89 protein-coding genes, 2 tRNA genes and 2 pseudogenes (1 of these 93 running past the window's edge) are annotated in these 115,343 nt (G+C 33.1%); 54 read left to right on the top strand and 39 right to left on the bottom strand.

Annotation, left to right across the window (positions count from 1 at the left end; translation table 11 throughout):
• Positions 1-382: 382 nt before the first annotated feature.
• Together Q4Q47_RS05860 and Q4Q47_RS05855 are read left to right on the top strand one after the other, a co-directional pair.
• Positions 383-1,519, top strand: coding sequence for an Mrp/NBP35 family ATP-binding protein (locus Q4Q47_RS05860; protein WP_303305717.1), 1,137 nt, complete (start codon positions 383-385; stop codon positions 1,517-1,519).
• Between the two features lie 3 nt (positions 1,520-1,522).
• Positions 1,523-1,765 carry a NifU family protein gene (locus Q4Q47_RS05855; protein ID WP_303305716.1) on the top strand — a complete coding sequence of 81 codons (243 nt, stop codon included), beginning with the start codon at positions 1,523-1,525 and terminating at the stop codon, positions 1,763-1,765.
• A 3-nt stretch (positions 1,766-1,768) separates the two neighbouring features.
• Here Q4Q47_RS05855 and Q4Q47_RS05850 read toward each other — a convergent pair whose 3' ends face one another.
• From Q4Q47_RS05850 to Q4Q47_RS05840, 3 genes are all read right to left on the bottom strand, one after another.
• A complete protein-coding gene (locus tag Q4Q47_RS05850) occupies positions 1,769-2,143 on the bottom strand; it encodes a HEPN domain-containing protein (protein WP_303305715.1) in 375 nt (124 codons plus the stop codon).
• Between the two features lie 103 nt (positions 2,144-2,246).
• Positions 2,247-5,777, bottom strand: coding sequence for a pyruvate:ferredoxin (flavodoxin) oxidoreductase (nifJ, locus tag Q4Q47_RS05845; protein ID WP_303305714.1), 3,531 nt, complete (start codon positions 5,775-5,777; stop codon positions 2,247-2,249).
• 218 nt (positions 5,778-5,995) lie between these two features.
• Positions 5,996-6,346 carry a 4Fe-4S dicluster domain-containing protein gene (locus tag Q4Q47_RS05840; RefSeq protein WP_303305713.1) on the bottom strand — a complete coding sequence of 117 codons (351 nt, stop codon included), beginning with the start codon at positions 6,344-6,346 and terminating at the stop codon, positions 5,996-5,998.
• Positions 6,347-6,529: 183 nt separating this feature from the next.
• Between Q4Q47_RS05840 and Q4Q47_RS05835 the strand changes: the two genes are divergently transcribed.
• The 17 genes from Q4Q47_RS05835 (at position 6,530) to Q4Q47_RS05755 (ending at position 21,591) form a co-directional block, all read left to right on the top strand.
• The gene (locus tag Q4Q47_RS05835) at positions 6,530-8,386 is read left to right on the top strand and encodes a 2-oxoacid:acceptor oxidoreductase subunit alpha (protein ID WP_303305712.1); all 1,857 of its coding nucleotides are present in this window, start codon (positions 6,530-6,532) and stop codon (positions 8,384-8,386) included.
• 2 nt (positions 8,387-8,388) lie between these two features.
• Positions 8,389-9,402 (top strand): 2-oxoacid:ferredoxin oxidoreductase subunit beta, encoded by a 1,014-nt coding sequence (locus Q4Q47_RS05830; RefSeq protein WP_303305711.1) that lies wholly within the window; start codon positions 8,389-8,391, stop codon positions 9,400-9,402.
• Positions 9,403-9,418: 16 nt separating this feature from the next.
• A complete protein-coding gene (locus Q4Q47_RS05825) occupies positions 9,419-9,769 on the top strand; it encodes an NADH-quinone oxidoreductase subunit A (RefSeq protein WP_303305710.1) in 351 nt (116 codons plus the stop codon).
• Complete coding sequence (locus Q4Q47_RS05820; RefSeq protein WP_303305709.1) at positions 9,760-10,338, top strand: NADH-quinone oxidoreductase subunit B; 579 nt, start codon at positions 9,760-9,762, stop codon at positions 10,336-10,338. The genes Q4Q47_RS05825 and Q4Q47_RS05820 overlap by 10 nt, the downstream gene beginning before the upstream one ends.
• Complete coding sequence (locus tag Q4Q47_RS05815) at positions 10,335-10,898, top strand: NADH-quinone oxidoreductase subunit C (RefSeq protein WP_303305708.1); 564 nt, start codon at positions 10,335-10,337, stop codon at positions 10,896-10,898. Before Q4Q47_RS05820 ends, Q4Q47_RS05815 begins: the two co-directional genes overlap by 4 nt.
• 6 nt (positions 10,899-10,904) lie before the next feature.
• The gene (locus Q4Q47_RS05810; RefSeq protein ID WP_303305707.1) at positions 10,905-12,026 is read left to right on the top strand and encodes an NADH-quinone oxidoreductase subunit D; all 1,122 of its coding nucleotides are present in this window, start codon (positions 10,905-10,907) and stop codon (positions 12,024-12,026) included.
• Between the two features lie 56 nt (positions 12,027-12,082).
• Positions 12,083-12,439 carry a four helix bundle protein gene (locus tag Q4Q47_RS05805; protein ID WP_303305706.1) on the top strand — a complete coding sequence of 119 codons (357 nt, stop codon included), beginning with the start codon at positions 12,083-12,085 and terminating at the stop codon, positions 12,437-12,439.
• Positions 12,440-12,510: 71 nt separating this feature from the next.
• A complete protein-coding gene (gene nuoH, locus Q4Q47_RS05800) occupies positions 12,511-13,563 on the top strand; it encodes an NADH-quinone oxidoreductase subunit NuoH (RefSeq protein ID WP_303305705.1) in 1,053 nt (350 codons plus the stop codon).
• Positions 13,564-13,568: 5 nt separating this feature from the next.
• Complete coding sequence (locus Q4Q47_RS05795) at positions 13,569-14,045, top strand: 4Fe-4S binding protein (protein WP_303305704.1); 477 nt, start codon at positions 13,569-13,571, stop codon at positions 14,043-14,045.
• Positions 14,046-14,049: 4 nt separating this feature from the next.
• Positions 14,050-14,583: an NADH-quinone oxidoreductase subunit J family protein gene (locus Q4Q47_RS05790; RefSeq protein ID WP_303305703.1), complete on the top strand. Its 534-nt coding sequence runs from the start codon at positions 14,050-14,052 to the stop codon at positions 14,581-14,583.
• A 154-nt stretch (positions 14,584-14,737) separates the two neighbouring features.
• The gene (gene nuoK / locus Q4Q47_RS05785) at positions 14,738-15,055 is read left to right on the top strand and encodes an NADH-quinone oxidoreductase subunit NuoK (protein WP_303305702.1); all 318 of its coding nucleotides are present in this window, start codon (positions 14,738-14,740) and stop codon (positions 15,053-15,055) included.
• 172 nt (positions 15,056-15,227) lie between these two features.
• Positions 15,228-17,147, top strand: coding sequence for an NADH-quinone oxidoreductase subunit L (gene nuoL, locus Q4Q47_RS05780; protein ID WP_303305701.1), 1,920 nt, complete (start codon positions 15,228-15,230; stop codon positions 17,145-17,147).
• 9 nt (positions 17,148-17,156) lie between these two features.
• Entirely contained in the window at positions 17,157-18,644 is a 1,488-nt protein-coding gene (locus Q4Q47_RS05775; RefSeq protein WP_303305700.1) for a complex I subunit 4 family protein, read from the top strand.
• A gap of 131 nt (positions 18,645-18,775) precedes the next feature.
• Positions 18,776-20,203 (top strand): NADH-quinone oxidoreductase subunit N, encoded by a 1,428-nt coding sequence (locus Q4Q47_RS05770; protein WP_303305699.1) that lies wholly within the window; start codon positions 18,776-18,778, stop codon positions 20,201-20,203.
• 6 nt (positions 20,204-20,209) lie between these two features.
• The gene (locus Q4Q47_RS05765) at positions 20,210-20,542 is read left to right on the top strand and encodes a hypothetical protein (protein ID WP_303305698.1); all 333 of its coding nucleotides are present in this window, start codon (positions 20,210-20,212) and stop codon (positions 20,540-20,542) included.
• Between the two features lie 345 nt (positions 20,543-20,887).
• Positions 20,888-21,217, top strand: coding sequence for a 2Fe-2S iron-sulfur cluster-binding family protein (locus Q4Q47_RS05760; RefSeq protein WP_303305697.1), 330 nt, complete (start codon positions 20,888-20,890; stop codon positions 21,215-21,217).
• Positions 21,154-21,591: a hypothetical protein gene (locus tag Q4Q47_RS05755; RefSeq protein ID WP_303305696.1), complete on the top strand. Its 438-nt coding sequence runs from the start codon at positions 21,154-21,156 to the stop codon at positions 21,589-21,591. Before Q4Q47_RS05760 ends, Q4Q47_RS05755 begins: the two co-directional genes overlap by 64 nt.
• Positions 21,592-21,681: 90 nt before the next feature.
• On the opposite strand, the gene Q4Q47_RS05750 is transcribed toward Q4Q47_RS05755, so the two are convergent.
• From Q4Q47_RS05750 to Q4Q47_RS05725, 6 genes are all read right to left on the bottom strand, one after another.
• A complete protein-coding gene (locus tag Q4Q47_RS05750) occupies positions 21,682-22,476 on the bottom strand; it encodes a DUF1853 family protein (RefSeq protein WP_303305695.1) in 795 nt (264 codons plus the stop codon).
• A gap of 203 nt (positions 22,477-22,679) precedes the next feature.
• A complete protein-coding gene (locus Q4Q47_RS05745; RefSeq protein ID WP_303305694.1) occupies positions 22,680-24,110 on the bottom strand; it encodes a DUF3526 domain-containing protein in 1,431 nt (476 codons plus the stop codon).
• Between the two features lies 1 nt (position 24,111).
• Positions 24,112-25,518, bottom strand: a complete 1,407-nt coding sequence (locus Q4Q47_RS05740) for an ABC transporter permease (protein ID WP_303305693.1) — start codon at positions 25,516-25,518, stop codon at positions 24,112-24,114.
• A gap of 10 nt (positions 25,519-25,528) precedes the next feature.
• Positions 25,529-26,230 (bottom strand): ABC transporter ATP-binding protein, encoded by a 702-nt coding sequence (locus tag Q4Q47_RS05735; protein ID WP_303305692.1) that lies wholly within the window; start codon positions 26,228-26,230, stop codon positions 25,529-25,531.
• A 572-nt stretch (positions 26,231-26,802) separates the two neighbouring features.
• Complete coding sequence (locus Q4Q47_RS05730; protein ID WP_303305691.1) at positions 26,803-27,699, bottom strand: metallophosphoesterase; 897 nt, start codon at positions 27,697-27,699, stop codon at positions 26,803-26,805.
• A gap of 122 nt (positions 27,700-27,821) precedes the next feature.
• A complete protein-coding gene (locus Q4Q47_RS05725) occupies positions 27,822-29,000 on the bottom strand; it encodes an acyl-CoA dehydrogenase family protein (RefSeq protein ID WP_303305690.1) in 1,179 nt (392 codons plus the stop codon).
• 639 nt (positions 29,001-29,639) lie between these two features.
• Between Q4Q47_RS05725 and Q4Q47_RS05720 the strand changes: the two genes are divergently transcribed.
• The 4 genes from Q4Q47_RS05720 to Q4Q47_RS05705 are packed head-to-tail and all read left to right on the top strand — an operon-like array spanning position 29,640 to position 36,175.
• Entirely contained in the window at positions 29,640-32,333 is a 2,694-nt protein-coding gene (locus Q4Q47_RS05720; protein ID WP_303305689.1) for a DUF1553 domain-containing protein, read from the top strand.
• A gap of 10 nt (positions 32,334-32,343) precedes the next feature.
• Positions 32,344-33,810, top strand: a complete 1,467-nt coding sequence (locus Q4Q47_RS05715) for a DUF1501 domain-containing protein (RefSeq protein ID WP_303305688.1) — start codon at positions 32,344-32,346, stop codon at positions 33,808-33,810.
• Between the two features lie 22 nt (positions 33,811-33,832).
• Positions 33,833-34,744, top strand: coding sequence for a sugar phosphate isomerase/epimerase family protein (locus Q4Q47_RS05710; protein WP_303305687.1), 912 nt, complete (start codon positions 33,833-33,835; stop codon positions 34,742-34,744).
• A 27-nt stretch (positions 34,745-34,771) separates the two neighbouring features.
• Positions 34,772-36,175, top strand: coding sequence for a c-type cytochrome domain-containing protein (locus Q4Q47_RS05705; RefSeq protein WP_303305686.1), 1,404 nt, complete (start codon positions 34,772-34,774; stop codon positions 36,173-36,175).
• Positions 36,176-36,184: 9 nt separating this feature from the next.
• Here Q4Q47_RS05705 and Q4Q47_RS05700 read toward each other — a convergent pair whose 3' ends face one another.
• Positions 36,185-36,901, bottom strand: coding sequence for a tRNA1(Val) (adenine(37)-N6)-methyltransferase (locus Q4Q47_RS05700; RefSeq protein WP_303305685.1), 717 nt, complete (start codon positions 36,899-36,901; stop codon positions 36,185-36,187).
• Positions 36,902-37,050: 149 nt separating this feature from the next.
• Here Q4Q47_RS05700 and Q4Q47_RS05695 point away from each other — a divergent pair, with 149 nt between their 5' ends.
• Positions 37,051-37,500, top strand: coding sequence for a hypothetical protein (locus tag Q4Q47_RS05695; protein WP_303305684.1), 450 nt, complete (start codon positions 37,051-37,053; stop codon positions 37,498-37,500).
• An 18-nt stretch (positions 37,501-37,518) separates the two neighbouring features.
• On the opposite strand, the gene rimM is transcribed toward Q4Q47_RS05695, so the two are convergent.
• The 3 genes from rimM to Q4Q47_RS05680 form a co-directional block, all read right to left on the bottom strand.
• Positions 37,519-38,043: a ribosome maturation factor RimM gene (gene rimM, locus Q4Q47_RS05690; protein ID WP_303305683.1), complete on the bottom strand. Its 525-nt coding sequence runs from the start codon at positions 38,041-38,043 to the stop codon at positions 37,519-37,521.
• A 171-nt stretch (positions 38,044-38,214) separates the two neighbouring features.
• Entirely contained in the window at positions 38,215-38,733 is a 519-nt protein-coding gene (locus Q4Q47_RS05685) for a 30S ribosomal protein S16 (RefSeq protein WP_303305682.1), read from the bottom strand.
• Positions 38,734-38,975: 242 nt separating this feature from the next.
• Positions 38,976-40,043: a lactonase family protein gene (locus Q4Q47_RS05680; protein WP_303305681.1), complete on the bottom strand. Its 1,068-nt coding sequence runs from the start codon at positions 40,041-40,043 to the stop codon at positions 38,976-38,978.
• Positions 40,044-40,385: 342 nt separating this feature from the next.
• Between Q4Q47_RS05680 and dnaE the strand changes: the two genes are divergently transcribed.
• The gene (gene dnaE / locus Q4Q47_RS05675; RefSeq protein ID WP_303305680.1) at positions 40,386-44,774 is read left to right on the top strand and encodes a DNA polymerase III subunit alpha; all 4,389 of its coding nucleotides are present in this window, start codon (positions 40,386-40,388) and stop codon (positions 44,772-44,774) included.
• A gap of 425 nt (positions 44,775-45,199) precedes the next feature.
• On the opposite strand, the gene Q4Q47_RS05670 is transcribed toward dnaE, so the two are convergent.
• The 4 genes from Q4Q47_RS05670 to Q4Q47_RS05655 form a co-directional block, all read right to left on the bottom strand.
• The gene (locus Q4Q47_RS05670) at positions 45,200-45,622 is read right to left on the bottom strand and encodes an SRPBCC family protein (protein WP_303305679.1); all 423 of its coding nucleotides are present in this window, start codon (positions 45,620-45,622) and stop codon (positions 45,200-45,202) included.
• A gap of 191 nt (positions 45,623-45,813) precedes the next feature.
• Positions 45,814-46,263, bottom strand: a complete 450-nt coding sequence (locus Q4Q47_RS05665) for a hypothetical protein (RefSeq protein WP_303305678.1) — start codon at positions 46,261-46,263, stop codon at positions 45,814-45,816.
• A complete protein-coding gene (locus tag Q4Q47_RS05660; protein ID WP_303305677.1) occupies positions 46,256-46,585 on the bottom strand; it encodes an ArsR/SmtB family transcription factor in 330 nt (109 codons plus the stop codon). Before Q4Q47_RS05660 ends, Q4Q47_RS05665 begins: the two co-directional genes overlap by 8 nt.
• Positions 46,575-47,006 carry an SRPBCC family protein gene (locus tag Q4Q47_RS05655; protein ID WP_303305676.1) on the bottom strand — a complete coding sequence of 144 codons (432 nt, stop codon included), beginning with the start codon at positions 47,004-47,006 and terminating at the stop codon, positions 46,575-46,577. The genes Q4Q47_RS05660 and Q4Q47_RS05655 overlap by 11 nt, the downstream gene beginning before the upstream one ends.
• Before the next feature lie 342 nt (positions 47,007-47,348).
• Here Q4Q47_RS05655 and trxA point away from each other — a divergent pair, with 342 nt between their 5' ends.
• The 4 genes from trxA (at position 47,349) to Q4Q47_RS05635 (ending at position 49,770) form a co-directional block, all read left to right on the top strand.
• Positions 47,349-47,666, top strand: a complete 318-nt coding sequence (gene trxA, locus Q4Q47_RS05650) for a thioredoxin (RefSeq protein ID WP_303305675.1) — start codon at positions 47,349-47,351, stop codon at positions 47,664-47,666.
• Between the two features lie 82 nt (positions 47,667-47,748).
• Positions 47,749-48,297, top strand: a complete 549-nt coding sequence (locus Q4Q47_RS05645) for a ClpP family protease (RefSeq protein WP_303308444.1) — start codon at positions 47,749-47,751, stop codon at positions 48,295-48,297.
• A gap of 129 nt (positions 48,298-48,426) precedes the next feature.
• Positions 48,427-49,356 (top strand): DUF58 domain-containing protein, encoded by a 930-nt coding sequence (locus Q4Q47_RS05640; protein ID WP_303305674.1) that lies wholly within the window; start codon positions 48,427-48,429, stop codon positions 49,354-49,356.
• A gap of 340 nt (positions 49,357-49,696) precedes the next feature.
• A tRNA-Asp gene (locus Q4Q47_RS05635) sits at positions 49,697-49,770 on the top strand.
• 553 nt (positions 49,771-50,323) lie between these two features.
• Here the strand turns inward: Q4Q47_RS05635 and Q4Q47_RS05630 are convergent.
• From Q4Q47_RS05630 to Q4Q47_RS05610, 5 genes are all read right to left on the bottom strand, one after another.
• Positions 50,324-51,766, bottom strand: coding sequence for a TlpA family protein disulfide reductase (locus Q4Q47_RS05630; protein WP_303305673.1), 1,443 nt, complete (start codon positions 51,764-51,766; stop codon positions 50,324-50,326).
• Between the two features lie 22 nt (positions 51,767-51,788).
• On the bottom strand, positions 51,789-53,186 hold the full coding sequence (locus tag Q4Q47_RS05625) for a TlpA family protein disulfide reductase (protein ID WP_303305672.1): 1,398 nt from the start codon (positions 53,184-53,186) through the stop codon (positions 51,789-51,791).
• Between the two features lie 125 nt (positions 53,187-53,311).
• Positions 53,312-54,793, bottom strand: a complete 1,482-nt coding sequence (locus Q4Q47_RS05620; RefSeq protein WP_303305671.1) for a RagB/SusD family nutrient uptake outer membrane protein — start codon at positions 54,791-54,793, stop codon at positions 53,312-53,314.
• A 14-nt stretch (positions 54,794-54,807) separates the two neighbouring features.
• On the bottom strand, positions 54,808-58,365 hold the full coding sequence (locus Q4Q47_RS05615) for a SusC/RagA family TonB-linked outer membrane protein (RefSeq protein ID WP_303305670.1): 3,558 nt from the start codon (positions 58,363-58,365) through the stop codon (positions 54,808-54,810).
• A gap of 193 nt (positions 58,366-58,558) precedes the next feature.
• Positions 58,559-59,707 carry a FecR family protein gene (locus tag Q4Q47_RS05610; RefSeq protein ID WP_303305669.1) on the bottom strand — a complete coding sequence of 383 codons (1,149 nt, stop codon included), beginning with the start codon at positions 59,705-59,707 and terminating at the stop codon, positions 58,559-58,561.
• Positions 59,708-59,837: 130 nt separating this feature from the next.
• On the opposite strand from Q4Q47_RS05610, the gene Q4Q47_RS05605 reads away from it, so the two are divergent.
• Positions 59,838-60,422, top strand: coding sequence for an RNA polymerase sigma factor (locus Q4Q47_RS05605; protein ID WP_303305668.1), 585 nt, complete (start codon positions 59,838-59,840; stop codon positions 60,420-60,422).
• Positions 60,423-60,977: 555 nt separating this feature from the next.
• Here the strand turns inward: Q4Q47_RS05605 and Q4Q47_RS05600 are convergent.
• The 5 genes from Q4Q47_RS05600 to Q4Q47_RS05580 form a co-directional block, all read right to left on the bottom strand.
• Positions 60,978-62,090 carry a TlpA disulfide reductase family protein gene (locus Q4Q47_RS05600; RefSeq protein WP_303305667.1) on the bottom strand — a complete coding sequence of 371 codons (1,113 nt, stop codon included), beginning with the start codon at positions 62,088-62,090 and terminating at the stop codon, positions 60,978-60,980.
• Positions 62,087-63,358, bottom strand: coding sequence for a thioredoxin family protein (locus tag Q4Q47_RS05595; protein ID WP_303305666.1), 1,272 nt, complete (start codon positions 63,356-63,358; stop codon positions 62,087-62,089). The genes Q4Q47_RS05600 and Q4Q47_RS05595 overlap by 4 nt, the downstream gene beginning before the upstream one ends.
• On the bottom strand, positions 63,345-64,727 hold the full coding sequence (locus Q4Q47_RS05590; protein ID WP_303305665.1) for a RagB/SusD family nutrient uptake outer membrane protein: 1,383 nt from the start codon (positions 64,725-64,727) through the stop codon (positions 63,345-63,347). Before Q4Q47_RS05590 ends, Q4Q47_RS05595 begins: the two co-directional genes overlap by 14 nt.
• 44 nt (positions 64,728-64,771) lie before the next feature.
• Positions 64,772-68,323 carry a SusC/RagA family TonB-linked outer membrane protein gene (locus Q4Q47_RS05585; RefSeq protein WP_303305664.1) on the bottom strand — a complete coding sequence of 1,184 codons (3,552 nt, stop codon included), beginning with the start codon at positions 68,321-68,323 and terminating at the stop codon, positions 64,772-64,774.
• Between the two features lie 91 nt (positions 68,324-68,414).
• Complete coding sequence (locus tag Q4Q47_RS05580; protein ID WP_303305663.1) at positions 68,415-69,545, bottom strand: FecR family protein; 1,131 nt, start codon at positions 69,543-69,545, stop codon at positions 68,415-68,417.
• A 106-nt stretch (positions 69,546-69,651) separates the two neighbouring features.
• Here Q4Q47_RS05580 and Q4Q47_RS05575 point away from each other — a divergent pair, with 106 nt between their 5' ends.
• Together Q4Q47_RS05575 and Q4Q47_RS05570 are read left to right on the top strand one after the other, a co-directional pair.
• Positions 69,652-70,209: an RNA polymerase sigma factor gene (locus tag Q4Q47_RS05575; protein WP_331497766.1), complete on the top strand. Its 558-nt coding sequence runs from the start codon at positions 69,652-69,654 to the stop codon at positions 70,207-70,209.
• Positions 70,210-70,306: 97 nt separating this feature from the next.
• Positions 70,307-70,651, top strand: a complete 345-nt coding sequence (locus Q4Q47_RS05570; protein WP_303305662.1) for a PLP-dependent transferase — start codon at positions 70,307-70,309, stop codon at positions 70,649-70,651.
• A gap of 319 nt (positions 70,652-70,970) precedes the next feature.
• Here the strand turns inward: Q4Q47_RS05570 and Q4Q47_RS05565 are convergent, their stop codons facing one another.
• Genes Q4Q47_RS05565 through Q4Q47_RS05555 form a run of 3 tightly spaced genes read right to left on the bottom strand, consistent with a single transcriptional unit; the run spans position 70,971 to position 74,111 of the window.
• Complete coding sequence (locus Q4Q47_RS05565) at positions 70,971-71,735, bottom strand: LytR/AlgR family response regulator transcription factor (RefSeq protein ID WP_303305661.1); 765 nt, start codon at positions 71,733-71,735, stop codon at positions 70,971-70,973.
• Between the two features lie 13 nt (positions 71,736-71,748).
• The gene (locus Q4Q47_RS05560; RefSeq protein ID WP_303305660.1) at positions 71,749-73,545 is read right to left on the bottom strand and encodes a histidine kinase dimerization/phosphoacceptor domain -containing protein; all 1,797 of its coding nucleotides are present in this window, start codon (positions 73,543-73,545) and stop codon (positions 71,749-71,751) included.
• On the bottom strand, positions 73,545-74,111 hold the full coding sequence (locus Q4Q47_RS05555) for a hypothetical protein (RefSeq protein ID WP_303305659.1): 567 nt from the start codon (positions 74,109-74,111) through the stop codon (positions 73,545-73,547). Before Q4Q47_RS05555 ends, Q4Q47_RS05560 begins: the two co-directional genes overlap by 1 nt.
• Positions 74,112-74,384: 273 nt before the next feature.
• Between Q4Q47_RS05555 and Q4Q47_RS05550 the strand changes: the two genes are divergently transcribed.
• The 6 genes from Q4Q47_RS05550 to Q4Q47_RS05525 all read left to right on the top strand — a co-directional run bounded on the left by Q4Q47_RS05550 (position 74,385) and on the right by Q4Q47_RS05525 (position 79,773).
• Positions 74,385-75,155, top strand: coding sequence for a hypothetical protein (locus Q4Q47_RS05550; protein WP_303305658.1), 771 nt, complete (start codon positions 74,385-74,387; stop codon positions 75,153-75,155).
• 37 nt (positions 75,156-75,192) lie between these two features.
• Positions 75,193-75,981, top strand: a complete 789-nt coding sequence (locus Q4Q47_RS05545; protein WP_303305657.1) for a hypothetical protein — start codon at positions 75,193-75,195, stop codon at positions 75,979-75,981.
• A gap of 59 nt (positions 75,982-76,040) precedes the next feature.
• Positions 76,041-76,826, top strand: coding sequence for a hypothetical protein (locus tag Q4Q47_RS05540; RefSeq protein ID WP_303305656.1), 786 nt, complete (start codon positions 76,041-76,043; stop codon positions 76,824-76,826).
• A gap of 129 nt (positions 76,827-76,955) precedes the next feature.
• Positions 76,956-78,335 carry a chymotrypsin family serine protease gene (locus Q4Q47_RS05535; RefSeq protein ID WP_303305655.1) on the top strand — a complete coding sequence of 460 codons (1,380 nt, stop codon included), beginning with the start codon at positions 76,956-76,958 and terminating at the stop codon, positions 78,333-78,335.
• Between the two features lie 161 nt (positions 78,336-78,496).
• Entirely contained in the window at positions 78,497-78,826 is a 330-nt protein-coding gene (locus Q4Q47_RS05530; RefSeq protein WP_303305654.1) for a YegP family protein, read from the top strand.
• A 281-nt stretch (positions 78,827-79,107) separates the two neighbouring features.
• Positions 79,108-79,773 carry a hypothetical protein gene (locus Q4Q47_RS05525; RefSeq protein ID WP_303305653.1) on the top strand — a complete coding sequence of 222 codons (666 nt, stop codon included), beginning with the start codon at positions 79,108-79,110 and terminating at the stop codon, positions 79,771-79,773.
• A gap of 154 nt (positions 79,774-79,927) precedes the next feature.
• Here the strand turns inward: Q4Q47_RS05525 and Q4Q47_RS05520 are convergent, their stop codons facing one another.
• From Q4Q47_RS05520 to Q4Q47_RS05505, 4 genes are read right to left on the bottom strand one after another with little or no spacing between them, the layout of a single operon-like run.
• Positions 79,928-80,542, bottom strand: coding sequence for a deoxynucleoside kinase (locus Q4Q47_RS05520; RefSeq protein ID WP_303305652.1), 615 nt, complete (start codon positions 80,540-80,542; stop codon positions 79,928-79,930).
• A gap of 5 nt (positions 80,543-80,547) precedes the next feature.
• Complete coding sequence (locus tag Q4Q47_RS05515; RefSeq protein WP_303305651.1) at positions 80,548-81,327, bottom strand: hypothetical protein; 780 nt, start codon at positions 81,325-81,327, stop codon at positions 80,548-80,550.
• A gap of 34 nt (positions 81,328-81,361) precedes the next feature.
• Entirely contained in the window at positions 81,362-82,045 is a 684-nt protein-coding gene (locus tag Q4Q47_RS05510; protein ID WP_303305650.1) for a response regulator transcription factor, read from the bottom strand.
• A complete protein-coding gene (locus Q4Q47_RS05505; RefSeq protein ID WP_303305649.1) occupies positions 82,038-83,552 on the bottom strand; it encodes a sensor histidine kinase in 1,515 nt (504 codons plus the stop codon). Before Q4Q47_RS05505 ends, Q4Q47_RS05510 begins: the two co-directional genes overlap by 8 nt.
• A 123-nt stretch (positions 83,553-83,675) precedes the next feature.
• Between Q4Q47_RS05505 and Q4Q47_RS05500 the strand changes: the two genes are divergently transcribed.
• The 7 genes from Q4Q47_RS05500 (at position 83,676) to Q4Q47_RS05470 (ending at position 95,390) form a co-directional block, all read left to right on the top strand.
• Positions 83,676-84,521 (top strand): GLPGLI family protein, encoded by an 846-nt coding sequence (locus Q4Q47_RS05500; protein ID WP_303305648.1) that lies wholly within the window; start codon positions 83,676-83,678, stop codon positions 84,519-84,521.
• 106 nt (positions 84,522-84,627) lie between these two features.
• A complete protein-coding gene (locus Q4Q47_RS05495; RefSeq protein WP_303305647.1) occupies positions 84,628-85,506 on the top strand; it encodes a GLPGLI family protein in 879 nt (292 codons plus the stop codon).
• A gap of 35 nt (positions 85,507-85,541) precedes the next feature.
• Positions 85,542-88,253: a TonB-dependent receptor gene (locus Q4Q47_RS05490; RefSeq protein WP_303305646.1), complete on the top strand. Its 2,712-nt coding sequence runs from the start codon at positions 85,542-85,544 to the stop codon at positions 88,251-88,253.
• A 60-nt stretch (positions 88,254-88,313) separates the two neighbouring features.
• Positions 88,314-88,395: transfer RNA gene (locus Q4Q47_RS05485), tRNA-Tyr, on the top strand.
• A 577-nt stretch (positions 88,396-88,972) separates the two neighbouring features.
• Positions 88,973-90,133 (top strand): hypothetical protein, encoded by a 1,161-nt coding sequence (locus Q4Q47_RS05480; protein WP_303305645.1) that lies wholly within the window; start codon positions 88,973-88,975, stop codon positions 90,131-90,133.
• A 156-nt stretch (positions 90,134-90,289) separates the two neighbouring features.
• A complete protein-coding gene (locus Q4Q47_RS05475; protein ID WP_303305644.1) occupies positions 90,290-91,594 on the top strand; it encodes a carboxypeptidase-like regulatory domain-containing protein in 1,305 nt (434 codons plus the stop codon).
• Positions 91,595-92,342: 748 nt separating this feature from the next.
• Entirely contained in the window at positions 92,343-95,390 is a 3,048-nt protein-coding gene (locus tag Q4Q47_RS05470) for a VPS10 domain-containing protein (protein WP_303305643.1), read from the top strand.
• Positions 95,391-95,560: 170 nt separating this feature from the next.
• On the opposite strand, the pseudogene Q4Q47_RS05465 reads toward Q4Q47_RS05470, so the two are convergent.
• Positions 95,561-95,695: pseudogene (locus tag Q4Q47_RS05465) on the bottom strand (methionine adenosyltransferase); the annotation flags it as partial.
• Between the two features lie 423 nt (positions 95,696-96,118).
• On the opposite strand from Q4Q47_RS05465, the gene Q4Q47_RS05460 reads away from it, so the two are divergent.
• Entirely contained in the window at positions 96,119-99,388 is a 3,270-nt protein-coding gene (locus Q4Q47_RS05460) for a SusC/RagA family TonB-linked outer membrane protein (protein ID WP_303305642.1), read from the top strand.
• Positions 99,389-99,412: 24 nt separating this feature from the next.
• Complete coding sequence (locus Q4Q47_RS05455; protein ID WP_303305641.1) at positions 99,413-101,113, top strand: SusD/RagB family nutrient-binding outer membrane lipoprotein; 1,701 nt, start codon at positions 99,413-99,415, stop codon at positions 101,111-101,113.
• 146 nt (positions 101,114-101,259) lie between these two features.
• On the opposite strand, the gene metK is transcribed toward Q4Q47_RS05455, so the two are convergent.
• Positions 101,260-102,513: a methionine adenosyltransferase gene (gene metK / locus Q4Q47_RS05450; protein ID WP_303305640.1), complete on the bottom strand. Its 1,254-nt coding sequence runs from the start codon at positions 102,511-102,513 to the stop codon at positions 101,260-101,262.
• A 637-nt stretch (positions 102,514-103,150) separates the two neighbouring features.
• On the opposite strand from metK, the gene ilvD reads away from it, so the two are divergent.
• The 5 genes from ilvD to ilvA all read left to right on the top strand — a co-directional run bounded on the left by ilvD (position 103,151) and on the right by ilvA (position 110,171).
• Positions 103,151-104,839 carry a dihydroxy-acid dehydratase gene (ilvD, locus tag Q4Q47_RS05445; RefSeq protein WP_303305639.1) on the top strand — a complete coding sequence of 563 codons (1,689 nt, stop codon included), beginning with the start codon at positions 103,151-103,153 and terminating at the stop codon, positions 104,837-104,839.
• Positions 104,840-104,898: 59 nt separating this feature from the next.
• Positions 104,899-106,632 carry a biosynthetic-type acetolactate synthase large subunit gene (gene ilvB / locus Q4Q47_RS05440; RefSeq protein WP_303305638.1) on the top strand — a complete coding sequence of 578 codons (1,734 nt, stop codon included), beginning with the start codon at positions 104,899-104,901 and terminating at the stop codon, positions 106,630-106,632.
• A 152-nt stretch (positions 106,633-106,784) separates the two neighbouring features.
• Positions 106,785-107,318: an acetolactate synthase small subunit gene (gene ilvN, locus Q4Q47_RS05435; RefSeq protein WP_303305637.1), complete on the top strand. Its 534-nt coding sequence runs from the start codon at positions 106,785-106,787 to the stop codon at positions 107,316-107,318.
• Between the two features lie 19 nt (positions 107,319-107,337).
• Complete coding sequence (gene ilvC, locus Q4Q47_RS05430) at positions 107,338-108,813, top strand: ketol-acid reductoisomerase (protein WP_303305636.1); 1,476 nt, start codon at positions 107,338-107,340, stop codon at positions 108,811-108,813.
• Positions 108,814-108,905: 92 nt separating this feature from the next.
• Entirely contained in the window at positions 108,906-110,171 is a 1,266-nt protein-coding gene (ilvA, locus tag Q4Q47_RS05425) for a threonine ammonia-lyase IlvA (protein ID WP_303305635.1), read from the top strand.
• Between the two features lie 18 nt (positions 110,172-110,189).
• On the opposite strand, the gene Q4Q47_RS05420 is transcribed toward ilvA, so the two are convergent.
• Positions 110,190-111,782 carry an arylsulfatase gene (locus Q4Q47_RS05420; protein WP_303305634.1) on the bottom strand — a complete coding sequence of 531 codons (1,593 nt, stop codon included), beginning with the start codon at positions 111,780-111,782 and terminating at the stop codon, positions 110,190-110,192.
• A 55-nt stretch (positions 111,783-111,837) separates the two neighbouring features.
• Here Q4Q47_RS05420 and Q4Q47_RS23790 point away from each other — a divergent pair.
• Positions 111,838-111,996 (top strand): annotated as a pseudogene (locus Q4Q47_RS23790) (threonine dehydratase); the annotation flags it as partial.
• A 48-nt stretch (positions 111,997-112,044) separates the two neighbouring features.
• Here the strand turns inward: Q4Q47_RS23790 and Q4Q47_RS05410 are convergent.
• Both Q4Q47_RS05410 and Q4Q47_RS05405 read right to left on the bottom strand, forming a co-directional pair.
• Positions 112,045-113,499, bottom strand: coding sequence for a Gfo/Idh/MocA family protein (locus Q4Q47_RS05410; RefSeq protein ID WP_303305633.1), 1,455 nt, complete (start codon positions 113,497-113,499; stop codon positions 112,045-112,047).
• Positions 113,500-113,503: 4 nt separating this feature from the next.
• Positions 113,504-114,295 (bottom strand): 3-keto-disaccharide hydrolase, encoded by a 792-nt coding sequence (locus tag Q4Q47_RS05405; protein WP_303305632.1) that lies wholly within the window; start codon positions 114,293-114,295, stop codon positions 113,504-113,506.
• A gap of 290 nt (positions 114,296-114,585) precedes the next feature.
• Here Q4Q47_RS05405 and Q4Q47_RS05400 point away from each other — a divergent pair, with 290 nt between their 5' ends.
• Positions 114,586-115,343, top strand: the start of a protein-coding gene (locus Q4Q47_RS05400; RefSeq protein WP_303305631.1) for an NADP-dependent glyceraldehyde-3-phosphate dehydrogenase. Its footprint extends 835 nt past the window's final position; only the first 758 of its 1,593 coding nucleotides appear in the window; it begins with the start codon at positions 114,586-114,588; its stop codon lies off the right edge, out of view.

Genomic DNA, 115,343 nt, shown 5'->3' with positions numbered 1-115,343 from the left:
AATCAAGAAGATTATACTCTTTAGAAACAATAGTAATGCCAAAGTTGTTTAAATGACTCACTCACAGTGTTTTATCGTTTATAAGTGTATTTCAGCCTTATAATTATTAAATTATTAGTTGAATGGATTGATTTGTAGGATAATACGTATAAAAAATGAATTATTCAAGAATTTAATAGTAAATGAATAGAAGTTTCTCCAATCATTTTGCCTTATTACTTATTGTTTTATTATTTCCTAATTCATCAATAATTTGCAAATAATTACATATTCATATTATAACCAATCCTAATATTATCATAAGCAAAACTTCTAGCTTATGCCTTCAGTCTTCCAGCTTTATTATATATCTTTGTATCTTAGAATAAATCTAAATTAAGGAATGAAGCTTAATAAACAAGATATATTAAAAGCATTAGAATCTATTACTGTACCAGGAGAAGGACAAAATATGGTTGAAAGTGGTGCTGTAACTAATGTCATTACATTTGGAGATGAGGTTATTGTAGATATTACGATTAAAAACCCTAGTTTACAAGCAAAAAAGCGTACGGAGGTAGATATTTTAAAAACGATTCATGAGCAGGTTTACGAAAAAGCTAAAATTACAGTGAATGTAAAAGTAGAAGCCCCTGAAAAACCAAAAGCAAATGTAATTAAAGGTAATCCAATACCTGGAATTAAAAATATAGTAGCCGTAGCGTCAGGTAAGGGTGGTGTTGGTAAATCTACAGTGACAGCAAATATAGCGGTGACTTTAGCTAAAATGGGCTTTAAAGTTGGTGTTTTAGATGCCGATATTTATGGACCATCTATTCCTATTATGTTTGATGTAGAGGCCGAAAGACCTTTAGCAGTAAATATTGATGGAAAATCTAAAATGAAACCTGTAGAGAATTACGGTGTTAAAGTATTGTCTATTGGGTTTTTTACGCAACCTAACCAAGCTGTCGTTTGGAGAGGACCTATGGCTGCAAAAGCATTAAATCAAATGATTTTTGATGCGCATTGGGGAGCGTTAGACTTCTTGCTTCTGGATTTACCTCCAGGAACTGGTGATATTCATCTAAGTATCATGCAATCACTTCCAATTACAGGAGCGGTTGTAGTAAGTACGCCTCAAAATGTAGCATTGGCAGATGCTAAAAAAGGGGTTGCTATGTTTCAACAAGAAAGCATTAATGTGCCTGTATTAGGAATTTTGGAAAATATGGCATATTTTACACCTGAAGAGTTACCTGATAATAAATACTTTATTTTCGGAAAAGAAGGAGCTAAAAATTTGGCAGAGGACTTAAAAGTGCGTTTTTTAGGAGAGCTACCCTTAGTACAAAGTATAAGGGAAGCAGGTGATATTGGCCGTCCAGCGGCATTGCAAACGGCAACACCTCTAGAAAAAGCATTTGAGAAGTTAACACAAAATATTGTTGAAGAAGTAGTGAGACGAAATGATGATTTGCCTCCTACGGAAGCAATAAAAATAACAACAATGGCTGGGTGTTCAGCAGTTAAAAAATAACAGATGACTTCAGAAGAACTTAAAGTAAATGTTGAGAAAGCCTTAGAGGAGATTCGTCCATTTTTACAAAGTGATGGGGGTGATATCTCTTTATTGTCTATAGAAGAAAACGATACTCTAGTTAAAGTTCAATTAATGGGGGCGTGTGTGGGCTGCAGTGTTAATCAAATGACACTAAAATCTGGTGTTGAAATGACCATAAAAAAATATGCACCACAAATAGAGCAGGTTATAAATATTGAATAAATTTTAAATAATTTTTTCTCTCTTAAGAAACGTGTCTAAGCTATCAGCTATATCGAAGCAAGCACTTACTTTTGATACTTTATTGCAATAAGCACTGTCAAGGTCATGTGATTTACATTCAAAATCTGATAAGTCAACTTTTTCAAATTTTTTATTAACTTTTACGCATTGCTCATAAAGACTATTTATTGTTTTGAAACTGCTTGTGTCAATACCGCTTTTTATAAGATAACCTTTTAAATAATTCTCAATAGCGTATTGAGAATTTTTGCAAACCAAATATGCTACAACATCTTCTTCAGGTTTGAAAAGCTCTTTATTAGCCTGATTCAATTTTTGAGCAGCATTTAAAAAATACTTGCTGGCTTCATTTTTCATAATAAATATATTTATTGTTAGTAATACCAAGTATTATGTGTTCTCTATGTGGGCATAGAGAATATTATTTATACCAATTTGGTATTAAGGCATCAGGATATATTTACATATCTCTGTACAGTTCTAATCGTTCCCATTTTGAATTAACTTCCGTTTGAGCTCGTTTCAAAAGCCTGGCTCCAAGTTCGGCATCGTCTTTAACAACTCTTGAAAAACGCGTTTCGTTATACATAAAGTCTTTAAGAGGTATTGAAGGCGCTTTAGAATCTAATTTAAACTTCTTACCTTTTGGTTTAGACGGGTCAAATCTAAATAATGGCCAATAACCACTTTTTACTGCTTTTTCTTGCTGTAAAGCTCCATCTGCAAGATCATAACCATGTTCGCCACAATGTGAATATGCAATTATAATTGATGGTCCGGGGTAAGCTTCGGCTTCTTCAATAGCTTTAAGCGTTTGAAGGTCTTTAGCTCCAATTGCAATTTGAGCAACATAAACATTTTCATAAGAAACAGCTTGAAGCGCTAAACTTTTCTTACTAGTTCGTTTACCCGATACGGAGAATTTTGCACTGGCACCTAAAGGAGTCGCTTTTGAAGTTTGACCTCCAGTATTAGAGTAAACCTCGGTGTCTAATACCATAATATTAATGTTCTCTCCTGAGGCTAAAATGTGATCTACACCTCCATAACCTATATCATAAGCCCAGCCATCGCCTCCTAAAATCCATACAGATTTTTTACGTAGATATTCAGTAAGTTGGGAAAGTTTTTTAGCATTTTTAGTATTGATATTTGCAAGTTTAATTTTTAACTTATCAAGATTTTTGAAATTTTCTGCTTTCTCAGCCTCCGTTTTTTCAGGATTATTTAAAATAGCGTCAACTAATTCTGTTCCAACTTCATTTTCAATAGACTTAAGTAAGCTTACCGCAATTTCTTGTTTCTTACTTAACGCTAATTTCATACCTAAACCAAACTCTGCGTTATCTTCAAATAGGGAGTTAGCCCAAGCAGGACCTCTGCCAAACTCATTAGTTTTATATGGTGTTGTTGGTAAGTTACCACCATAAATGGATGAGCATCCAGTTGCATTTGCTATTAAAATACTATCTCCATATAATTGAGTTAATAGCTTAATGTATGGCGTTTCACCGCAACCAGAACATGCACCAGAGAATTCAAATAATGGATCTAAGAATTGTGACCCTTTTACGTTTGTAATTTGTAATTCCGTTCTGTTGTAATCAGGTAAATGAACAAAATAATCCCAGTTCTCGTCCTCTTCTGCTTCAACTTTAAGCTTTTTATGCATATTGATAGCTTTAAAGTTCTCGTCCTCTTTACTTATTGCCGGGCAAACAGCTACACATAGATCGCAGCCTGTACAATCTTGCGGAGATACTTGAAGCACATAAGATTCTTCATTTTTGTCAAAAGGCCTGCCTTTAGCGGCTACGGATTGTAATGAAGCAGGCGCATTTAATAATGCATCATTACGTACAACTTTTGCTCTAATAGCTGCATGCGGACAAATGGCTACACATTTATTACACTGTGTACATAAGTCTACATCGTCCCAAACCGGGACATTGTCTGCAATGCCACTTTTTTCATATTGGGTTGTTCCTGTAGGGAATGTGCCATCAACCGGAAATGCACTTACAGGAAGCTCATCACCAAATCCTCCAAGAATTTTTTCTAACACCTCTTTAATAAACCCTTCGGGCGCATTGTGCATGGCAGTTTGTAAATGCTTTTCACTTGTTACTTTTTTGGGATAGTCTACTTTTTCAAGATTTGCAAGCGCATTATCGACAGCAGTAAAGTTCATTTTAACGATGCTTTCTCCTTTATGAGAGTAAGACTTTATAATGGCATCTTTAATTCGTTGAATAGCTTCTTCTTTTGGTAAAATGCCAGAAATGGCAAAGAAACATGTCTGTAATACCGTATTTGTGCGTTTACCTAGATTAGACTCTGCCGCTACTTTACTTGCATCAACGATATAGAAATTGGCTTCTTTATCAATTATTTCTTTTTGCGTTTTTTTAGGTAGATGATCCCATATGTCGTCTTTAGAATAAGGTGCGTTTAACAAGAATGTTCCTCTATGCTTTAAATCTGCCACCATATTGTATTTTTCTATAAAATTGAATTGATGACTTGCAATAAAATCTGCTTTGTTAATTAAATATGAAGAATAAATTGGTTTAGGTCCAAAGCGCAAATGGGAAATGGTTTGTGCTCCAGCTTTTTTTGAATCGTATACAAAGTATCCTTGCACAAAATTATCTGTTGTGTTTCCAATAATTTTAATGGAGTTTTTGTTAGCTCCCACTGTACCATCGGATCCTAATCCGTAGAACATACAGTTAATAGTACTACTTTCAATAGTAAAGGACTCGTCGATTGGTAAACTTGTAAATGTAATATCATCATTAATACCAACTGTAAAATGGTTTTTAGGTTTATCGTCTAATAATTCGTCATAAATACCTTTAACCATTTGAGGTGTAAACTCTTTTGAAGATAAACCGTAGCGTCCACCAACAACAATAGGCATATCTCTATCGCTTTCATTTAAAGCTGTAATGACATCTTGGTATAATGGTTCACCAACGCTTCCAGGCTCTTTGGTTCTATCAAGAACAGCTATTTTTTTAACAGCTTTGGGCAATTCATTAACAAAGTGCTTAATCGAAAAAGGTCTAAACAAGCGAACAAATAAAACACCTACCTTTTCACCATGTTGCACCATGGCTTCGACTGTTTCCCTTGCAGCTCCTTCTCCAGACCCCATGAGTATAATAACTCGTTCTGCTTCTGGGTGACCTTCATAATAAAACAAACTATATCTACGTCCGGTATGTTTGTAGAATTCATTCATAGTAGCCTCAACAATCCCAGGTACTTTTTCGTAAAATATGTTTGAAGCTTCTCTGGCCTGAAAGAATACATCTGGGTTTTGCGAGGTGCCTCTTATTACGGGATGATCTGGATCTAGTGAACGTTTTTTATGCTCTAAAATCTTATCTTCAGGCATCATCGCTGTAATAACATCATCAGTAATTGAATCGATTTTTGAAATCTCATGTGAGGTTCTAAAACCATCAAAAATATTTAGAAAGGGAACTCTGGATTTTAATGTGGCTACTTGCGATATAAGAGCAAAATCATGGGCTTCCTGAACAGAACCTCCAAATAACATAGAAAATCCCGTCTGTCTTGCAGCCATAACATCCGAATGATCACCAAAAATAGAAAGTGCATGCGTTGCAACCGTTCTTGCAGCGACATGTATAACAGAAGGTAATAATTCACCTGCCATTTTATACATATTGGGAATCATAAGAAGCAATCCTTGTGAAGCCGTAAAAGTTGTAGTTAGGGCGCCAGCTTGTAATGAACCATGAACAGCTCCTGCCGCACCACCTTCACTTTGCATTTCTACAATTCTTGGTATATTATCCCAAATGTTTTTTTCCCCTTTGGAGCTAAATACATCAACATGTTCACCCATTGGTGACGCTGGGGTTATGGGGTATATGGCGCAAACCTCATTTGTTTTGTGGGCTATTCTTGCAACAGCTTCATTTGCGTCACAAATTAATTTTGGGATATTGTTTTCCATAATACATAAATTTTTAACGAAATATTTGTGAAGTTATAAACTAACTACTTCAAATTCTATGATTTATGTCAGGAAACAAATGTTAATGGCGAGGAGTTATAATCTGGAATTTGGGTTGAAATTGATACAGTATAGACATAAAAAAATCATTCACACATCAATAGAGTATATAAATGATTTTTCAGTATAATTTTAAAACTACAGATTTTAGTAGTTCACTATTCAGCATGTAACCAAGCTTTTTTCTCAAGTAAAGTCTCTTCAGATTCAACATGGTCTTCATCAGGTACACAACAATCCACGGGACATACAGAAGCACACTGAGGTTCCTCATGAAAACCTTTGCATTCTGTACACTTCTCTGGTACAATGTAATAAAATTCATCAGATATTGGATCGTTCATTTCATCAGCATCAGCATCTTCTCCATTTAGAAGTGTTACGTTACCACTTAAAGCAGTTTCGTCTGAATATGCCCATTCTTGGTCGGGCTCATAAATCGCATTATTTGGACATTCCACAATGCAAGCATCACAATTAATACATTCATCTGTTATAATAATAGCCATAATAGAACATTTAATAAAATAAATATTTGTAAATTTAGATTAGATTTCTGATTTTAAGGATGATAAAAATCATGTTTAATTTCATAAAGTGAAATTATATTTGGAAACTATCTAAAGATACACTTTTATCTAAAGATACACTTTTTAGCTTAAATTTTGATAATTCTAAATCATTAATATAATATGGCTACAATACAATCAAACAAACAGCATGAAGTTCTTGAGGCTGTAATTATTAGATTTGTAGGAGATTCTGGAGATGGTATGCAATTAACAGGGACTCAGTTTTCTGATACTTCCGCAATGTTTGGAAATGATATTGCAACATTTCCTAATTATCCGGCAGAAATAAGAGCACCACAAGGTAGTTTGTATGGGGTTTCAGGTTTTCAAGTGCATATTGGAAGTGTTGAAATTAGTACGCCCGGTGATGAGGTAGATTTATTGGTAGCGATGAATCCTGCTGGTTTAAAAACAAACTTGCATGCTGTAAAACCTGGCCATACTATAATCGTAGATACAGATGCTTTCACAAAAAAGAATTTAGAAAAAGCACAATACGATTCTAACCCTTTAGAAGATGGAAGCCTTGAAAATTATCGAGTCATTGAAGTTACCATGACATCTTTAACCAAAGAAGCTTTAAGAGACGTAGAGGGGTTAGACAATAAAAGTATTACCCGAAGTAAGAATATGTTTGCTTTAGGTATGGTGTACTGGATGTACGATAGATCTACAGAACATACTATTGAATTCTTTAAGAAAAAGTTTAAAACGAAGCCTCCTTTAATAGAGGCCAATACAAAAGTATTAAATACAGGATATTATTTCGCTGAAACTTTGGAGTTAATCCCAAATTCGTATACAATTTCTCCAGCAAAAATGGAAGCTGGTACCTATAGAATTATTATGGGAAATACAGCTACCGCTTGGGGGTTTTTAGCCGCTGCAGAAAAATCGGGGCTCGAGTTGTTCTTAGGGTCTTACCCTATTACACCAGCTTCAGATATATTACATGAACTCGTAAAACACAAACATTTTGGAGTAAAAGCACTTCAAGCTGAAGACGAAATTGCCGGGATAACATCTGCAATAGGAGCATCATTTGCAGGAGATTTAGCAATTACTACAACTTCTGGACCTGGATTGGCATTAAAAGGAGAAGCATTAGGCTTGGCTATGATTATTGAAATGCCATTGGTGGTTGTAAATGTACAACGAGGAGGGCCTTCAACGGGATTGCCGACTAAAACAGAACAGTCAGATTTGCTTCAATCCTTATATGGAAGAAATGGTGAAAGCCCAGTCATTGTAATTGCGGCAAGCACCCCAGCCAATTGTTTCGATTTTGCTTATGAGGCGGCAAAGCTCACATTAGAACATATGACGCCTGTTATATTATTATCTGACGGCTATATCGCCAATGGCTCAGCGCCATGGAAAATAAAATCGGTTAGTGATATGCCAGACATTAAGAATAATATTATTACAGAACCCGATGAAAATTGGCACCCGTATGATAGAGATGAAAATACACTTGCGCGAAAATGGCCAATTCCCGGAACTTTAGGTTTGGAACATCGTGTTGGGGGATTAGAAAAAGATCGAGTGAGTGGTAATGTATCATATGTTGCCGAAAACCATGAGTATATGACTAAGATAAGAGCCGAAAAGATTAAACGTGTTCAGAATTATATTCCAGATATTGAAACCGAATTTTGTGATTCAGGAGATTTATTGGTTATTGGTTGGGGAGGTACTTATGGGTCTTTATATTCAGCAGTTAAACAGATTAATGAACAAGGATATACCAATACTGGGCTTGCACATTTCAATTATATAAATCCGCTACCTAAAAATACAGAAGCCGTTTTAAAACGTTTTAAAAAGATTTTGGTTTGCGAATTAAACACAGGACAGTTTGCTAAAGTGTTAAAAATGAATTTTAACGGATTTGAATTTTTACAATTCAATAAAATACAAGGGCTTCCATTTGGAAATAGTGAACTAATAGAGAAGTTTAAACAATTAGTGAAATAATTATGGAAACTACAACAGAAAAAAAATATACGTTTAAAGATTTTGCAAGTGATCAAGAGGTAAGATGGTGTCCTGGTTGCGACGATTATGTGATTTTGAGAGCCATGCAAAAAGCACTTCCAGAAATGGGCGTTAAAAAAGAAGATGTCGTTTTTATTTCTGGTATTGGGTGTTCATCACGATTCCCTTATTATATGAATACCTATGGCATGCATAGTATACATGGAAGAGCTCCAGCAATTGCAACGGGTGTTAAATTAGCAAACCCAGACTTGAGTGTATGGGTAATCACTGGTGATGGAGACTCCATGGCAATTGGTGGCAACCACTTTATTCATGTATTACGTAGAAATGTAAATTTGAATGTTATATTATTCAATAACGAAATTTATGGCTTGACTAAAGGTCAATTCTCGCCAACATCTTTGGTAGGGCAAAAAACAAAATCATCGCCTTATGGTAATACACAGCAACCGTTTTCTCCAGGTGAGTTAGCTATAGGTGCGCAAGCACGATTCTTTGCTAGAATAGGAGGAAATACCCCTAAAGAAATGACTCAAATTTTTATTGATTGTGAAAAATTTAAGGGGACGTCTTTAATAGAAGTATTGCAAAATTGTCCGATTTTTAATGATGGCTGTTTTGATGAGTTCACAGACAAGAAAGTAAGAGAGGATAAACAATTACATGTTGAGCATGGTAAACCCATGATATTTGGAAAAGAACGAGATAAAGGTTTAGTGTTAAATGGGCTAAAATTAGAGGTAGTGACCATTGGTGAAAACGGCATAGAGCAAGAAGACCTTTTAGTTCATAATGCCAAAGAAGAAGACCCAACAATGCACCAAATGTTGGTCCGATTAAGGTATCCGCTAGTTACAGGGATTATTAGAAGTTTTGATGACGTGACTTTGGAAGAACGGAAAGATGTCCAAACAAAAGAGGTTAAGGCAAATTCGAAATTTAGAAAAACAGACGATTTGTTTTTTGCTGGTGATATATATAAAGTTGATTAATCTAATAAAGTAAATAATGGGATCGGAAGCTATCATCGTATTTTTTATTGCAGGAGTAGTCATGGTTGCTGGTGCAAATTTTTTATCTAATTTAATTTCACATAAATCAGATAACCCCCAAAAGCGAGAGCCATACGAAAGCGGCATGGTAACTAAAGGATCTACTTGGGTTCAGTTTAAAGTAGGCTATTATTTATTTGCTATTTTGTTTTTAATTTTTGATGTAGAAGTGGCATTTTTAGTTCCTTGGGCGGTTGTTTTTGGAGATATAGGAGGTGTCGCTTTTTTTGAGATAATTATTTTTCTAGTTATTTTAGGATTAGGGCTATTGTACGCTTGGAAGAAAGGAGCATTAAAATGGGAGTAGACAAAACGAATCAACCAGATAGAATACCTGAAGATTTTCCAGGAAAAGTTATTCCTGCGGGAAATGGCGCTAATGTTGTTGTGACTTCACTGGACAAAATAATAAATTGGGGACGTGCAAATTCACTGTGGTCATTGTATTTTGGCACGAGTTGTTGCGCCATAGAAATGATGCAAACGGGAGCCTCGAGACATGATTATTCAAGATTTGGTTTTGAAGTCGCCAGACCTTCTCCCAGACAAGCCGATTTAATAATTATTGCCGGAACTATTGTCAATAAAATGGCACCAGTATTACGGCGTTTGTATGATCAAATGGCTGAGCCAAAATATGTAATAGCCATGGGAGCTTGTGCCATTTCTGGAGGACCGTTTTTTTATAATACCTACTCGGTAGTTAAAGGAGCAGACCACGTTATTCCTGTTGATGTTTACGTGCCAGGTTGTCCACCACGACCAGAGGCATTACTGGAAGGCATGTTGATGCTTCAGGATAAAATACGAACAGAAAACATGAAACAAAAAATCAACCCTATTGAAGGGTTTGATGAAGGTTTATATAATAAATGATGACAAACGAAGCATTACAACATTTAATTGGTGGCTGGTTTCCAAATCCGGAAGCGGATAGCGTGTCTGATGTTAAACAGCATGCCGAAACGGATGAAGTTTTAGACGAAAATAGGGAGCCGTCAAAACCAATTAATCCTAGCCTTTTGGAATTTACAGAAGAAGGCTCTCAGTTTTTAAACATTACAGTACAACCTGAACAATTTTATGCCTTAATGGCCAAGTTAAAAACGAACGAAGAAACTCATTTTGATTATTTGTTTTGTCTAAGTGGTGTTGATTGGGGGGAAGAACTAGGCGTTGTGTATCATTTAGAGTCTACAGTTCATAGGCATACAATTGTTGTAAAAGTTAAAACAGAAGATAGAGAAAATCCAAACTTCGATTCGGTTTATAATATTTGGGCAACCGCCGAATTTCATGAACGTGAAGTGTTCGATTTTTTTGGAATAAAATTTAATAATCACCCTAATTTAAAACGACTTTTTTTAACAGAAAACTGGGAGGGTTTTCCGCTAAGAAAAGATTATGTAGATGAAATTAACATGGTTATAAAATAAATAATAATGGAGTCAACGCCTATAAATAGTAGTTTTAAAACGGAACCATACCAAATTAATATGGGGCCTCAACATCCTGCAACGCATGGGGTTTTAAATCTTCTATTAACAATTGATGGTGAAATTATTAAAAAAGTGGAACCAGATTTAGGCTATATACATCGTTCTATTGAAAAAATGTGCGAACGGGATAGCTATCAGCAAATTGTTCATCTCACCGATAGAATGGATTATTTGTCATCTAATATAAATAATGAAGCCGTTTGTTTAGCCGTTGAAAACGCCTTGCAGTTAGAAATTCCAGAACGGGTAAAAGTGATTAGAACCATTATTGGAGAGCTGACCAGAATTTCATCGCACTGTTTGTGGTGGGGTGTCATGGGAATGGATGTTGGTGCGTTAACTACCTATTTTTATGGCTTTAGGGATCGTGAAATGCTTAATGATATTTTTGAAGAAACTTGTGGTGCGCGATTGACTATGAACTATAATGTTCCAGGTGGATTAATGCTTGATATTCATCCAAATTTTGTAAAACGAGTTAAAAAATTTGTAACGCATTTTAAAACAAAGATTCCTGAATATGACAGGCTATTAACTGAAAATGTCATTTTTCAAAAAAGAACAAAAGGCGTTGGAATACTATCAAAAGAAGATGCCATTTCTTTTGGAGTATCAGGCCCTGTTGCTCGTGCTTCTGGGGTTTCATGCGATGTTAGGAAATATCACCCTTATAGTGCTTTAGATAAAGTTACATTTAAAGAATGCTTAAAAACTGAAGGCGATACATTTGCACGTTACCAGGTTCGAATTATGGAATTGTGGGAATCGTTGTCAATTGTAGAACAACTTATAGATGATATTCCAGAAGGAGAGCACCGTGTGACTACAAATGCAGTCATTAAATTACCAAAAGGAGAATTTTATCAAAAAGTGGAAACAGCGAGAGGAGAACTTGGAGTTTATATAATAAGTACAGGAACTAAAAACCCGTATCGATTAAAATTCCGCTCACCAGGATTCTCAAATTTATCAGCATTAAATCATATGGCAGTAGGTGGTAAAATTGGAGATTTAGTTGCTACAATGGCGACACTGGATTTGGTGATTCCAGATATAGATAGATAAGAAGTGACAGGTGACGGATGACTGATGTTTGATGATGAAAAAAAGATATTTTTATTGTGGAGAGTAAATTTAAATTTGAGAAATTAAAAATATGGAATAAGGCTATGGATTTGAGTGATGATATAGATAGGTTAACTGAGAGTTTTCCGAAAAAAGAATTATATAACCTATCATCACAAATAAGACGTGCCTCAGATTCCATTGCATTAAATATATCCGAAGGATCTATTGGACAATCAAATCCAGAACAAAGAAAGTTTTTAGGATATGCTATTCGTTCATTAGCTGAAGTGGTAACGTGTTTACACAAAGCCAAAAGGAGGAATTATATTGTAGAAAAAGAGTTTGACAACTTTTATGAAGAATCATTTCATTTAATGAATATGATGATTTCATTTAGAAATAAATTATAATGTTTGGATTAATCATTCAATATTGGTCATTGGTTATAAACCTTCGGTCTTCGATCTTCGGTCTTCAGTCATTGAATATAATAAAAAATATTCACGACTGGCTTTTTAGCATCATGCCGGAGGGTGTTGCAAATATTGTTGAAATGGTGTTAATAGGGGTCGCATATCTTACCTTTTTTGCCATAGCTGGATTGTTTTTGGTTTTAATGGAACGTCGAGTAGCCGCTTGGTTTCAATTACGAATTGGACCTAATAGAGTTGGCTATCAAGGGCTATTACAAACAATGGCTGATGCCTTAAAACTGGTGTCTAAAGAACTAACGGGGACTGTAAAAGCCGATAAGTTCTTATATAATTTAGCACCTTACTTTGTGATTATTTCAGCATTAATGGCATTGGCAGTGATGCCATTTACTCAAGAGATACAGGCTTTTGATATTAATATTGGCATCTTTTTTTTAATTGCAATTTCTTCTATTGGAGTTATTGGGATTTTGTTAGGAGGGTGGGCAAGTAATAATAAATTTGCTTTGATTGGGGCTATGCGAAGTGGTGTTCAAACTATTAGTTATGAGCTTTCAATAGGACTGTCACTTTTAACTATGATTTTAATGACGGGGTCTTTACAGCTTTCAGAGATTGTTACTGTTCAAAAAAGCGGATGGCTTATAATACAAGGTCATATTCCAGCCGTCATTGCATTTATGATTTATATGATTGCAGGAACAGCAGAAACTAATAGAGCCCCTTTTGATATGGTTGAAGCTGAGTCGGAGCTAGGAGCAGGATTTCATACAGAATATTCCGGGATGAAGTTTGCTTATTTCTTTTTAGCTGAATTTATTAACATGTTTATAATAGCAGCTATTGCCACTACTATATTTTTTGGTGCCTGGTTATCACCATTTGGAATTACAGAATCTATACCTTGGTTAGGCGTGTTTTGGTTTATGGGAAAGACATTGATTCTTGTGTTTTTAATGATGTGGTTTAGATGGACGTTTCCACGATTAAGAGTAGATCAATTGTTAACATTAGAATGGAAATATTTACTACCAATTAATCTAGTAAATATTGTGATTATGGCACTAATTGTTTGGCTTAACTTAACCATAAAGTTTTAAAGTGTATGAGTTATTTTTCAGACATATATAAAGGAATAAAGACACTACTCACTGGTATGAGTGTTACAGGAAAGTATTTCTTGACCTCACGAAAGGGAGCTATTACACAACAGTACCCAGATAATAGAGCGACGTTGAAAATGTTTGATCGTTTTCGTGGAGAAGTCATCATGCCTCATGATGAAAATAATGAACATGCATGTACAGGCTGTCAGAAATGTGAGATAGCGTGCCCTAATGGAACGATTGAAATTATTTGGGATAGAGGTATTAATGAAGAGACTGGTAAAAAGAAAAAGAAGATAGATAAGTTTGTGTATCATTTAAGCTTGTGTACGATGTGCGGTTTATGCATTGATGTTTGCCCAACCGATGCTATAGAATGGGGGCAAAATTTCGAAAACTCGGTTTATGACAGAACAAAACTAACCCGGGTTTTAAATAAACCTGAATCTAAATTGAGACCTGGAATAGAAGATTAAGCGTATGGAAAAAATTATATTTTATAGTTTGGCATTGGTAATGATTGTTTCAGCAATTGCCTCGGTTAGTAGTCGAAAAATGCTACGGTCTGTCATCTACTTATTATTTACACTTGTTGGTGTTGCTGGAATATTCTTTTTAATTGATTATAATTTTCTTGCAGCCGTTGAACTTACTGTATATGCAGGAGGAATTATAGTGCTTATGATTTTTTCTGTACTCCTTGTGCATCACATTGAGATGAAATTAGAAGTGGCAAAACTTTCAAAACGTATACTGGTAGCTATAGTATGTGCTATTGGAGCTGGTGTATTTATTTCAACAATTTATTCATATGATTTTAAGGAGGTAAGTATTGCCACAACAACGACCACGACTCAAATAGGTACTGGCTTATTAAGCTATAAAGCAGGAGGCTTTATTTTGCCTTTTGAGGTTATTAGTGTGCTCCTATTAGCTGCTATGATTGGAGCTATTATTATAGCCAAAGGAAAGAAACTGGATGATGTAAGACGGAAGACTGAAGAGAGAGGTTAAACTAGGACGTATATGAAGTTTGAATTTGAAAAATATTATGAAGAATTATTTGCCTTAATGAATATGATGATAGTATTTAAAAATAAAATAAATTGAGTTTGAGTAAGGAGACATCGGTCTTCGGTCATCAGACTTCAGGCCTAATTAGAAAACTATGATAGAAGGCATTAGCATATACGAAATATTGACCCTAACCACGATATTATTTTTTATTGGTGTTTATGGGTTTATTACCAGAAAAAACTTGATTTCCATATTAATTTCTGTTGAATTGATTTTGAATGCATCGGTTGTAAACTTTGTTGTAATCAACAAGTATTTATATCCAGATATATTACAAGGGGTATTTGTTTCAATTTTTATTATAGCTGTTGCCGCTGCAGAAACTGCATTGGCTGTATCAATAATAATTAACCTTTACAGGCAAATAAATTCGGTAGAGGTTAAAGACACTGAAGTTATGAAGTATTGACCTTTCAAGTATTTAAAGTGTAACTAAAATGAACAAAAGTTTTTAAGTTATTTATAAATAGAAAAAATGTATTAGAAATAATAAAGAAATCAAGATTAAGAATGAAAGTAAAAACTTTAGGCACTTCAAGTACTTTTAACTTTAGACACTTAACTCTAGACACTGCTAAATTATGAACATTAGTTACATCATATTAATCCCGATGATTCCTTTAGCAGTTTTCTTGCTCCTAGGAATTTTTAATCAGAAAATTAAACCATCTATTTCTGGATACGTTGGTGTGCTTGGATTATTAGCATCGGCAATCTTGTCTTTATATGCAGCCTATCAATACTTTTTTATTGATGGTAAAGTTGATGGCGTCTATCAAACATTTGTAGATAAAACAGTGTGGATGAACTTTACTGAAACACTCCATATTGATATGGGAATTTTGATTGACCCCATTTCGGTAATGATGCTTGTGGTAGTTTCTGTAGTGTCTCTAATGGTACATGTTTATAGTAGAGGCTATATGAAAGGTGATGATGGGTATACAAAATTCTTTGCATTCTTATCGCTATTTACATTTTCAATGTATGGTTTAGTTTTAGCGACAAACCTCTTTCAAATATATATCTTCTGGGAGTTGGTTGGCGTGTCGTCCTATTTATTGATTGGATATTATTATACAAAACCATCAGCGGTAGCAGCCGCTAAAAAAGCATTTATAGTGACTCGTTTTGCCGATCTGGGATTTCTTATAGGTATTTTAATAATGGGATATTATACCGGAACTTTCGATTTCGAAACCTTAAATAACCCTGAAGGAAGTGCCATCTTAAATTGGGCATCTACATCGTTCATGGGATTATCAGTTATTACTTGGGGATTATTATTAATATTCATTGGAGGTGCAGGAAAATCTGCTATGTTACCATTTCATATTTGGTTACCTGATGCTATGGAAGGCCCAACGCCGGTGTCAGCGTTAATTCATGCAGCAACTATGGTGGTGGCAGGTATTTATTTGGTAGCGCGTTTGTTCCCTATGTTCTATTTTGTCGAGAATGGATTTGCTCTTAATATAGTCGCTTATGTTGGCGCAATTTCATCGTTGTTTGCAGCAATTATTGCCATTACACAAACCGATATTAAGCGGGTACTTGCATTTTCCACCATGTCTCAACTTGGCTATATGATGTTAGCTTTAGGTGTTTCCGGTTACGATGGACATGAAGGGATTGGCTATATGGCCTCTATGTTTCATTTGTTTACTCATGCCATGTTTAAAGCATTATTGTTTTTAGGAGCAGGATCTGTTATTCATGCGGTACATAGTAATTATTTAAAGGATATGGGAGGTTTACGAAAGTACATGCCTATAACAAATATGACATTTTTAATTGCTGCACTAGCTATTGCTGGAATGCCGCCTTTTGCAGGTTTTTGGAGTAAAGACGAAATTTTAGTAGCAGCTTTTGAGCATCATAAACTCATTTATTATATAGGTGTGTTTGTTGCTGGATTGACTGCTTTTTATATGTTTAGAATTTATTTTGGAATCTTTTGGGGAAAAGAAAAAGAATACGAACATAAACCAAAAGAATCACCATTATCAATGACGTTCCCTCTTATGGTTTTAGCGTTGTTAAGTGTTATTGGAGGGTTTATCCCTTTTAGTGAGTTTGTCACAGCAGATAAATCAGGTTTTGAAGCACACTTAAATTATCCGTTGGCAGCCATTGCTGTAAGTGTTGGTTTAGTAGGAATCATTCTTGCTTGGGTATTTTATAAAAAAGAAAATAATCTAGCCGATAAATGGGCTAAAGCATTTGGACCATTTTATAAATGGACCAGCGATAAGTTTTACTTTGATGAGATCTATTTATTTATCACAAAAAAAATACTGTTTAAAAGAGTATCTGCACCTATTGCTTGGTTCGATAAAAAAGTGGTTGATGGAACTATGGAAGTCATTGGTAACAAAACTGTTTTGACTTCTAAAAAGATAAAAGGACTCCAATCTGGGAAAGTGCAAGATTATGCATTTGCGTTTGTTGGAGGTACGGTAATTCTTGCTCTAGTGTTTATTTATTTATGGACAAACTAAAAGATTAATATGGATATTTTATCACTCTTTATAATAGTACCGATATTAACTATTCTGGCTTTAGTTATTACTAAAGGGTTGAAACAAGCAAGAGTAGTATCAATGATAGGAAGTATCGTTCAGCTTGGGATGGCTATTAATCTTGTGTTTGCTTATTTTTCAGAAAGAGCTATAAACAATGATATCATGGTTTTTACCAAAGATGTGGTTTGGTATAAACAGTTCAACATTCATTATAATATTGGGGTTGATGGTATTTCGGTGGCCTTACTGTTATTAACATCTATTGTAGTGTTAGCTGGTGTTTTCATATCATGGAAAATGAAGGATTTACCTAAAGAATTTTTTATATCTCTTATTGTACTATCCATTGGGGTTTATGGTTTCTTTATTTCTTTAGATTTATTCACCATGTTTGTCTTCTTTGAAATAGCCGTAATACCAATGTATTTACTAATTGGCATTTGGGGTTCTGGCCCAAAAGAATACTCCGCTATGAAATTAACACTCATGTTAATGGGGGCTTCTGCTATTTTATTAGTTGGGATTTTAGGAATTTATTTTAATTCCAATGCAGATGGCGGTGCACTAACATTTAATATCTTAGAAATAGCACAAGTTAATATTCCTCTTGAGGCGCAAAAATTATTTTTCCCATTAACCTTTATAGGGTTTGCAGTAATCGGAGCATTATTCCCGTTTCATACATGGTCACCCGATGGTCATGCGTCCGCACCAACTGCGGTTTCTATGCTTCATGCAGGCGTATTAATGAAATTAGGGGGTTATGGTGTATTTAGAGTTGCTATGTATTTACTGCCGCAAGGCGCTTTAGATTGGTCATGGTTCTTTATCATATTGTCTGCTGTAGGTGTGATTTATGGAGCCTTTGCAGCGATAAAACAAACGGATTTAAAATATATAAATGCTTATTCATCGGTGAGTCATTTAGGTTTGGTGTTGTTCGCGTTACTGATGTTAAATAAAACGGCTTGGAATGGCGCCATATTACAATCGTTGTCACATGGTTTTATGACAGCACTTTTCTTTGCTTTAATTGGGATGATTTACGGCAGGACACATACCAGAGATATTACAAAATTGGGAGGCCTGTTAAAAGTGATTCCGTTTATTTCGGTTATTTACGTTATAGCCGGTTTAGCATCATTAGGTTTACCAGGGTTTAGTGGTTTCGTGGCCGAGATGAATATTTTTGTAGGGGCATTTCAACATGATGATATGTTTTATCGAGTGGTGACCATCATTTCGGTATCCGCTATTGTAGTGACTGCTGTTTATATTTTAAGAGTGGTTGGCATTATGCTAATGGGGCCAGTGAAGAATGAAGCCTATTTAAAGTTAGAGCAGGTAACATGGTATGAGAAATCCGGAATACTCTTATTGCTAATTCCAATTGTGGGAATGGGCGTAGCCCCATTATGGTTAAGTGATATGATATTAGAAAGTTTACATCCTTTTATTCAAGGATTGTTATAGAGAAAGTTGAAAAAACATGAAGAAAAGATTAACCACAAAGACCAAGAAGAAGCTACAAAGGACACCAAGTTATGTCTCCGTGAACTTTGTGAAAAAATCTTTGTGCCCTTTGTGGTAAAAAAACATATAAAATGAATATTGATAGTTTCCTTTTAATGCGACACGAAATACTACTCTTAGCAGTTGTTTTATTGCTGGTTGTTGCCGAAGTCTCCATATCACAAAGTAAAAAAGATAGTATCGTGCATTTGGCTATTTTTTTGTTTGGGATTCATACTATAATTGGGTTTTTAACTATTGATTATGGGAATTTGTTTGGAGGGATGTTTCACACCAATGCTCTGATTCATTTTTTTAAAAATGTGCTAAATGTAGGTGTTCTTGTTCTGTTGTTGCAGTCAGGGGATTGGTTGCAGGAAAAAATAGTACAGCATAATAGAGGAACAGAATTTTTTATACTTCTTTTTTCATCGCTATTAGGTATGTATTTTATGATTTCGGCAGGTGATTTTTTAATGTTTTATTTGGGATTAGAACTATCTGTACTTCCTGTAGCTGCTTTAGCTGCTTATGAAACGACAAAGCGGAAATCTAGTGAAGCTGGGATTAAATTAATAGTATCATCTGCCCTAGCATCTGGAGTATCGTTATTTGGCATTTCCATGTTATATGCCACAACAGGGTCCATTTATTTTAATGATATAGCCGAAGTAATTACTACAACCAATTTATCTGTTTTGGGATTTATTTTGTTTTTTGCTGGTCTGGCATTTAAAATTTCGTTGGTACCGTTTCATTTCTGGACTGCCGATGTTTACGAAGGGGCTCCAATTAGCATTGCTTCATATCTGTCTGTGATTTCTAAAGGAGCAGCTGTATTTATTCTAATGATTTTGTCGTTTACAGTTTTGAAACCCTTGATGCATATTTGGGAAAACATGGTATATGTTATTGCTATTGCTACCATGTTTATTGGTAATTTATTTGCATTACGCCAGCAAAATATGAAACGGTTTTTAGCATTTTCATCAATAGCACAAGCCGGTTTTATTTTATTAGGATTAATTGTTGGAAATCAATTAGGAGCAGCAACGGTTGTATATTTTGTACTGGTGTATGTGTTTTCAAATTTAGCTGCTTTTGGAGTTGTTCAGGCAATTTCTAATAAAACCGGAAAAGAAAATATAACAGATTACGAAGGCTTATATAGAACAAATCCAAAATTAAGCTTAGTGATGATGTTAGGCTTGTTTTCTTTGGCCGGAATTCCACCAGTTGCTGGATTTTTTGGAAAGTTTTTCTTATTCACGGCAGCAGCAAGTGAAGGCTATTATCTGTTGGTTTTTATAGCTGTGGTTAATGTCACCATCTCATTATATTACTATTTACTAGTAGTTAGAGCAATGTTTTTGCGAAAAAACGAAAACGCGATTCCATTTTTTAAGAGTAAGATTTATATGAGGTTGGGGCTTATTATTACTGTGATTGGTATTTTAGCTCTTGGGTTATACAGTCCGTTATACAATTATATTTATGAAATGAGTAATATCTTTAATTAAGAAATTATGGCGTTAACAGGGAAACATATGTTTGGAAGTATTGAAGATACAAGAGTCACTTTTGTTGAAAAAGGAGTGAGTTCAGGTCGACGAGATTTTTTAAAGACACTTTTAGAACATAATGGTTTTGAGGTAATAATTCAAGAAGACAAAAGAAAAACAGAAGAAGATCCTCAATTATATACGGTAGCTGTTACCGATATGGTTTTCAACCCTACCATTTGGGTGTTTCAGCGTAAATTAAAGACTTTTGATGGTCATAAAGTAACTCAAGATTACTGGAATCAAAAAACCGAAGACACAAATCCTCATTATTGGAATAACGGTAAAAAGACATAAACGTTACAAAATACAAATCTTTACTTATTAGTAAATAAACAGAAATAATTTGTTTATATCAGTTATACTTTGAATTTACACAAAAAGAAAATGATGGATTTTTGTGATAGATGAGGCATAAAAATCAAGCATAGCCTTAGCTCTGTTTTATTTTTATAACGAAATGTAGTGCAAAAAGATACATTTTATTGGGTAAATTCAAGGTGTAAATGGTATTACTTCTCAATCTATCATTTTTTTCTATTAAAAATTAGTTTTCTTAAATTCCTACTAAAATAGTAGGAATTAATTTTTTTATTCTGAATTAAGTATTATTTTTGGCGAAATTTTTGCACTAAAACACTAATGGTTGATATTAATATAAAAATAAAGGATAGAGAAGGCACATTACACGATATTGTCGCCCCAACAGATATGGCAATGAATCTTATGGAAGTTGTAAGGTCTTATGAATTAGCTCCCGAAGGCACTATCGGTGTCTGTGGAGGCATGGCTATGTGCGCATCATGCCAATGCTATGTAGTAAGTGAAACAGAACTACCAGAAATTAGCGACGATGAAGAAGCTATGCTTTCTGAGGCTTTTGATGTAAAAGACAATAGTCGTCTGGGGTGCCAGATACAAATGACTCCGGATATGGAGGGACTGGAGGTAGAATTGGCTCCAGAAAGTTAATTTCTTATATTTATGCTATGAGAAAGACTGCCTTTTTAGTTTTATTATTGTTTGTATGCTTGTCTTTTACAACTCAAACAGGTAAACTTATAGGGAAATGGACTGTTGATAAGATTGTTTATGAAGACGGAAAAGAAGACAATGGATTTAAGTTTCTAGAGTTTTTAAAAGATGGAAAACTACAAGGAGGTGTTGCAGGAGAAGAAGCTTCAAAGTTTGGGAAATGGAAATATAATGGAAAGGATAATATGTTGACTATAAGCTCTGAAGTGAATAGAGGTGGTGATGGAGATTATACTGTATTAAAGTTAACAGATATTCAATTAGTTATAAAAAAGGATCAGGTAGAAATTCATCTTAAACGAGACGAATAATAATAAAAGTAAAGAAATTTCTCTAAGAATTGGGTTCAGCTTCTTGAGTGGAGTCGAAAGACTCATCCGTCACTTTGTCGAAAAGCAAAATCACCACCAAACCAAGAATACTTTTTTTAATGCACCATTTTTAAATTTCACCCAGCACAATGAAGAAAATTGCTGTTCAAAATAATCTTTAGCGATGACTTCAAATTCGTTAAAGCCCCTCCACGCTACATTTGTGTGTGGAATGACCAGCCAATCTTTCTTTTTGGGTATATAAAACTTGCAATTATTAAATTGAACGAGTTGATTTTTATTGATATAGAAACCAATAATACAATCTGTATTTAGTGTTTTAAGTTGAATGTCTTGATTTGAAAAAGGAACAAACAATTGCGCTTTGAAATAGATCTGTTGCGAAATATCTTCTGATTTTAAATGTAGAGTTTTTAAATAGTTTTTACATGCATTAGCATGTAAAAGAGGTAATTGTTTATCTTTCAGCTTAGTGATTTTTTCTTTTAAAGAATCTTTTCTGTTTGGACCAATAAAGTGTTCAATTTCGTTTGTTCCAACCGAGCTGTCATACAAATAGAATTTATAAATAATCTCCAGATGAATGGGTTTATTGTTTTTAAGTAGTAAGCAATCTAATTCTCCTAAAGTTATTTTATTTTGTTGAATTTGAATGTTTTCAGCTAAAATCGAAATGTTTTCATACTGCTCTAATTCAAAAGAAACAAATCGTTCAACATATTTACCTAAACGTAGTTTCTCATCAATACTAATATCAATTTTATCAGATTTTGAAACGATTTCAAATGGATTCAAATTAGAAACGATATCCTTTTTCCATAAAAAAGGGGTGTTTAAAAAGCCTATATATCTTTTTTGAAGCATTGTTTTTTTTGTAATTATAGACTTTTTTTATTCAATCAATTATTTCAAAAATATTAAAAAAGTTGAATTTATATTTATACAAAATCAATACATTATATTTTTAAGAGATTCTTCATAGCTTGGTTATTACCCTCGAAACATAATATATTATGTTTCGAGGGTAACACTCAGAATGACACTTTTTAGATCTTATTTTTATGAACCTAATTGTTTAAAATGGCGATTCCTTTTTGTAATCGTTTTTTAAATAAATAGATGCCTAATAAGCCAATAAAGACACAAAGTATAAACTCTATTATTATATGCTTACCGATACCATTTAACTTTAAAGGTTTATAGGTGAATTTTGGTAAGATACGATAGTCTTTTGTTGTAAAAGCTTGCTTACTATATAGCATAAAAATTAAATGGTTTCTCCAATGCTTAGAAAAAGTCAATGCTTGATTTTTGAAATTTTGATAATCAGCAGTAGAATTTCCGGAAATACGATTCATTTCTTTATTAATGACTAAAGAAGGAGATAACCATGTCCATTTTTTAACCCAAGATTGTTGCGCCTTAAGTTGTTCGTCATATAAAGAAAATAAAGGGTTTATTTCTTGAGCAACTAAATCTAAGCTTGCCATATATTTATGCCAGAAAGTATAGTTTCCTTTGTCTTCTTTTGAAGCTAATTCGGGATGATCTCTTAAATAATGGTCCAATACCTTATCTTGTTTTTTAGAAACATCTACTTTTAATGTTCGCATAGTATTTACCATTTTGCTTCTGGAAGGAATAGGGTAAATATTATTGGCTATTTGGTTTATTGTAGAAGGAATCAGTAATACTAAAAATACCCATAAGCCAATTAAAAACACTGCATTTTTAGCTGAAGAACTACCCATCAGATTAATTAAAAATGACAAGGAGAACCAAAATAGCATATACACTAATATAAGTCCTAGTAACCAGATAAATTGAATTTGAACAAGGTCAATGCTATTAATTAAAAATGAGATCACTAATGCAATAATCACAATTAGACTTAGCCAAAAAAAGCGGAGTAGCATTTTTTGAAATATCCATTTATAAATAGAAATAGGTTGTGATGCTAATAAGCGGAGTGCTCCACGCTCTTTTTCAGCCGATAAAATATTGTATGAAAAAGCAATAATGAGCAAAGGCAGCAAATAAATAATTACAAATGTAAGATCAAAACTTCCAAATAATAACTGTATAGAACTTGTCATTTCGGTAAAGTCAATACTAAAATCATCATCAACCGTTATAGGCATAATAACATCAGTAAAAATATCACTTTGACCAATTGCGATAGCACTCATGCCGTTTGGTGTCATGGTTACAGCTCTGGGGTGTTGATAACCTATGGCCATAGGTGTATTGGGAATCTGTCTAAAACTGGTTTTTACTTCTAGCCCCTTTTCTACAGAGTCTAAAAGTTTGAGCATATTAGCATCACTCAGCTCTGTTTTTGTTTCAATATTTGTTATTTCCTTTATGCGCTTTTGTGTTCTGGAATTTCCATTAAATGCCGCAAAGGCAAACGTTATAACGAGCAATAAACCAAGAATTGGCAACCACTTGTTACGAATAAGTAATTTAAGCTCGTATGTAAAATTATAAGAAAACATATTATATTTTTTTAGTTGAAGTAAATAACAATATCGCAGAAAAAATCACCCAAAAGATCAAAAGAAACGTATTCGTTTTTTGATGATTTATAACAGTACTTAATTCAGCTGGTGTATAAGTAAAGTTGGGAAGTGTTTTCCAAAAATCGGCGTCGGCTCTATATCCCCGTTCGCCATATTTGGAATTGTTCATATTATTGTCATTTAAAAACTTTTGTGTTTTTATTCTGTAAGCTTCGGCTGCTTCTGCAAAAGCCATATGGCTTTCATAATCTGTACCTGCAATTCCCATAGACAAAAATCTTGTGGGTAAAAAAGGAGAGATAAAAGCTAAGGCCTTATAGGTATTTGCCTGATTAGAGAATTGTTGTTTCAGCTTACTATATTCTTTAAAATAGACTTCAGCTTCATGCTCTTCACCTTTTTGCATAATGTAACCACTAAAATTAAAAGGAAGTTTAGATACATGATCTACATTGTGTTCTTTTAGTAATTTGTCTTTTAGGGCTTTAGATTCTTTACTCCAAGGATTATGCCCATTTAAACCACCTTTTTTAGCTTCTTCTAAATGACTCAAAAATGTTTGTTTTGTTGGGTAAGGGTAATTTAGCTCGGCAATGTTTGAAGCTGTTTTTGGTGCTATAAAGCAACTTATAATCCAAAAAGATAAAGCACTTACTAAGGATATACCAGAGCGTTTTGTTATGGCAGAAATCAACAAAACTATTTGAGTAAAAACAAGATAGTAGAGCAAATAAACTGTGTAAAGAGAAAATAATCTTGTCCAATTAAAAGCGCCATAATCTTTTAAGAAGGATAAAATAACACCAGCCACCAGGAATAATATACTACAAATGATAAATACTGGAATGTAAACTGCAATTAATTTGGCTATGGTAAGCTTTAGATTGGAAATACCTTGGCTTTTTAACAAAACATCTGTGCCTCCTTCCTTTTCTTTAGTGAATGTATTATAGCCAATAATGATAATAAGTAAAGGCATAACAAATAATAAAATGAAATCTGGGGTTAGTTCACCAAATCTTGATAGCCCGGTTTGGTCTCCTGCGGCAGAGTATTGGGCTTCATTTCTTGAGTGTGCTTCCAAAAAAATAGAGACCCCTTCATATTTATCAACGCCTTGATCTAATAAAGCCAAGGCATTTTTAGGCTTAAATACATAGTTGCCAAAGTGTGCAGCTGAGTGCGGATTTTTCTCTCCTTGATTATCCCATACATTGCGCTCTGTACTTTGAGCAACTTTATATTGTTTGTTTGTACTTTTATATTGGTTAATTCCAATAACTACAGCTACAGTAATTAAAAGAAGAACGAGAAGTGCCGAAAACTGAAACCTTCCGTCTCTAAAGATTTCTTTTAATTCTTTTATAATCGTTTTGCGTATCATAAAAACAAGTTTAATAGTTCATAGTTTCCAGATAGTGTTTTTCCAGTTCAGAGAGCGATAATTGGTCTGCTACAAATTGATGTTGTATCTCTCCATGTCTCATGATACCAATATGAGTAGCAATTTCTTTAGCTCTAAATATGTCGTGTGTAGCCATTAAAATAGCTACACCCTTTTGTTTTAATTTCTTTAAGAGCATTCCAAATTCGTTACTTGCTTTTGGATCTAGTCCTGAAGTAGGCTCGTCTAGCAATAATAATTTAGCATCTTTAGCCAATGCAATAGCAATACCTACTTTTTGACGCATTCCTTTAGAAAATGCTTTTATTTTTTTGTTGAAGGCGTCTTGTTGGAGTCCGGCTTCTTGTAAAAATACTTCCATCTCGCTTTTGGTTAATGCTTTACCTGCTATTCCTGAAAAATAATCAAGATTTTCTAATGCTGACAATGAGGGGTATAGCATGAGGTTTTCTGGTATGTATGCCAGATATTTTTTGGTTTCTAAAGGTTGCTTGGTAACATCAATATTATTGATTAAAGCAGTTCCTGAAGAAGGCTGAATGAAGTTGAGTAGTAAATTTATAGTGGTGCTTTTGCCAGCACCATTTGCGCCTAATAAGCAGTATATCTCTCCTTGTTTTATGCTTAGGTTTAAGTTATTCAAGGCGGTGAAATCACCATATTTTTTTGTAAGATCTGTAGTTACAATCATAATTAATAAATTAAGTGTATGTTAATAAAAGCCTTATGGGTAATATAAAGCCATGCCCTATAAGGGAAATGTATATAAAGTATGTTTTTTAAGTATTCCTAAGAACTAAAAAGAATAGGAGGTGGTTTGTTAAAAAAATAATCGGTTATAATTGTTTTTTTAACTACTCTGGTAATGTCAATATTGATTTTTAACCTATGCTCAGTAGTGTTAAGTACTATTTTAGGTGAAGAGGAACTGGTAAGGGAAAAAGGCTCTTCTTGCTGGGCAATAAGCAGACAATATTCACATTCAATAGGATCACTTTCATCACTATCAAAAAGGTGAGTGAAAACGTGAAAATTAATAGTGTTTGTTAAAAGTATAACTCCTAGCAAACAACTGATTAAAATATTTTTATGCTGATGGTTCACGGGGCTAAAATATTGTTTTTTTTTAAGTGTTCTATGTTTGATTTGCCTAAATATTTGTTAATAGTTTTTTAATTAAAAAATGGTATTAAAAGATTCTAACGTCTGTATTTAAGTAAGTTATGATTTTGTTTAAGCCCCTAATGAGGACTATATAAGGAGTTATTCAGTGATATACAATGATAGCTTTACAGGACCTTCAAGGAGTGTTCTAACAATTTGTAAGGTACCATCTTCTTTAGTTGCTATATGCCATTTAACAAGTGCAATTTCACCATTTTCAATTTCAATACCTGTGATACTTCGTGGATGCACGCAACTACCATCATTAAAGAATGCAATATCACCAGGTTCAGGAAAACGAGGTCTGTGCGTATGGCCAACAATCGTTAGTAAATTGTTGTTTTGACTTATCCACTTTTTGGTTCGTCGTTCTATTTTAATAAGTCCTTTGTAATTCTTGGCAGGGCTTGTTGGGTCTGCAATTCCCATTACATTTAAGGGTTTCCAAAGAACACGTACCATAAACCGACTCCATTTCCAAAACAAAAAATTCCACCAATCTGCCTGATGTCCATGGGTTAAAAATAATTCCTGAGCTGTTTTTCGATGTTTTAAAACAATACCTTCATGATAGGTAATGTTTCTAAAAAGTTCAACATCCTCTCCCGTTTTAGCATCAAAATAAGTGGATAAATGTTTTTTAACATAATCAGGATTTCGATAAACCATATCATGATTACCCCAAATCATATGCAGTCTATTAGCTTTATGAAACAATTTCATAAGCATAAACACGTTTTTATGTGCATTTAAAATAGCACTAAAAGAAATGTTTTCCCAAAGTTCGTCACCATCACCAAGTTCACAATATTGAAATCCTTCTTTATAATAATGCTTTAAAGCATGAAAGTAGATGTTCCGGTTATTTGCAAAATCGTCTGCAAAACTATTATCGCCCCTATGGCAATCGCTGAACAAAATAAACTTACTTGAATCATCGAAGTCAATGATTTTAGCAGTTGCATAAGCTCTATCTAATCTGGTTTTTGAAGACATAGAGTAAATGTAAATAAATTTCAATAAAAAATGCTTCCCAATTTGAGAAGCATTTTTATGAATTTTATTTTCACAACGATTTACCGGCCAGCTGAGTGAAATAATTAAATAAGCTTTAGACTTTATTTAAAAGCATTTAAACCAGTAATATCCAGACCTGTAATAAGCAAATGTATATCGTGTGTGCCTTCATAAGTAATGACACTCTCTAAATTCATAGAATGGCGCATAATACTGTATTCTCCAGTAATTCCCATGCCACCAAGCATTTGTCTTGCTTCTCGTGCAATGTTAATAGCCATATCTACATTATTGCGTTTAGCCATAGATATTTGAGCGGAAGTCGCTTTACCATCATTGCGTAAAACACCAAGTCTCCAAGTTAATAGTTGGGCCTTAGTAATTTCGGTAATCATTTCTGCCAATTTTTTTTGTTGCAATTGAAACTGACCAATAGGTTTTCCAAATTGCATGCGTTCTTTGCTGTATCGAAGTGCGGTATCATAACAATCCATTGCAGCCCCAATAGCTCCCCATGCAATGCCATAACGTGCTGAGTCTAAACATCCAAGCGGCGCTCCTAAACCTGATTTGTTAGGTAATAAATTCTCTTTTGGTACTTTGACATTATCAAAAATAAGTTCACCAGTTGCTGAAGCACGTAGTGACCATTTGTTATGCGTTTCTGGAGTTGAAAAACCTTCCATACCACGCTCAACAATTAAACCATGTATACGTCCGGCTTCATCTTTTGCCCAAACAACCGCTACTTGAGCAAATGGCGCATTGCTAATCCACATTTTGGCACCATTTAAAAGATAATGGTCGCCCATATCCTTAAAATTTGTAACCATACCTGCTGGGTTGCTTCCGTGGTCAGGTTCTGTTAATCCAAAACAGCCAACCCATTCGCCACTAGCTAATTTTGGTAAATATTTTTGACGCTGTTCTTCGTTACCATATTTCCAAATAGGATACATAACTAATGAAGATTGTACTGAAGCCGTACTTCTAACCCCAGAATCTCCACGCTCTATTTCTTGCATGATTAAACCATAAGAAATTTGATCTAATCCGGCACCACCGTATTCCATAGGTATGTATGGACCAAATGCACCAATTTCGGCTAATCCATTAATAATTTGCATTGGAAACTCTGCTTTTTGGGCATAGTCTTCAATAATTGGAGACACCTCACGTTTTACCCATTCACGGGCAGCATCACGTACTAATTTGTGTTCATCAGTTAATAATTCATCTAAATTATAATAATCTGGAGCTTCAAATAAATCTGGTTTCATTCAGTTGAGTTTTTTTAAAATTGTGTAATTGAGAAATTATAAACTCTTTTTTTGTTAAAAATGGAATAATTGACCAAATTTAAATAAATCAGCTGAGAAATTTCAAGATAAGAATCATTATTTAAGCAATAGAAAGATTCTTCTATTCGATAAAATAGTATTAGTCTAGTTGTTCGTTCTTATTTTAACAACAAAACATTTGTTAGGAGTAAATAAGCACCAGATCACAGAAAAATGAAGTGTTAAGAAATCTAAATATTATTGTTTGTTTTTTTTCATTGATAAAAAACAAACAATAATATCGATTTGTGTCATTATATTTGTTACTAGTTGATTATTATTGAATTACGATTTATTTCAAGTTAAATTATTTTAAAAGTTATATTGTTTATATAAGATATAGCGTTTCTTGTCTAAAGGTTGTATATGATTGAATAGAATAATAAATTAAAGGTAGTTGATTTCTATAACTTGGGCTTTTAATAGAAGAGGATCAGAATATTAGAATAGGGGAAAGCTTATGAAAATTACGTATAATTAATAACAGCTGTTCTTTAATAAATATAAAAACATAAAAAATATTCTGTAAAATGAGTTTTTTATGGTTCGGTATTTAATGTTCTTATTAACATGATAAATATGCATAATTGGAAATACATAAGATTTAGTCTTTTCGTACTTTTTGCTTTTACATCTTGCAAAGAAGAAAGAATAGATTTTAATGCCCAAGTTCGTCCTATACTTAATAAAAATTGTATTAGCTGTCATGGGGGAGTGAAGCAATCTGGTGGTTTTGGATTAGTTTTCAGAGAAAATGCGTTAGGTGAAACTGTAAATGGTAAAATTGGAATTTTCCCAGGTTCCCCTAAGAAAAGTGAAATGATTTCCAGAATCACACACAAAAATCCAGAAATGAGAATGCCACTTGAAAGAGAACCTTTAAGTGAAGATGAAATAAAAATACTAACAAAATGGATTGAACAAGGTGCTGAGTGGAAAGAACATTGGGCTTATTTAGAACCTAAAGAGTCTAGTACACCTAGTTTAGAATCAGATTGGGGGTATAACGAGATAGATGCTTTTGTATATGAAAAGATGAAAGTGCATAATCTTTCACCTAATGTAGAAGCAGATTCTCATGATTTGGTAAGACGAGTATATCTCGACCTAATTGGTTTGCCTCCAACAACAAATGAGATAGAAGAATTTATAAAAGATACTTCTGATAAGGGCTATGAAAAACTAGTCGATTCACTTCTAGAATCTCTCAAATTTGGCGAACATTGGGCTAGTATGTGGCTAGACTTAGCTAGATATGCCGATTCTAAGGGTTATGAAGCTGATAGAGGAAGAGAAATATGGAAATATAGAGATTGGGTTATAAAAGCCTTAAATGAGGATATGCCATTCGATCAATTTACCATTGAACAATTAGCAGGGGATTTACTGCCTAATCCTACTAAAGAACAGTTAATTGCAACGGCATTTCATAGAAATACGTTAAATAATGGAGAAGGGGGAACGGATAATGAAGAGTATAGAATATCTGCTGTTATAGATCGTGTAAATACCACTTGGGAAATATGGCAATCTACAACTATGAGTTGCGTACAATGCCATAGTCACCCATATGACCCTATAAAACATAAAGAGTATTATACGTCATTTGCTTTTTTTAATAATACTTCAGATTGGGATGTGCCAACAGAATATCCAATATATAGAGAGTTTGATAGTATTAATCAAGCTGAATTAGAAGGTGTGAAAAGATGGGTTTCTAATGTTTCTTCTGAAACAGAAACAAATAAATGGGAACATTTTATTCATATTCAAGAACCTAAAATAAGACCAGAAGATTTTAGCGAAACTCAAAATACAACGCATTATAATAGGTCTAATCAAGATTATATGGAAGTTTATGCAGATGCTTTTATTAAGCTGAAAGATGTAAACTTAAATAATATAGATAGAATTTATTTAAACTATAACCAAGGAGGTAATTATAATGGAACATTATTGGTTAAAGTTGATAGTATTAACGGTTCCCTAATAGGGAAAGTGAAGTTGGATAAAACAGATGGTTTTATAAATATACCTATAGAGTTTAATACGAGTTCTAAACGTGCCGATTTATATTTTCAATTTAAAAGTAATAAAAAGGATTATAAGTGTTTTATAGATGGATTTCTAATTGGAGAAAAGTTACCTTCAAACAAAAATAAAGAATACGTAAAGGTCTATAATAAAATAGATGCATTATTAAACGTTCGGCCTAAATATACAACTCCTGTAATGGTGGAAAAATTAAAAGACTTTAGTCGTGTGACTAGAGTTTTTGATAGAGGCAATTGGCTAGTAGCAACAGATACAGTAACGACATCAATTCCTAAATTATTTAACCCCAATGATAACCAGTTTAAAAACAGATTAGATTTAGCGGAATGGTTGGTAAGTGAAGATAATTATTTAACAGGAAGAGTTATTGCAAATAGATTTTGGGCAAAAATATTTGGGAAAGGCATTGTGATGACTTCGGAAGATTTTGGAACCTTAGGAGATAAACCTACACATCCCGAATTATTAGATTGGTTGGCACTTAGTTTTTCAAAAGAATGGAAGTGGAGCGTTAAAAAGTTATTAAAAACAATAGTATTGTCAGACACGTATAAACAAAGCTCTGTAATTTCAGAAGAAACTAAAGGCAAGGATTCCTATAACCAATGGTTGGCAAGAAGCCCAAGAGTTCGTCTGTCTGCCGAACAAATAAGAGATCAAGCCTTAGTTGTTTCCGGTTTGTTAAGTAATAAAATGTATGGCCCCAGTGTGATGCCGCATCAACCGGATGGTGTTTGGACAGTAGTTTATAATAATGATGAATGGAAAACAAGTGAAGGCGAAGATGCATATCGTAGAGGACTATATACCTACTTAAGACGATCTAGCCCTTATCCGTCATTTATAAGTTTTGACGCATCTGAAAGAGAAACTTGCTTGTCGCGGAGAATCAATACGAATACGCCACTTCAAGCATTAATAACGTTAAACGATCCTGTATACTTTGAAGCTGCTATAAAATTAGCGCAGCAAGTTGAAAATGTAGAAGGAGGAAAAATAGAAAAAGTAGGTTTGGCATATAAAAAAGTAATGGGTAAAAAGATCAGTACAGAAAAGTCTGAAATATTAACTAATTTACTTGATGAAACAGAAGCTTATTATGCGGAAAATATAGATGAAGCATTCCAGCTTATAAAGTCTGATAATTTAGAGTTGGCATCGCTTACCGTGATGGTAAATGCTCTAATGAATATGGATGAATTTCTTGTAAAAAATTAAACGGTTCAAAATGGATTTGTATAACGAAGCAGAGAAAAGAAAACTAGAGTTTACAACACGAAGACATTTTCTGAAGCAATGTACTACGGGTTTAGGCGGTATTGCATTATCATCCTTAATAGGTCCACAGCAACTATTTGCAACGAATACTAATAACAGTTTTGATCCTAAAAACCTACCACACTTTTTACCGAAAGCAAAGCGAATCATTTATTTACACATGGCTGGAGCACCTTCTCAATTGGAACTGTTCGATTATAAACCAGCTTTAAAAAAATTACATGATTTAGATTGTCCGAAGTCCTTATTAGAAGGAAAACGATTTGCATTTATACAAGGAACACCTAAAATGTTAGGTCCTCAATTTGATTTCAAGCAATACGGGCAATCGGGAACCTATATTTCTGATGCCTTACCTCATTTTAGTAAGATTGTAGACGATGTAGCAATTATAAAGTCTATGCATACTGATGAGTTTAATCATGCGCCAGCGCAACTATTATTACAAACAGGAAGTGCACGATCTGGGAGGCCAAGTATGGGAGCCTGGGTGACTTATGGGTTAGGATCAGAAAATGAAAACTTACCAGGATATATGGTTTTAGTTTCTGGTGGAAAAAACCCTAGTGCAGGTAAGAATGCTTGGGGAAGTGGGTTTCTGCCTTCAGAATATCAAGGCGTTCAATGTCGTAATTCGGGAGATCCAATTTTATATGTATCGAACCCTAACGGCATGAGTAGAGACATTCGAAAAAAGTCTTTAAAAGCTATAAATAAAATTAATGAAAGTCAGTATAAAGAGTTTAATGATGATGAGACTTTATCACGAATTTCTCAATATGAAATGGCTTTTAAAATGCAGATCTCAGTTCCAGATGTTATGGATGTTTCTAAAGAACCAGATTATATTAGAGATATGTATGGAGCAAAACAGGGAGAAGCTTCATTTGCTAATAATTGTTTGTTAGCACGCCGATTGGTTGAGCAAGGGGTGAGATTTGTGCAATTGTATCATTGGGGGTGGGATATGCACGGAGATAGTAAGGCAAGCTCTTTAAATGAAGGATTAAAAACAAAATGTGAAGAAGTAGATCAACCCATGACGGCCTTAGTAAAAGATTTAAAACAAAGAGGGCTTTTAGATGACACATTGATTGTTTGGGGAGGTGAGTTTGGACGAACCCCTATGCGCGAAAATAGAGGGGGTGTTATCATGCCATACTATGGAAGAGACCATCATACCGAAGCTTATACCATTTGGATGGCAGGTGGAGGTATTAAAGGAGGGTTGTCTTATGGAGAAACAGATGAAATAGGATATTACGGCATTAAAGATAAAGTGCATATTCACGATTTACAAGCTACCATATTAAATCAGTTAGGAATTAACCATGAGAAATTTACCTATAATTTTCAAGGTAGAGATTTTAGGCTTACCGATGTGCATGGTCGAGTAATTAAAGATTTGCTGATATAATTAAAATATTATTAATATAGTTATGAAACAAACCAGACGTCAATTTATAACAATAACAGGAGCAGCAAGTGCGGGATTGCTTTTAACCAGTATGGACGTTCCATTAAAGGTAGTAGCTCCAAAGAAAGGTTTTGCACTTAAAATTTATGCTACACGGTGGGGTTTTAAAGGTTCTATGGATGCGTTTTGTAAAGAAGTAAAAAAGGAAGGATATGATGGTATTGAGGATTGGTTTCCTAATAATGTAGCTGACGAAGAGGCATTGTATGAAGCTTTAGATAAATATAATTTACGATTTGGTGCTTTAACTGGAAGTGGTGGAAATGGTTTTGAAGAACATCAAAAAAGCTACACTAAGAACTTGCTTAAAGTCATATCTAAAAAGCCAGATTTTATAAATTGTCATGCTGGGAAAGATTTTTTTTCATTTAAAGAAAATAAACAGCTTATAGATTTTGCCATTCAACAATCAAAATCCTCTGGTGTTCCTATATATCAGGAAACACACCGTGGACGCATATTATTTGCACCACATGTTTGCAGCCGTTTTCTAGATGCGTTTTCAGAGTTGAAATTAACCTTAGATATTTCCCATTGGTGTGCGGTAGCTGAAAGTCTATTAGGCGATCAAAAAGAAACCGTAGCAAAAGCGCTAAAGCGCACATCACATATCCATTCGCGAATTGGTCATGAAGAAAGCGCTCAAGTTAGTGAGCCTAGAGCTCCAGAATGGAAAAATGCTGTTAATGCACATTATGCTTGGTGGGATGTAGTTGTAAATCAAAAGAAAGAAGCAGGTGAAGTACTTACAATGACAACAGAATTTGGACCAGCTAACTATATGTGGACGATGCCATATACTAGGCAACCATTGGCTGATCAATGGGCTATTAATGTGCATATGATGCATGAATGGAGAAAGAGATACTTATAATAAATTCTTTATGATAAGGGACCGTATATGACATTTTTTCTGGAAACCAATATATATCAATTTTTTGGTAGATTCCATGCCCTAATAGTGCATTTGCCAATTGGGTTTATAATCTTAGCTGTAATTTTTGAATGTCTTGTTTGGAAAAAAAAGATAGACTTAAAATTAGCAATATCATATGCCCTTTTAATAGGAGCATCATTTGGTGTAATAGCTGTTGTTTTAGGGCTTATGTTAGCATCAGATGGTGGTTATAATATAGATACTTTAAGCCTTCATAAATGGACAGGAATAGCAACAACTATAGTTGCCTTTCTTTTGTTTTTTCTTAGTAAAAAGAAAGACACTGTGGTTTGGGTTAAAAAGATATACCCAGTAATAATAGCTTTAATTATGATTTTATTATCGGTTGCTGGTCATTACGGAGGTAATTTAACACATGGTTCAAACTATTTATTTGAACATGCTCCAGCTTCAATTCGAGCAATAGCAGGGATTAAGCCCGTTAGAGAAAGAGTTACAAATTTAGATTCAGCCTTAGTTTATGAAGATGTAATTCATGTTATTTTTGAAAAAAAGTGTAATGTGTGTCATAATAATGACAAAGCCAAAGGAGATTTGTTATTAGTCGATTCAGAGAGTATACTAAAAGGTGGAGAGAATGGCAAAGTAGTAATTGCTGGAGATGCATCTAAAAGTGAGCTATATAGGCGTATTACTTTAGATCCGCATCACAAAGAGTTTATGCCTACCGAAGGTAGAACACCGCTTACAAATGAGGAAACACTATTGATTAAATGGTGGATTGATGAAGGCGTGTCTTTTGATAAAAAGGTTGTAGAACTTAATCTTACTGACAGAATTAAGGACTATTTACAAGATGTAGGCATAGGATTGAAAAAATCATTTATAGAAAGCTTGAATTTATCTGAAGTTGATAATAAAATTTTAGATTCTATTAGAGCAGAAGGCTTTAAAATTAAAACAGTAACAAATAGAAGTACCTTGTTAGAAGTTAATTATCCTATTTATAATAAAGAGCCTTTAAATGAGGGTAAACTGGATGTTTTGTTAAGAGCAAAAGAAAATATTACTTGGTTGAATTTTTCCGGAATACCCATACAGGAGAATCTGATTTCTAAGATAGGCCAATTAGAAAATCTTACTGAGCTTAGAGTTAATAATTCCAAACTTACAAATGAAGCTATAAAGTATTTAACTCAGTTAAAGCATTTGGAATATTTAAATGTTTACGGTAATCCAATTAGCAATGCTAGTGTTGAAAGCTTTCAAAAGCTAACAAAATTAAAGAAACTATACCTTTGGAAAACAAATATTTCAGAAGAAAGTATGCTAAAAATTAAAGACTCTTTACCTCAAGTAACTATTATTACTGGGGAACAAAACCTGAATAAAACAGACCGGTTTTAGGTTGTAATTCTACATTTTTAAGTAAAAATCTTTAGTAAGATGGATGTATTCCTGAGTGTATTGATGGCGTACCGTTTCAATAATTAATTCGCTTGTTCCCGTATTGGTTTTTTGAAAAGAGAATTCTAATAAACTTCGTTTTATTTCAGATTTAGGATTGCCTTTAACTCGTAATATACTATTTGGATATAGATTTACTTTTGATGCTAAATCCATAAAATGTGATTCTTCTTTGAAAGGAATAATCACCGAGAATGTCCCCTGGTCAGATAATAATTTTGAAACACTGTCTATTAAATGTTCGAAAGGCAGTGCATCAGTAAATCTTGCTAAATCTCGTTGCATATTTTCTGTTTTAAAATCTTCTGAGTAAAAAGGCGGGTTAGAAATAATGAGATCGTATGTGTCTTCTATCTCATCGACAAATTCTTCAAGTGCAGCATGGTAGCAAAATAATCGGTCTCCCCAGGGTGATCTTTCAAAATTATCAACGCATTGTTCATAAGCCAGATCATCAATTTCAATAGCATCAATAATTTCTGCATAACTTCGTTGTGCTAACATAAGTGATAAAATACCTGTGCCAGCTCCAATATCTAATATTGAAAACGGATGCTTTTTAATAGAAGCCCAGGCACCGAGTAAAACGCCATCCGTACCAATTTTCATGGCACATTGTTCTTGATTTACTTCAAATTGTTTGAAAACAAAGGGTTTTTCAGACATGAATTATGTTTGTAATTTAGGGCAATAGTATAAAATAATAATGATAGGATGAAGTGAAAATCACAAAAGTATGTTAGAATTAGCACTAAAAATATCTATTTAGGTTATATTTAACGTATATAAAAAAAGAGTAGTTTAATTGAAAAAAAATGAAAAGAAAAAATGAGATTTTAGTAAAGTTGAATGAGGTCTTTTTAATGAATGAAGTCATTGAAAAAATCTATACAAAAGCATATAAAAAAGCTTCCAATATAAATATAAGAGTCTTTTTAAAAGAAAGAAGTTTAGAACGACATAATTTTGGTAAAATGCTGCAAAATGAAATTAAAAAGCTTGATACAGGTGTTGAAGATTCAATAATGTCAAGAAGGAGGTATCACCTTTATATGAGAAGTTTTAATAATTTATTACAGTTAGAGAATAACAATGATTTGCTGAATTCCATTTATAAAATTGAGTTAATATGTATAGAAAAATATAATGAACTACTTAGAGAAATTAATCTGTCTTTATCGCTTTGCAGATTATTGATAAAACAACAGGATAATATTCAATATGGGTTACGTTCAATAAAAAAAGAATTGGATTTTATTGTCTAGTTTGTTGTAATTCAGGTTTTATATATACAAGTCAATTAGTCCTTCTGGTGTCTCAACTAGAATAGTTTTGTTTTCTCTATCCACTTTTACTATAAATTCATCATTCATAGGAATTAAAATTTCAATACCATTTCTGTCTATTTCAAAAAGCGATTGTGCAGTCGAATCGTTTATAGCTTTTATGACTCCTACTTTTCCATAATTTAGATCTTCGACAATAAAACCAATAACTTCATGGAAATAGAATTTATTACCTGCAAGTTTGGGAAGTAAATCGAGGGGTAAATATAAATCACTTTTCATTATAGCATCTGCATCTGCTTCTTCATCAACGTCTTCAAATTTAATACGCAATAATTCTGATTTATGAAGCTGTGAGCGCTCGATAAAAAATGGAACGAGATTATTTCTTAAGTTTAAAAAAATAGCATCTAAGTTCTCATAAATTTCAGGTTGATCTGTATCAAGTTTAGCTAAAATTTCACCCTTAAAACTATATTTTTTTACAATTTTACCTAGATAAAAACAATCTTCTTTTCGCATGACGAATGATTTTTGTCATTCCCGCGAAGGCGGGAATCTTTTTAAGTGTATCTCAAAGCTAATGAGATTTCCACCTCCGTGGGAATTATTTAATCAAACTTGAAAAAGTTTGATTAAATAAAAAACTCCGATAAAAAATACCGGAGTTTAAAAGTATAAAAAATTATTTTTTTATTCTTCTTCGTTTGAAGCTTCTGTTTCAGCAGCAGGAGTTTCTTCTTCAGCAACTTCCTCTTCTACAACAGGAGCAGCTGCAGCGATACGAGCTTCATTAGCAGCTTTTTCAGCTTCAAAAGCTTTTGCTTTAGCATCAGCCTCAGCTTTAGCTAAACCGTCAACTTTAGCACCAACTTTGCTTGCTTTTTCTTCTACCCAAGCAGTAAACTTAGCTTCAGCCTGCTCTTCAGTTAAAGCACCTTTTCTAACACCACCTGCAAGATGATTTTTTAGTAAAGCACCTTCGTGAGATAAAATAGCTTTGGCTGTATCAGTTGGTTGTGCACCATTCTGTAACCATTGTACCGCACCATCAATATTTAATTCTATGGTTGCTGGGTTTGTGTTTGGATTGTAAGCACCTAATTTTTCTAGGTATTTACCATCTCTTTTTGAACGTGCATCTGCTGCTACGATCCAGTAGTAAGGTTTTCCTTTTTTACCGTGTCTTTGTAATCTAATCTTTACTGGCATAATAATTAATTATTTGAGGTTCTCGACCTCGGTTATTAATGAGGGCGCAAAGATACTATATTTTTTAATTATAATTCGAATTTTTTATTGAACTCTTCTTGACTTTTTCTATTTCCTAAAACCTGCCTGCCGGCAGGTAGGAATGGCTAAAATCCGCTTATATTTCGTTACTTTTATTATTCGTAGCGATGCTATGCCTTTCAAAAAGTGCTTTATCTGGACAAATTTCATCTCATTTTCGGTTAAAATAATAGACAAACGGGAGAAGGTAAATCTGTGGAATGCAGAAATGTAAGTTTACCGTTTTCTTTATTAATTTTAAAAACCGAAATATTGTGGCTTTTTTGATTTGCTACTAGCATAAATTTACCTGTAGGATCTAATGTAAAGTTTCTAGGCCAATCTCCATAAACACTTATATTTTGTGTTTTTTCAATAGTCCCATCCGATGGGTTCCTTTTAAAAACAGCCATAGAGTTTTCACCTCTATTGGAACCATATAAGAAATCTTCATTCTTTGACAAATGGATATCTGCGCAATAACTTGCTCCTTTAAAGCCATCATCTAAAGTTGAGGTGTTTTCTAACAATTCAAACCCATTATCTGTCTTTTTTCCAGATGTAATCGTATTTGCATATTCATTTATAATATATATAAATTGACCATCTTTTGTTAAAGAAAAATGTCTAGGACCAGCATGGTCTGTCATTTTGATAATAGAAGGTGTAACTAATCTGTAATCCTTTTTATTATGGTCTAATTGATACTTATAAACGCCATTCTTACCTAAATCTGAAATATATAAGTTGTCTTTGTGAAATTGAGCAGAATGTGCATGTGAAACGATACTGTCTATATTATGATTTAATATTTGAAAAGAATCATTTAAAGAACCATCATTTTTAATGGTATATATAGATGCATTCCCTCCAGTATAATTTGATGCGATGGCTTTATCTCCAGATTCATTGACCGAAATATGACAAGGGTGCGCACCGTGTGTACTAACGATATTTAAAGATGTTAAACGATTATCATCTTCAACTTTAAATGATGATGTTGTTCCATCTTCATTTTCATTTACAGCATAAACATAGTTCTTATCAGGTGAATATGTTAGGTATGATGGGTTTTCTGAGATTGCAGCTAGCTGTTTGTTTGTTAGCTCTCCGGTTTCAGTATTAAATTGAAACTGATAAATACCTTCACTGTCTCCGTCTGTATAGGTCCCTACATATAAAGATGTATTTGGGTTTGCACAATTCAATAAGCATATACTAAGGCATAATAAGAATAATTTGAACTTCATTATAAAATGATTTTAGCCTCTAAAATAGAATAATTTATTGAACCCGCATTATGTCATAGAAAATCTATTACAACTTGAAACCATTGCAAAATATATCGTTTCACTACATTTTCAATTTTAACCATAGCGAAGCTATGCTAAAACTTGGAAAATGCCATATTTTATTATGCTTTCAAGCTTCATTACGAAGTTCTATTACATAACGTGGGTTGAACAGTGAAAAAGTAAGTTTTGTTTAAAACTGTTCATAACTTTCATTTCCATAAGTTATAATATTCTGTATTTTTATAAACTTCGTTTAATAATTCTAAACGACTTAACACCAAACATTTAAATACAGATATGTACTTAATTTTCGATACAGAAACTACAGGATTGCCAAAACGTTGGGATGCGCCTATTACGGATACTGATAATTGGCCCAGATGTATACAAATTGCATGGCAACTGCATGATGCCATGGGGAATTGTATCGATCATCAAGATTATTTGGTACAACCAGAAGGTTTTAACATTCCTTATGATGCTGAGAAAATTCATGGTATTTCTACCGAATTAGCTCAAGAACAAGGTATCCCATTAGCAGAGGTTTTAGAAAAATTTAATGACGCTTTAAGTAAAACCAAATTTGTTGTTGGACAGAATGTGAAGTTCGATTTAAACATTATGGGTGCCGAATTTGTTCGTGGTGATGTTTCTAATCCATTACAGGAATTACCTGTTTTAGATACTTGTACAGAACATACGGCAAGTTTATGTCAGATTCCGGGAGGACGTTATGGTAAATTTAAATTACCAACATTAACCGAGTTACACGAGTTTTTATTTAAGACTCCTTTTGCAGAAGCCCATAATGCAACAGCAGATGTAGAGGCAACGACACGTTGCTTTTTTGAGTTGATTCGTTTAGGAGAATATACTAAAGAACAGCTCGATGTAGAACCTGATTATTTTCAGAATTTTAACGAAGCCAATCCAAAAGAAATTGAGCTTATTAAGTTAAAGCACGTTAATCTTAAACAAGAGAGTGCTAAAATTCAAGAGCGTCTTCAAAGTCTCAAGCAAGAAACAGTTTCTACCGAGGATATTAAGCAAAACATATCCGATTTAGCAGATGCTAGTTTCGTTCATCTTCACAATCATTCACAGTTTTCTGTATTACAATCAACGATGAGTGTTGGGGACATCGTGGCTGCTGCTGCTGCTCATAATATGCCTGCAGTGGCACTTACCGATCATGCGAATATGATGGGGGCATTTCATTTTATTAATGCCGTAAACAAAAAAAACAGCAGCATAGAGGCAAGTATCTCGGAAGCTGAGGAAAAAGGTGAGACTTCAGAAAAACAACTGATAAAACCAATCGTAGGATGTGAGTTTTTTGTGTGCGAAAATCATCAGGATAAATCAAGAAAAGATAATGGCTATCAAGTTGTATTGATAGCTAAAAACAAAAATGGCTATCATAATCTTGCAAAATTATCCTCGCATGCTTTTGTTAATGGATTTTACTATGTACCTAGAATAGATAAAAAACTTATACAAGAATATAAAGAAGATATTATAGTACTCACCGGTAATTTATATGGTGAAGTACCAAGTAAAGTTCTCAACATTGGTGAAAAGCAAGCCGAAGAAGCATTACTATGGTGGAAAAATGAGTTTGGGGACGATTTGTATGTAGAGCTGATGCGTCATAATCAAGAAGATGAAAATCGCGTAAATCCAACTTTGATAACATTAGCTAAAAAGCATGACGTAAAATTAGTTGCAACCAATAATACTTACTACCAAAAACAAGAAGATGCAAATGCACATGATATTTTATTATGTGTAAAGGATGGAGAAAAACAAGCCACTCCTATTGGAAGAGGAAGAGGCTATCGCTATGGGTTACCTAATCAGGAATACTATTTTAAGTCTTCTGAAGAAATGAAACAATTGTTTCATGATCAACCGGATGCCATTCTAAATATTAAGGAACTTGTTGATAAAATTGAAGGATTCCAACTAGCAAGAGATGTTCTTTTGCCAGCTTTTGATATCCCCGATGAATTTAAGCACGAAGAAGATTTAGTAGATGGAGGAAAGCGTGGTGAGAATGCCTATTTAAAGCATTTAACATTTGAAGGTGCAAAAAAACGTTATGGAGAACCACTTAGCGAAGAAGTAGTCGAACGATTAGATTTCGAATTGAGTGTTATAGAAAATACGGGGTATCCAGGATATTTCTTAATTGTTGAGGATTTTATTCGGGAAGCCCGAAACATGGATGTGTCTGTAGGTCCGGGACGTGGATCGGCTGCCGGATCGGTGGCAGCATATTGCTTGTGGATTACTAACATTGATCCCATGAAGTATGATTTGCTTTTTGAGCGTTTCTTGAACCCGGATCGTATTAGTATGCCAGATATTGATATCGATTTTGATGATGAAGGAAGAAGCCGTGTTATGGATTATGTGATTGAAAAATATGGAAGTAATCAAGTAGCACAAATTATTACTTACGGTACGATGGCAGCTAAATCTTCTATTCGAGATACGGCACGTGTATTAGATTTGCCTTTGTTTGATGCCGATAGAATAGCAAAGTTAATTCCAACGATGTCTAAACTGAGCAAGATTTTTGGTTTAGATGAAAAAGAATTAAGCAAAAAGTTTCGTGCTGAAGATTTAGAAAAAGTGAACCAGCTTCTAAATATTTCTGAAGGATCAGATTTAGAGGCAGAAACAGTGAATACCGCAAGAGCCCTGGAAGGTTCGGTTAGAAATACAGGAATTCACGCATGTGGAGTTATTATAACCCCTGACGATATTACAAAGTTTGTACCTGTGTCCGTAGCTAAAGATTCCGACTTATACGTCACACAGTTTGATAACTCGGTTGTAGAGGATGCCGGCTTATTAAAGATGGATTTTTTAGGGTTAAAGACGTTGACTTTAATAAAAGATACCGTTAAAATTGTAAAGGCAAAACATGATATTTTACTGGATCCGGAATCTTTTCCTTTAGATGATGAAGAAACATATGCTTTATTTCAACGCGGGGAAACGGTTGGCGTATTCCAATATGAATCTCCCGGTATGCAAAAACACCTTAGAGATTTAAAACCAACAGTTTTTGAAGATTTAATTGCCATGAATGCCTTGTATCGCCCGGGGCCTATGGAATATATTCCAAGCTTTGTTAGAAGAAAACATGGCGATGAAGATATTGAGTACGATTTACCAGCGATGGAAGAGTACTTAAAAGAAACCTACGGTATTACAGTATATCAAGAGCAGGTGATGTTACTTTCTCAAAAACTGGCCGGGTTTACAAAAGGTGAAGCCGATGTACTGCGTAAGGCGATGGGGAAAAAACAAATTGCGGTACTGGATAAAATGAAACCGAAATTTGTAGAGCAGGCGAGTGCAAATGGACATGATGCTAAAGTATTAGAAAAAGTTTGGAAAGATTGGGAAGCTTTCGCGAGTTATGCCTTTAATAAATCTCACTCTACATGTTATGCATGGATAGCCTACCAAACGGCCTATTTAAAAGCCCATTATCCTGCAGAATATATGGCAGCAGTATTATCCAATAATATGAACGATATAAAACAAGTTACTTTCTTCATGGAAGAATGTAAACGTATGAAAATGGATGTATTAGGGCCAGATGTTAATGAGTCGTATTATAAATTTTCTGTAAATCAAGATAATGCGGTGCGTTTTGGTATGGGAGCCATTAAAGGGGTTGGTCATGGTGCGGTAATGACTATTGTCGATAAAAGAAAAGAAGATGGTCCCTTTAAATCTATTTTCGATTTGGCGAAACGAATCGATTTAAGAGCAGCCAATAAAAAGGCTTTTGAAAATTTAGCTTTAGCCGGAGGGTTTGATTGTTTTGGAGATACACATCGCGCCCAGTATTTTCATAGAGAAGGAGATGGTATTACTTTTTTGGAAAAAGCCGTTAAGTATGGAAGTAAACACCAGGAAAATGAGAACTCATCACAAGTGAGTTTATTTGGGGCAGCAAGCGATGTACAAATAGCAGAGCCAGAAGTACCACCATGCGAAGAGTGGGGAACTATGGAAAAACTGGCCCAAGAACGTGAAGTTGTAGGTGTTTATATTTCTGGACATCCATTAGATGATTTTAGAACAGAAATGAAAACGTTTTGCAATGGAGCCATTGCGATGTTTAATAACTTAGAACCTTATGTGAACAGAGAAATTGTTTTTGGTGGTGTGGTAACCGATGTACAACATCGCGTAAGTAAACAAGGAAAAGGATGGGGTCTATTCACTGTTGAAGATTATACCGATAGTTTTGAATTCAGGATTTTTGGCGAAGAATATTTGAAATTCAGGCATTTTTTAATGAAGAACAATTTTGTGTTTGTGAAATCGTTTATTCGCGAAGGTTGGGTTAATAAGGATACAGGGAAAAAGAGTGATCCAAGATTACAGTTTAATAGTTTTCAATTACTGCATGATGTTATGGAAAATTATGCTAAAAAACTATCCATTCAGCTTAATATTAAAGATTTACAAGAGGAAAGTATTTTACGTTTAAAAGAATTGTTACAGATGCATCCTGGAAATCAGGCATTAAATTTCGTAGTGTACGATAATAAGGAGAAAATAAAATTACAAATGCCAAGCAGAAGGCAAAAGGTTAAAGTATCTCAGGAATTGCTTAGTGAATTAGAGAATCAGGATGTCATGTTTAAGTTGAATTGATAAATCCCTGCGAAGGCAGGGATCTCATGATTATGAAAAAATTAATACTCTATCATGTGATAGCTTTCTTAGTTTTAGAAATAATATTCTTTTTCTCTTCTGGAGCATTATTAAAATTAATAGCACCAGAAATTCAAAACGTCATATTATGGATTTATTTAAATCTGTTTGGAGTAGCTTTCCTTTTTGTTATAATCCTTGTTTTGTTTCTAATTAATAGAAAAAGGTATAAAAAGAAATACCATTAAAAGTTTTTAAACATGAAGTCATAATCTGATTAATTTCAGAAAATTTATAAGCAGATTACAGTTTTTCTGTTTGGTTGATAAATAATGTTAAGAATTCTCTATTCAAATAACTTTCTTTTTAAACCTTATAATTTATTATCCTAGAATTAATAAAACTTAAGACACCAGATTACTATACTATTCTTGTTTGTATGGTTGTCCAATACCAGTTTCGCATAAAGATTTTAAACTACCTAAATATCTTCCCCAATGATGATTGCAAAAACCAAAGAACTCACTTTCTTCAGTCCAATTTAAATGAGAAAATTTTAGAAAAGTATGGCCTTCTTTATCTTCAAGTTCAAAGGTTAATTTAGTCCCAATCCATTCTTTGTCTCCATCTATACACTCCCAAATCACATTGGTTAAAAAAGTCAATTCTAAAATTTTCATTTTATTAAAATATTCAGAACCAAATTTAAAATGGTTTACATGACCTATTTCAGGTTTTGCAGAAGTGTTATTTGTCCACCAGCCCTTAAGTCCTTGTTCTAAGGTTAATGCATTATAAACTTTTTCAACAGGAGCTTCAATTGTTAAATTATGCCTAATATTTGCCATTTTATACGTATTGAATTGTTAAGGTACGATTTTCAGTCTAGAGAGGTAGATACTATTTTATAACAGAACTGGTATAAGAGTCTGTTTAATTTGAGTTACCAATAAAAATAGATTGTTACGCTTCAACTGTATTCAGTTCAAGCTAGTCGTTCCTCCCTAATAATGACAATTCGCTTTATATTACAAGAAATTTATTTATCTACTTCCAAAAAAGCTTTCAAGCCATTGGTAATAAATCGATCCCAGGTCGTAGAGCAAACGTCATAACAATCAATATTGGGATTCAATCCAACTTGATGAAAATTAATGAAGCGCTTTCCGTTATATGCTTCTATTTTCCAATGCAGTACATGACCTATCCATTCTTTATTAAAATCAGGTTCACCATCGATACATTTCCAAATTAGTTCACTGTTAGGAGTGTATTCAATAATTTTAAAAGTCCACCAATAATCATTTTCGAATTGAATGGTAAATTGACCACCAGCCTTAAATTCAGAATTGCTTATTTTTCCCCACCATGAATGAAGCCCTTCGTTTAAAGCAAAGAAAGCGTGTTTAGAGCTCGTATTAACTTCTAATTGATTTTTGTAGTTTATATCCTGGTCTTGAAACTCTATTAATTTAGTATCCTTATCCATTTTTTGGTGTATTTAAGTAATCCTCCAGATCTTGTAATGAATTATCCCAGAATTGTGAGTAAAATTGAACCCATTTACTGACCTCTTTTAATGGTTTGGCATTGGCATAACAAAAACGTTCTCGTCCGTTTGCGTTTATATTTACTAAACCAGCTTCTTCGAGTGTTTTAATATGTTTGGTTACACCTTGTCTACTAATATCAAACTGACTGGATATTTGTGTAATGGATAGGGCTGAGGTTGCTATAACTAAGGCGTGAAAAATGTCACGCCTTGTTGGGTCTGCAATGGCTTTAAATAGTTTGGTTATTTTATCCTGCATTAACTAATTGTTTTAAGTAGTCCGTTAGCCCATTTATACAGTTATCCCAACCGCCGTTAAAGCTTTCGAACATCTTTACAGCCGTATCACCTTCATAATTGGAAATGCCAGAGTGTTCCAGATATAATTTAGTGCCATCCTCTGTAGATTCTAGCTCCCATGTTACTGTTGTTTCTGCTTTCATTTCGGCAACTATCCAAGTATAAACTAATTTGTACGGATTAGATTCTTTAACTTCACCACTAATGGTTGTGCAACCTTTTTCATTAGGCTCCGAAGTAAAGGTATATTGGTACCCTTTTTCAGCTTTAAAATCAGCTTGAATAAACCAGGCAGAAATTTCTTCAGCTTTTGAAATGGCATTCCATACTTTGTCTATGGAATGCTTAAATACCTTCTCTTTTTTAATAACATCATTCATAATAAGTTCGATTTTTAATTAATATGCAACTTTATGGTTGCTAAACTAGAGTAAATATTTTTAATATGCAACTTTTTGGTTGCTTAATATGAATTTAGTATAAATTGGTGCTGGTGTAAAAGGTTGAAAATGTTTGGCTTGTGTTAGTTGGGGTGGCGGTGTTTTTTTAGGAGAAGAATGTGTAAGCCTGACTATAATTGGGTTTGTGTATGTTCGGAACACGACAATAGTGCTAAACAATATTGGTATAAATAAAACAAATTGTTACATTGTAAGCTTTAGAAAATATTTTGACTAATTTTGTGTAATTAAAAATAAAATAAGAATTAAAATATAAATATTATGGCATTAGAAATAACAGATGCAACGTTTGAAGAAACGGTATTAAAAAGTGATAAACCAGTATTGGTTGATTTTTGGGCTGCTTGGTGTGGACCTTGTAGAATGGTTGGACCAATTATTGAGGAAATTAGTGGGGAATACGATGGTAAAGCTGTTGTAGGTAAAGTAGATGTAGATGCAAATCAGGAGTTTGCTGCAAAATATGGGGTGCGTAACATACCTACTGTTTTGGTTTTTAAAAATGGAGAGGTTGTTGGAAGACAAGTTGGTGTAGCTCCAAAGAACACATATACTGAAGCGATAGATTCGCATTTATAATAGATATATTAAAAGAAAATGGAAAAGGTTTGTCATTATGGCAAACCTTTTTTTTATTTTAGATGCAAATAAAAAAATAGATATGAGTGAACAAATAAAAGTACAAAATGCTATTGATAGCAAATTAATAGAAGAACGTAAAGTGTTTTTGTGGGGACAGGTTGATGATGATTCTGCTAAGCACGTTATAGAACGCTTATTGTATTTAGATGCATTAGAAACCAAGGATATTCACCTATATATTAATAGTCCGGGTGGTTATGTAACTTCAGGCTTTGCTATTTATGATTGTATGAAATCTTTAAAAAGTGATGTGTCAACAATTTGTACAGGATTTGCAGCTTCTATGGGATCTTTAATATTGTCTGCCGGAGAAAAAGGAAAACGCTTTATACAACCACATGCACGTGTTATGATTCATCAACCAAGTGGAGGCGCTCGTGGGCAAGCAAGTGATATAGAAATTACGGCAAAGGAAATTATAATTACTAAAGAATTAAGTGCGCAAATATTAGCAGATAATTGCGGACAAACTTTTGATAAAATAATGAAGGATTTTAATCGTGACCATTGGATGGGAGCCGATGAGTCTGTTGCTTATGGTATTGTTGATAGCGTTTTAGCCTCCTAGCCCCCGAAGGGGAATTCTACTCTTTCCCAGTAAAAAATATTTTTTAATAAATTATTATTAATTTGATCGTAATAAAATTTTTCACATAAGTTATTCCTCCCCTATGGGGAGGTTAGGAGGGGCTTGTATATGAATCTACAAAAAGAACTTAATAAAGCCGATGGTTTTAAAAACCTCGAGCTACTTGCAAAACAAGTAGTAGAAGGCTTTATTGCAGGAATGCATAAAAGTCCATTTCATGGTTTTTCTGCTGAATTTGCCGAACATAAAATTTACAATCAAGGAGAGAGCACGCGACATATAGATTGGAAATTATTTGCTAAAACAGATAAGCTTTATACCAAGCGCTATGATGATGAAACTAATTTGCGTTGTCATATCATTATAGATAACAGTAGCTCTATGCATTATCCAAAAATGGATTCATTCTCTATTAATAGTTTAAATAAAATAGGGTTTTCAGCTTTGGCTTCAGCATCTTTAATGCATATTTTAAAAAAGCAACGCGATGCTGTTGGGTTAAGTATTTATAGTGACGATTACGATTACTATGCACCAGAAAAGGGTAGTGAACGCCATCATCAAATGCTGTTAAATCATTTGAGTGATGCAGTGATTTCTAAACCCTTAAATAAAGAAACGGAAACCTATAAATATTTACACGAAATAGCGGAAAAGATTCATAGGCGCTCTATGATATTTTTGTTTACTGATATGTTTCAGACTTCCGAAGATGCTGTAAAACTGTTCGAAGCATTACGCCATTTAAAATATAACAAACACGAAGTGATTTTGTTTCATGTATTTGATAAAGAAAAGGAATTAACCTTTGATTTTGATAATAAACCCAAACGCTTTATTGATGTTGAAACAGGGGAGTACATTAATTTATACGCAGATACTATAAAAGACAATTATAAAAAAGCCGTGAGCGATTATTTTGAGGCTTTACGATTAAAGTGTGCGCAGTATAAGATTAAATATGTCGAGGCCGACATTAATAAAGATTTTAATAACATCCTCACAACATATATGATAGAGCGTCAAAAATTTGTGTGATCCCACACCAACCTCTCCTAAAAGAGACTACCGTATGCATACAAATATTGCATCATAAAAAGTAGGACACGAATGGCACAAATTTTCACTAATTAATCCGTCAATAGATAGATTTCAAGCCTATACAGACTAGGGATTCGTGTTCATGTTGAGTCCTATCTACGCCATAAACTATTAGATTCGTGTGAATTTGTGCCATTCGTGTCTTTTTTAAAGATGTGCACACACGGAAGTAAAAGAGAGGGACAAATACAGAAAAGAAAAATTTATTTTAAAAAACTTAAAAAAACATTTGAGATATAAAAAAAGGCGTGTATATTTGCAACCGCAATAAAGCAACGGTCTGGTAGTTCAGTTGGTTAGAATGTCGCCCTGTCACGGCGAAGGTCGCGGGTTCGAGTCCCGTCCAGACCGCAAAAATTGCAAAAAAGAAAGCTCTGAGAAATTAGAGCTTTTTTTGGTAATAACAAGAAGTTGTGTTGTTCCTAGAGGAATCTAGGATGTAGTAATACCAGAGTAAATTTGGTGTTCCAATGAGAAGCTTTCCTTTTTTCTGTGAAGAAGATTGGGATGCTTTTTTGTTTTAGAGATTAAGGGTATTGTTCTGTTCTTCTCTAATACGTTTGTTATAACCAGATTTTTTTCCTAGCCAAAATCCTAATAAGAAAATTAAAACTGGAGCTCCCAATACTATTAAGATTAAAATTATTTGCCATGGACCAATAGCGAGTATATTCACGATTTTGTGATTTAGCTGTTAAGTTTCAAATGTAATAAAAATATAGCCATAGACTTAATAAAGAAAACAAAAGCGTTATAAAATTTAGAATAACCTATAAAAATAGAAATCCCCGAGAGTTTCGACTCTCAGGGATTTAAAAACGATCTTTGTACAAACCCGTAAAGGTTATTTAAGACTAGTTAACTAATTTAAAATATAATTGTTTATGAAATAGATAATGATATTTTAGATATTTAAAGAATTAAACAATTCAAGCAATTTTTCATCTGAAGGTCTAGGTGCATATGCATCTACTAACTTACCTTCTGGATCTATTAAAATAAACCTCGGGATGGATCTAACTTTATAATCTTTAATAAATTTAGAATTGAAAGCGTTATTTGCAAATAATTGCACACCGGTTAATTCTTTCTCCTTAACCATATTTTCCCAGGTGTTAAATGCATATTTTTCATCAACAGAAATACTTACAAAGGTTATGTTTTTGCCATGGTATTGTTTTTCTACGTTTTTTAAGAAAGGGATTTCTTTTTTACACGGTCCACACCAGGTTGCCCAAATGTCTATATATACATACTTACCTTTTAAGTCATCTAACGAGGTTGTCTCTCCAATATGGTTTTTATAATCAAACTTAGGAGATAATTCTCCTTTTTTAACTTCCTTGTCATTTGTATTTACACTTACAACGCTTTTTATCTCTTTAGGCTCATATAGTGCTTTTAATTTTAATTTAGTCTCTTTAGATAAATCATTACGACTCATAAAATAATTATAATAAGTCTTAGCTTCGGCAGTTTTTTTAGTAATTGATAACAATCTGCTAAACTGTATAGCCATTTCATTTTTTAAAGCACCTATTTTAATTTTTTTAAAGACGCTATCAAGATATTTTTTGGTAATCTCATTTTTAGAGTTTCGTATGTTAAAATCTCTAATAAGTGTGATAGTGCATATTTGATTATATGATAAAGAATTTTTGTATAAGGATTCATTATCAAATTTGAAATTGAAAAATTTATCTGGCATAAAACCTTTAGGAGGTATATATTCTTGTGAATTTTTATCATTTGAAAAAGCTGTTTTATTTTTCTTCATGAAATAATAAAAAACATAATCGTTTAACTCTTCATAGCTAATGTTCTCTATTTCAAAAGAGTTAAAATCAGAATCTATATTGGCAATGTCATTTAATAATTCTAGGTTATTATTTTTAATGGTTTCCACCTTTTTTGTAAACTCATCTTCTTTTAGTGATAAAAACTTGAGAAAATCATCTCCTTTTATAGCGCTTGTATTTTGGGCTTTTGCCATTAGATAGTTGTTAATGGTTGCTCCTTTTCCTAAGAAGGATATAGAATTATTATAACCTTCAAGGCTTACAGCTAAATTTAAGTCATATCCATTTTTAAGATATAACGTTTGGTTTTGATCCCTTTTTCTTAATGAAAGGGTAAACGTATTAAAGTTTCCTACTTTGAGGGTGTCTTTAAAAAATCCGTCGTTGTTTACTTTAATTGTTTTCTTAAAACCAGACAAACTTGTTATTTGTAATGAGTCTAGGTCTGCATTCATAATTTTGCCAGAAAGTGTAGCGTATTCTTTTTCTTGACTATAGCATAAATTTATGTATGTCAAGGCTATAAATAAATATAATATGTATTTCATAATTTATTTTTTAGAGATAACATTAAATTTCTAATTGATTAAATAAATCAATAAGGTCGGGGTTTGATGGTCTAGGTGCTTTTGAGTTCACTATTTTGCCTTCAGGATCAATAAGTATAAATCTAGGAATAGCCTTGATGTTATAATCTTTAATAAATTTAGAATCAAAAGCATTATCTGCAAATAATTGAATGCCTGTTAGTTCTTTGTCAGTAACCATTTTTTTCCAAGAATCATAGGCGGGTTTTGTATCTACAGAAATGCTTACAAATTCAATGTTTTTACCATGGTATTTTTTTTCTACATCTTTTAAAAAAGGAATCTCTTTTTTGCAAGGGCCGCACCAGGTTGCCCAGACATCGATATACACATATTTGCCTTTTAAATCGTCCAGGGAGGTTGTGCCACCGGCAAAATTTTCATAATTGGTAAATTTGGAAGACAGAGCTCCTTTTTTTAAACGTTGGTTTTTATTATAAAAATCTGTGAATTCTGTTTTAATATCTTCATCAGATAATATAGAAGTAAAATAATCTAGATAAGTTTTAGCTACTTCCTGATTCTCGTCATTTAGAAATCTAAAACCAACATTTTTAAGAGTAAAATCTTTTACTAACGGAATACCTATGGTGCTGCATATACTATCTATAAATTTGATTTTCTCATCACTATTACGGTCACTCAAATCCTTAAAGTTTATAGTTCTTATCGGAATTACATTTGATAGATTTGAATAGCTTTCAGAATTAATGTATAAGTCTTCATTATCAGATTTAAAACTTAAAAAGGCTTGAGGCAAAAATCCAGATGATGGTGTATACGTTTTTGTAGTATCTCTATAGGCTTCATTTTGTTTTAAATAGTGATACATCATATAATTAGAAATTTCATTCCAAAAGATATTTTCAGTTTCGAAGGTTATAAAGTTTTTATCTTCAATCAGAGCATTCTGCAGCATGGCAGATGCGCTATCTGTTACCTTGTTTGCTAACCTTGTAAAGTCTTGTTCAGAGAGTTTTGGAAGGCTACTTAATTTAATTTTCTCTTTGATGAATACTGCTTTGGATCTATAGTAGTTATTGACATCTGCCCCAATTCCTGAAAACGAAATGGTACTGTTGGTTGAGTCTTTGCTTATGTTAATATTTAAGTTATAGTTATTCTGAAGAAATATAGAATACCAGTTCTTTCCGGAACTTAACTTATATGCTTTTACTTTATCAATTACTAAGGTATCATTGAAGGTGCCATCATCATTGATCGCTATTGACTTTTTAAAATTGGTAGAGGCATTATGCAGAAATAAAGAGTCTACTTTTTTATCATTTATGGTGCCAGATATAAGAGCAAAATCATTCACCTTGTTTTTACAAGAAACTATACTAAATAGTACTAGTATTATATATATTGTATTTTTCATTTTTATTTATTTAAAAAGATTATTATAGTTTGATGGTTAAAAGAAGGTCTAAGATTTTAAGCTCACCTTGCGTTTAAAACAAGGTGAGAAAAAAACTAATTCAAAAAAACATATAGATAAAACTGTTAAGGGTTGTTTACCAAATCAGGATTGTCCGCTAATATTTTGTCTGAAAACTGAAGTACTAATCTATCTTCATCAAGTGTAAAGGTTTCTTTAACCGAGCCATCTACATCATATAAAGTATGTACATAAGGTTTTTTGTCTTGAAATAAAGGATCATTCCATAGGCGTCGCATATCGTACCATAACTCTCCTTTTACTGCAAACTCTCGTGTGCGTTCTTCAAATATATATATTATTAAATCATCTTGCGAAAGACCAGCTGGTACTGGAGCATCTATTGGATTCATACGATGCATCCGTAAAAATTCAAGGTCTTCAATTGCGCCACTTAAGTCGTTGGTTCGTGCTTTACATTCGGCGCGAAGTAAATAAATATCAGGTATTCTTATGCCACGATCTATTACCAGACTACCAATTTTTCTATATACTCCGGGAACTATAAATTCTGGGGTAGAAGGAAAAGGAGGGAATGGTTTTCTGGAGAAAAAATGATGTAATCTAAAATCGCTTGCGCCAAAAATTGCTGATACGTCTGGTGAAAGTAACACCGCTGAGCTAGTAAATCCAGCAGTATGGCGTACAGACATGGTAAATGCAACTTCTAGATTATCAACAGGCGTATCAAAAGGAGGCCCAAAAAATCCGGCGGCATGCACACCTCCGGGTAATGTGCTTACATTATAATCGTATAGGCGTACTTCTGTTCCTGCTTGCAAATCGCTAAACGCTGTATCAAAAAGAGGAATCGCTTCATTAAAGCGGTTTTGATAGACATAGATTTTACCCAATAGTACCTCGGCAGCACCTTTAGACATCCGTGGTTTTTCACTTACTCCAATAGGTAATAAAGGAATTGCCGCGGTTAAGTCCGCTATAATAAAGTCATAAATTTCTTGAACTGTTGCACGCGTGAAACTTGCAACTGTAACATCTGCTTCCGTAACAATGGGAACACCTAAATCGGTGGATGCTGTCGCAGTGTTATAAGGCTTCCCATAAAAATTAATAAGTTCAAAATATACAGCGGCTCTAGCGGCTCTTGCTTCTGCCATGATGTTGTTTTTTTCGGCTTCGGTACCTCCAGAGGAGTCTAATACCTCATTGATCACCTTATTATATACATAGATACGTTGCATATATAATAATAGCCAATCGGAGAATTGACCGCCTTCTCTTTCTGGGTCTATAACTCCGGGTTCCCATGCAAAATTGTTACGTCTTGGATCTGCTTCTCCATAAGTAGAAGAAAAGTGTGGTTCTAATCCACAGATTTCAAAAGATCGGTTAACCTCTTGGTCACCAGCAGCAATGTTAAACCAAAGCCCATTGCCACTTAATAATAAATTATAATCTTCTGTGGTTTCTGCAATCAGGACACCATTAGGAGTGATTTCAAGAAAATCATCTGAACATGAGTACATACTAAATACCATAGCTAAGGCGAGTATTACTTTAATTGATTTTATATATAGAGTTTTCATTTGTTTATTCTTTTTTAAAAGGTTAAATGCATCCCAAATGTGACAGAACTTTGATTGAATGGCGTCGTGAATCTTGAGCCACCTGCAGCGTCATGAAATTCTGGGTCAATGCCTTTATTGTTATCTTTCCAAAGCATGACATTATTAAGCATGAGCCTAAAACTTAAATGGCTTGCATTTATTTTTTGAATTACCGTATCAGGAAGTGTATAGGACAATGAAATATCTCTTAGCTTAATATAAGAGGCTGAGGTTACATTAATATCTCCATATTTATAATACCTAATATCTCTGTCAAGCGTATTAGATAAAGGTGTATACCCTGGTGTATTTGTATTGGCTTCATCACCGGGTTGTTGCCACCTGTTTACAAAATCGGCATGTACATTACCTCTTGTAAAACTGTTTCTTCCGCCCTCAAGAGGTCTACCAGAATAAGCTCCTGAGCCAGGAGTGTCTGTAAACATGACATGCCCTAAATTATATATCATGTTAGCGGTTAAGGCCAAACCTTTGTAGCTAAAACTATTGGTAAAACCACCAGACCATTTGGGTTGGTATGTACCCATAAACAGGAGGTCTTCAAAGTCGGCAGCACCTTGCTCCGAAGTTATGGTGCCGTCTGCTAACCTAATTTCTGGACTTCCTTCATTATTTAGTCCAACAAAATCGTAAGCAAATATGGGGAAGGCCGAATAGCCAGGTTGTGGAGGCCTTAACCCAACTTGCACATTGGTAATGGTATTTGCGCTTGAGTTTAAGCTTGTAATTTTATTTTTATTATAGCCTAAAGTCAGTCCAGTATGCCAACTAAAGTCGCCATCAATATTTAGTGTTTGAAGAGATACCTCTATACCTTTGTTTTCTAAAGATCCTGAATTACCCGGTATTTGCGCAAACCCAGTAAAGGTATTGGTTAAGATCTCATCTAAGAGATCATCTGTCTTATTTTCATAATAATCGAGACTACCTCTTAACCTATTATTAAATATTCCAAAATCAAGACCAATATTTAAATTCTCTGTACGTTCCCAAGTTAATTTCTTGTTGCCAGGTGCTGTAATCTCATTAGCCAATCCTGCTGTATAAGCAAAGGTATTTGTCGCTCTTGTTCTTAAAACATCGAAGGAAGCAGCGCCACCTGGTGCTGGAGAATTTCCTGTAATACCATAGGTGCCTCGTAAGGCTAAATTATCAATCCAGTTTACGCCAGACATAAAATCCTCTTTACCTATGTTCCATTTTAAACCAGCACTCCAAACCGGTCTGTTTTGCGCCGATTTATCCAAACCGAATAAGTTAGATTCATCTGCTCTAACACTACCACTAATGGTATATTTATTATTAAATGTGTAAGCGGCATTGGCATACATTGATGTAAATCTAAAAAGCACCTCAGACTCCCCAAAAGGCTCATTAGAATTTGTAATACGGCTTCTACCAAAAGAGTTGACAACCAAAGTTCCTGTAATACCAGATCTGAGCGCTTCATAATCCAGAGCTGGAGCTAATTGGGACCTTAAGTCATATCCCCTGATAAAGTTTTGCCGGTTATTAAATAGTTGTTCCTGAGATTCATACCCGGCCAATGCCGTTACTTTATGTAGCCCGTCATTAAAACTGCCATCATAGGCTAATTGATTACGGAAAGTCCAATTTTTAACAAAGCGGTCGAACGTTCTATAATAACCGCCTTCTGTGGGTAAATGAAAGGTAGGATTATCTCCAGGATTGGCTCCGGGAATGGTAAAGAATATAATATCTGACCTCACACCATAAGAATCTTGAGAATCAAAAGATTCACTTTTGCTATTTTGGTGAAAGTACCCATAAGTGCCTTCATACTTTAATCCTTTAAATAAGTCTATGGTTAATCCAGCTGTAAGTCTCGCGCTTAAGGCATTGGCATCAGTGAATCCATAATTTACTTCATCCAGCGGCGTATAATCTAAATTAATACCACTTACGTTTTCCAAATCTGGACGTTGAAAATTAGAAAAATGTTGTAGAGCATTCATAGTAAGATTGTTACCGCTCCCGTCTTGAAACAAGGCATAAGGCGTAAACCGATTATCGGCTTGAATAGCTCTTTTGGCTTCTGTAACGCTATTGGTTAAGTCGGTATTCAATCTAAAATTAACTCGCTCACCAATTTTAAAGTCCTGACGCACATTAAGCTTATAGGTTTCATCTTTTTCTCCTGGGCTGCTGCTTTGATTATTTGTATAAGCTATAGAACCATAAAAGGCATGTTTTTCACCGCCTCCTTGTACTGATAAGGTATGATTATTTATATAAGCATTCCGGTATAATAGATCTTCTATCTGACTTAAATTATTAGTGTTTGCTAAATCATTTAGCATGGCATCTGCGGTAGTTTGATTGATTACACCATTGTCTAAATCGTATAGAATTTGATTATGTACTGAGATATTCTTTGTAGGGCCACTTTGTTGATTATAAAATAATTGTGAGTTATAAGGGAATGTCCCTGGATCAAACAATTCTCTGGCGGTTTGAATGAATTGTTGACTATTTAATACTGGTCTGTAATCAAGATCTGGTTTGCCTTGAAAGTTTATAAACGTATCGTAATCGATTCTTGTTTTTTTATTAAAACCTCCTCGTTTCGTAGTAATCACGATAACCCCATTGGCTGCTCTTGCTCCCCAAATAGAGGCAGCTGTTGCGTCTTTAAGTACAGTGATATCCTCTACATCCTGAGGGTTTAATGAAGACACATCGGCAAGCGCAACACCATCTACCACAAACAGGGGGTTTTGATTTCCGTTAATAGTACTTAAACCTCTAATTAAAATACCACTGTCGTTAGACGAACCAATGGTGTTATTTGGTGCATTATTAATAACCAAGCCTGGTACTAAGCCATCTAAGCGTTGCAATACATTCATACTGGTAGACCGATCTTTTAAGGTGCTCATTTCTGGTTTGGCGTAAGCCCCTGTACTACGTTCTTTAGATATTTGTTGATAACCGGTTACTACAACCTCAGCTAATTCGGCTAGTTCTTCTTCTAGTACCAAATTAATTGTAGATTGATTTCCAACGGTTATTTCCTGTGTTTCAAAACCTAAAAAAGAGAATACTAAAACATTGTCGAGCGTTGGGACTGTAATACTATAAGTTCCGTCAAAATTGGTTGCTGTGCCATTAGTAGTTCCTTTTATTAAAACCACTACACCAGGTAATGGTAACCCTTCTTCATCTATAACTTTTCCAGAAACCTGTTTTTGTTGTGCTTTAGATTTTTCCTTTATAAGAATCGTATTATTGGTAGTCACTACCAAGTTAAAATCACCTTGTGATAAACTTTTTTGTAATAACTTATTAGTACGGATGATTCCTTTTTTTACTTCTATGGACTGAAAGTCTTTAAAGATACCTTCTTCATAGATGAATTTGTAGTCGGTTTGCTGTTTTATGAGGTCGAATACTTCATCGACAGTCAATGTTTTATCAGCGTCAATTTTAATTCTGGAATTTTGAGATACCGCATTATTAGGTGTAAAGCTAAAAACGGTTGCACAGCATAAAAAAATAAAGACCCTCATTACATTTATTATTATCTGTTTTTTTCTGAGAAAGAAAAGAACATGCTTTAATTTAATTTCCATAAATTTGTATGTTATTAGTTAGTTATATATATTAATTAATTGATAATGACAGGGGTGAAGTCGAATGCTTTGAACGGTTTTGACTTTGTCCCTTTGATTTTTTAATGTTTTTTTATACCATAGGCTATTCTTATTTTATAATGATTGTTTTATTATTGATTTCGTAATTGTTTATTGAAACGGACTTTATAGCCGATAGTATTTCTTCAATACTCTGATTTTTCCCCAGAACACCTTTGAATCTCACTTTTTCTAAAGATTTATCAATGAATATAACATCCATATCATACCACCTGGACAATACTTTAGCGATATCTTTTAAAGGTTTGTTTTTAAAACTAAAGACGCCATCTTTCCATGCGATTTCATCATAAATATCAACCAAAACAGTCTTTATTTCTTCATCGTTAGCATTGGTGATTGATTGTTCTCCAGGGGATAATATCACGGTGTTGATGGCGTTATTAATAGACACTTTTCCTTCTACTAAAGTTGTATATGTATTGGTTTCATCTTTATATGCTTTTATGTTAAACTCAGTACCCAAAACTTCAATGTCTTGAGTGTTGGTGCGTACTTTGAACTTAGATCCACTATGTAAGATGCTAGGGGATACATCAAAATAGGCTTCGCCATAAATCAATTCCACCTTTCTGGTTTTACCTTCAACAAAATTTACAGGATATTTAAGTTTAGATTCTGAATTTAACCATACTTGAGTACCGTCTGATAGTTTTAATAAATAATGCCCGCCTCTGGGAATGGTTAAATAGTTATGTGCTATTTGGTCTTTGAGAGTGTTAACAGGCTTATAAATAATTTTCTCTCCATTGCTCTCTAGATTATCAGACGTATATATTTGCCCTTTTTCCAAGGCTACGACTGAACCGTTATCAAGTGTCAAAGTAGCTTTATCTGTACCAGCTTTTATATTATTATTTACAATTATGGGTTCACTAATTTGTGTATTATCTTTATTAAAGATAAAGGTAAGCGAGATTAGAAGTGCAATTGAGGCTGCTGCTATGTATTTGTATTTTAACCAAGGCGTCGTTCTTAATCGCTTTACATCTTTTTCTTGCTTCAATATATTATCCCAAATGTCATTATAGGCTTTATGCAGATCATCTTCGTTATAAATTGTATTGAGATAGTAATCATTCTTTATATGCGCTTCAAAGATTTTTTGGTTTTCAGAATCCGACAACCACTTACTGAGCTTGTCTTGTTCTGCATCTGTTATAGTATTTGTTAAATATTTTAGAATTAATTTTTTCATTATTACAATTGGATTACTATATAGAAGTAGGTCTTGGTTATATAAAACCCTTAAAAAAAAAAGATTTTTTTCTTTTTTTTAATTTAGTGTCTATATTCACACATTGGTATTTTGTAAAATTTTTTAATTAATGGGGGATTTTGAATTAATTAATGCAATAGAGAAAGATGATAATAATGCCTTTAAATTGTTATTTAACAAGTATTATATTCCACTTATAAATTATATACAAGTACATGCCAGAGATAAAGACTTATCTAAAGATGTGGTGCAACAAACATTTATAGTATTATGGAAGCAACGTTATGAGCTTAACATTTCTAAATCTGTTAAAGGCTATCTTCATACACTGGCTTACCGCATTTATGTAGATCATTACCGTAATTTAAAACGCAAGAATATTTTTTTAGAAGAATTAAAGGAAAGAAAACTTAGAGAATCTATTTTTGAAGATAAAGAAAAAAGAGAAAGTCATCTATTAAAGCTAAGAACATTAATAGATGCTTTGCCTCCTAAATGTAAAGAAATTTTGCAACTTAATAAAATGAATGGCTTAAAGTATGAGGAAATTGCAGAGCAGTTAGGTATTTCTAAAAAAACTGTTGAAGCTCAAATGCGAATAGCGTTTCAAAAAATTCGCAAAGGGTTTAAGGATGATAATCTGATTTTATTTGTTATTAGAAGTTTAAATGGGATCTTAAAACTCCAAAAATAACCCATCAAACTTATCACATCAACAAGGTGTTTTTTTGCTTTAGGGAATAGTAAACGACAATTTTTGAAACTAAATATAGAGCTAATAGATAGGTGATTAAGACTGATTAAAACAAAATTTAGTTAGGTGTTTTTGTTTTATAAAGGTTTTTATTTGAATAGATGTGACTTTTATTTAATAGGTGTGTCTTATAATTGCTATTAATCAATAAAAAAGGTTTGCAAGGACATGCATATTCTTTTAAAAAAGGAAGGGTTACAAGAAATTGTAACTCTTTTTATTCTAAACTCGAATATTTCCAAATGTTAGATTTTATTGGAAAAACATAGATGAGGTTAGTTTATTAAGAATAGAGGGATTAAATTTAAAAGAGACTGTTTAAAGAGTAATATACTTTGTCATTCTGAACGCAATGAAGAATCTCTTTAAAATATAATATGCTGATTTATAAAATATAAGATTCTTCGCTACGCTCTGAATGAACTTTTTAGAGACAACCTCTTTTGCACCTTATTAAATAAGGTGGACAAACTCAAAACTTAAGTATAAAAAAGGTTAAGACTTTTCTTTTAAAAACTCTTCAATTTTATTGTTTAATGCTTCTCCATATAAATTCTTACCAACTATAGTTCCATCATTGGTAATAAGAACATTTGCAGGAATGCCTCTTATCGCATATAAACTTGCAGAAGGACAACCCCATCTTTTTAAGTTAGACCCATTAATCCAAGCAAAATTTTCATCCTTAATGGCTTTTTTCCACTTTTCATCATCATCGTCATATGAAACCGCAAACATTTCAAGTCCTTGCGGATGGTATTTACTATAAGTTTCTTTTAAAGCTGGGATAATTTGTCGACAAGGCCCACACCAAGAAGCCCAAAAGTCAACAAAAACCAATTTGTTACCTTTTACGATATCTGATAATTTTATTTGGTTTCCATTAACACCTAATACTGAAAAGTCAAGAAATGGATTTCCAACTGCAGACAAACGTGTATTTGTAATTGATTTTCCAAGCTTGCTACCAAGATTACTTTTCTTTACATTATCTGTAAACGTTTGATATATAGAATCCAGTTGATTAAGGTCTAAATAATTCCGAACATATATATTTAGAACATTTGGCGTAAAAGGGGAACTTTTGTTTTCGGTTATAAATGTTTTTGCATGTGCTACTTTCACATTATTTCGAAACGTTTCTAAGGTATTGCTAACATTTTTTTTATCTTCTTCAGAAGCATGCTCATCACGCCATATTTCTCTAGCTTGTTTTACGATATCTCTTTCTTCAGCTTCAATGGCTCTCATTTTTTTAGTAAATGATTCCATTAAAGGTTGAAATGTTCCTCCAGCAATTTTAGACTTAGAGATCGTGTCCGCTATTGTAATATTGTAATTGGTGTTTTCAAGACAAAATCTTTTGACGCCATTTTTGCCTTCAAATGATAATCCGTAAACATCAGGAATATTAACAAATCCTTCAAATTCAAACGTGTTGTTTTTTATGGTTGTACTGTCGATTTTTTTAAATTTATAACCCTCTTGTTTGTTTAGGTAAACTTTTCCTTTAGTCTTTGTATTTGTAACTCCCTGTATGTGATATGCTGGTTTTGAACTACACGATGATAAAAATATCACTAGACCTATAATAATTAAATATCTCATTTGTTTCTTCTTTTTAAGTCCCAATTTTTTGAATCATTAATGCGTTTAATCTGTTTATCAATAAATACTGTTGATTCATTATTTTTAAGAGCTACAGTACGAACTTCATTAGCTTTTTTTAAAGCTTTATCAAATTGAAAATTCCTTGTTACAATATAAAAATATGTGTTTAAATATTCTGGGTTTGGGTTGCGCTCTAATAAATTTTCCATCCATTGTATACCAGCTTCACCTTCATTAGGCCTACCTGTAAGGTTGCCTAACAGACTAGTTAGCGACAGTGTGTACATATCATTATTTTTACCATACTTATTTAGAAAAGCCGTTCCTCTCCTCATGTATTCCTTAATGTTGTATTTTGAATCTCCTTCTTTCGCTAAAAAAGCACTATAAAACATTTCGTATTCGTCATAATAAGAGTACTGTTTTTCCTTAAATTGCTTCATTGCCGTTTCATAGTCTTCTTTAGATCCAGAATTAACGATTCCCTTTATATGCCAGAGGTATGATTTTGCAATAAAACCATCTACTTCTTTTTGTCCAACCGATTTATAATACTCATTCTTCTTATTTTCTATATAATTAAAAAGAGTTGTGAATGGTGTCACTTTTATTAAAGTCACTAAATCAAAAGTAAATTTGCTCACTTTTTCATCATCACTTAGGTTATTAAAGTATTCATTAAAATCTGTAGTGGCTTTTTCGTTTCTATACAGTTCCTTAAGTTTTGTAAAATACTTAAAAACGAACGCTTCACTTCTGTCACCTGAATCCCATTGTTTTACAAGAGACATTAAGTTTTTTTCAGGATTCATAGCTGTTTTGGCAAGTTCAATCAAGTTTTCCAGGCTCATGCTGCCAACCCCTGAATGTACCATATCCCCATGTTTATTTAAAAACATTAAGGTTGGGTATGCTGAAACTTGATATTTTTTACCTATTTCAACCCCAATACCTTTATCATCACATTGTACTTTACAATTGATAAAATTATTATTGAAAAAATGGCCTGCTTCCTCTAAAGAAAAAACTTCTTTGTCTAATACTTTGCAGGGACCACACCATGAGGTGTAAAAATCTATGAATATTAATTTATCCTCAAGTTTTGCTTTTTCTAGTGCTTTTTCTAAATCATGCATAAACGCAATACCCTGAGCCTCTACTTTTGGTGTAAAGCATACAAGTAGCATAGTAAAAAGGGCCTTATAAATAAGGCTCTTTTTACTATTGAATTGTGAGTTTGTTATACGCTCTTTATAACTGTTCATAACCAGGGTTTTGATCCATTGGCTCATTAAACTCAATCTCTGCACTTGGTATTGGCCAAATAAGCTGATTTACTGAGGTCACCTCAGATTTAAGTCCAAAAACCAAAGGCTCTCCACTTGTATCCTTAAGTCTAATGGCAGCAAACCACTCTTCGCCTTTTTCAAAGCCGATTTCTTTAGCGATCTCATTGTAAATGGTTAAGCTTAAATCGTTATCTGATATTGAAGATGCGTCCAATAGTGTTTCACCAGCACGTACTCTAAGTTCATTTATAGCATCAATGGCATCATTTTTATTTCCTAAACGAGCATGAGCTTCGGCTTGTATTAAAAGCATTTGGCTAGTTCGCATATAAAACATGACACCTTTTTCTCCACCAAAAGACATTTTAGGAACCGTCAAGGCATCATTAATTTCTTCTATGTATAGAGGCGCTCTCAAATCGGCTCCTAGTAAAGTTTCGAAGGCTGGAGATATAGATATAAGACCTCCAAAAATATTTAACATACTATCTACATTTCGAGTTGCAATGCTGGCTAATCTATCATCCACAGCTCTTGTAAAAAGCAATTCTGAAGAATCAAAACCAGTATTAAAAACTTCGGCGTAAGTTCCTGCCATAGATCTACCAGAATCGTTAAGTACTTGTTGTGCTATTGTAATAGCTTCTTGTAAATCTGCATCCGTTCCCCTCATTAATAAAACTTCTGCTTTATATGCCTTGGCCAATAGCTTAGAAGGTCTATATGGTGTAGAAAAGTCAGAGGCGTTAGCAATCACAAAATCCAAATCTTCTAACAACATGGTATATGTGTCAGCTACTGTTTCACGCCCCTGATTTGCATTTGATAAATCTGCGGTAGCTCGTCTCATTAAGCCTCCGTAAGGGGAATTTAAATCCCAATGTTGCCCAAAATAACGGAACAGATAGTATTGTCCAAAAAAGCGCATAAATGTTGCTTCTGCTATAATTTCATTGCGTCTTTCTGGGCTATTGAATTCTGAAGGAGATAAAGCCGAAGTGCCTTCAATAGCAAAATTTGCCGAATTTATCATATCAGAACTTTGGTTCCAACCATTAGACGATGTAAATTCATTTTCTATAAGCTGATCATCAAACGAACCAAAACCTCCTACAGCTAGTCCAGCCATAAGACTACCACTGGTAACATAATCTGCTGCGAAAGGCGCCTCATTTATGGATTCTAAAGGAACAAAGGCTCCATTTAGCGCTTGTTCAGCTTGCGCAGAATTTGTAACAGCATTTTCTTTTACTAACTGGTGGGGCGGTATTTCTTTTATATCACAAGACATAATGCAAAAGAAAAACAACATGCCAACTATATAATTTATATTATTATTCATCATTTTATTTTTTAATTATTAAATAATCTGGTGGCCATTAATTATGTTTAGAAATCTATTCTAACACCAAATCTAAATGTTCGCTCTTGTGGATAACTAGAATTATCGTAAACAGTTCCAATAGTGGAGCTAGGGCTAGAGCCTGAACCATTAGGTACAAACCCAAATTCTCCAAGACCATAGCCTGGGTATTTTGTAAATGTCACCACATTATTTACAGAGCCAAATAATGTAAAACGTTTAATAAAGTTAGTTTTTTCTAGTACTTTTTTAGACAAATCATACGAAAGTACAATTTCTTGAATCCTAAAGTGAGACGCATCGTATAACCAAAAATCATTTAATTTATTGGTGAAATATTGATTCATAAAAGCGGGGTATTTTGCATTAGGATTATTAGGCGTCCAACGCTGTAAAGCAATGGCATCTCTATTACTAGGGTCAGTATTGACCGTTCCAAACTGATCCTCACCATACGCCCAATATTTATCTCCACCTATTTGGAAGGTAGATCTAACATTTAACCTAAAACCTTCATATTCAAAATTCATGTAGACTCCCCCTGTATAATCTGGTTGCGTACTACCTATAACGACTCTATCCTCTGGGTCATCATTCCAACTTCTTTTTTGTGTAACACGACCATCTCCTGTGTTATCTACAAACTTTATATGACCAGGAATCGTATTATAAAATGATTCTTGATACCTAGTATCTGGATCTATGGCTTCAATTTCATCAATTTCATCATAGCTCTGAAAAAGCCCATCGGTTTGAAAACCAAATATTTGACCTAAAGGCTGTCCTACTTCATAAACTAAATTACCTATTACTGTACTAGATGGGTTTGATAAACTTGATCCACGTTCTCTATCTCCAAAACTTACTAGTTTGTTTTTATTTTTTGAAATATTAGCACCTAAATCAAAAGTTAATTTTTCATTCTGTACTATTACGGCGCTCAAACCTATTTCTATACCTTTATTATTAATGGCTCCTATGTTAGAGCTAATTATATCACTACTCGTGCTTGGAGGCAAGGATCTACTAAGTAACATATCGTCTACATCTTTGTTATAAACATCTATGGATCCTCTAATTTTATTACCCTTCATAAACCCAAAATCTAGCCCAAAGTTATATTCCGTACTGGTTTCCCATTTTAAATCAGGATTAGCAAGACTTGTTATTCTAGAAGTAGGATTATTTAAGTAAGCACTAGCCGACCCTACACGTGCTAAATGCTCATAAGCTCCTACACGATCATTACCAGATTTTCCATAACTCACACGTAATTTAAATAAATTTAATGTGTTTTTTATGCCTTCAAAAAAAGGCTCACTAGAGACTATGTATCCTGCAGATATTGATGGAAAAAATGCATATTGATTATTGACACCAAATCGTGAAGACCCATCTATCCTTCCCGAAGCTTCTAATAGGTAACGTTTTTTGTATTGGTAATTGGCACGTGCAAAATAACCTATAGAAGAGGTTTGTTGTTCATTGTAAGCAGAACCAACAAATTCTGTGGCATCTCCAGGCGTATTTAAAATGTAATCGTCTGGAAATCCTTCATATACACTTGCTTCACTTGAACTAATTCTTTTGTTCCATTCCATCCCTAATGTAGCAGAAATGTCATGTTCATTAATTTCTTTTAAATAAGAAAGGTAATTTGTAAATATCTTACTTGTAACTTCAGATTCTCTTGTAGTAAGTAAGCCCCCTCCATCTGTTGTTAGGCTTCTAAATTGCAATAAAGATCTATCTGTAAAACTAGGATGGTATTGATATCCCTCCGTCGTTGCCACATAGTAACTATATTGAGATCTAAATGTTAAATCCTTAAATGGGTTAATTTCAATATATGGTGTAAGATTAACATTTCTGCCTAGATTATCATTTTTTACTTCTTTCGCTAAAACAAGAGGATTATCTCTAGCCCGTAATATTGTCGTTTGAGCCCATGGTGGTCCAAATGTTCTTTCATAAAAATCTATAAAATAACTACCATCATCATTAAAAGCCTTTAAATCTGGGCGCATATTGGTTGCCGTTCTAATTGTTGCATCACCATTTTTTCTAGAATTAGTGCCTCCTAAAATACTGAATCCCATTTTGACCTTGTCACTAAATCTATTATCAAAATTTAATGACAGTGTGTTTCTTTTAAACTTAGTTCCAACGACTATACCCTCTTCTGTATGGTCATTATAAGAAAACGAATATTGCATATTTTCATCACCACCTCTCATTGATAAATTATGGGTCGTTGTATTTCCATTTCCTAAAAGTAAATCTAACCAATCAGTATGATGATCCTGAATATCTGCTCTATCCAAATAATAATCATAATCAAATTGAGAACCATCCCATGCTCTAACTTCAGCATCTGTAGCATATTGGTCTGATCCAGCTCCTCTAATACCCCTTCTTGACCTCATATAATTCAATACACCTTCAGCATGTAAGGTTCTAAAATCTTCGGCGTTAAGTTGATTTACCTTATCTCCAAGAGCTTTAGTTGAAGTCGTTACAGAATAGCTTATTACAGGTTTTGTATATTTTGTTCCTCTTTTAGTGGTTATTTGTATAACACCAGCTAAAGCTCTAGAACCATAAATAGCAGATGCAGAAGCGCCTTTTAATACATCTAAAGCACTTATATCATTAGGGCTTATATCATTAATATCAAATTCGTCTGGCATAGGCACTCCATTAATTACAATTAACGGATCTGCACCACTATTAAGCGTGGCATCGCCTCGTATTCTAATACGTACTGAAGACCCTGGAACACCACTACCAGAAACCACATAAACACCAGGTAGTTGCCCTTGTATCATACTTCCTATTGTTGGAAAGGTGTTTGTTTCCAACACTTCTTTACTTAAAGTCGAGATAGCTCCTGTAACAAACTTCTTTTTACTTGTACCATATCCAACAACCACAACTTCGTCCAAACCAGAAATATCAGGCTTCATTTGAATGTCAATTTTGCTTTGACTTCCGACGTTAATTTCTTGTTTTAAAAACCCTACATAGCTAAATATAAGGACTGCATTTTGTGATTGGCTTGGTATTTTAATTTGGTAGCCGCCATCAAAATCTGAAGCGACTCCTCTGGAAGTGCCTTTAATCATAATGGTAGCCCCAGCGATTGGAACATTCGCTTCATCTGTAATAGTCCCTTTTATGACATTTTCTTGAGGTATTAAATCTATATTTGACTTCCTTTGAACAATTACGGTATTGTTTTCTGTAAATTCGAAAGTACAGGAAATTGGAGATAATACTTTGTTTAATAACTCTCCAGCTTTAACAATTCCTTTCTCTAATTGAACACTTGGAGCATTTTGAATAACATCAGATCTATAAATAAATTTATAATCTGTTTGGGTTTTTATTAATTCGAAAATTTGTTCAACAGACATGGTTATATCTGTATCAATAACAATCTTAGCGTTTTGAGAGAGGCCCGAATTTGGGCTGAAGCCAAACGTGACTGTACAACATAAGAGTATTAATGTTCTCATCATAATAATTAAGAGCTTTTCCTTAAAATATAGAAAGGCACTTTTAAATTTAAATTCCATAAATTTGTTTTTTTAGATTAGTTAATATGTTAATTGATCGCACTTTGGGGATGAAGTTTAGCTGTCGGAGGCGTGAACTTTATCCCTTTTTTTATTCAATAATTATAGTTTTGTCTTTTATAATAAATTTCACTTCATTCGTTTTTTCAATATTTTTTAGTATCGTTTCTATATAAGTAGACCGGTCTAACTCTCCCGTAAATTGTATGCTTTTTTGAGCCAGATTGTTAAAATGAATGTCTACATTATACCATCTAGATAGTATTTTCATCATTTTATCTAAAGGTTTGTTATTAAAACTAAAAACACCATCTTTCCACGAAACCTCATCATAGGTATTAACATTTAAAATAGCTATATTTTTACTATTTGAAGTTACTACCGATTGTTGATTTGGGATTAACTTTTTGGCTATGGTCTCTTTTCTGATTTCAACTTGACCTTCAACAAGTGTTGTGTAAATATTATTTTCATCTTTAAAAGCTTTAATATTAAATTCAGTACCTAAAACCTCAACTTCTTGTAATTGGGTATAGACTTTAAAATTATCACCATGATGTTCTGTACTTGGTGATACATCAAAATAAGCTTCACCGTAAATCAACTCGACCTTTCTTGTTTCACCTTCAATGAAGCTTACAGGATATTTAAGTTGGGATTCTGAATTCAACCAAACTTGTGTACCGTCTGATAGTTTTATAAAATATTGCCCGCCTCTTGGAATGGTTAGGTAGTTGTATTTAATTTCTGGTTTTGAGGTTTTTGAAGCCTTATAAATAATCCCTTCTCCATTACTAGTTAAATTATTAGCGATATAATCTTGACCTTTTTCTAAGGCGATGTTAGTGCCGTCTTCTAAAGTTAAAGTTGCTTTATCTGTGCCTATTTCAATAGGATTGTTTGCAATTATTGGCGTATTGTTATCAAAAGAACTCTCTTTGGTTAAAAAGAAGTAACCTGCTGAAACAAATATTAGAATAGCTGCGGCATATTTTAAGAAAGCCCTGAGTTTAATACCTTCGCTTGTTTTTGACTTAAATTGGATTAGTTCCTTTTCATATTTAAACGGGGTTTTAGAATTAATCAAATGGTTTAAACGAACAAACTCTTTAAAATGAGCTTTGTTTTTATCATCTTCAAGTAAGTGCTTTAAATGCTCTGTTTCTTCTGCATTTAAATTGTCTTCGAAATATTTTATTATAAGATGTTCTAAATTCTTCATAGTAACAATTATTTGTTATTATGTAGTAAAAAAAACAAAAACCCTATGTTTTATTTTTTTTTTTTCATTTTTGTACTTTGATGAGAAGTTAAGAGCAATATATTAAATAGCCATCCCTAATAATAAATTAAATAGTATTCATGAATCTTTAAGAGCAGGTGACCCTGTCTTTTTTGAAGAGCTCTATTCAAATTATTTTGAAAAGCTTTGTGTCTATTTAATGAGTTTTACATCAGATAAGAATATTATTCACGATGTCGTTCAGGATTCATTTTTGTACTTATGGGCTAACAGGAAAAAAGTTGTTATTACAACATCTATGAATGGTTACCTTTACCGAATGGTCTACAATAAATTGATGGACTCTTTTAGGAAGAGCACCAAGAAGAATGATATTCTTTTATCTTATCATAAAACATTTTTAGATGAAGTTGTTCAAGTTGAAAGGGATGTAAATGAAGAAAGGTTGGGTAAACTAAATCAATGTATCGAGAAACTTCCAAAAAGATGCAAGGATGTATTCTATCAAAAGAAAATTAAAGGAATAAGAAGTAAAGAAATAGCCTCTAATCTTGATATTTCCATAAAAACGGTCGAGGCTCATATGACTAAAGCTTATGTTTTGTTAAGAGGTTGTTTGAAATCAGAAAAAAGCTTGATTTAATAAAATGTATCATTAATTCGACTTCCATAAATTGAAGGAAAATAGATGAAAAGAGTTCGAATTATTTGGAGCTAAAATTGCTCCTTTTGAAGCTTGGTTGCTATTAAGAAGTTTACGAACATTAAAGATCAGAATGGATCAGCATCAAAAGAGTGCTTTAGCCGTGGCTCATTTTTTAGAGAATCATCCCAAAATAGCGAAAATTTATCATCCGGGTTTAGAAAGTTTTCCTCAATATAAATTAAGTCGAAAGCAAATGACAGGCTATGGAGGTTTAATGAGTTTTCAATTAAAAACAGATGATTTAAATAAGATTAAAGCATTTTTTAATGGATTAAGTTTGTTTCAAATTGGGAGCGGACATGAAAACTTGATTTATGCACCTGCAATAAGCAATTTAAAAGAATTAAGTAAAGAACAATTTGAAGGTGTGGGTATATAAGTCTAGGTGGTATGAGAATATCTATTGGGCTAGAATCTGTAGAAGATTTAATAACAGATTTAGATTTAGGTTTGTCAAGAATTTAAAAGTGACTTTCCAAATGATGAGTAGACTAAAAATTGAGAGATCAATAAAGTAGGAAAAATTAACTCGAAAATGCATTTCAACAATGTAATTGAGTCGTTCAACTAATATTTTTTTATAGTTATGTTCTAAACCGTTAAATTGGTCTCACCATAACATAAGTAGGTTAAGTTCATGGTAGATTTGGGGCAAAAAAAGGTGAACTTTATAGTTCGCCTTTTTTTATTGGTCAAGCTTAAATAGTACGAAATAACTTAAAAACAGCATCTTTATAAGTTTTACTGACAGGAATTTTTTTCTTCCCAATAAAAAGCATATTACCTTCAAAGCCATTTACAGAATTAATATTTATGACATAGCTTCTGTGAACCCTTAAAAATTGATCTATTGGAAGTTGTGCCTCTATTTTTTTTAATACAGTGGAGTAAATAAACCGTTCAGATTTAGTACAAACAGTACAATAATTACTGTCTGCTTGCAAAAACAAAATTTCTTTTAAAGGAACGCGCTCAAAATGATGATCTTTTTTTAAAAACAAACTGTCTTTTATGTGTAAGACTTGATTATCAACAGTATTAAATGTTCTATCATTAATTAAATCTCTTTCCGGAGTTTTATTAGAATAATTTACTAATGCTAACTCTATAGCGATACTGATTTGACGATCATTAAAAGGCTTTAACATATAGGCATAAGGCTTTACCTTTTTAGCACGACCTACTAAATGTGTATCTGCATGTGATGTTAAAAATATAAATGGAATATGATGCTTATTATTGATGATACCTGCCAGCTCTATACCATCAAGTTCTCCTTTTAAAATAATATCAATTAAAATAATATCAATATCATTATTTTCTGTAATTAATTGCAAAGCGCGTTCAGCAGAAATTGCAATTCCAACGATTTGATAGTTAATAGAAGTAAGCCTATTAGCAATGTCTTGAGCTATTAATAATTCATCTTCTACGATTAGGATTTTTATCTTTTGATTACTCATACTTTAGGTTACATTAAGTTAATTTCACATGCATCTTCCAATGTGTCCCATGTTTACTATCTGGTTTTTTTATGACACCTTCTAACTGTTCAATTAAAGAGTAGATAAGTTTAATTCCAAAGGAATTATTTTTTTCTGCTTCGTTCGTATTAAAGCCTATGCCATTATCAATAATCTGTATGTCTAAATAGTTGTTATCCTGTGACATGATTATTTTTAGTTTTGGGTTGTCAACATTTTTATAGGCATATTTTAAAGCATTGACAATAATTTCGTTAATTACCAAGGCTAGGGGAACTGCTGTGTCTAGACTCACATTAATATCATCCATTTTAAAGTCTGGTTTAAAGGAGGCATTATATCCATAAAAAAGACCTAGTACTAATTCTTCAACATACTCTCTCAGTACAACTCGTGTGTCTAAATCTTCCTGATATAATTTTTTATGGACTAGAGAGAGTGCTTCTACGCGATATTTTCCTGCTACAATAGCTTCTTTAGCAGGGTGCCCTTTAAGCTCATGACTTTGAAGGTTTAGCAAGCTAGAAATCATTTGTAGATTGTTTTTTATACGATGATTGAGTTCTTTAAGAAGTAATGTCTTTTCTTGTTCACGTTTTGTAATAATTATTTTTTGACTGGATAACATCGTATTTGCAACCTTAATTCTTTTATTACCCCGATAAAGAAAGTAAGCAAATAGCAATAACAAAGAAGCACCAACTGCTAAGGTGATGACCCAAAATTTCTGATTGGTATTAATGGTATTTAATAGACCTATTTCAGATTCGCGTTTATCAATTTCATAACCAGCTTTAAGTTGTTCTATTTTTTGAATATTTTCTTTATTCACTAAACTGTCTTGATATACCTGATACGATTTTTGGTATTCTAAAGCTAGAGGATATTGCTTTTGACTTTCATAAAAACTAGTGAGTAAAGCACTAAAATCTCTTATTTGTTCTTTTAAACCTGCTTGTTTCGCCATGCTTAACGCTTCCAGGAATTTATTTTCAGCAGCTTTGTATTTGCCTTCTTTATTATAGACTTTTCCCAACTCAGCAAGATATACAGAGTTAGAATAATAATCTTTTAAAGGAGACAGTATATTGATTGCATCATTAAGGTTTTGTCTTGCAAGAGACAACTTATTTTGAGTTGTATATACCATCGCAAGATTTCCTTGAGAATAGCCTTGAATGATATCATTTTTTAAAGTTTTGTTTAATTTTAGTGTTTGTTGAAAAGCAGTTGCGGCACTATCTAAATGTTGAGCTAAACGATAAGCTTCTCCAAGGTTTAGATTCGTTAAAGCATAATTTTGACTATTATTGGAGTTTGAATAAATGTACTTGGCTTTTTTTAAATACCTGATGGCCAAATCATAATTTTTACCGTTCATATAATTATTTGCCAATTGTGAGTAGGAAGCTGCTTGTCTTTCCAGCATATTGAGTGACTCATAAATTTGCAATGCGGTTAAGGAAGCTTGTAATGATAAACCATTGTTCCCAAGGCGATGTTCTATATGGCTAATCTCCTCCAAAGCTTCAGCTTGTAATAACGATTCTTTTATTTCTTGAGCAATTTTGAACGATTGTTTAGCAGAATTGAGAGCAATGTTTAAATTTGGATGATAAAAGGCTACATTTCTTAATGTTAATACTTGTTCTTTTTTCGATAAATTATTTGATTCAAGTATTTTCAGAAGACTGTCAGCTTTCTCAAAGTTTTGAGAAAAAGATAATGTTGCATAAAAAAATATATAAAAAAAACAATACTTTCTTCTATAAGAAAATAAATGCCTCATCATGAATCTTTAGGAGGGTTAGAACTAATACGTACAACTGGATCTAAAATAAAATAATAACGTCGTTTAAAACCATCTTTGTGCTCTATAATTAGAGAGAACATAATACTATATTCAACAAAAGTGTTGGGCACTTTTTTTCTTGTAGAGATAATGCATTTACCTTCTCTATTTGGAGAGATAAAGAGGGTGCCTTCTGGGGCCCTAAAAATATTTTTAGACTTACATTTAAAAACCTTCTTCCAATAGTTTATAGCGACAAGATTTTTATCGTTAAATTTTCTGCCTACATTTTTTACTTTACAGCATACGAGTTTTGGATCACTTAATTTATATAGATAGTCATTACTATTTTCGGAATGTAGTTTAATAGTAATTTTAGATTTGGCAGGTATACCAGGAAATAGATTTCCATCTAAGTCTACAAAATTATCTACGGGAATGGGTTGGTAAGGAGTGCCTAAACCCAGATAACATGCCTTTACAGCTGCATCAAGATCTTTTAAGTTAACAAGGAATTTATTTGGAGAGTTTTTCTGTGTTTTAATATCAATTTTAATGAACATGTTGTTTTTGTTTTAGTTAGTACATGTTCTGAGGGAGGATTAAGTTGCTAAACAATTTTAAGGACTTTAAATTAATAAAAAAAACAGAGATTAAACCATTTAATTAAAATAAATAATTTCTTACATCGTGTAGAGTATTGCATTTCAGAAATAAAGATTCTATTTTACTCATCAATAATCATCATCTACTCAATAAATTAGACTGTTCACTCATCTCTTTTCTTTTTCGTCTAATTATAGAACAAATTTGAATCATAATTAATGATATATACGATGACTATTAAACAATTAATTCAAAGAGCTATTCACGTAACACCTCAAACTATCGGTGTTAATGTTACTGACGGTAATTTACCTACTGTTGTTCGTGCTAATATGCTGGGAACTAACACTAGCGATCCAAAATCTTACGGAGAACAGATATATTCAGAATCACAAAATTTGCCAACAGCATTGGCTAGTATTCTTAACCATATTCAAAATAAGGCAAACTATCATCCTACAACACAGAGTCCTATGCAGTTAGCTGCTGCGTACGGTCTACTGTTGCAACAAATAGTTGAATTTCCAATTTTTGCACCAATACAAACAAATAATTATAACAAGTCCTTTTCATCAAAAAATTATAATGTCTTACTCGATCAAGTTGTAAGCATTTTTGACGGTTTACCTGCTACAGATTTAGATCTACTTAAAACATCGCTCGCAAATATGGGTAAATCTATATTTGGTTCCGGTGGTACGGCTACAGGTAACTACATTTTTTCAATGTTCACTTTAAACATGAATGACCCCGCAAAGCCATATTTATTAATTTATAATGCCAGTTTCTACATGAAACATAAAGATGGAAAGGACGAAATAAACGAGCAAAGTTATACCATAGTTAAAAATGTGTTTCCAGTACTACCGGACATCATAAAGGCCAATGCCAAGGAGTTTGCTGCAATTGATAAAAAACTTGTTGATGAGTGGATTAAAGAATCTACATCACCAGAAAAGAAGAATTATCAATTGTGTTTTCAAGTTGAAACAATTCAATAATCCAATTATAAAGACGTAAATCATATAATTAATTATTATGCAAAATCTAAATATTACTCAACTAGTAGAATCTTGGATTCATGTTTCTCCCAGTTTTCAAATTAACGAACCACAAAACAATACTTTTCAGGTTATTGCTCGTGCTAATATGTTAGGGACAGATACAAGTGATCCAGATTCCAAAGGAGCAAAAGTGTATTCTGAACCACAAAATTTACCTACAGCTACAGCTAGTATCTTAAATAAGGTAGGGAATCGAGCAAATTTTCATCCTCAAAGTCAGTCTGGTGAACGATTGGAGGGTGATTTTATAAATTATTTAAAGCAAATCGATAAAACACCATTTTTTGCATTAACTAAGAGCGGAACCACTGCTGACAAATTTGATTCTAAAAACTATAATGTATTAATAGATCAAATAATAAGTCTTTATGATGGCGTATTAAGCCAACATGATGAAAACTTGATGAGAAAAAGTATTGCAGATATGGCAAAATCTGTATTTGGAAGGAACCCTCTTAATGACCAAAAAGCTATTTTCTTGATGACTACTATCGATATGTTAAATCCTTTAATTCCAAGAATTTTGATTTACTATACGACATTACATATGAAATATGTTAAAGGCAAATTCGAAATAAGCCTTCAGGAGTTCCAAGTCAACAAACGAGAATACGCTATACTTCCTGATCTAATAAGTGCTTATGCAGATAAGTTGTCAATTTTAATGAGAATGTCGGTTGATCAATGGCTTTTAGAATATACTTCACCAGAAAGAATAAATGCCAAACTGTGCTTTGAAGTGAGTAGTGTACAAAGGAATTGATGAGAACACAAAACTTTAATTATAAATCATTTTTTATTAACTATTTAAACACAAGTATTATGGAAAACACAAGTATTACACAATTAGTTGAATCATGGATTAATGTAACTCCAGATGTTAGATTTCGCGAAGCACCAGAAGGTAAAAAACAAGCAGTTGCCCGTGGCAATATGCTAGGCAGTGACACTAGTGATCCTGATTCAGAAGGATCAGCAATTTATACTGAATCACAAAACCTACCTACAGCAGTGGCAAGTATATTGAGTCATGTACAGGATCGCGCAGATTTTCATCCAACAAGCTTATCGACTGAGCAATTGGCGGTCTATTTTCAAGATTATATAAAGGAAGTGGACAAAACACCATTTTTTGCACTCTTTAAAAATGAGAAAACCAAGAGTAAGTATGAATCTAAGAATTACAATGTGTTAATTGATCAAATCGTTAGTCTTTATGAAGGTATTAGCAAATCTGACGAAAATGCCATGAAAGAAAGTATCTCTAACATGGCAAAATCTGTATTTAGTAAGGAGACTAAAGAGGATTGGAAAAATATATTTTCGCAATCAACTATAGATATGTCTAATCCACTTCAGCCACGAATTTTTATTTATTATACGACACTTCATATGAAATATGTGAAAGGTAAATCGGAAGTTAATCTTCAGGAATTTGAAGTGAATAGAACTGAATATGTAATTCTTCCAGATTTAATAAGAGCCTATGCTAATAAGCTAACAGCCTTGGATAAAAAGTCTGTAGACGATTGGATGGGAGATGCAACATCCCCAGAGCGTAAAGGAGCAAAATTATGTTTTGATCCTTTAGCAACATCTTATGCTTAATGTAGAGTAATTAAAAAAAGCACTTATTGAATCCATTGGAAGATCTAGGTGCTTTTTCTGTTTAATCACAAAAATTAATTAGCTATTAATAGTTTAAGAATAATACATAACTTCTAAAATCAAACAATCATGAAATGTAGAAATTTAAAACATAAAGTATCCATTGATAAAAGTAAAGGATATAATGGTGTTTACTTAACAAAGAACAGTATTTACTGTGATTCGTATTCTTACTATAGATCTCCTAACGAAAAAGATGAATACAATACGCATTTCACAATTTTTCCAACCGATAAAGGAAATGGGGAATTTAAAAAGTTTCATATTTCACTTAATTTTTCAAAAACAGGTATTTCTAATGGAAAAATATTTTATGTAAAAGGAGTTTGTACTGGCATTGACGACAAAAATTTGACAAAAGAAGAAAAAGTCAAATTTGAAAAGATATTTAAAGAGAAAAAGGAAATATTCAATGAAATTGCACAGCAATTTTGGAATAAGGTACAAGAAGTAGGTAAGAGTTATGTGCGCTTTAATAATGATACTAAAGAGTACGCATATAAAAAACATATTCAGCAAATAAAGAAAAAAGTTGAAGATGAGCTTTTAAGTAGAGAAGGAGTTACTGCTGTTGATATAGACTATAAAGTCAAGGGAGGCGTGAAATCTAATGAGTTGGCTATAATTGTATTTGTAAAAAATAAACATGAAGTACCTTCTAAACTTGAGATTCCTAAAACCATTCAAGGTATAAAAACAGATGTTTGGGAAGGTGATTTTTCTGCTTATGTACATACTCAAAAAGCAAACCCGCAAACTATTAAAGAGGTTCTTGTTGATCCTATAGCGAACCCTATAATTGGAGGTGTTTCTGTTGGTCCTTTTGATCGGGATATTTATGGTACCTTGGGGTTAGTGCTAGATACAGATTTCGGAATAAAAATGCTAATAAGCAGTACGCATGTTTTGGCTTCCGGGCCACATACCAAGCAAGGCGACCCAATGAGTCAACCCGCGCTTCCTTTAGGAGGGCATTACCCTGAATCTTTAGCAGGCTCATATTACATGGGGTTTATTGGTCAGCCACATAATATTGATGCTTCACTAGCAACAATCCCTATTAGAAATGCAGAAAGTAAAACGATTCAAGGTCTTGGTAATACAAGAGGACACGATGTTACTTTTCCAGGAGACGATGTGGCAAAATATGGAAGAACGACTCAATTTACATCTGGTAAAGTTGTTAGCGATACGTTTACTTGCGTTATAAATTATCAGAATTTTGGCCCGATGACCTATTATAATCAGCTTAGGATTCAATCTAATAACCCTTACAATCCATTTTCTCAACCAGGTGACTCTGGGTCTATGATTGTTAATGAAGATATGGAAGTCGTAGGAATGCTCATGGGAGGCGGACAATCCAATAGTGGACAATATCATACAATAGCGAATCCCATAGGTGATATTATAAGAACATTTGAAGCAAATGGAATACGATTTATATAAAAGTAGATTTAAATTCAGTTCAAAAATTGTGAAAGGCTTTGCTGATTTTCTATGAGAAAGATAGCGGAGCTTTTTGTTTTGACATCTTTCTTCTATAACATGTGACTTTTTATTTTGTCTTGTGTCTTATTGTTATACTTATATTATAAAAACCTAATAAGATGGCAAAATTTGAAATTTACAAAGATAAAAGAGGAGAATTTAGATTTAGATTAAAAGCAGGTAATGGCCAAAGTATTCTAGCTAGTGAAGGTTATGCAGCAAAATCTGGTTGTACTAACGGTATTGAATCTGTTAGAAAAAACTCAAAAGATGATTCAAGATATGACCGTTTAGAATCTAAAGGAGGAAGCCCTTATTTTAACTTAAAAGCTACAAATGGACAGGTTATAGGAACCAGTGAAATGTATTCATCTACAAGTGCTATGGAGAATGGAATTGCTTCAGTAAAGAAGAATGCTTCAGAATCCTCAGTTGAAGATTTATCTTAGATAATAAGTAATCTACTCATAATTGATTGTTTAGGGCTACAAGAAAATTGTAGCTCTTTTTTGTTTTATAAGAATTCTTAATTTTCTATTTCGTCAAAATATTATAAACAACATAACAAATAATACATATTACAGGGTTTAGATTAACATATTAATTTTTTGATTATAAATAGATTGTGATTTTGTGTGAATTTATTTATTAAATTTGAAATACAGAAATAATAGTGAATTATAGACATTGTTCTATAAATCCAGGATATTTTAACTTAATATATTCAGTTATGAAAAACATTGTAATACTTGCAATTATTTTAATTTCGACTTTTTCTTATGCCCAAAGCGATAAGAGAGACACGAAGTTTGTTTATGGTGAAAAAGGGCTTGAACCTAGGCATTTTACTGTGGATATAAAAGGAGTGGACAGAAAAGAGTTGCTCTCAAAGGCTATAGACTGGTTTAATGAAAAATATGGATACTCAAAGAGTCACCATGATAAAACTGGCAAGACTGGTAAAACAGAAACAGGCAAAACAGGTAAAATTCTTAGTGACAATGATATTTATGAAGATGATGATTATGAGGAAGATGAAATAGATTTAAGTGGAAAGGCAAAGAAAAGTGAAAAACTTCGTTTTTATGGTTTTACAGATAATGCCATTTGTTTTGGTGCAGGGGATAATTACAGCTGTGAGGGACTGGAATATATTATCGAGTTAAGGTTTAGAGATGGTGATTATAGGTTTAAACCCTTAAAATTGACTTATAGAACAGCCACAAGTAAAAACAAACAAACTATAAGCTTAAAGAAACATAAGTTTCATTCCAAAGATGGAAAAATAAAGGAAGGTTATGAAAAAGTTTCATCACAAATAGAGGCGTTCCTTAACAGTTTAAATAAGAGTATTTTAAACTATTTAACAGATAAAGAACAGGAAGACGAACGGTAGTTTTTAGTTGATTTTTAGATTATGCCTAATATTAGGTGATATTTAGGGTTTAAACATGGTCGCATTAAAATTATAAATTTGATTCTATTCAAACCGAAAGGGTTCATTAAATATCTTAACCTCGGTTGAGTTTTTTATTTTACAAAAAAACGATTTAAAACAACCCATTTATTTCTGCATCAATAGTATTTATAACACTTCCTAAATCTTCTGGATTATCTACAAAATTTAAATTGTCAACGTCTATAATTAATAGTTTTCCTTTGGTATAACCATGAATCCAGGCTTCGTAGCGCTCATTCAATCGACTTAAATAATCAATACTAATTGAGTTTTCGTAATCACGACCACGTTTATGTATTTGAGATACCAAATTAGGAATAGAACTGCGTAAATAAATTAACACATCTGGACCTTGAACCAAGGATTCCATTAAATCAAACAGCGATCTATAGTTTTCGTAATCACGATTTGTCATTAAACCCATAGCATGTAGATTAGGCGCAAAAATATGAGCATCTTCATAAATGGTTCTATCCTGAATAATGTCTTTCCCGCTTTGACGAATTTGCAATACTTGACTAAATCTACTATTTAAAAAGTACACTTGTAAATTGAAACTCCAGCGTTCCATTTGGTTATAAAAATCATCTAAATAAGGATTGTCTACAACATCTTCCAGTTGAGCTTCCCATTTATAATGTTTTGCTAATAGTTTTGTGAGAGTGGTCTTTCCGGCACCAATATTTCCAGCAATAGCAATATGCATAATTTTTAGTCAATTTTTATTTTGAACTCGTGTAGGATTTCGTTTGCGTAAATATACAAGGTTTCATTGGTTACAAAAAACTCATTTACTAATAAATTTGGTATAGAAATTGGAATGGTGGTCTCACTATCCTTTTTCAAGTAAACTAGTGAGTCTTTCTTTTTTAAAATGATATCTCCGTTATTTTCAGCCAGTTCTGTGTATTCGTTGTTTTTTGTTTTCTTAATCAAGCTTCCAAAATAATTGTAAGTATATAAATAGTTTTGTGTGAGTAAATAACAAAAATTGTAATTACTTTTTAAATCTAAAATAGCACTTTGAATGGGCAGAGTTTGAGCACGAGTAGTTCGCGTTTTATAATCAAAAAGTTCTAATTTTTGATTGTCTTGATTAAAAATCCATATCGTATTATCATGCCCTGTAGAAACATGCGTTACATTTTTATATTTAGGAAGTGCATTAAAATCAATTTTGAATATTTCTGCTAATCGGTTGTCAAGAATTATAATAGTATTAAAATCTTTATAAAATATATTGATTTTTAAAGGATTAAAAGCGTTTGCGGTTGTTATGTTACCAAGCTGTAAGTTATTATAAGTAATGGTTTTATTAGCCTCTTTTTTATTAAAGACATTATTGTTTATAAAGTATGTGGTGCCAAAATTATCAATAGTAATTAACTGGCAGGGTTTAAAATCTGTTTTTTTTATAAATGAAGTTTCAATTGCCTTTTGAGCATATATTGAATAAGATAGAAGAAGTAAGAGATAGATTGTATATTTCATGTCAGTTTGAAAAATACAAAAACCTTACCACTTTTCAACAAATTAATTTATAACCAAATCCGCGAACATTAATAATTTGTATAGTCTCGTCCTGATTTAACTTTTTACGAAGTTTAGTAATAAATACATCCATACTACGGGCATTAAAAAAATCATCATTTCCCCAGAGTTTATTTAGAATTAAAGAGCGATCTAAAACTTGATTTTTGTTTTTTATTAAATGAAATAATAGATGTGCTTCTCGATGTGTTAATTGTTTGTTTTCCTGTTTTTTAAATTGAAGTGTTTGTTTGGTGAAATTGAATGTGTAGCTTCCAATTTGTAATAATTCTGATGTTTTTTGAAGTTTTGCTCTATGAAGTAGATTGTTAATTCTAACAATTAACTCTTCCATGCTAAAGGGTTTTTTCAAATAATCATTTCCCCCTATAGAAAAACCTTCAACAACATCTTGTGTTTGAGACTTTGCCGTTAAAAATATTATAGGAATACTGTCGTCTGTAGCTCTAATGTCTTTAGCTAATGAAAAACCATCTTTTTTTGGCATCATAACATCTAGAACTAATAATTCCGGGTTCGAGTTTTTATAAACTTCAAAGGCAGTTTCGCCATTATTACATAGTAAAACTTCAAATTGCCTTGTTTCTAAACTCTCTTTAATTATCTGTCCTAAAGCGGGTTCATCCTCAGCCAAAAGTATAGTCGTATGTTTATTCATTTGGAAGGTGTATTTTAAACGTTGTAAGATTGTTATCTAAATCTAATTGAATCGAACCACCATGCTTTTCTACGATTTTTTTAGTATAATATAATCCAATACCAAACCCCTTTACATCATGGGTATTTCCCTTAGGGATGCGATAAAACTTTTCGAAAATTTTGTCTTTAGTTGCTTTTGTGAGTGAATTTCCAGAATCGGAAATAGAAATTGTAACTGTAGACAAATTTTGAGCTAAATCAATAATAATAGAATGGCCGCCATATTTAATAGCATTATCTAAAATGTTATTGATAGCGTTTTCAAAATGAAATACATCTAAATTAGCCATTATGGATTTGGATGAAGGATGATAGGTGATCGTTTTTACTTCGGTTTGCATTTTATGTTTTTCAACAATAGAGAGTAATATCTCTGCTACATTATAAGTTTCCTTTTTTAGTTCTAAACTTTCACTATCTAAAGTCGCAGTTTCAAGAAGTTTTTCAACCATGATGTTAAGCTTAGATAATTGACTACTGGACATGTCTAAATAGGTTTTAGTCTTTTCTTTATTATCAATAACATTAAAGTTTTTGATACTTTCTAATGCCACCCCTATAGTGGCGATAGGGGTTTTAAATTCGTGTGTTATGTTGCTTATTAAATCATTTTTTACTTCGGCTAATTGCTTTTGTTGTTTAATGATTTTTAAAAGATAGAATAAGCAGCTTATAACGGCTAATACAAGTAATGTAGAAATAAGAATGCTTGTTAAAATACGCTTTAAAATAATTTTGGTTTCATTGGAAAAATGAATTTTCAGATCACTATGGCTTGGTAGAAAAGTAGATTTTGAAGATAGTACCAAAGACCCTTTTTTAATAGGGTTTTTAGCAAATTGCTCGGTATTAGTGATGCTATTTTTATAAGATAATCTGTAATTAATTTTTAGCTTTTTTCTATTAAAGTCGTTGCGCAATAAACTGTCAATTTTGTTTAATTGTAAAGAATCATGTGTCATAGAAATTAAAACTTTAGAAGTGAGCATCTTAAAGTTATTTATGTGTGAAACTTCCATAGCTGAATCTATAGGTTTTTTTAAGATGATTCTATTTGTAAGTTTCCCTCTTTTTGTGACATCTTTAAAAACATATTCAACTAAACTATCGGACTCCAAATCTTTTAATAAAGAAAGTTCCTCATTCAATTCAATGTCTAATGAGTCTAATTTAGAAATGTTACTTGTAAATACTTCGATATCGTTGGCGATGCTGTCTAAAAGATATTCATTGGGAGATATGTCTTCATTAAGCCCTCTATCAAAAGCAAATGCTAATGTGTTTGTTTCGGCAAGATTTGCAAAATAAGTCTCAATAGCATTATCTAAACTTGTTTGTACGCTATTAATTAATTGTTGCTTACTAGCAAGATAGTTTTTGTAGTTCCAATACACTTGAACGCTTATAGTACTTAGTATAACAAATACTATGATATATAAAATCCATCGATACCTTAAGTCATTCATAGTACCAAAAGTAAAGGTTAAAACCTTATAAAACGAATCGGTTAACACACGTTAACACTGGTTAACTATTATATTTTAAATGAAGAGTCACATTTGTAGCATTAATCATTAAATCGAATTAAAATGAAACAGTTATTAGTTGTATTGCTAGCATTTTTATTTTCTAACAGCACCGTTGCTCAAGATTTTCAGGGAATTGCTACTTACAAAACAAAAAGACAATTAGATGTTAAACTAGATAGTACACAAATGAATTCTGAAATGCATCAACGTATGATAGCGATGCTAAAAAAGCAATTTGAGAAAACCTATATCTTAACTTTTAATAAGGAAGCGTCTATTTATAAAGAAGATGAAAAACTCGAAGCACCACAAACGGCAGGTGTGCAGATGCTATTTGTATCTGCTGATGGATCGGATATTTTATATCGAAATATAAAAGAAAATCGATTTACATCTCAGAATGAGGTGTTTGGTAAAATATTTCTAATTAAAGATGTGCTTAAAAAAGAAGACTGGACCTTAGAAAGCGAGACAAAAAATATTGGTGATTATACTTGTTATAAAGCAACTACAAAACGTGTGGTTGAAGTTGTAGAAAGTGGGATTAGTGTTAATGGGGATAAAGACTTAGATGCCGGGCAAGAGGAAGAACCGCAAATGGAGGAAATAACAATTACGGCATGGTATACACTTCAAATACCTGTAAATACTGGTCCAGCTGGATATTATGGCCTTCCGGGGTTGATTTTAGAAGTACATGATGGTCAGGAAACTATTATATGTAGCAAGGTGGTCTTAAACCCAAAAAATAAAGTAGCCATAAAAGAACCAACTAAAGGCAAAGAGATCACTCAGGAAAAATTTGAAGAAGTTGTTGAAAAAAGAATGCAGGAAGAAAGAGAGCGTTACAATCCAGATAGAAATAGTGGTGACAGTGAAAGAATAGAAATTAGAATTGGTGGTTAGTTTTAAGAATTATTTAACAGTTTAGGGATTAAACTAAACAGGATGGTTTTAGTCAAATTAAAATTGAATCGTAGGCTAAATAACCTAACTAAAATATTCTGTTATAATGAATACAAATTCTATAAGATTAGCAACTTTTGTTTTTTTGCTTTTAATGACTTCCATGTCATTTGCTCAAAAAGACTTTCAGGGAAAGGCATATTATCAAACTAAAACAACTCTGGATATGAGTAGGTTTGAAGGAAGACAAATAAGTGAAGATCAAAAAAAACGTATTTCAGAGCGCATGAAAAGCATGTTTGAAAAAACATATATTCTAACGTTTAATCAAATAGAATCTATTTATAAGGAGGAGGAAAAACTTGAAGCCCCTGGTGCTCGAACTGGGCGTTGGAGAGGTATGATGAGCAGTTTCACGGCAGGCGATCAATATAAAAATGTCAAAGAGCAAACATTATTACAAGACCAAGAGTTTTTTGGGAAGCAATTTTTGATTAAAGATTCCTTACCGCAATTAAAATGGGTTATGGGCAGTGAAACAAAGCAAATAGGGAAGTATACCTGTTTTAAGGCAACAGCTGCAAAAAAGAATACTGATTTTGATTTCAATAGCTTTAGAAGACCTCCGAATAGAGAAGGAAATACTGAGAAAGATTCTACTCAGACAAAAAACCTTTCTACAAAAGAAGAAAACCCTAATCTTGTTGAGGTAGTGGTATGGTATACCCCTCAAATTCCGATAAATCAAGGTCCGGGGGAGTATTGGGGGCTACCAGGTTTAATTTTAGAAGTTAATGAAGGGAGAACCACTATTTTATGTTCTAAAATTATTATGAATCCAGAAGAGAAAGGAGTCATTAAAGCGCCATCAAAAGGAAAAGAAGTATCAAAAGAAGCATACCATGCTATAGTAAAAAAGAAAACCGAAGAAATGCGAGAAAACTTTAGTAGAGGAGGTGGTCGTCCAGGTGGAAGAAGAAGGTAGTTTGCATAAATATATAATCAATCAAAAAATATTTAATGAAATTTAAAATAACCATGTTACTCTTTCTGGTAACAAGTTCGCTTCTTGCTCAAATCAGGCTGGAAGGTGTCGTAAAAGATAGTATAGGGAACCCTTTTGAGTTAGCTAATGTTGTTGCTATAAATCAAAAAACAAATGCTTTAGATTCTTATGGAATTACAAATGATCAGGGGCGCTATAAACTTAGTTTGAAAAAGAATACAGCATATAAAATTCAAGTGAGTTATATCGGTACAAAAAAGAGTGAAGAACTATTAGAAACTAAAGAGGAAACGATCACTAAAGACTTCATATTGGAGTATGATAATACTTTAGATGAAATAGAATTAGTTTACGAAATGCCAGTGACTATAAAAGGAGATACAATTATTTATAACGCAGATTCTTTTAATCGAGGTACAGAAAGGAAATTAGAAGACGTACTTGAAAATTTACCAGGTGTAGAAATTAATGATGATGGAGACGTAGAAGTAGAAGGTAAAGTAGTCTCTAAAGTGATGGTTGAAGGGAAAGATTTTTTTGATGGTGATTCAAAGCTAGCTACAAAAAACATTCCATCGAATGCAGTAGACAAGGTAGAAGTACTTAAAAACTATGCAGAGGTTGGGCAATTAAGGGGGGTTACCAATAATCAAGATAATATTGCCATAAATATTAAATTAAAAGAAGGGAAGAAGAATTTTTGGTTTGGTAACATTACAGCAGGAGGAGGAACTGCAAATGAGAATGAATTGTATTTGTTTCAACCAAAATTGTTTTATTACAGTCCAGAATATAGTATCAATGTAATTACAGATTTAAATAATTTAGGAGAAATTGCCTTTACGCGGCGCGATTATTTCAATTTTACGGGTGGGTTTAGAGGTCCAAGTCGTCAAAGCGGAACCAATATTAATTTAGGGAGTAATAACCTCGGATTTTTAACAACACAGAATAATAGAGCAAAAGATATTAACACCAAATTTGGAGCAGCAAATTTTAGCTGGTCCCCTAATAAATCTTTAGACTTAAGTGGTTTTACTATTTTTTCTAATAGTAAAACAGAATTACAAGAAAATAGAGATGTGCAATATACAAACCCGGATCTTGGTATTCCAGAAGAAAGCACGAGAAATAATACGATTCAACGTAGTGATTTGGGCATGATAAAACTATCTGGCAAGTATAAGCCTAATGCTAATAATCAATTAGATTATGATATTTTAGGTCGCGTATCAAAAGAATCACAAGACCAAGGGTTTTTCTCATCTGTTATTGGGGATATTAATCAGTTAGAAAAATCAAGTCCTTATAGTATTAATCAGAATTTAAACTATTACTATACACTAGACGACACTAACATTTTTGCATTAGAAATTCAGCATTTGCTACAGGACGAAGATCCCTTTTATAATGCTATTTTAGAAGATAAAGTTAATTATGATGACACCGCGAATAATTTAGGTTTAGATGGCGCACAACTAGATTATAATATAGCACAAGATAAACGAGTTAAGTCGAACCAAACAGATGCAAAATTAGATTATTGGAATATCTTAAATAATAAAAGTGATATTAATTTCACTTTAGGAACCATATTAAGCAGCCAAAAATTCGACTCTAATATTTTTCAGTTTTTAGATGATGGTTCCCAATTTAACCCAACACCAACCATTAATGGTGGTATAGACACAAACACTATTAAGTATGATTTTAGTGATGTGTATTTAGGTGTACACTATAGGTTGAAGTCAGGTATTTTTACATTTACGCCAGGTTTTTCAGCACATGCTTACAGTGCGAAAAACACGCAATTTAATAATCAGGTAACCGATAATTTTTTTAGATTACTACCGGATTTTAATATGAGAATGCAACTTAAAAAGAGTGAGCAAATTGTTTTAAACTATGGAATGCGAACGCAGTTTACAGATGTGTCTAAATTTGCAAGTGGTTTGGTACTTAATAATTATAATGCTTTGTTTTCTGGTAATCCGGATCTGGAAAGTGCCTTATCTCATAATGTAAATTTGTCCTATTTTAGTTTTAATATGTTTAATTATACGAATGTGTTTGCTAATATTAATTATAACAAAAGCATAGATAATATAAGAAACACATCTATTTTTGAACCCGGAAGTGTGATACGGGTTAGTTCACCATTTAATTCGGGCTTTGCAGACGAAAGTTTAAGTGCCAGTGGAAGGTTTGAACGTACCTTTGGAAAATTAAAGGCGAATGTGAGAGGTAATTTTAACTATTCAAAATATAACCAGTTTATACAGAACGAACAGTCTGTAAATGAAAGTTTTTCACAAACGTATAGAGCAGGGTTACGGACTAATTTCAGAAAAGCACCCAATATTGATATTGGATATCGTTATAGCATTCAAGATAACAACCAAGGCGCTAATAATACGAAGTTCTTTACAAAGGCACCTTCAATAGAAGTTGATGCGCTTATATTAAAATCTTTTACATTCAGAACAGACTATACCTATAATGATTTTAGTGATGCATCAGGCACTATAAATAGTTATGAGTTTTTAAATGCGTCCTTATCTTATCGAAAAAATAAAGATGCTAAGCTTGAGTATGAAATAAAAGCAACAAATTTATTTGATACGAAGTCGCAGAATAATAGTAGTACAAGTAATATATCTGTAAGTGCAACAGAATATTACATTCAACCATTGTTTTTATCATTTAGGTTACGTTACGAGTTGTAAAAAAATATAGAATTTTTATTTGTAAAATTAAAGAACAATAATATATTTGCGCTCAGTTTGGGGGAGATACTCAAGCGGCCAACGAGGGCAGACTGTAAATCTGCTGACTACGTCTTCGCAGGTTCGAATCCTGCTCTCCCCACTTAACTCGAAAAGTTTGCATGGAAATGCAAACTTTTTTTATTTTAAAATATATCCAAAGCTTGCTTTAGGATATATTTTAAAATAAAAAAAGTGCAATGCGATAGCAGTGTTACTTTTCATTTTCACGAGCGGGGAACTAGGATCTTTAATCCTGCTCTCTATATTAATACCATTTCTCATTTAATATTACCGTAATAAAATTACAAATCCACGCTATCGGGGAGGCAATTAAAGGTTTAAAACTCCATCTAATCAAGCAGCATTATTATTATTATAATATTTGTCAAAAAAAACTAATAGGTTAGACTTATAGTTAAAAATGTTAAATTTTTGTCAAACAACAAATTGTATAAAAGCTCGTTGTGATAATGATTTAAATTCGTGGGAATTGTATTAAAAAATTTTGAAATCAAATTTCATTAAGGAAAAAATGTGCTGAGTTTATGAGTGGTCAAGGAGAATGTGGTATTTAGTCTGAAAATTATTATTTATAGAACTAATAAGTTGTTGCATAGAACTTCATTTATACTTATGTAGTTCTATGCTTTTTACGAATCTGAAAAAATGATAGAAACATGAAACAGAGACTATATAAAATTGTTTACATAACAGCATTTTTTTTACTATTTGCATGTATTAATAAAAATGTTAATTCTTACAAGGATGTTCCTTATACTGGAAATAGTAATATATCGTTTAATAGCATATCTATGGATACCATTTCTATAGATGGAAGTAAAACGTCTCTTGTTGGAAGATGGTCATGCTTAGATGATAAATTAATTTTTGGAGATTTTTATTATGGTTCTTTTTACATTTACGATACAAATTTCAATTTTAAAAACAAAGTTTTAAGTAGGGGGAGAGGACCTAATGAGATTCCATCAAAAAAATGGGTAGATTATACTGTGCATGATGATCAAATTTTTATTATTGGGTCTTCTTATGATTACTATATTGTAAATAATAGAACTTGGAAAAAAGAAAAATCTTCAAGACTCAATTTTAGTAATGAAAGTACAAATATTAAAAAATTATTTAATGATCCTAAGCCGCATTATCTTGGTCTATATGAAGTAAATTACCCTGGGTTAAATCTAAGTTTTTTAAATTCTGGAAAATTATTGTTCTCAATATCAACGACTCATCCAAAGGTTAACGCATATACTTCAAGAGTTTTTTATGATGAATTTAATACTATAGCTACATTAGATTTAAAAAATAATAAAATAGAAAATATGTTTTGCAATTATTCTCCTATTTATCAGGATTATGAATACATACCACAATTTAGTAATGTGTTATTTACAAAATCTAAGGATGAACTATTATTTAGTTTTGAAGCAGATAGTTTAATTTATAGGGCGAAAGAAGACAATATTATTACCTCCAAATATGGTAATAAAGGCAGAAATATTAGTGCTGAGTATCCTGAAGTAACAACAACAGATAATTATGTAGGTGTTTATAAAACAGACAGAGCCCAATTCGGATATTATAAATATTTAAAGAGCATACCAGATACAGGAATATTATTTAGAGGATATCAAAAAGATAAACCATCTAAAATGGATGGTTTACAAGTATATAGAGATAATAACTTAATAGGCGATGTCAATGTACCAATAGGTTTCAGAATAATAGGGTATATAGAACCATACTACTATGCCCAGCTACCTCCAGATGATTTAAAAGAAGAGTTTACTTTGTTTAAATTTAAATTAGATAACCAATGAAAAAACTACTGTTTTTCTGTTTACTACCTCTAGCTATATGGGACAAACAAGTGATTATGAAGTTTGATACAACTGGTAAAATTGGTGAATCAAAAGTTTATACGATAATAGATTCAAATACTGAACAAAAATTTTATAGATTCTTAATTTTCGGAAATGTTGTTAAAAAGTAGCCTTATATATATATTATTTACAGTTTTTCTATTTTCTCTACAGGCGCAAAATGTTGATTATACCCTTAGGGGAAGAATACTTGACCAACTCCAAACTCCCTTAGAAAGTGCTACAATTATATGTGGTAATAAAAGCATAGGAGCTACAACCGATAAAAATGGTTTTTTTAACCTAAGTTTAAGGGGTACGCCAGAAGATGTATTAAGTATTTCATTTCTTGGGTATAAAAAAAAAGAGATTAATATCCAGAACTTTTTGAGCTTACCAAATCACATTATTTATTTGGAGCAAGATATTATAACGCTTGGCGAGATAATAATTGGAAATAAAAATTTAGATGATGAAATATCTCCAAGAGATTTTTTCAAAAAAATACATAAAAGTTTTAATAATAGTCTTCCCAACTATAATTATGTATCTAAAGCTTATTATAAAGAGAAGGTAAAATATAATGACAAATATGTACTTTTTGCTCAGGGTCTAGGGTACGCCATAAACATGGGTAATTTACATAATGCATCTTATTTGTCTAGATATAAATTTTTTTATAAAAATACCAAGTTAGCCAATATTGACTCTCTTTGGAAAGAGAGTGTTAAGAAAAAATATAATTTAGAACATGGTTCTTGGCTAAATGGATCAGCTAATTTAAACCAATATTTAAGGCTTATAAAATATGGTGTTTTATCAAAAAATTGGAAAAAATATAATTTTGAGCTAGATTCTATTTATTATAAAAACCATCAAAAAGTATATAGGGTAAGTTTTAAAGGAGAAAAATATAATGGTTACATGGATTGTTTTGCAAAAAATTTAAAAATCCTTGAAATTAGATATGACACCACAGATTTCCCAACCAATCCCTTTAGGAAATATATAAAAACTAACATATCAATTTTATTGCACTATTTTAATGACACCGTATTTTTGTCAAATATGACATCTTCTTACAATTTTAAAAAAGCTTATCATGTAAATACTATAAAAATCATATCTCAAAAATTTAGCGAGTTTAAAATGACGTCAGATGAATACTGGGGAGCTAATGCAATTTCTAGAAACCCATATATCTTTTGTTCCCCAAATGAATGGCAAAGATTGAAGATTGAAAATGATTCAAAAATAGAGATTATAAAGAGAGATTTAGCACCAAATACAACTTTAGAAATTCAATACTTGAATAACTCAGGTAAATGGTTTTATCCTTCAAATAACAGTTCAAGTTATAAAAACCAATTCTTAAAAAAAATGAAACAGGTTGAGGATAAGTTTTACTTAAATAAATGAACTCCTAGTTCCATTGGCTTGAGGTAGTCCATTTTTGAAGAGAGAAAGAAGGTATGGAAAGCTTCTTTTATAAATTTCTAATATTATTTTTGCACTTTTATGATGCTAAAAAATTTTAAATTATATCTACAAAGTTCTTTTTAAAGTTTTAGTGTGCAATTGGATGTGCATAAATAGTTGGATATCATGGAGTAGTAGTAATAATATGAGGTAAGGTGGTTTTAATTTAAGTCTACCACGATTAGCTACAGTTATTGAATATTTTGAAACAAAAAAAGTGTACCGTAATAGCGGTGTAACTTTTCATTTTTACAAATGGAGAACTAGGATATTTAATCCTGCTCTCCCCACTTTAACTCAAAAAGTCTGCATTTTCATTCAGACTCATTTATTTGCAAAATAGTGTTGATTTTTTTAAGAATGGGAAACGAAGGTATTTAAACTTATTCTTCTCGTGAAGAAATTGAAAAAGAAAACTTTATATCTAAGGTTTTTTGTTTCATGGGTAATACCACTGTATCTTTTTAAGGTTTCTGTTTTTCATAAAAATGATGAATTATATTTTCGCCTTATACTAAAATACTTTTACTAATTGTTAAAGTATTGAAAATAAATTTTTATATAAAATCAATTTGCTGTTCTTTGACTAATTAAACTTGTTTTTGATCATGTTGTATTTATACTTCATAAGTGTCTAGTTTAATCAGAATATAGAAAAATGTAATCGTATTAAAAAGCTATAATAAATATGAAATATCAATTTTTATCCACATTACTACTTGCTTGTATGTGCATGTTTGCACAAGAAAAGGAAAGAAACCCTGGTGTATGGAAAAATATAGCGCTTACACCTGGAGTTGGAAGAATTGTAGACGTTGAGTTTGATCCGAATAATGGAGATCGTATGTATGCAGCGCCTGATGCTAATGGTATTTGGTACACAGAAGATCAGGGTAGACATTGGGAGTGTATAACCGATAATATTCCAGAATTGGAAGCAAGAATTACAGACAGTGAAATAATTGTTGATCCAGATAATTTTGATAAGATTTACTATGTTAGCAAGTATGGGCATTATTATATTACAGAAGATAGAGGAAAGCATTGGGTTCGAGTAAAAGATAAAAATGGAGAACCCATATTTTTGACCGATTTTAAAAGGTCTATAGTAGCTCGAGATAAAAATACAGGAGATGTAATTATGGTTTGTACTACTATTGGCCGTGATCATGGTAAAAAATCGGGATCTTGGGGAAAAGGACTTCATGTTAGTCATGATTTGGGAATGACATGGAAACACTTTCCAAGTCCCTCACATGAAGAAGAATATTTAGAAATAGCATTTCACCCAACAAACCCTAAAATAATTTATGCACCAACTACACATAAATTATATAAATCTATAGATGGAGGGTTAACGTTTAAAAACGTATTTGATTTTCCAAAACCCAATGGAAGTTTTTCATCTGTAACAACAATTGAATCCAATCCTGATTGGGTATATTTAATTACTACTAATAAAAGTGATAGAAATAAGGAAGATAATTTTCCAAAGACAGCTTTGTACCTCTCTAAGGATAAAGCAAAAACATGGGATACAATCCAAAATATGGATAAAGGAATAGGCTATAAAAAATCTGTTTATGGGAGTGGTGGTTTCGTTGGAAGTTGGTTGCATTGTTTTGCGGTGAACCCGTCAAATCCTAATGAAATGATAACAGCAATGAACTCTATGACAGAGACAACAGATGGAGGAAAGAATTGGGACGGTACCGGTTTGATTGGGAGACATATGTCGAGGCAAAAGGACGGGAGTATTCGTTTAAATAAGTTTGCTAGCCATTCGGCAGATAGCCATGTGATTAAATTTCATCCAAAACACAAAAGTAGAGCTTATAAGGCTTGTGATTCAGGCTTATATATGAGAGATCCAGAAATTGGTTTTGATAATTGGGTTGAAATTACAGGAGATATGATGGCCATGTTATTTTATTCAGTAAAGGTTAATGAGTTTGGAGATCGATATGTTATTGGAAATACCCAAGATGTTGGTATAGAGTCTTACCAATATAAAGAATGGCAGTGGGTAAGAGGTTATGAAGGCGATGTCGTATTTATACATCCTTATACTAATATCGCCTATTTTCCATCCTGCCGTTGTGGAAATGGAAATGAAATAAAAGGACTTTTTGAATTAGGAAGAAGAGATAGTCCAAACATTACGTCGTGGGGTAGACCTCAAATAGCAGTTAATTATCGAAACCCAGAAGAAGCAGTAGTTGTTTACCAATCACCAAAAGATCGTAGAAAAAGAGTTAAACAAGTATATCATATAAAAGATAAAGACCAAACTGCTAATATGCTAAAACTACCTGCAACTGGTACTGTAAGTAGCTTTAATATATCTCGTACAGAAGATGAACGCTTTACAGCAATTTCATCTGAAGCAATATTGATTAGTACTGATAAAGGCAATACATGGAAAAAATACAAGACTCCAACAGGCGATATTACTTTTGGAGCAGTAGACCCTAACAATCCCAATCGTATTTGGGTAGGATCTAAAAAAGGAAAAGTTTTTGAAAGTCTTGATTCTGGTATAACATGGAATACAATTTCAGAAGGCCTACCAAATGCATCAATATTAAAATTAATATACCACGAAGGATCACCTCGTGATTTGTATGCGCTAGCTGCGGAAGGAGATGGACAGTTTATGAGACCTCATGGAATCTATTATTTAAATGCTAATGAAGCAAAATGGAAAAAATGGATGGACGGTTATAATCTAAATGGTTTTAGTGATATGGTTATTGATTATCCTTCGCAAAAAATGTTAGCATCAAGTTATGGAAGAGGAGTTTGGGAATCTGATCTTGAGGCTGTATATGAACGTTTTTTACAAGAAGAGGTTGAAGTTGTTGAAATGAGTGGTAGTAAAAACTTTAGAACTTTTGGGTTAGATATTCTTTATCATTTACCAGAATATTATAATTACGAATGGATGGTTAATGGTGTTCGTAAAGGAACAAATTCCATGTTTTTTACTTCTAAAGACATTAAAAACAAGGATAGAATTTCGTGTAAATTATCTCCAAAATATGCTCCTGAGGTTGTTTTAGAAACAAAAGAATTGAGGTTAAAAAAAGTAAAAACCCTAAAAACTTTAGAAAAAGAACAAGTATTGATTGGCAACGGGAATTCGTTTGATTTGGGGTATTATGATTATTTCGGAGCAAACCAAGATTTTACAGTTAGTTTTAATCTAAAGCCTAATAGTGATGGCGTGGTAATAGCTAATAGAAGATTTAATGATCATGATGCTAAAGGTTGGCTAGTAGCTGTGCAAGATGGCTCTCTTATTTTAAAGTATACTGCTAAATATAATGCTACAGGAGGTAACGAGCGAGAAGGTGATAGGACTCCTCCTGCAACTGAGCAATTCCGTTTTCCAATTAAAATGGATAAATGGAATCAAGTGGTGGTAGCTTTTGATCGAGATGGAAAAGTACAAGCCTATTTAGATGGAAAAAAAGTTGCTGAAAAAGAAATGAATAAAGCAGAAGCAGCAATTAGTATTAATTCATTGTTTAATCTTTACCTGTTTTCCGATGTGCAAGGCTTAATGCCAATGCAAGGAGCGATTGATGAATTGAAAATATGGAATAAAGCGATAACAGCTAACGAAATTGGTGATGTATCAGAGAAAAATATGATTTTTTATCACTCATTTAATAATGTTAATAAAAATAAGTATAAAGAACTATTTACTGGGCAAGAAGCAAAAGTGAAGTGAACAATAAAGAAAAGGAGTCTGTCTAAAAAGTCTTTATAATTTGATCTGTGAGGTTGAGCCTGTCGAAACCGATATTGATTATCAATAAGTTAAAAATATTTCGACAAGTTTAATATGACATCGAACTTACTTTTTAGACCTCTTTTTAATATGTATAAAGAGCTTATAATTTATAAACTAAAAGCTGTTTTTACTTTGCCAACATAATCTAGCTTTTCCCAAGTAAATAACTCAACATCTAGCGTCGTAGTTTCTCCATTAGGCTGCGTAAATGTTTTAGTAACGGTTTCATTGTTATGTCCCATATTCCATATTCCTGCCACGTAATAAGCGTGGACTAATTAATCTGTCTACAGATTTCAAGCCTTTACAGGCTAGAATTCGTGTCCAATCTACATAGCCTTAAGGTATTAGATTCGTATGAGTTTGTATCATTTACTTTACCAATAAAAGTATGATTGTTCCAGTCAAAATAAGCTGTTCATCCGATAAAGTATGTCTTTCTAATTCAGCCATTGCTATTTAACTATCAATTTATAATTTAATTGTGAATAATGCTTTATTGGAAAAATTAAGTTAAATAATTCTTCTACCATTTTTAGGGTTGTCGTTGGTCGAAAAAAAATATATTCCTCCACCATTTTAGAATAGTCGTTGGTCGAAAAAAGGCATTCGTTATTTCCGGTTTTTATAATATTTATGGCTATTAACTTAAAAACTAAATTTTAATGATTCAAAAAGTATTAAAACTACTGTTTGTATTTTGCTTGTTCGGATTTCAGTATGCCGAAGCTCAAACAACAGTAACCGGCGTTGTTACCGATGGTAACAGCGGAATCCCATTGGCTGGGGCTAACATTATTGTAAAGGGGACCTCTAATGGAGTGTCTACCGATTTTGATGGAAAATATAGTATAAACGTTTCAAGTACATCTGCGACGTTAGTGTTTACTTATATTGGTTACACATCAAAGGAAGTTGTTGTAAATAGCCAAGCAACAATTGATGTGTCTTTAGAAGAAGATGCAAATCAATTAGATGAGATAGTAGTAACGGCCTTAGGAATAAAGAGAGAAAAGAAATCTCTTGGGTATGCAGTGTCTACTATAAAATCTGAGCAGATCGAAGTGGCAGGGTCACCAGTAAATCCATTGGAGTCCTTATACGGAAATGCTGCAGGTGTTGTAATACAGACTGGAGCTGGAGGACCAACAGGTGGTATGATTGTAAACATTCGTAATACGATCGCACTTAATTCTGAATCATCAACAAGACCTTTATTTGTTGTTGATGGGATCCCTATTTTTGATGAAGAAACAGAGGTTTCAGATGCGAGTCGAGACAGAGGAACTGGTATTAATGACATCAATGCAGCAGATATTGCTTCTATTGAAGTTTTAAAAGGTGCCAAGGCAGCTGTTTTATATGGTGGTTTAGGTGCTAATGGTGTGGTGCTTATTACCACAAAAACGGGTAAGAGAAGAAAAGGTTTAGGGGTAGAAATTAGCTCTAATTTTTCTTGGTCTGAAGTTGCTTTTGTTCCTGAATACCAAAATCAGTTTGGATCGGGAGCTAATGCTTTTGTAGCAGGAACTCCTGCAGACGAAGTAAGCAACGATGGCTTTTTATTAAGAGATGGTGTTGAATCATATCCAAATAATACGCCTCCAGGTAGTTTTGGTCCTAGATTAGACGGACGTAATATTGTATGGTGGGATGGTGTTGCAAGACCTTATACGGCACAACCAGATAATACTAAAGAGTTATTTGATAGTGGACATCAAACGAGCCAGACCATTTCCTTTTCAAATGCAGGAGACATAGGGAATTTTAGAGCATCATATACTTATAAGGATTTTGGTGGATTAGTTGTTAATTCTGGACAAGAAAGCCATAATGTTAATATAAGTGCAAATTTAAATGCTTCGGATAAAGTGCATGTTGGTTTTAATACATCTTATTTTTATGCAGATAATCTTAATGCGCCTAACCGTCTTCAAGCCTTAATTTCTGATGGTTTAAGAAGAGATACTAAAATTGATTTATTAAAACAGAATATTATAAACGAAGACGGCTATTATGTTTTTGGTGAAGAAGGTGCAGCCACTGGTTTAGGAGGATTAACAAGTGTTGCTGGTTATTTATGGAACCAAAACAGAAATATTAATAGAGAGCAAAGACATCACTTAGTTCAATCGTTAAAAATAGACTTCGATCTTGCTAAATGGTTAACTTGGAGTACTCGCGTAGGAATTGACTTAACATTGTTGGAGACTGAGGATAAAAGGTTTTTTACTAGACCACTTGAAGATGATGGACAAGGACGATATTCTGTTAATAATAGAAATATTTTTAAACTTTATGGGCAATCTGACTTGATTTTTGATTATAAGATTAATGATGATTTTAGAGTTGATGGTTTATTAGGTATGGCCTACACCAGTAATAGAGATAGGAGTTCCGGAGGCTCTATTAACCAAACCATGTTTGTAGAAAATTGGTTTTCATTAAACAATACGACAAATCCAAATGGTGCACAATTAAACCATGGCTTTGGTTCAGATACGATGTATGGCTTTTATGGTTCTGCTCAATTAAGTTATAGAGAACAACTTTTTTTAGAAGTTCAAGGACGTAATGATGTTAGTTCTATATTACCTAAAGATAACAATAGTTATTTCTACCCAGGTGCCAGTGCTTCATGGTTAGCTTCGCAAAGTTTAGACTTACCTGACGTTATAAAATTTGCTAAGCTACGAGTTTCGTGGGCAGATGTGGGAAGACCAGGACCGAGATACTTTGGAGTTGATGCTTTTAATGCTGGAACTTATGGAAATAGTCCATATTTTCGTGTTGATAACAGGTTGCCTCCTCCAAACTTAAAGCCAGAACGAAAAAGAGAAGTTGAATTTGGTATCGATATGAATTTTTTCAACAATAATAGATTTGGATTTGAAGCCTCCTATTATATGTCAGACACTTACGATCAGATAATGGGTGTGGATGTTCCGCAATCGTCAGGGTTTAATCAAATTACAATTAATGCTGGACAAGTAGAAACTAACGGATGGGAAGTGTTATTTAAAGGAAAACCTATTTTGACAGAAAATTTTTCTTGGAATGCAAGTTTGTCACTATCAGGAGTTAAATCTACAGTTACAGATCTTACAGATGGTGTCGATATACACTTTTTAAGAACAGGGATAAGTGAAAATGCCTTACAGGTTAGAGCAGAAAGAGGAGAAGAATTTGGAGATGTATTTGTGCATCCTTATGCAAGGAATGAAGCAGGAGAACAACTTATAGCAGATAATGGTCAATTTATTGTTGATCGTTCTGAGTGGAAGAAAGTAGGTAATATAAGACCAGATATAACAGGAGGTTTTAATTCTACATTCCAATATAAAAATTTCGATCTTAACATTGGTTTAAACTTTCAATTTGGAGGTGTTTTACCGTCTACAACAGAACAGTTCTTAGTTGGAACAGGAAATGCTAAGTCAACTGTAGCCTATAGAGATGAAGCTAATGGAGGATTACCTTATTATGTAAATGACTCAGGAAGTATCGTTGGGTTAGATTCGCATAGTGCTGCCGTTCCAGCCGACTCTCGTTACGGGTTTATTTTCCATGATGGATTAATAATTCCAGGAGTGAATGAAAATACAGGTCAAGCTAACGATGTTATTATACCTGCACAAACCTATTACCAACAATATTGGCAAGGTGATCAAGCCATTTTTGAAGATCGTATTTTTAAGAGTGATTACTTATCAATACGAAGAGTGGCACTTGGATGGAATGCTCCAAAAAGTATCACATCAAAAGCGAACTTGAGTAAGTTGAGAATATCTGCTTATGTAAACAATTTGGCATATTTGTTTACAGATTTACCTAATGTGAATCCAGAATCTGTAAATGGTACCAGATCTCCGATAGAAAATAGTGCTATTCCGGTTAGCAGATCTTTTGGGCTTAGTGTAAACATGGGCTTTTAATTTGTAAAGTAAAAAATAGTAATTATGAAAAAAATAATAATATATAGTATAGTATCATGCTTTCTTTTAATTATTGCTTCTTCATGTAGTGATGATAGAATAGAGCAAGAGTTTAATGATCCTAACAAAATAACAGAAGAGAATATTCCGTTTTTGTTTACAGGTACTTTGCAAGAACCCGTTTTGTTTCGTGCAGACTATGCACCTAAATATCATGAATACCGTCAGTTAAATAAAGTAACAGGGCTTGGTATGTATATTTTTCACTGGTCTGGATCAGAATGGATTGTGATCCAAGATTGGAGTGGACCTAGTTTTCACAGACAATTACAAGATAGAGGCTCGCTTAATTTTATGAAAGGATTGAGTAAAATACAGGCTATTTATGATGGTATGTCTGAAGAAGAACAAGCCGATAATGAAGTTTATATACATTTATCATCTATTGTAAAAGCTTTTGCTTTTCAACGTATGACAGATGCTTATGATGATATCCCATTTTTGGAAGCCGGACAAGGACGTGATGGTATTTTTTACCCTAAGTTTGATTCTCAAGAAGTTGTTTATAATACAACCTTAGATAATTTAAAAACGACTGTGGCTGCTTTAAAGTCTTTGAATCTTTCAACTGCTGTTCAAGCTGAATTAAGCCAACAGGACATTTTAAATGAAGGCGATTTAAATAAATGGATAAAATTTGCGAACTCTTTACGATTAAGAATGGCCATGAGACTTTCTATTGTGGCGCCGGCTAAAACTCAAGAAGTATTGGCAGAGTTAAATGGTGAATCTTTGGTGACAGAAAGCAGTGACTTCATAGGTATTGCTGAAGTAGATAAAGTAAGATTAACTACGTATGGAGATGGTGGGGCTTTTCCAAGAGGTTTTCAAGAAAGAGGCTGGGATATGAATGCACCAAAATTTATTTTGGAAGACATATTCAATTATAAACAAGTGCAGGATAATACGGTAGACCCGAGAGCTTATGTGGTTTTTCAACCGGCAACCGATGGACGCTATATTCCCGTTCCACATTATAATAAGGCGGATTCCGAAGCATATTTAGCAGCACTTTTAACTCCAGAAATTGCAGCAGATATTGTAAATGGTAACCGTTATCCAGCTAACTCCTCTTGGAATAATGAGGAACAAGATTTGTCTAAGTATAATAGAGTTACTTATTTAAATGACAAAAATAAATGGCCTACCATGACACCTAGTGAAACACATTTACTTTTAGCTGAAGCTGCTGTTCGTTTCCCAGGCGTTGTTACCATTCCAGCTGAGGATTCTTATAGAAAAGCAATTGAATTATCAATTGATTGGTATTATGAGCAAAATTCAACAAACACACTAACTGAAAATTCGACACCTCCTTTGGAGTTTGTAAATGATGATTATAAAGTAGCAAAGGATCCAGCTCATGTTGCGACATTTTTGGCTTCTAAAACGGCAGATTTTACAGGTTTAACAAATGATGAGAAGATTGTTGATATTTTTGAACAGAAAGTGGCTCACTTAAATATTTATAACACCTATGAAATATGGAGTGAAGCAAGACGATTAATGAAAGATCACGGCCAATTACTACACCCAATGGAGGGTAAAGTGGAATGGTTGGAGAGATTATTTTATTCTCCAGCAGAAGCTGGTAGTAATCCAAATTATGCTGATGTAGCCGGTAAAGACAACACGACTACACCTGTATGGTGGACAGGTAGATAGTCAATATTACTCTAGCCTGAAAAAAGACCGCAATTTGCGGTCTTTTTTATTGGACTTTATTTTAAAAACAAAAGGTCTAAAAAGCACTTAGTTTACGATGCTTTTTAGACCCTTTTTATGTGGAATGTGTAATTTCGGATTTTTATTTACAATCCAAAAACTTCTTTTACTCTATCAATATAATCTAGCTTTTCCCAAGTGAATAATTCTACATCTAGCGTAGTCGTTTCTCCGTTGGGCTGTGTAAATGTTTTAGTAACGGTTTCATTGTTACGTCCCATATGTCCGTAAGCAGCAGTTTCACTATACATAGGTGAACGCAGTTTTAAACGCTCTTCTATGGCAAATGGACGCATATCAAAAATATCAGAAACTTTTTCAGCAATTTCACCATCTGTCATATTAAAAGAACAAGTCCCATAAGTATCAATAAAAATACCCATTGGTTCTACCACACCAATAGCATAGCTTACTTGTACTAAAACCTCATCGGCAACACCGGCTGCAACTAGGTTTTTCGCAATATGACGTGTTGCATAAGCAGCACTTCTATCTACTTTACTAGGGTCTTTTCCTGAAAATGCACCACCACCGTGAGCGCCTTTTCCACCGTAAGTGTCAACAATAATTTTTCTTCCTGTTAGCCCTGTGTCTCCATGTGGCCCTCCAATAACAAATTTCCCTGTTGGGTTTATATGGTATTTAATGTCGTTATTAAACAAAACCTGAATTTGCTCAGGTAGTTTGGCAACGACACGTGGAATTAAAATGTCAACAATATCTTTTCTAATTTTAGCAAGCATGGTGTCGTCATCTCCAAAATCGTCGTGTTGTGTAGATACTACAATAGCATCAATACGTTGTGGGATATTATCATCACTGTATTCGATAGTTACCTGACTCTTAGAATCGGGACGTAAATAGGTAATGTCTTTATGCTCTCTCCTTAATTCGGCAAGCTCTATTAGAATTCTATGAGATAGATCTAAAGCCAAAGGCATAAAGTTTTCAGTTTCATTGGTTGCATAACCAAACATCATACCTTGGTCACCTGCACCTTGTTGTTCTTTACTCGCCCTATCAACTCCTCTGTTAATGTCATCAGATTGTTCATGAATTGCAGAAAGTACCCCACAAGAATTACCATCAAACATATACTCCCCTTTTGTGTAGCCAATTTTGTTTATGGTTTCTCTGGCAATTTTTTGAACATCTAAATACGTATTAGATTTTACTTCACCGGCAAGTACAACTTGTCCTGTGGTAACTAAGGTCTCACAAGCTACTTTAGAGTCTGTGTCAAACGCTAAAAAATTGTCAATTAAAGCATCACTAATTTGATCTGCTACTTTGTCTGGGTGTCCTTCAGAAACACTTTCCGAAGTAAATAAATAAGCCATAAGTTGTATTTTATATCTGGATTTGACGAGAGCGTCGAAGGAAGTTTACACTGCCTTTAGCATTTTTGTTTATGCTGAATTCAGTTCAGCATCTTACAAAAAAAGAGAGCAAAACAAGTTCAGTATAAAGAGGTTGCAATCAGTCAAATCTTTCCTCTGTTATTTGTGATGGCAAAAGTAAAAAAATAAAAGGAAATGAGGATTTATTTTTCTTTTTTTAAGAAATAAATTGGTTATTACATTTTAATTGTAAATATTTGCAGTAGTAAAATGAAAAAACAAATATTAAATATCGTTTCTATTATTGTCATTGTGATTATTTCACAACGATAGGAAGCGCTATATATAAATAATTTAAATTTTAGAAGCCTTCCTTAATCGGAAGGCTTTTTTATTGCATATTTTTAAAATTTTGAACATCATAAAAATAAAGACTTAAATAATTGTTGTACAGGGGTTTGTGTCGTTTTAAGTGGTTGTGGATTTAACCAGAAAAACTAAAGAAAAGTGTAAATAAAAACCTAATAAATTAATTTCGAACCTTATTTAGTGCGGTTGTAAGATTTTTAAAAGAACTCTTAAATCGTTAAAGTATTAAATCAAAAAAAGAGAAAGTATAAAATTATCTGTAACAAAGATGAAGGAACTTAATAAATATAGTAAAAGACTAACGCAGGATGAATCTCAGCCAGCATCTCAAGCCATGTTGTATGCAGTAGGGTTGACTGATGAAGATATGAAAAAAGCTCAAGTAGGTATTGCAAGTACAGGGTATGATGGAAACCCATGTAATATGCATTTAAATGGTTTGGCTGCCGAGGTGAAAATTGAATGTAAAATAACTGGTCTAGTTGGTTTAGGATTCAATACTATTGGTGTTAGTGATGGTATTTCAATGGGAACTTCTGGGATGAATTATTCTTTAGCATCTCGAGATATTATAGCAGATTCTATTGAAACGGTTATGAATGCCCAAAGTTATGATGCGCTTATCTCTGTAGTAGGCTGTGATAAAAACATGCCGGGAGCTGTTATTGCTATGTTGCGTTTAAATCGTCCTTCAATAATGATGTATGGTGGAACCATTGCATCAGGAAATTATAAAGGAAGAAAGTTAAATATTGTTTCAGCTTTTGAAGCGTTAGGTCAAAAAGTTGCGGGCGAAATTAATGAAGATGAATATAGAGAAATTATAAAAAGAGCCATTCCTGGAGCAGGAGCTTGTGGTGGGATGTATACAGCAAATACGATGGCTTCAGCTATAGAGTGTATGGGCTTTTCTTTACCTTACAATTCTTCAATTCCTGCAGAAAACCCAAATAAATTATCGGAAAGCGAGAGAACAGCCATAACCATTAAAAATCTATTGGAACTAGATTTAAAGCCATTAGATATTATTTCTAAAAAATCTATTGAAAATGCTATTGCGCTTGTTAACGCATTAGGAGGATCTACAAATGCAGTGTTACATTTCTTAGCGATTGCACATGCTGCAGACATAGATTTTACGCTTGAAGATTTTCAACGTGTTAGTGATAGAACACCTTTGATAGCTGATTTAAAACCTAGTGGAAAGTATTTAATGGAAGATGTTCATGGTGTTGGTGGAACCCCAGCAGTTATGAAATATTTGCTAGATAATGGTTATTTACATGGTGATTGTTTAACCGTAACAGGAAAAACATTAGCAGAAAACTTAAAAGATGTTGAACCACTTACTTTTGATGAAGATAGCCAAGATGTTATTTACCCAAAGGATAAAGCTCTAAAAACATCAGGAAATTTACAAATTCTATATGGAAACTTAGCGGGAGGCGGAGCCGTTGCAAAAATATCAGGAAAAGAAGGTTTATTGTTTGAAGGAAAAGCTGTTGTTTATGATGGAGAGCAAGCAGCCAATACAGGAATCTCTAATGGCGAAGTAGAAAGGGGAGATGTCGTTGTTATTCGTTATGTAGGTCCAAAAGGAGGTCCAGGGATGCCTGAAATGTTAAAACCTACCTCGTTAATAATGGGAGCAGGTTTAGGGAAATCTGTAGCGTTAATAACTGATGGTCGTTTTTCAGGAGGAACCCATGGGTTTGTTGTAGGGCATATTACCCCAGAAGCACAATCAGGAGGAACCATAGGGCTGTTAAAAACAGGCGATAAAATTAGAATTAGTGCAGAAGATAATTCCATTAACGTCATCCTTTCAGATGAAGAATTAGCAGAAAGGAAATCGCAATGGGTTGCACCAGAATTAAAACATAAAAAAGGAATATTATATAAATATGCGAGATCAGTATCATCAGCCTCTAAAGGGTGTGTTACTGATGAATTTTAAGTTATAATCTTTTTTCATTTCCGCTAAGGTGGAAATCTCATAAATTGAAAATGGGAATTATGGATATAGAAACAATAAAAAAAACTAAACAAATGACTGCCAAAACAGAGCGCATGAGCGGTAGTGAAGCTATTATAAAATGTTTAATAGCGGAAGATGTTGACATTCTTTATGGGTATCCGGGAGGAGCCATTATGCCAGTTTATGACGAACTATATAAATATAGAAATGAGATTCATCATGTATTAACACGTCACGAACAAGGAGCAGCACATGCAGCTCAAGGGTTTGCCAGAATTTCTGGTAGAGTAGGTGTTGCTATGGCGACATCAGGGCCTGGAGCTACTAATTTAATTACTGGAATAGCAGATGCGCAAATCGATTCTACGCCGTTAGTATGTATTACCGGACAAGTGCCTTCTCATTTACTGGGTACTGATGCGTTTCAAGAAACAGATATTATTGGTATCTCTACACCAGTTACAAAATGGAATCATCAAGTAACTAAGGCTTCCGAAATTCCAGAAGTTCTAGCTAAAGCGTTTTATATTGCTAAAAGTGGTCGTCCGGGACCCGTATTAATTGATATTACAAAAGATGCTCAGTTTGGAGAACTTGATTTTAAATATGAAAAATGTATAGGTGTAAGAAGTTATATTCCAACACCAAAAACCAATTTAGAATCTGTGAAGGCTGCTGCTGAATTAATCAATGCTGCAAAAAAACCAATGATTGTTTGGGGGCAAGGTGTTATTTTAGGTCAGGCAGAAACTGAATTAAAAACGGTTATTGAAAAAGCGGGTATTCCTGCAGCTTGGACCATTATGGGAGCTTCGGCTATACCAACATCACACCCATTGAATATAGGTATGGTTGGAATGCACGGTAACTATGGACCAAATAAATTAACCAACGAATGTGATGTGCTTATCGCAATCGGAATGCGTTTTGATGACCGTGTTACCGGAAGTTTGGATACCTATGCAAAACAAGCTAAGGTGATTCATTTTGAGATAGATCCAGCAGAGGTTAATAAAAATGTATATGCAGATGTTGCCGTTTTGGGTGACTCTAAAGACAGTTTAATAGAGTTAATACCATTGTTAAACGAAAATTCACATGAAGCATGGCATCAGGAGTTTAAGGATTTGTATGCTATTGAATTCGAAAAAGTAATTAAAGATGATCTTCATCCAACTAAAGAAGGGTTAACTATGGGTGAAGTATTAAATGAGATAAATATACAAAGTGAAGGAGATGCTGCGATTGTATCAGATGTTGGCCAACACCAAATGATCGCTTGTCGTTATTCGGAGTTCAATAAAACTAAGAGTAATATTACTTCGGGTGGTTTAGGCACTATGGGGTTTGCACTTCCAGCAGCTATTGGAGCAAAAATGGCGGCACCAGAACGTGAGGTAGTGGCTATAATTGGTGATGGTGGTTTCCAAATGAATATTCAGGAGTTAGGAACTATATTTCAACAAAAAGTACCTGTGAAAATTGTGGTATTGAATAATGAGTTTTTAGGAATGGTTCGTCAGTGGCAACAGTTGTTTTTCGATAAACGCTATGCGTCTACAGAAATGACAAACCCAGACTTTATTACTATAGCAAAAGGGTATCATATAGGAGGAAAACGTGTTACTAAAAGAGAAGAATTGGCAGATGCCGTTAAAGAAATGATAGCGTCTAAAGAGTCATATTTCTTAGAGGTTTGTGTAGAAAAAGAAGATAATGTATTTCCAATGATTCCTTCAGGAGCATCCGTTTCAGATATCCGTTTAAGTTAGGTAAGAATAAAGAATTTAGACAATAGAATATAGATTTTAGATAATAGAATTATGGACAAAAGAATAGAGATGAATTTAAAGGAAATAGATGGTTAAGTAAAAAGTTTTGCTGTCTATTATCTAACATCTTTTTTCTAATATCTTTTTTAAAAATGAACCAAGAAATAAAAACATTCACGATTTCAATATATACCGAAAATAATATCGGTTTGCTAAATCGTATATCTGCAATTTTTCAGAGAAGACATATCAATATTGAAAGCTTAACAACTTCAAAATCAGAAATTGAAGGTGTAAACAGGTTTGTTATTGTTGTAAATATTACTGAGCCCCAAGCTAAAAAAATTATAGGACAATTTCAAAAGCAGATTGAAGTGATTCGTGCCTATTATCATACCGATGAAGAAACTATTTTTCAGGAGTCGGGTATGTTTAAAATAAAATCCGATTTATTATTTAATGAACCTCAAATTCAAAATATAATAAAAGAAAGTAATGCCAGAATAGTGACTGTAAACAAGGAATTTTTTGTTTTGGAAAAATCTGGTAGAAGAAACGAAATAGAATCACTTCACAGAGATTTAAACATTTTTGGAATCATGCAATTTGTGCGGTCTGGACGTATTTCGGTAACTAAAGAAGAAATGAAAATCACAGAAATGCTTTTAGCATTTAATAACCAATAGTAATAATAATAAAATTAAAATGGGAAATTATTTTAACACACTCTCGTTAAGAGATAAATTAGATCAATTATCGAAGTGTAGATTTATGGATGCTTCAGAGTTTTCAGATGGAGTAAACGCTTTAAAAGATAAAAAGATAGTCATCGTAGGGTGTGGAGCTCAAGGGCTTAATCAAGGTTTGAATATGAGGGATTCAGGATTAGATATTTCTTATGCTTTACGTGATGCTGCTATTGCTGAAAAACGTGCCTCTTTTGTTAAGGCAACGGATAATGGATTTGCAGTTGGTACCTACCAAGAGTTAATTCCATCAGCAGATTTAGTGTTAAACTTAACACCGGATAAACAGCATACAAATGCTGTAAATGCAGTGATGCCTTTAATGAAACAAGGTGCTACATTATCGTATTCTCACGGTTTTAATATTGTTGAAGAAGGGATGCAAATTCGCGAAGACCTTACGGTTATTATGGTCGCTCCAAAATGTCCTGGGTCAGAGGTGAGAGAAGAATATAAACGAGGTTTTGGTGTACCAACACTTATTGCTGTTCATCCAGAAAATGACCCAGAAGGTAAAGGTCTAGAGCAAGCAAAAGCCTATGCTGTAGGAACCGGAGGTGATAGAGCGGGTGTTTTAGAGTCTTCATTTGTCGCTGAGGTAAAAAGTGATTTAATGGGAGAGCAAACCATTCTTTGTGGATTGTTACAAACAGGTTCTATCCTTTGTTTTGATAAAATGGTTGAAAAGGGTATAGATGCAGGTTATGCGTCTAAGCTGATTCAATACGGTTGGGAAACCATTACTGAGGGGCTTAAATATGGTGGCATCACTAATATGATGGATCGTCTATCCAACCCTGCGAAAATTAAGGCTTTTGAATTATCAGAAGAATTAAAAGAGATCATGCGTCCACTATTCCAAAAACATATGGATGACATCATGCAAGGAAATTTTTCTAAAGGTATGATGGAAGATTGGGCTAATGATGATAAAAATTTATTAGATTGGAGAGCTGCTACTGGCGAAACAGCTTTTGAAAAAACACCAGCAAGTGATGTTGAAATCTCTGAACAAGAGTTTTATGACAATGGTGTATTAATGGTTGCTATGGTAAGAGCTGGTGTAGAATTAGCTTTTGAAGCGATGACCGATTCTGGAATTATAGATGCCTCGGCTTATTATGAGTCTTTGCATGAAACGCCACTAATTGCAAATACTATTGCAAGAAGAAAATTATATGAAATGAACAGTGTTATATCTGATACTGCAGAGTATGGGTGTTATTTATTCGATCATGCATGTAAGCCTCTTTTAGCAGATTTTATGAAGACTATAGATACGGATGTTATAGGGAAAGCTTATTCTAAGAATAACGGTAATACCGTAGATAACGCTAAATTAATAGAAGTGAATAAAGCTTTAAGATCTCATCCGGTTGAAAAAGTAGGAGAAGTTTTAAGAGCATCTATGACGGCTATGAAGCCGATAGTATAGTTTAATTGAAAAGAATTTCCTTAAGATTTTGTCTTGAGGTTTCCTTTGAAATTGTCATTCCCGTGACAACGGGAAACTAATATTAATAATTTATGAATAAGGAAAACGTTACATATTTTCCTAGTATTGATAATATTAAGGTGGCTGCCGATACTATTAAAAAAGTATCGGCAGTTACGCCTTTAAGCCCTAGTTTAAGGTATTCAAAATATTACGATGCTAATATTCTTTTAAAGCGCGAAGACTTACAACAAGTTCGATCTTATAAAATTAGAGGTGCTTATAATAAAATAAGTTCATTAACCTCTGAAGAATCTAAAAAAGGGGTTGTTTGTGCAAGTGCAGGAAATCATGCTCAAGGTGTCGCATTGTCTTGTAAATTATTAGAGATTGAAGGGACTATTTATATGCCGGCTCCTACACCAAATCAAAAGGTAGAACAGGTTAAAATGTTTGGTGGTGATTTCATTGATATTAAACTTATTGGTGATACGTTTGATGATGCCTATCATGCTGCTATGTTAGAATGCGAGCAGTTGCATAAAACATTTATTCATCCTTTTAATGATGAAAAAGTTATAGAAGGACAGGCCACTATTGGTTTAGAAATTCTAGAACAATCTAAAACCCCTATCGATTATGTTTTTATAGCAGTAGGTGGTGGTGGATTAGCAGCTGGTTTGTCTACAGTTTTTAAACAAATTTCACCGAATACTAAAATCATTGGCGTAGAACCAGAAGGAGCACCTTCTATGTCTATGTCTATCAAAAATAATAAAAATACAGAATTAGAGCATATTGAAAAGTTTATCGATGGTGCTGCAGTAAAGCGCGTAGGAGATTTAACATTTCCAATTTGTAAAGAGAACTTGCATGACATGATAACGGTTCCGGAAGGGAAAGTGTGTGAAACTATTTTAGAGCTTTATAATAGAGATGCTATTGTAGTAGAACCTGCCGGTGCATTAAGCATTTCTGCTTTAGATTTTTATGCTGAAGACATAAAAGGTAAAAATGTGGTATGTGTGGTTAGTGGCAGTAATAATGATATTACCAGAACATCAGAAATTAAAGAGCGTGCATTGTTGTATGCCAACTTAAAGCATTATTTTATTGTTAAGTTTCCACAACGTGCAGGTGCGCTAAAAGAGTTTGTTGTTGATATTTTGGGTGAAAATGATGATATCACCTATTTTCAATATGCTAAAAAAACAAACCGTGAAAATGGCTCCGCTGTAGTCGGCATTCAATTAAAATCTGCTACCGATTTGGAGCCTCTTATAATTAAAATGAAACGTCATAATTTTTATGGTGATTACCTAAATGATAAACCGGATTTGTTTCAGTTTTTGGTATGACTTATTTTATTTAGCCTATTAGTTATTTTTAAGCTCAATATTCATGGATTTATAAATATCTTCCAGGGCATCAATTCTAAACTTTTCTATTTCTGGAGTACTATGTTCTGTCTTTATTATTTCATAGAACCTTTTGATGATTTCGGGGTGTTTATCAGCAATATTGTTCATTTCAATTAAATCATTCTCTAAATTATAGAGCTCTACATCTTTATTCCCTTTCTTTATATCCTTCCAAAGTATTTTCCATTTACCCATTCTTACAGCAACTTGTCCATTATATTCTGGGAACTCCCAATATAAAAAATCATGTTCCTTTTGTTTATCTTCATTAATTAAGGTATTTAAAAAGCTTATACCATCAATCTCTTTAGGAGTTGTTGTGTTTACTATATCACATAATGTAGGCATAACATCCCAAAAAGCTGAGACATGATCTGTAGTTGATCCAGCTTTTATTTTTCCCGGCCATGAAGCAATCATAGGAACTCGTATCCCACCTTCATATAAAAAACCTTTCCCTCTGCCATATTCACTGGCAAAAGGACCTGCGCTATCAAACCATGGGGAATCCGTACCTCCATTGTATGTTGGACCATTATCTGAAGTAAAGATAATGATGGTATTTTCATACTTACCAGTTTCTTTTAAATGTTTGATTAGCTTGCCTACATTTTCATCAAGATAAGATATCATAGCCGCATAAGTTGCACGAGGATATCTGTTTGGGAAATACCCCTTATTTCCTATATAAGGTTTTTCGTCACCAAATTTTTTCACGTAATAATCTACCCAATTTTTAGGAGCTTGTAATGGTGCATGCGGTATAGGGCTTGCCCAGTATAAAAAGAAGGGAGCATTGTCGGTGCTATCTACAAAACTAATCATTTTTTCAAACGAAATCTCAGGAGCGTAAATAGGTTGGTTGTATTTCTCATAACTTTTTAAGTCGTAAGGGTCCTCATTATTATAAAGCCTCGTATTTGGCGCAATAGTATCGTTTGCGGTTAGATGATACCTTTTATCATTTTCATATAAATGCACAGGGTTGTATGTATGGGCTTGTCGTTGGCAATTATATCCAAAAAAGTAATCAAATCCCATTTTTGTAGGTATGGATTCGGTATGGGGCGCTCCAAGTCCCCATTTACCAAACATACCCGTTTTGTAGCCTACTCGTTTTAAAAGACTTGGAATAGTAGTTGTATTTTTTGGAAATGGCCTTTGACCTTCTAGTGTTGAGTCTTTTATCATTTTTTTATAATTCCAAACATCGCCTTTTTCTCCACGAGCACCCCATTCATCATTTCCTCTAACATAAGAATGACCTAAATGTTTCCCTGTTAGTAAAACAGACCTGGCCGGGGCACAAACAGGAGCACCAGAATAATGTTGTGTAAATAAGAGACCTTCTTTTGCCAATCCATCAATATTAGGCGTTTCTATTTTTTTTTGTCCATAAACCCCTAAATCACCATATCCTAAATCGTCTGCTAGTATATAAATTATATTAGGCTTTGTGGCTATTTTTTTTTCTGATTTTTGAGATGTATTACAAGAAATTGTAATAATTATAGACAGGAAACACAAACTACTCTTTAGGGACTTCATTTTTTTAAATTTATGATAAAGATATTAATTTTATAATGCCATTTAGCTCTTTCTATTTTCAATATGTAAAAAAACAAATCGTGAAAACGGTTCTGCTGTAGTTGGTATTCAATTAAATACCGATTTGGAGCCTCTTATAATTAAAATGAAACGTCATAATTTTTATGGTGATTACCTAAATGACAAACCAGATTTGTTTCATTTTTTGGTATAGCTTATAAAATAAATCATACCAAAAAATGAAAATAATCTTTTATGATTTTTAAAATTCACGATAGTTGCCTTCCAGATATTGGTTTGCTTCTTCTTCAGCAAATTTTGCCTTTTTACTATCCCAATGTAAGGTTTGATTTGGAAAACGACCAGCTATAACACCTAATAATATAGTTTCAGTTAATCTGGAAGCATAAGAAAAAGGTGCGGTACATGTATCTTTACCTAAACAGGCATCCACAAACTGATGATAATGTTTTGGGCCTTCAGAATCATAATCGCGTATAGGTTTACCCATGTTGTTGGCTTTTTCAATAGCTTCAATTTCAGAAGAGATGTCAACATACTTCCCATCCACAATTTTCTTTGGTAATTGCATAAAGTGAGGTAAAAGTAAACGCCCTTTTTCGCCAATAAACATAGCGCCTTGCTCTGGTAAATGCCCCTCTTTTACTGTTTTTGTATCTAATGATAACTTATCTTTCATACTTGCATCTTCACCATTAGAAACTCCTTCTTCTTCTTTCGAAGTTTCGTTTTCGGCACCAGCACTAGGCAGTATCAAATCTTTATGAGTTTTAGGAGCTCCAGGACCATCATACCATACCCATTTTAAGGTTTCAGTAGTGTACTTGGTTTTTGGGAATTCATAAGTAACAATATTATTTTCCGGATATCCAAACCCGGTAGGTTGCCTGGATTCATTAATTATGGTTTTAGGTACATCGAGTTCCAAAGCATTATAAGGTGTATCAAAAATATGTACACCCATATCACCAAGAGTTCCACAGCCATAGTCCATCAATTTACGCCAGTTACCAGGGTGATAAACACCTTTTTTGTATGGACGTTTTTCTGAGGTTCCTAACCATAGATTCCAATCTAATGTGCTTGGTACAGGGTCATTACCCTCAGGTACAGGCCCATCATAACCCCAATTTTTAGGAGACCAAGCTCTTACTGTATGAACCTTTCCAATGATACCGGACTGTATTAATAAGGTTGCTAATTTATAGTCATAAAAGGAGTGTACTTGAATCCCCATTTGAGTAACAAGTTGCTTTTCTGCAGCTAATTTTTTCATAGCTCTTGCTTCAGAGACATGATGTGTTAATGGCTTTTGACAATACACAGGTTTGTCCATATTCATAGCTAGCATAGATGCAGGCGCGTGCGTATGGTCTGGTGTTGATATTATAACGGCATCAATATCATTTTTCATCTCTTTTAACATGACGCGATAATCTGAAAAAACTTTGGCATTAGGATGTAATTTTTTGGCAGCAGATAAAAAATTAGCATCAACATCGCAAAGAGCAGTAACGTCTACCAAATCATGAGAAGCAATAGCGTCAAGATCTGCTTTTCCCATCCCTCCAACACCAATGTGCGCTGTTCGAAGACGACCGCTTGGTGCATTAGATTTACACATTATTAACGATGGGACTAAAGTTAAACCCATTGCACCTAACCCCGTTTTCTTTAAAAAATCTCTTTTGTTCATGTTGCTATAGTTTTTTTATTTTAATATTTCTAAACCATATAGGACTTGAATGATCTTGAAGACCGATAAAACCAGTTTTGTACTTTCCATAGTTAGGGCTGTTTTTCCATTTATCCGAATTCTTTTTTTCATGCCAAGCTTCATCCCATGGAACAAATGATAATAACTTCTTGCCATTTAGCCAGTGTTCTACATTTTTAGGAGTAAATACAATTTTTGAAGTATTCCATTCACCTATAGGGTTTAACACTTTTTGCAAAGTATCCGCAGGATGCATAGCATAGTCTGAACCTGTTCTTTGTAAAGGTTTTAATTCTTCTGGCTTTTCAGTATACCCTAAACTCGTATTGTAAGCTGTAAGGTCATGTATTTCGGCATAACCCAAATCATCTATAAGTTGATATTCTGGCGATACTTCAGGAGGTTTTTTATAACCTTCTTTTAAGTGGTAAAAAATACCACTATTACCACCTTTTGGAAGCTTCCATTCAATATGAAGCTCAAAGTTTTCAAATTCTTCAGCACCATAAATAATATCTGTTCCTCCAGTATAATTTTGCTCTAACCCAAGTTCTGTATCAAAAGTTAAAGTTTTATCTTTTATGGTCCATCCTGGAGGTAAAGAATCTCCATTATAAGCACGCCACCCTTCGGTACTTGTACCATCAAAAAGGTAAACCCATTCGTCTATTTTGTTATCGTTTTCAATAGATACATTCTTATGATCTTCTTTTTTTTCTGTTTTACAGGATAAAATAACAGTAGCGATGACTAAAATTGAAATTACTTTTTTCATTTATAAATATTTGTCAAGTCTTAATTTACATATTAAAGGTTAAATATATAAAAAGGAAAATACTATTCATGACGATTTAAAAATATATTAGGGTTTAAAAACTTGAATATATAGATGCTAATGACTATTAAATAGATTAGCAGTCGAAAACGTTTGAGTCATATATATATTATTCCCATGTAATTAAAGTGTTAAGAATATGATATTTCTTTGAATAAACCTTTGCTTTTAAAGTAGTTTAATTTGAAATATAAATATCTTAGTATAGTACAAACCTAATATTTTTAGATATGAATACGACTTTTTTAGAAACTCCAGAAATATATAAAATCAAATCACTTTTACATCAAAAAACCTATTTAGTATCAGGTGAACTAAAACAATGGGAAGGTGATACAGCAGAAGTATATTCAACAATTTCTTCAACGGAAAATTATAAACCTACATTATTAGGAACCATTCCTAGACTTACCGAAAAGGAAGCTTTGGAAGCATTAAATTCAGCATCAGAAGCTTACGATAAAGGTCAAGGTTTATGGCCAACTATGAAGGTTGTAGATAGAATTGCTTGCATGGAAAAATTTGTAGAACAAATGAAAACCAAGCGGGAAGTTATTGTAAAACTTCTCATGTGGGAAATAGGAAAAAACCTTCCGGATTCAGAAAAAGAATTCGATAGAACCATTGATTATATATACGATACTATTGAAGCTTATAAACAAATAGATAGGGCTTCTGCTAAATTTGAAAAGAACGAAGGGGTATATGCACACATACGTAGAGGGCCATTAGGGGTTGTCTTATGTTTAGGACCCTATAATTACCCATTAAATGAAACTTTTACATTGCTTATCCCTGCATTAATTATGGGGAATCCTGTGATTTTTAAACCAGCGAAACTAGGCGTGTTATTAATTTCACCATTATTAGAAGCTTTTCAGAATAGTTTTCCAAAAGGGGTTGTAAATGTTATTTATGGTCGCGGTCGTGTATTGGCAACACCTATCATGCAATCGGGTAAAATTGATGTATTGGCGTTAATTGGTAA

The organism is Flavivirga spongiicola (assembly GCF_030540825.1).
Classification (GTDB): Bacteria; Bacteroidota; Bacteroidia; order Flavobacteriales; family Flavobacteriaceae; genus Flavivirga; species Flavivirga spongiicola.
The sequence above is the reverse complement of the archived record's forward strand: the minus strand, read 5'-3'. Positions and strand labels throughout refer to the sequence as shown.

Excerpts from the sequence above, each read along its gene's own strand:
- Q4Q47_RS05460 (WP_303305642.1), top strand. The coding sequence starts at position 96,119 with ATGATTCAAAAAGTATTAAAACTACTGTTTGTATTTTGCTTGTTCGGA.
- Q4Q47_RS05480 (WP_303305645.1), top strand. The coding sequence starts at position 88,973 with ATGAAACAGAGACTATATAAAATTGTTTACATAACAGCATTTTTTTTA.
- Q4Q47_RS05720 (WP_303305689.1), top strand. The coding sequence starts at position 29,640 with ATGCATAATTGGAAATACATAAGATTTAGTCTTTTCGTACTTTTTGCT.
- Q4Q47_RS05625 (WP_303305672.1), bottom strand. The coding sequence starts at position 53,186 with ATGAAAAATACAATATATATAATACTAGTACTATTTAGTATAGTTTCT.
- nuoL (WP_303305701.1), top strand. The coding sequence starts at position 15,228 with ATGAACATTAGTTACATCATATTAATCCCGATGATTCCTTTAGCAGTT.
- Q4Q47_RS05455 (WP_303305641.1), top strand. The coding sequence starts at position 99,413 with ATGAAAAAAATAATAATATATAGTATAGTATCATGCTTTCTTTTAATT.
- Q4Q47_RS05715 (WP_303305688.1), top strand. The coding sequence starts at position 32,344 with ATGGATTTGTATAACGAAGCAGAGAAAAGAAAACTAGAGTTTACAACA.
- Q4Q47_RS05525 (WP_303305653.1), top strand. The coding sequence starts at position 79,108 with ATGAAAAACATTGTAATACTTGCAATTATTTTAATTTCGACTTTTTCT.
- Q4Q47_RS05700 (WP_303305685.1), bottom strand. The coding sequence starts at position 36,901 with ATGTCTGAAAAACCCTTTGTTTTCAAACAATTTGAAGTAAATCAAGAA.
- Q4Q47_RS05855 (WP_303305716.1), top strand. The coding sequence starts at position 1,523 with ATGACTTCAGAAGAACTTAAAGTAAATGTTGAGAAAGCCTTAGAGGAG.
- Q4Q47_RS05555 (WP_303305659.1), bottom strand. The coding sequence starts at position 74,111 with ATGTTCATTAAAATTGATATTAAAACACAGAAAAACTCTCCAAATAAA.
- Q4Q47_RS05490 (WP_303305646.1), top strand. The coding sequence starts at position 85,542 with ATGAAATTTAAAATAACCATGTTACTCTTTCTGGTAACAAGTTCGCTT.
- ilvA (WP_303305635.1), top strand. The coding sequence starts at position 108,906 with ATGAATAAGGAAAACGTTACATATTTTCCTAGTATTGATAATATTAAG.
- Q4Q47_RS05585 (WP_303305664.1), bottom strand. The coding sequence starts at position 68,323 with ATGGAATTTAAATTTAAAAGTGCCTTTCTATATTTTAAGGAAAAGCTC.
- nuoK (WP_303305702.1), top strand. The coding sequence starts at position 14,738 with ATGATAGAAGGCATTAGCATATACGAAATATTGACCCTAACCACGATA.
- Q4Q47_RS05740 (WP_303305693.1), bottom strand. The coding sequence starts at position 25,518 with ATGATACGCAAAACGATTATAAAAGAATTAAAAGAAATCTTTAGAGAC.
- Q4Q47_RS05790 (WP_303305703.1), top strand. The coding sequence starts at position 14,050 with ATGGAAAAAATTATATTTTATAGTTTGGCATTGGTAATGATTGTTTCA.
- Q4Q47_RS05560 (WP_303305660.1), bottom strand. The coding sequence starts at position 73,545 with ATGAGGCATTTATTTTCTTATAGAAGAAAGTATTGTTTTTTTTATATA.
- ilvB (WP_303305638.1), top strand. The coding sequence starts at position 104,899 with ATGGATATAGAAACAATAAAAAAAACTAAACAAATGACTGCCAAAACA.
- Q4Q47_RS05775 (WP_303305700.1), top strand. The coding sequence starts at position 17,157 with ATGGATATTTTATCACTCTTTATAATAGTACCGATATTAACTATTCTG.
- ilvN (WP_303305637.1), top strand. The coding sequence starts at position 106,785 with ATGAACCAAGAAATAAAAACATTCACGATTTCAATATATACCGAAAAT.
- Q4Q47_RS05505 (WP_303305649.1), bottom strand. The coding sequence starts at position 83,552 with ATGAATGACTTAAGGTATCGATGGATTTTATATATCATAGTATTTGTT.
- Q4Q47_RS05655 (WP_303305676.1), bottom strand. The coding sequence starts at position 47,006 with ATGAATGATGTTATTAAAAAAGAGAAGGTATTTAAGCATTCCATAGAC.
- Q4Q47_RS05830 (WP_303305711.1), top strand. The coding sequence starts at position 8,389 with ATGGAAACTACAACAGAAAAAAAATATACGTTTAAAGATTTTGCAAGT.
- Q4Q47_RS05495 (WP_303305647.1), top strand. The coding sequence starts at position 84,628 with ATGAATACAAATTCTATAAGATTAGCAACTTTTGTTTTTTTGCTTTTA.
- Q4Q47_RS05730 (WP_303305691.1), bottom strand. The coding sequence starts at position 27,699 with ATGTCTTCAAAAACCAGATTAGATAGAGCTTATGCAACTGCTAAAATC.
- Q4Q47_RS05620 (WP_303305671.1), bottom strand. The coding sequence starts at position 54,793 with ATGAAAACTCTATATATAAAATCAATTAAAGTAATACTCGCCTTAGCT.
- ilvC (WP_303305636.1), top strand. The coding sequence starts at position 107,338 with ATGGGAAATTATTTTAACACACTCTCGTTAAGAGATAAATTAGATCAA.
- Q4Q47_RS05745 (WP_303305694.1), bottom strand. The coding sequence starts at position 24,110 with ATGTTTTCTTATAATTTTACATACGAGCTTAAATTACTTATTCGTAAC.
- Q4Q47_RS05695 (WP_303305684.1), top strand. The coding sequence starts at position 37,051 with ATGAAAAGAAAAAATGAGATTTTAGTAAAGTTGAATGAGGTCTTTTTA.
- Q4Q47_RS05550 (WP_303305658.1), top strand. The coding sequence starts at position 74,385 with ATGACTATTAAACAATTAATTCAAAGAGCTATTCACGTAACACCTCAA.
- Q4Q47_RS05530 (WP_303305654.1), top strand. The coding sequence starts at position 78,497 with ATGGCAAAATTTGAAATTTACAAAGATAAAAGAGGAGAATTTAGATTT.
- Q4Q47_RS05610 (WP_303305669.1), bottom strand. The coding sequence starts at position 59,707 with ATGAAAAAATTAATTCTAAAATATTTAACAAATACTATAACAGATGCA.
- Q4Q47_RS05705 (WP_303305686.1), top strand. The coding sequence starts at position 34,772 with ATGACATTTTTTCTGGAAACCAATATATATCAATTTTTTGGTAGATTC.
- Q4Q47_RS05535 (WP_303305655.1), top strand. The coding sequence starts at position 76,956 with ATGAAATGTAGAAATTTAAAACATAAAGTATCCATTGATAAAAGTAAA.
- Q4Q47_RS05545 (WP_303305657.1), top strand. The coding sequence starts at position 75,193 with ATGCAAAATCTAAATATTACTCAACTAGTAGAATCTTGGATTCATGTT.
- Q4Q47_RS05850 (WP_303305715.1), bottom strand. The coding sequence starts at position 2,143 with ATGAAAAATGAAGCCAGCAAGTATTTTTTAAATGCTGCTCAAAAATTG.
- Q4Q47_RS05835 (WP_303305712.1), top strand. The coding sequence starts at position 6,530 with ATGGCTACAATACAATCAAACAAACAGCATGAAGTTCTTGAGGCTGTA.
- Q4Q47_RS05810 (WP_303305707.1), top strand. The coding sequence starts at position 10,905 with ATGGAGTCAACGCCTATAAATAGTAGTTTTAAAACGGAACCATACCAA.
- Q4Q47_RS05470 (WP_303305643.1), top strand. The coding sequence starts at position 92,343 with ATGAAATATCAATTTTTATCCACATTACTACTTGCTTGTATGTGCATG.
- Q4Q47_RS05725 (WP_303305690.1), bottom strand. The coding sequence starts at position 29,000 with ATGAAACCAGATTTATTTGAAGCTCCAGATTATTATAATTTAGATGAA.
- Q4Q47_RS05770 (WP_303305699.1), top strand. The coding sequence starts at position 18,776 with ATGAATATTGATAGTTTCCTTTTAATGCGACACGAAATACTACTCTTA.
- Q4Q47_RS05410 (WP_303305633.1), bottom strand. The coding sequence starts at position 113,499 with ATGAACAAAAGAGATTTTTTAAAGAAAACGGGGTTAGGTGCAATGGGT.
- Q4Q47_RS05820 (WP_303305709.1), top strand. The coding sequence starts at position 9,760 with ATGGGAGTAGACAAAACGAATCAACCAGATAGAATACCTGAAGATTTT.
- Q4Q47_RS05710 (WP_303305687.1), top strand. The coding sequence starts at position 33,833 with ATGAAACAAACCAGACGTCAATTTATAACAATAACAGGAGCAGCAAGT.
- Q4Q47_RS05735 (WP_303305692.1), bottom strand. The coding sequence starts at position 26,230 with ATGATTGTAACTACAGATCTTACAAAAAAATATGGTGATTTCACCGCC.
- Q4Q47_RS05640 (WP_303305674.1), top strand. The coding sequence starts at position 48,427 with ATGAATCTACAAAAAGAACTTAATAAAGCCGATGGTTTTAAAAACCTC.
- metK (WP_303305640.1), bottom strand. The coding sequence starts at position 102,513 with ATGGCTTATTTATTTACTTCGGAAAGTGTTTCTGAAGGACACCCAGAC.
- Q4Q47_RS05680 (WP_303305681.1), bottom strand. The coding sequence starts at position 40,043 with ATGAAGTTCAAATTATTCTTATTATGCCTTAGTATATGCTTATTGAAT.
- Q4Q47_RS05795 (WP_303305704.1), top strand. The coding sequence starts at position 13,569 with ATGAGTTATTTTTCAGACATATATAAAGGAATAAAGACACTACTCACT.
- Q4Q47_RS05605 (WP_303305668.1), top strand. The coding sequence starts at position 59,838 with ATGGGGGATTTTGAATTAATTAATGCAATAGAGAAAGATGATAATAAT.
- Q4Q47_RS05765 (WP_303305698.1), top strand. The coding sequence starts at position 20,210 with ATGGCGTTAACAGGGAAACATATGTTTGGAAGTATTGAAGATACAAGA.
- Q4Q47_RS05750 (WP_303305695.1), bottom strand. The coding sequence starts at position 22,476 with ATGCTTCAAAAAAGATATATAGGCTTTTTAAACACCCCTTTTTTATGG.
- rimM (WP_303305683.1), bottom strand. The coding sequence starts at position 38,043 with ATGCGAAAAGAAGATTGTTTTTATCTAGGTAAAATTGTAAAAAAATAT.
- ilvD (WP_303305639.1), top strand. The coding sequence starts at position 103,151 with ATGAAGGAACTTAATAAATATAGTAAAAGACTAACGCAGGATGAATCT.
- dnaE (WP_303305680.1), top strand. The coding sequence starts at position 40,386 with ATGTACTTAATTTTCGATACAGAAACTACAGGATTGCCAAAACGTTGG.
- Q4Q47_RS05540 (WP_303305656.1), top strand. The coding sequence starts at position 76,041 with ATGGAAAACACAAGTATTACACAATTAGTTGAATCATGGATTAATGTA.
- Q4Q47_RS05670 (WP_303305679.1), bottom strand. The coding sequence starts at position 45,622 with ATGGCAAATATTAGGCATAATTTAACAATTGAAGCTCCTGTTGAAAAA.
- Q4Q47_RS05840 (WP_303305713.1), bottom strand. The coding sequence starts at position 6,346 with ATGGCTATTATTATAACAGATGAATGTATTAATTGTGATGCTTGCATT.
- Q4Q47_RS05615 (WP_303305670.1), bottom strand. The coding sequence starts at position 58,365 with ATGAGGGTCTTTATTTTTTTATGCTGTGCAACCGTTTTTAGCTTTACA.
- Q4Q47_RS05515 (WP_303305651.1), bottom strand. The coding sequence starts at position 81,327 with ATGAAATATACAATCTATCTCTTACTTCTTCTATCTTATTCAATATAT.
- Q4Q47_RS05685 (WP_303305682.1), bottom strand. The coding sequence starts at position 38,733 with ATGCCAGTAAAGATTAGATTACAAAGACACGGTAAAAAAGGAAAACCT.
- Q4Q47_RS05595 (WP_303305666.1), bottom strand. The coding sequence starts at position 63,358 with ATGAACAGTTATAAAGAGCGTATAACAAACTCACAATTCAATAGTAAA.
- Q4Q47_RS05825 (WP_303305710.1), top strand. The coding sequence starts at position 9,419 with ATGGGATCGGAAGCTATCATCGTATTTTTTATTGCAGGAGTAGTCATG.
- Q4Q47_RS05580 (WP_303305663.1), bottom strand. The coding sequence starts at position 69,545 with ATGAAGAATTTAGAACATCTTATAATAAAATATTTCGAAGACAATTTA.
- Q4Q47_RS05600 (WP_303305667.1), bottom strand. The coding sequence starts at position 62,090 with ATGAGATATTTAATTATTATAGGTCTAGTGATATTTTTATCATCGTGT.
- Q4Q47_RS05500 (WP_303305648.1), top strand. The coding sequence starts at position 83,676 with ATGAAACAGTTATTAGTTGTATTGCTAGCATTTTTATTTTCTAACAGC.
- Q4Q47_RS05760 (WP_303305697.1), top strand. The coding sequence starts at position 20,888 with ATGGTTGATATTAATATAAAAATAAAGGATAGAGAAGGCACATTACAC.
- Q4Q47_RS05860 (WP_303305717.1), top strand. The coding sequence starts at position 383 with ATGAAGCTTAATAAACAAGATATATTAAAAGCATTAGAATCTATTACT.
- Q4Q47_RS05660 (WP_303305677.1), bottom strand. The coding sequence starts at position 46,585 with ATGCAGGATAAAATAACCAAACTATTTAAAGCCATTGCAGACCCAACA.
- Q4Q47_RS05510 (WP_303305650.1), bottom strand. The coding sequence starts at position 82,045 with ATGAATAAACATACGACTATACTTTTGGCTGAGGATGAACCCGCTTTA.
- Q4Q47_RS05665 (WP_303305678.1), bottom strand. The coding sequence starts at position 46,263 with ATGGATAAGGATACTAAATTAATAGAGTTTCAAGACCAGGATATAAAC.
- trxA (WP_303305675.1), top strand. The coding sequence starts at position 47,349 with ATGGCATTAGAAATAACAGATGCAACGTTTGAAGAAACGGTATTAAAA.
- Q4Q47_RS05420 (WP_303305634.1), bottom strand. The coding sequence starts at position 111,782 with ATGAAGTCCCTAAAGAGTAGTTTGTGTTTCCTGTCTATAATTATTACA.
- Q4Q47_RS05475 (WP_303305644.1), top strand. The coding sequence starts at position 90,290 with ATGTTGTTAAAAAGTAGCCTTATATATATATTATTTACAGTTTTTCTA.
- Q4Q47_RS05565 (WP_303305661.1), bottom strand. The coding sequence starts at position 71,735 with ATGAGTAATCAAAAGATAAAAATCCTAATCGTAGAAGATGAATTATTA.
- Q4Q47_RS05815 (WP_303305708.1), top strand. The coding sequence starts at position 10,335 with ATGATGACAAACGAAGCATTACAACATTTAATTGGTGGCTGGTTTCCA.
- Q4Q47_RS05645 (WP_303308444.1), top strand. The coding sequence starts at position 47,749 with ATGAGTGAACAAATAAAAGTACAAAATGCTATTGATAGCAAATTAATA.
- Q4Q47_RS05405 (WP_303305632.1), bottom strand. The coding sequence starts at position 114,295 with ATGAAAAAAGTAATTTCAATTTTAGTCATCGCTACTGTTATTTTATCC.
- Q4Q47_RS05590 (WP_303305665.1), bottom strand. The coding sequence starts at position 64,727 with ATGATGAATAATAATATAAATTATATAGTTGGCATGTTGTTTTTCTTT.
- nifJ (WP_303305714.1), bottom strand. The coding sequence starts at position 5,777 with ATGGAAAACAATATCCCAAAATTAATTTGTGACGCAAATGAAGCTGTT.
- Q4Q47_RS05520 (WP_303305652.1), bottom strand. The coding sequence starts at position 80,542 with ATGCATATTGCTATTGCTGGAAATATTGGTGCCGGAAAGACCACTCTC.
- Q4Q47_RS05630 (WP_303305673.1), bottom strand. The coding sequence starts at position 51,766 with ATGAAATACATATTATATTTATTTATAGCCTTGACATACATAAATTTA.